Source organism: Agrobacterium sp. 22-3639C2, from assembly GCF_053522105.1.
In genome coordinates this window covers 1,406,268-1,518,574 of record NZ_JBNWDB010000001.1, presented here as the reverse complement: position 1 = coordinate 1,518,574, position 112,307 = coordinate 1,406,268, and the positions used below count along the sequence as shown (strand labels likewise).

Genomic DNA, 112,307 nt, shown 5'->3' with positions numbered 1-112,307 from the left:
GTGACAATTCCATATCACGATTGTAAAGAGCGTAAGTCGTATATGCGGGCAGCACCATGTGTCTCCGAAAAAACTATGGCAAAATCTGTGCGTGAACCAGTTATGAAGCGGATAATTGCAGTATAGTCTTGCGCGTAGCTGTATAATTAAAAGTAATATTTAGAGTAAATATTTTGTATTATTAAATTAGTTGAGATTTATATTGATTGTTTGGTGCGTGGCTGCGTTCAGATCGCGTGCAGGCAGAAGCGGCCCCAAGCGCCAACGCCAACACCACGCCGGCAGACAAAGGGGAAAGACTTGGCAAAAGCTGAGGGCGGCACATTTGTCCGGGCTGTTGGGACAGACATGCGGAAATACCGCTGGCAGCGTGTTCAGCGCTATCCTGAGGCAAGGCCGTATTAGAGGCTTTTTCTAGGGCAGTTCCGGGTACCGCTACGGGTTCTTGCGGGAGACGGGGGCGATGGTCGCCATCTGCAACAAAGTGCGCTCATTCGTGCGTTTGGCTCGCGCCAATGCATCGTCGCGGTCTTCCGGCAGCGTGTAGGTCATGTAGGACAGCGAGGTTTCGAGGTCGTTATTATTGTGTCCGAGGATGGCCGCGAAATAGCTGTTCTTGGTGACATGGGGCGGCGCGAAATTGTGATACGCCACCTCCGCATAAAGGTGCCGCAAGCCATAGGGCTTGGGCAGTTCTTCCTTCGGCCAGAAATCCTCGAACAGATTAAAAACCGTGTCCCGAAGCAGCAGGCGGGTTTCCGATGAAAAATCGTCGATCGACATGCCGTGCCACAGTTTTCCCTGCCCGCTTTCGCGCAGGCGCTGGTAGGCGGACAGGATGGTTGCGGAGCGTGCAAGGACCGGGATCTCGTAGGTAATCCCGAATTTCGTTCCTTCGCCCTGCTTCGTCTTGGCCTGGCCGTTAAACAGGATGCTCCATTTGGAAACGCCCTTGCCATAGGGAGCGGGTGAAAACTCGGCCTGCGTAAAGACCTCGTAGGGGCGTCGCCCCGTCATGCCGATCAGGCCGATGCCGATCATCAGCGGATCGTTGGACTGGAGGCAATCGGTGCAAATCTTCAGAACCTGCCGGTAATTTTCGAACGTGATCAGCGCACCATGCTTATTGGCGATCTTCTCCATCTTGACCCGGCGCGCATCGTCGTACATCGCTGCATCGCCGGTGGCGATCTTCAGCATCGGATGGTCGTCACCGAAGGCTTCGCGGATGGCGTTACGATATTTGGTGATGTAGGAAATGATCGTCGTCTGGGCGCGGCCCTTCATGACGGCGATTTCGGCGTCCCACAAGGCCTGCATCTCTTCTTTCGAGCCCAGGCCGTTCATCGCTGCAATAAAATCCGCGATCCGCAAAAGCACTGTCGGCTTGCGGCCGGCGGTGTTGAACTCCGCCCGTTCGATCTTTTCGACAATGGAGGTCGCCACGCCGGTTTTCGGATAGTCGGCCCGCTCTATATAGGTCTTCAGCCGCTCCCGCAGCTTTTTCATGTTGCAGATGGCAAGCGGGGTGCTCTTTGCTCCAAATTCGGCCTTCAGGGCATAGCGATATTTCATGATGTAAAGTTCGAGCGTCTTTTCCGTGCGGCCATTGTCGAAATGGTAGCGGACCTCTGCGTCCCAAAGATCGCGGATTTTTTTGTTTCGCAACGCCTCGCTGCTTTTCATCGCCTCCCTGACCCGACCGACGAACTGGTCGATGCGTTCCACGAGAACTGGAGTTTTGGTCTTTCGTGCGAGCATGCGGCGGCCCCTGAACCGGTCGGGAAATATAAAATCTATGATTGGCAATCAACAGAAGCATGGTTGCGGAAATGCCATGGATATCCGCCGCCAGCATATTTCTTTTGAATAATAGTTTAATCGATTCCGCAAGTATGGCCGTGATGCGTGGAACCTTCAAGGAAGGTATGCGAGCCGAGATCGGTAAGTCGGGGAGCCGGCATCCTGCCGGCGGCGCTTCGGGTGATTGAATTCTGATGGAAGTATGGGCTTCGGGAATTCTCCCGAAGCCGCAGAGGTTGCGACAGCCTATTTCGGTAGCCGGGTTTTCAGGGAGGTCACGATGCGCTTGGCAAGCCCCTCATAGTCCTCATCGAAATGGTGGCCACCTTCGATGCCGACCGTCTCCACGCCCTTTGCCTTCAGGCCGGGGCAGGGGTCTTCATCCTCTTCCTCCGTGCCATAGACGCATTGCACCAGCTTCGGATCGATCTTGACGATGTCATCGATGGTCTTGCCGCCCTTGCCTTCGCCGGCAACGCCGAGCCAGCCCTGGACGGAAATCTCGAAATCGACTTCGGTCGAAAGTCCAAGCAGCGTCAGCTGCACGACATGCGATTTCGCGCGTTCGGGCAGGAGATTATAGGTGGCGGGAATGATATCGGCGCCAAAGGAATAGCCGATCAGCACGACGTTCCGAACCTTCCATTCCTTGCGGTAGGTGTCGATGATGCGTGCAAGGTCATTGGCCACTTCCTGCGGTTGTTTTTCTTTCCAGAAGTAACGCAGGGCATCGACGCCGATCACAGGTATCCCCTGCTTTTGCAGCGCGCCGCCGACTTCCTCGTCCAGATCGCGCCAGCCGCCGTCACCGGAATAGATCACCGCCATGGTGTCCATCGCCGGGCTCGTTTCGAGAACCGTGATCGGCAGGCCTAGCGGGCTGCTGGTGTCGCCCGCCGCATCGACCTTGTCGGACAGGGTCTGGGACAAAATCTCATCCGCCTTGCCTGTCACATCAGTCACTTCGATATCGGGATGAAGCTTCACCAGGGCGTTAACGTGGTCGCGGCCCTTCTGATCCGCATCGGGCGTGAACAGCACGCTGACAGGAGCTGGCAGCGGGCCATCGGTCAGGCCATAAACCGTTTCACCGTCCACCTTGTCCTTGGTGGCGGGGGTGCAGAGTATCTTCTCAAGCGGCAGGCCAGTCTTGGGGTCAACCGCGATGGCTTCCTGAACGGTGGAGACCGGGCTTTGCGCGATCATGGCGAGCGCCAGCGTTCCGCCCTTGCCGATGCCGGTGAGGATAGGCTGGCGATAGCTGGCGGTCCCGGCGGTGCGCTGGATCTGCTGCGACAGCGACTCGATGTCCGAGATCATATAGATACACTCGTCATCATCGGCCTCGAGTGCCTTCAGATATTCCTTGAAATCGATGCCGACCACCGCGGCACCCTTTTCCACTAGTGCTTTGGCGCGTTCTTCGTCGGTGCTGGTCCATCCGTCCGCATCGGAAATCAGGAAGACGCTGGCGAGAATTTCACCATCCGGCACCATGATGTGCTCGGCGGGAATCATACCGGTGTCATAGGCTGGCTTGTCCTGCGAAAAGGCGGCGCTGGAAGCAAACAACGGGGAGAGGAACAGGGCGGAAGCGGCAAGGGCTGCCTTCAGCATGCTGTATTTTCTCATTTTCCGATCACTCCTCTGACACCGCCACTGATCAGAACCGTCGCGTCCATCAGCGCCAGAGCGGCGTCTGCGCCATTTTGTACGGCGAGGTAACGCGGTTCCCATTTCGGGTGGAACTTCGTCTTGAACGCACGAAGGCCCTTAAAGTTGTAGAATCGTTCGCCATGTTCGAAAAGCGTGCTGCCAATGCGGTCCCAGACCGGTGCCGCATCGCGCTTCGACATGCCGGACATGGGTGCCATGCCGAGATTGAAGCTCTCATATCCCGTCTCACGCAGGTGCTGCATGATGCTGACGAAGAGGAAATCCATCGAGCCGCGCGGTGCATCCGGTGAAAAGCGCATGAGATCGACGGTGGCTTCCTTTTTGGTGTCCGTCACCATCAGATTGGCGAAGGCGGTGATCTTGCCATCCTTGCGCAGCACGGCGACGGGCTGGGAGAGAATGTAGTTGGGCTCGAACGCACCGAGAGAAAATCGCTTTTCCCTTGTATTATGGTGGGTGAGCCAGCCATCCGAGACCTGCTTGAGATCATCCAGAATATCGGCAACATGCGATTGCTCGACAACTTCGAAGGTCAGCCCGTCGCGGGCGCCGCGGCTCAGTGACTGGCGAAGGGTTGCGAGCTTGCCGCCCTTCAATTCGAATGCGGTAAGATCGACCAGCGCCAGTTCGCCAAGCTTGAAGGCACGCAGGCCCGCATCGGCGCAATGGGACAGGAGGAAGGGCGAAATCTGGTAGAAGGCGGCGCGCGCACCCGCCGAACGGGCGGATTCCACGAATTGCCAGACCAGATCGGGAAAATCCTCCTCGTTGCCGACGGGGTCGGCGAAGGCTATCCATGATCGGCCCTGAATGCCGTACATGATGAAGGCGCTGCCGCTTTCGGAGAACATCACATGCTTGTCGCCCATGCGCACCAGATTGGCATCGGCCGAATCCTGCTGCATGACGATGTCGGTTGCACGTTCAACGTCTTCCGGCTGGATGGAATCCGGCTTGAAAGTGACCGGCCGCATCAGGCTGAAAATTGCAATGGTGGAGGAAGCGAGCACCAGGCCGAGAAGGGCGCGCAGACCGCGCGGTGCTTCTTCGGAGAACTCGAATTCCCACCACAATGTGTGGCTGTAATCGGTGTCGCGGTAGACGAACAGAAGGATCGTTGCCGCGCCGGCGATGATGACGGCCATAGCGGCGAGCCAGCTCGGTCCCAGCGCCTGTTTGACCAGCGAGGCATGACGGTTGAAGCTGCGCATATTGAGGGCGAGCGCCGCGATGAAGATGCCGAGGAAGATTGCCTCGAAAACGGCGATCGCCTTCACCAGCGACAGGATGAGCGCCAGCGATGCGGCGACAAGGGCAATCCACCACGCCCCATCCAGCCGCTGCCCGAGGCCGCGGGAGGCGACAACGAGGCCAAGGCCGAGAATACTCGTCAGAAAGTGCGCCGCCTCGATGATCGGCAGTGGCACGAAATTCGACAGGAAATCCAGATTGCTGCCGGGCGTCGGCGTCACGCTCGAAAAGATCAGCATGGTGCCGAGAATGATCGCGAAGGTCGAGAGCAGCGGCGGCGCCAGCCGCACGGCAAGCTGGCTGATATCGGAGACCACCGGCTTGGCCGCGAACTGCTTCATTTCGGAAACGATCATCACCAGAATGGCAACAACCAGCGGCAGGACGTGATAGATGACGCGATAAAGAACGAGGCTTCCGAGCAGCTGATCGACGCTGATCGCGTTGCCGAGCCCGGCTACCATGACCGTTTCGAACACACCGAGACCGGCGGGAACGTGGCTGAGAACGCCAAGGCCAACGGCGGTGGCATAGATCGCGAAGAATGTCGGCCAGCCGAGATGCGTCTCGGGCAGGAGCACGTAAAGCACGGAGGCGGAGGCGGCGATATCAAAGGCGGAGACGAGGAACTGGCGCGAGGAGGTGCGGCTGTCGGGAAGGCGCAGTCGCCATTTGCCGAGCCGGATCGCCTTGCCGTTGCGGCCGATATAGGCGGTGGTAACGAGAACGGCAATGACGGCGAGCGCTCCGCCCCTTAGAACAGTCGGGTCGAGACCGATGATGGCGGCGATGCGTGGTGCGACGATGAAGGTCGAAAGGGCGCTGACCGACAAAAGGCCCAGCCCGAAGGACAGCGTGACGAAGGCGATGACACGGGCGATGTCACCCGGCGAAAGTCCCAGCCTGGAATAGGCGCGAAAGCGTATTGCGCCGCCGCTCAAGGGGCCAAATCCAGCAGTGTTGCCGATGGCGTAAGCGGCAAAAGCGGTGGCCGCCATGGACGGGAAGCGCACCTTTTTGCCGACATATTCGATCGCGTTGGCGTCGTAGAAAATCAGCGACAGGAAGCTCAGCGCCGTAAAGACCATTGCAAGAAGAATGGCCGGAAGCGAAGTGTCCAGAAGAGCTGCGATCACATCATCGTACCGCACTTCGGATGTGAGGCGGTAAATCGCAAACGTCATCATCACGAAGATGAGCGTAATGGCGATGGCCGTCAGATAGGGCCGGTTTCTGGCAAAGAAGCTTTCAACCGGGGATTCGGTAATATCGGTCTGTATAATTTCGCTCTTGTCTGCCATTTGCTTTTTCCAGCGCCAGTCCCTTGGTTGGCGAACCACAGGATTGTGTCGCTAATTCGTTTCGGTTGAGGAAATTTGCTTAGCAGAAATGCGTGACGTGTCGATGTGAAGTTTGGCGACAAACCAACGAGATTTTCGCCGTTAAAATGAAAAATGCAACCAAAAAGAGCGATGTTCAAATTTTAGATCAAAAACTCCGTGAATTAATCGTTCCGATTGCTTGGAGGCGATGTTTGATGTGATTAAACGCTTCTTTCAATTGAAGGAAATGCAAAATGAACCTGCCTACAAGAATAGTAATTTCGCTGATCGCAGCCCTTTTGGTGGGCGGCGGCTACATGGCTTATGACAAGATGCGGGGCGCCGAATGGGTTGTTTCGCCGCAGCAGATCGCTGATGCGAAGGCCGGCGGGCAGGCCGGATATGAATCGCGTCCGGGAACAGTGACCGTTCTGCCGATCCGTAGCGAGACGGCGGATGTACTGCCGATCAAATGGGCCATTGCTGGTCTGGTCGCAGGCCTGCTGGCGTTTCGGTCCACGGGCAAAAAGAAAGCGGCAAAGGCCTGAGGCCTGCCGCTTCATGTCTCCGGCACGGAAGTCCGGGGAGAATGCCAAAGTCGGGGCGCGTTACGCGCCCCACGTTTTCTCCAGCACGCGAACCCAGTTGCCATGGCAGATCTTGGCGAGTGCGGCGTCGTCATAACCGCCGTTGCGCAGGGCTGTGACCAGCAATTGCAGATCGGCCGCATCCTTCATGGCTGCTGGAATGGTGGTGCCGTCGAAATCCGAACCGAGTGCGACGTGATCGATTCCGATGCGGTTGACGATATAGTCGACATGGCGGACCAGTTCGCCAAGATCGGTAGCCGGGTTCTTCACGCCGTCCTGGCGCAGGAACAGAACGCCGAAATTGATGCCGGCAAGACCGCCTGTGTCGCGGATCGCGTCCAGCTGGCGGTCCGTCAGGTTGCGGCTGTGGTTGCACAGCGCATAGGTGTTGGAATGGGACGCCACCAGCGGTGCGTCCGAAATCTTCGCGATGTCCCAGAAACCCTGTTCGTTCATGTGCGACAGGTCGACCATGATCTTCAGTTCGTTGCAGGTCTTTACCAGCCGTTTTCCGGCATCGGTGAGGCCGGGGCCGATATCCGGTGTCGACGGGAAGCGGAAGGGAACGCCGTAGGCGAAGATGTTCGGGCGGCTCCAGACCGGGCCGAGCGTGCGAAGGCCAGCCTCGTGGAGAACATGCAGCACATCCAGATCGGCGCCGATCGCTTCTGCGCCCTCGATATGGAAGACGGAGGCAAAGGCGCCCTCTGCCATCGCGCTGCGGATCTCGGCGGCCGTGCGGCAGACTTTCAGCGCACCGCCTGATTGTTTCTCGGCGCGGAACAGCAGGGCTGCCATGCCAAGCGTCGCCTTCAGCGCGTCCGCTTCAGCCGGTGTCGTGAAGTCGCCGTTCGCGTCCTTCTCCATGCTGGGCGAGGGGACGTAGATGGCGCAGAGGCCACCGGCCAACCCGCCCTTCCTGGCGCGCGGCAGGTCGATGTGGCCGACCGTATCACCCTCGATGAGAAGCGTTTCGGGAGAGGCATTGCCCGATCGCCATAACCGCAGAAGCACGTCGTTGTGGCCGTCGAAGACGGGTACGGTTTTTTCATCGGTCATGGTCATTCACCTTTGGATACGGGCGGGGCGCGGGCGCGCGGTCGTCAGACTTTTGAGAATTGGTAGAGGAAAGGTCAAGGTCGGAGCAAATGCAATCCGTGCATAGGCTCTGCCAAATTTGGAATTGGTCGCGCCTCGTTTGCTCGTGGTAATCGCGGGAAAACATAAAAAAAATGACTGGATTGGGGCGAACCCATACCGTTTCCGAAAAATAAGGTCCGAAAGGGGATTTTCGATGATTTCAAGACGCAACCTGCTGATTGCCGGCGCTGCCGTACCGTTCCTGTCCTATGCGCACATTCCGGCATTTGCTGCGACGCCCAAGGATATTCTGGTGGTCGCGCAGCAGCTGGACAACATGACGAGCCTTGATCCGCATGAGGGTTTCGAAGCCGTCGGCGGTGAAATCATGTCCAACATGTACCAGAAGCTGGTGCGGGCGAACCGTGAAGATTCCACCAAGGTCGATCCGGTCATCGCGAAGTCCTGGGAAGCCGATGCGGAAAGCAAGGTTTTCACCTTTGTGATTGGTGACGATGCGACCTTCTCGAGCGGTGCGAAAGTGACCGCGGAAGACGTGGCCTTTTCTCTGCAGCGCGCCATCAAGATGAACAAGAGCCCGGCCTTCATCATCGGCCAGTTCGGCTTCACGCCTGACAATGCCGAAACCACCATCGTTGCCGCCGACGAAAAGACAGTGAAGCTGACGACGGCAAAGCCGACCGCAATCTCGTTCCTGCTCTATTGCCTCTCCGCCAATATCGGCGCGATCGTTGAAAAGAAGGCCGTGCTGGCAAATGCCTCGGGCGAAGACCTCGGCAATGGCTGGCTGCAGAAAAACAGCGCCGGTTCCGGCGATTTCATGTTGCAGGCCTGGAAGCCGAGCGAGAGCGTAGCGCTCACCGTCAACCCGAATGGCCCCTACAAGGGTAACATCAAGCGCGTCATCCTGCGCCATGTCACCGATCCGTCTTCCCAGCTTCTGATGTTGCAGAAGGGCGATATCGACATTGCCCGCGACCTGACCTCGGAACAGCTGCGTACCGTCCAGAACGACGCCAACATCGAGTTGCAGCGCAAGAGCATCGCCTCGCTGGTGCTGATCTCGCTTAATCAGGGCAATGAGAACCTTGCCAAGCCACAGGTCTGGCAGGCCATCAAATGGGCGCTGGACTACAAGGGCATGCAGGAAAACATCGTGCCGCTGACGCACAAGGTTCACCAGAGCTTTGAGCCGGAAGGTTTCCCCGGCGCCGTCAACGACACGCCGTACCAGCGCGATGTCGAAAAGGCCAAGGCGCTGATGGCGGAAGCCGGTCTTGCCGACGGTTTCGAAATCACCATGGATCACTATTCCGCCCAGCCTTACCCGGATCTGGCGCAGGCCATCCAGGCAAATCTTGCCGATATCGGCATCAAGGTGCGTCTGCAATCTGCCGAGAACCGTCAGGTTCTGACCAAGATGCGCGGCCGCGAACACCAGATGGCGCTTTCCGCCTGGGGCACGGATTATTTCGATCCGCATTCCAATGCCGATGTCTTCAACATCAACAAGGACAATGGCGACGACGCCAAGTCCAAGCCCTTCCTGTGGCGTTCGCGCTTCAAGAACGACGACTTTGCCGCGAAGGCAGAAGCCGCCCGCGACGAGAAGGACCCGGCAAAGCGCATCGAGCTTTATGAAGCGCTGCAGCGCGAGCACATGGAAAACAGCCCCTTCGTCTTCATGTTCCAGACGACGAAGACGGCCGCGTTCCGCAAGGGCGTTTCCGGCTTTGAACTCGGCGTTCTCTCCGAGGGCAATTCCTACCACGATGCTAAGAAAGCGTAACATTGAACAAGCGCGTCAAAAGCATATCGTCGACACTGAGCAGCGTCATTCTGACGCTGTTCGGGTTGATGGTCATCACCTTCCTGATCGGGCGCGTCATGCCTGTCGATCCTGTCATCGCGGCAGTCGGCGACAACGCGCCTGAAGACGTCATTGTGCGGGTTCGGGCCGAAATGGGCCTGGACCAGCCACTGGTCGTTCAGTTTTTCCACTATGTGTCGCAGGTGCTGCACGGTGATTTCGGCAATTCCATCCTGACCCGCAACCCGGTCTGGATCGATATCAAGCGCGTTTTCCCCGCCACCTTCGAGCTTGCTACGGCAGCACTCATTCTCGCTGCGCTGATCGGCATTCCGCTCGGCGTATGGGCCGCCGTGAAGCAGGGTAAGTTGACGGACCAGATCATCCGCGTCGTCTGCCTTGCCGGCCATTCCGTGCCCGTCTTCATGCTGGCGCTGATTTCGCTGCTGGTATTTTACGCCACGCTTGGCGTCGCACCCGGACCGGGCAGGCAGGACATTATCTATGACGGCATGATCTCGCCGGTCACGGGCTTGATGACGGTCGATACGCTGCTTGCCGGCGACTGGGACGCGTTTTACGACGCCATCGCCCATATGGTGCAGCCCGTCTGCATCCTTGCCTATTTCAGCATGGCCTATATCACCCGCATGACACGCGCCTTCATGATCGATGCGCTGAAGGGCGAATATGTCATTACCGCCCGTGCCAAGGGGCTTTCGGCAATGACCGTCATCTGGGGGCACGCCTTCCCGACGGTTGCCGTACAGCTCGTCACGGTTCTCGCACTCACCTATGCCGGCCTTCTGGAAGGTGCCGTGGTGACGGAAACCGTCTTCAGCTGGCCGGGCCTTGGCCAATATCTCACCGTCTCGCTCATGAACGCGGACATGAACCCTGTCGTCGGAGCGACCCTGTTGATCGGCCTGATCTATGTCGGCCTCAACCTGCTCGCAGACGTACTTTACCGAGTAATGGATCCCCGCGTTCGATGATGTTAGCAACTTTCAGAAACTGGGCTCTGGATGAGACGCCGCATTCCCGCAGGCAGGCTGCCTGGGGAAACCGGTACCGCATCTGGCTGAACCTCAAGTCCAATCCGCTGGCGGTGGTCGGTCTCACGATCATCATCGTCTTCATTGCGCTGTCGCTGCTGGCGCCGTTCATTGCGCCTTACGATCCGGCCGCGCAGAACCTCGGCAACCGCCTTGCCTTCCCGAGTGCCGAGCACTGGTTCGGCACGGATGAGCTGGGTCGCGACATTCTTTCGCGCATTCTTTATGGTGGTCGCGTCACGCTTGGCATGGTCATTGCCGTCGTCGTTCTCGTTGCGCCGATCGGTCTCGCCATCGGCTGCATCGCCGGTTATTTCGGCGGTATCGTCGATACGGTGTTGATGCGGGTGACCGATGTGTTCCTGGCCTTCCCGCGCCTCATCCTGGCGCTTGCCTTCGTCGCGGCGCTGAAGCCTGGCGTCGAAAGCGCCATTCTCGCCATCGCGCTCACCGCCTGGCCGCCCTATGCGCGTCTCGCTCGCGCCGAAACCATGACGGTTCGCGGCAGCGATTTCGTTGCGGCCTACCGGCTGACAGGCGCTTCCGCCTGGCGCATCATCGCCCGTCACATCGCACCGCTCTGCGTGCCGAGCCTCATCGTGCGCATCACGCTCGACATGAGCTCGATCATCATCACCGCCGCAAGCCTCGGCTTCCTCGGCATGGGCGCGCAGCCGCCTTCGCCGGAATGGGGTGCGATGATTGCGACGGCCAAGCGCTTCATCTTCGAACAATGGTGGGTCGCCACCATTCCGGGCATCGCCATTTTCCTCGTCTCGCTCGCCTTCAACTTCCTTGGCGATGGTCTGCGCGACGTGCTCGACCCGAAGGGACATTGAGCCATGCTGGTCGAAATCGAAAATCTGAAGATCGCGTTCCAGACCCGCACCAGCCGCTTCGAGGCGGTGCGCGGTGTTTCCATGAAGCTCGGAACAGAAAAGCTCGGCATCGTCGGTGAATCCGGTTCGGGCAAGAGCCTCACGGCGCGCGCGCTGATGAAGCTTCTGCCCTCCAATGCTGATATCAGGGCCGACAAGCTCTCCTTTGACGGTATCGACGTGCTTTCCGCCAGTGAAAAGCAGATGCGCCAGATCCGAGGAAAACGGGCAGGTTTCATCCTTCAGGATCCAAAATATTCGCTGAACCCGGTCAAGACCATGGGTGCACAGATCGCGGAAGCCTGGCGCGCCCACAAGGGCGGCAGCAAGCGTGCGGCCATGGAGGCGGCAATCGCTCTGCTCGATCAGGTGAAGATCCGCAATCCGCGCCAGGTCGCTTCGTCCTACGCTCACGAGGTTTCCGGCGGCATGGGCCAGCGTGTCATGATCGCCATGATGCTGGCGCCCGATCCCGAGCTTCTGATCGCCGACGAACCGACGAGTGCTCTCGATGCCACGGTGCAGGCGGAAATCCTGCGGCTGATCGAGGAGCTGGTATCGGAACGCGGCATGGGTCTCATCCTCATCAGCCACGACCTACCGCTTGTCTCGCATTTCTGCGACCGCGTGGCTGTCATGTATTCCGGCCGGGTGATGGAGGAACTGAAGGCTTCCGAACTCCTGAAAGCCCAGCATCCTTACACGCAGGGTCTCTTGAACTGCATTCCCTCGCTGACGCATCCGCGCGAGCGTCTTCCCGTTCTCAACCGTGATGCAGCGTGGTCCAGCCTATGATCGACGTCGAAAATCTCCGTATCAAGTTCGGCGACCGTGAAGTGGTGAAGGGCGTGTCCTTTTCGGTCGAAAAGGGCGGCAGCTTCGGCATCGTTGGCGAAAGCGGCTCGGGCAAGTCCACCATCCTGCGCGCCATGGCCGGCCTTAATGAAAGCTGGGAAGGCCGCATCGCCTTTGCCGGCAAGGATGCGCCGCTGAAGCGCACGCCGGAATTCTTCCGGCAGGTGCAGATGGTGTTTCAGGACCCCTATGGTTCGCTGCATCCGCGCCAGACCATCGACCGCATTCTCAGCGAATTGCCGTTGGTGCACGGCATGGACAATATCGAAAAACGCATCCAGCAGGCGCTATCGGATGTGGCCCTGCCGCAGGCAGTGCGCTTCCGTTACCCGCACCAGCTCTCCGGCGGTCAGCGTCAGCGCGTGGCGATTGCGCGTGCGTTGATTGCCGATCCGCAGGTTCTGCTGCTCGATGAGCCGACTTCGGCGCTCGATGTTTCAGTGCAGGCGGAAATCCTGAACCTGTTGCAGGATCTGCGGGCGGCGCGCAACCTCACCTATATCCTCGTCAGCCACAATCTGGCTGTTATCGCGCATCTGTGCCCACAGGTGGGCGTGATGCTGAATGGTGAAATGGTCGAGCAGCTGAATGCAGGCGATCTACGCGAAGGCCGCACAAAACACCCGCATACAGAAGAGTTGCGCAGCCTGAGTATCCGGCTGGAAGAGCCGGCTTGAGCCCCCGTCGCACATAGATCGAGCGGTTGCTGCTCGCTTCTTCTTCCCACCGGGGAGAAGGTCGCGGCAGCGGTATGAGGCTTCCCACAAGACCCACGAAGACACGAGACCGAACAATGTCACAGCAATTCGACTGGAACGCCGCTTCGACGCTTGCCGAGAGTTTCGTCTCGCAATGGGCCGGCAACGAGCCAGGCGGAGCGGTGATCGGTTTTGATCTAGATGGCATCCGTTTTGCCCATTCCGGCGGTGTCGAAAGCCTTTCGACCTTTGCGCCGTTCACGCCAAAAAGCGTGGTGCGTTACGCTTCCGTCACCAAACATGCCTTCTGTGTCATGGTGCTTGCCCATTCCGATCTGATCGGGCTTGACGATCCGCTCGGAAAGCATCTGCCGGAGTTGCAATCGCCACTCCGCGACGTCACTGTCGGGCAGGCGCTGGATATGAGCGGCGGGTTGCCGGACACGCGCGAATGCCTCTCGCTGCTTGGTCTTTCCGTCTACACCGAAACGAAGGCCGGCCCGCTTCTAGACTATCTGTCGCGGCTGACCCGGCTGAACTTTCCGGCCGGCAGCGAGGTTTCCTATTCGAATACCGGTTATCGTCTGGTCGAGGCGGCGCTGGAGCGCCATGGCTTCCGTTTTGACGATTTCGTGCAGACGCAAATTGCCGGACCGTTCGGTGTTTTCCTGAAGGCGCCGGACGTCTGGAACGATCCGGTCGACGGATTGGTGCCGGGTTACTGGAAGGCTGAGAGCAACTGGCAACTTTCGGCGGCGGGGCTGCATATTTCTGCTTCGGGCAGTCTTGCCGGCAGTGCCGAAGCGCTGACCCGCTGGCTGCAGGGGCTGATGCGGGGAGAGGGCAGCTTTGCCGGCGTTCTGGACGGGCTTTCAACCGAGCGGCGGCTCGCCGATGGACGGATGAGCGAATATGGTCTCGGCCTGCGCTGGTCACATCTCGGCCACAGACGTTTCGTCGGTCATGGCGGTTCGCATCCCGGCTACAAGACGTACTTCCTTCTCGATCCGGAAAACGGCACGGGTTTCGTCGTGGTATCGAACCGCGAGGATACCAACGGCTTCAAGATTGCGCTGGAAAGCATGGCGGCCCTGACCGGTCTGCCTTTACCCAAACCCGCCGCCAGCCTGCCGGAAGGCCTCTATGTCACCGAAAGCGGACCGTGGTGGCTGGAGATCAAGGGCAGTACCTCGACCTTCATCGATGGCGACGACACGCTTTATGAAGATGCCGATGGCTGGGTGTCATCGCGCTCCGCATCCTCTCCGATGCTTCTGAGGCTCGAGGGCGACGCGATCGTCGGCGAGGCAGGCCACGCCGCTCGTCGGTTCCTGCCGGTTGGCGACCATGCGGTGCCCGATGAGCTTTCCGGATCTTGGCGCTCTACCGAAGGGGCGGAATTTACGATTTCCGGTTCGTCGCTAACCATGGGTATCGGTCCCACGCGCCGCTCCATGCCTTTAACGGCGCTCGGCAATGGTCGCTTCCTCTTCACGCTCTCGGACGGGCCGTGGACGAAGCGCATCTGTCTCAATCAATTGAGCGACAGCCGGATAGAGCTTGTGGCGAGCCGGGCGCGAATGATCGAATATTCAAGAAGCCTTTAAGAGGGTTTCAATCAGCTGCTATTGCTCCTAATAAAGACCCTTGTTCCAGCTAAAGGCCGGTTCAACATCTTTGTGGGAGAACAGGCCCTTGGAAGTCAAATGGCTCGAGGATTTCCTGGCGCTGGCCGGAACGCTCAATTTTTCGAAGGCGGCGGAAGAGCGGCATGTGACGCAATCCGCTTTCAGCCGAAGGATCAAGCAGCTGGAAGCCTGGGTGGGCGCGACGCTGGTCGATCGCGCTTCCTATCCCTCACGACTGACCGAGGCCGGGGTGAAGTTCGTTCCGGTGGCGCAGGAAACCCTGAAGCAGCTTTACCACGCCCGTCGCACCCTGTTGCAGGAAGACGGCGAGGATGCCAGAACAGTGCGGCTGACGGCGCTGCACACGCTGTCTTTCACCTTCTTCCCCGACTGGCTGAAACGGGTGAACGAGAAGGCGGGACCGCTGTTTTCGGTTCTGCGGCCTGATTCCGGCAGCATGGAGGAGAACCTCAATTCGCTGGTGGACGGGCAGAGCGATTTCCTTCTGACCTACGCCCACCCCGAAGTGCCGATGCTGCTCGATGCGCAGACCTTCGAATTCCGCGTGCTTGGCGCGGAAAACATCATTCCCGTTTCCGCGCCCGCGGAGGACGGCGCACCGCTGCACAGCCTTACGGAAAGCGCGAAAAAACCCTTTGCCTATCTGGATTACGAAAAAGCATCGTTCTTCGGGCCGCTGTTGCGCGATCTCCTGAGTGCGCGCCTGCCGAAATTCGAGCGGGTGCATGAGGGCAGCATGTCGGTGGGGCTGAAAGCCATGGCGATGGCGGGATGGGGTGTTGCCTGGGTGCCGGAAAGCCTGATGCGGCACGAGCTGGATAGCGGCGCGCTGGTGCGTGCCGCCGATCAAAGTTTCGATATTGCCGTGGATATCCGGCTTTATCGTTCCAAGGAGAACCGCCGTCCCGTTGTCGAGCGCATATGGGCGGTTCTCGAAGATTGATCCTGGTCAGATCGCGGTGCGGTGGGCGTTTTCGAGATAGAGCGCGCGCAGGCGTTTCACCATCGCGCCTGGTTTGCCATCACCCACCGGCTTGCCATCGATCTTCGTCACCGAAACCACGAAGTTGGAGGCGCTGGTCAGGCAGGCTTCGTCTGCGTTCATCGCCTCTTCCAACGTGAAAGGCCGTTCTTCCAGCGTGAAACCGGCCTCCTTGGCCAGTTGCAGGGCGGCAAGGCGGGTGCAGCCGGGCAGGGTCTTGTTGCTGTTGCCGCGGGTGATGATCTTCCTGTCGCCGGTGATGATATAGGCGGTGGATGATGCGCCTTCGGTGACGAAACCATCCTCGATCATCCACGCCTCATCGCAGCCTTCAGCCTTGGCGATGCGTTTTGCCATCACTTGCGGCAGCAGGCAGACGGTCTTGATATCACGGCGCGCCCAGCGCTGGTCGGGAACGGATTTGACCGCAATGCCGGCCTCTTCCACGGCGGTGCCGACGAGTTTTTTGGCCTGCGTGAACATCACCAGCGTCGGCTTCAAATCGGCGGAAAACAGGAAGTTGCGGTCTTCCGCGCCGCGCGTCAGTTGCAGGTAGATCATGCCTTCGACAAGGTTGTTGTCGGCAATCAGGCGACGTTCGGCCTCGACGATTTCCTTTGTTGTGACCGGCAGCGGCACGTCGATTTCGCGGGCGCTGCGTTCCAGCCGCGCCATGTGCAGGTCGCTGTCGATCAGCTTGCCTTCGAGAACGGAGGTGACTTCATAAATGCCGTCGCCGAACAGGAAGCCGCGGTCGAAGATGGAAAGGCGGGCTTCCGCCTCGGGCAGGAATTCGCCGTTGAGATAAACGATGCGACCGGATTGGCTAGTCATGAAAACTCCGTCTGGAAAAGTCAGGCTGAAAGAAGGGTTTTAAGGGTATCGATGCAAATGGCCTCAACCGTTGCGGCCTTGCCGGTTCCAGCGTTGAAGCCTGATGTTGTTGTTGCCGCGCAGAGCGAATTGAGGATCGCCTCCTCGGTTGCCTCTATTGCGGCTTCGAAGAGCGGCGAGATCGCATCGTTGGAGAGCTCAGGATAGTCTGTAACTGCCTTACGGCGTGCGGGCGTGCGGCGAAGGCGCTCGTTGGTCGAAAATGCCAGCGCGTAATCGCCGGAACCATTGCTCAGTGCGGCACCGGTGCGCGAGAGGCCGCCGAAGCTCCTAGCGGCCAAGCGCTTCAAATTGCGCGACGACAGCGGCGCATCGGTTGCGATGATGATGACAATCGAGCCGTCCTTGTCCTTGTGCTCCGGGCTCACATAGGGTTTGCCACAGACGAGAAGATGGCCGCCATAATTGGACTGCACGAGAACGCCGAGCGTATACGCCTCCCCCGCGACGGTGACGATGCGGGATGCGGTTCCGATGCCGCCCTTCATGCCGAAAGCCACCGTGCCGGTCCCGGCTCCAACGCCGCCCTCGGCCACCGGGCCTGTGGCAGCGTTTTTCAGCGCGGTGGAGATTTCCTCGATGGTCGGGCGACCGGCGCGGATGTCGTTGAGGCGGGAATCGTTGGTCTCTCCGACGACCGCATTGATCGACACCACTTTTTCGTTACCCGGCTGCGCCAGTGTGTGGCGGTTGATCGTCTCGATTGCCCGGCCGGTTGCAAGCGTATTGGTGAGGATGACAGGCGTTTCGAGTTCGCCCAGTTCCTCGATCTGGGTCGAGCCGGCAAATTTGCCAAAGCCGTTATAGACCGCAAAACCCGCAGGCACCTTGTCCTGAAAAAGATTGCCGCCATGCGGCAGGATCGCTGTTGCGCCGGTGCGGATCGTGTCGCCTTCGATGACGGTCGAATGGCCGATCGTCACGCCTTCGACATCGGTGATGGCATTGAGCGGGCCGGTCTCGAAATGGCCGGGCGGCAAGCCGATATCGCGCAGTCTCGGGCGGGTCGTCTGATGCATCGGGCGATCACTTTTGCGGAATACAGGCTCAAGGTGGAACAAGCGCGGCTTGCGAAAAGCTTTGCTCTGACTTGACGTTAGCCTAGTTCGCCGGGAAACGGCATCGCAAAAATGGAATAGTTTTATGCGGGCAATGGATGCGCTCAGAAGGCGCGTAGCGCCGGTCCCCGTTCACGCTCCAGCCATTGCCGCATCGCGTCTTCGGTCTCTTCGCGTGTGGGTGCGCCGATCCGGCCGCCGAAGACCGTGCATTTGAGCGCAGCGGCAACGGAGGAGAGCCGGATGGCGGCGCGGCTTTCCATGCCTTCGGCTATGGCAAGCGCAAAGGTGCCGTGGAAAATGTCGCCTGCCGCCAGCGTATCCACCGCCTTGACCTGCATCGTTTCCTGAAAATAGACAGTTGGATCGCCAGCTTCCGTCCACCAGCAGCCTGCCGGTCCGGCGGTGACGGCGATGAAGGTTTGCGGGTAGCGGGCGTGCAGCACCGGCAGCATGTCCTCTACCGTCTCAAGCCCCGTCAGCCGGGCGGCGGCGGGTTCGGAAAAAACGATGTGGGTTGCGGCGGGTGCGAGCTTTTCGAGGGTTTCGACCGGCGCGACGTCGCCGTCGAGAATGGCGTGTTTGCCGAGTGCGCGTGCCACATCAAGAACATCGAGCGCCAGTTCCGGCCAGCGCACATCCACCAGCACGGCGTCGTAAGCGGCGAGGTCCGCTGGTGTGCAGGAGCGCTTCTTCTCATGCAGCCTGTGATCATAAAAAGGCACGATCAGCCTTTCACCGCGATCATCGATAATGATCGTGGAGAGTGCGGAGCGTGCGCCGGCGGCGACTGTCATGCCTGTGGTGTCGATGCCGCTTTCGGCGAGATCGCGCAGGATGCGGGTTCCGGTCTCGTCGTCGCCCACCGCACCCCAAAGGCTGGCGCGCCCGCCCATGCGGTGCACCGCATAGGCTGCGCTGGATGCCATGCCCTCGGCGATCTGCAACATTTCGTAGGGCAGGACCTTGCCTTCGCCCTTTGGCATGTCATGGACGCGAAACAGGGTGTCGAGCACGGCTGCACCCACGCACAGCACATGTTTGCGGCTCTCGTGTTGGCTGTCCATGCCCGTCACCCTATGTCTTTGTCTTACGCAATTTTACTCGGCATGCGCCTTAGATGCGCTTGCCGGTTGCCTTGTCGAAAAGGTGAACCATTTCCGGGTCGATGGCGATATGGATCGTATCGCCGAACCGCACGTCCAGCCGCTCACGGAACAGGCAGGCGATCTCGTCGCCCTTGCAGTTCAGCTTGGCATAGATTTCCGAGCCGGTGCCTTCGACCAGTTCGACCCGGCCTTCGATACCGCCGCTTGCTGCACGGATATGTTCCGGGCGCACGCCGTAGACGAGGTCGCGGCCGCCCAGTGCGGCGATGTCGCTGTTGGCGGGCAGGGGAAGGCTTAAGCCCTTCACAGTGCGGAACACGCCTTCTTCGACGCGTCCACGAATGAAATTCATCGCAGGCGAACCAATGAAACCGGCAACGAAGAGGTTGGCCGGACGGTCGTAAAGCTCGAGCGGTGCGCCGATCTGCTCGATCACGCCGTCATGCAGCACCACGATCTTGTCGGCCATGGTCATGGCTTCCACCTGGTCGTGCGTGACGTAGATGGTGGTGGTGCCGATGCGCTGGTGCATGGCCTTTATCTCGCCGCGCATCTGCACGCGCAGCTTGGCATCGAGGTTGGAAAGCGGCTCATCGAACAGGAAGACCTGCGGATCGCGCACCAGCGCGCGTCCCATGGCTACACGCTGGCGCTGGCCGCCGGAAAGCTGGCGCGGATAACGGTCGAGCAGCTTGTCCAGTCCCAGAATGGCGGCAGCCTTGTCGACCTTGGCCTTGGTTTCGTCGGCGCTCACCTTCTTCAGCTTCAGCGCGAAGCCCATATTATCCTTCACCGTCATGTGCGGATAAAGGGCGTAGTTCTGGAAGACCATGGCGATATCGCGGTCGCGGGCAGGCAGGTTGCTCACCTCACGCGCGCCGATGTGGATTTCGCCGTCGCTGACTTCCTCAAGCCCCGCAATCATGCGCAGCAGGGTGGATTTGCCGCAGCCGGAAGGGCCGACCAGCACGACGAATTCGCCATCCTTGATATCGATATCGATGCCGTGGATGATGTTGACTGCGCCGAAGCGCTTCTGGACGTTTAGAATATTGACCGGTGCCATGTTTTTGGTTCCCGTATTTTTAATTGGTTGATTCAGCCGCCCTTGACGGCGCCGGCGGTCAGGCCCGCCACGATCTGTTTCTGCGCGAACATGGTCAGCAGCAGCACCGGCAGCGTCACGATCAGCGCGGCTGCGGCAAGCGGTCCCCAGCTCACCTGTTCGAAGGACAGCATGTTGTAGACCGCCACCGGCAGGGTGCGCGTTTCACGGCTGGCCAGCACGATGCCGAAGACGAAGTTGTTCCACGAGAAGATGACCGCGAGGATAAAGGAGACGACGATGCCGGGCTTGGCAATCGGCAACGCCACCAGCCGGAACACCTGCCAGGAGGATGCGCCATCGATGCTTGCCGCTTCTTCCAGTTCCTTCGGCGTGGTTTCGAAATAACCGATCATGATCCAGACCACGATCGGAACCGTCACCACGAGATGGATGATGATCTGCGGCCAGAGTGTGCCGAGCAGGTTCAGCCATTGGAACAGCAGGAATAGCGGAATGAGGAAGGAGAGGCCGGGCGTCATGCGAGCGATCATGATGACGACAGCCGACTTTTCCGCCTTCAGCCGGGCGATGCCGTAACCGGCAGGCACGCCGATCACCAGCGCCAGAATGGTGGCCGCACCGGTGACGAGCACCGAATTCCAGAAATAGAGGAAGAAATTATTCTCCTCGAACACCTTCACATAGTTTGACCATGCGAAACGCTCGGGGATGAGGATCGGCGGATAGGCGCCGTTGTCGATTTCATATTTCAGCGATAGCGAAATCATCCAGATGAAGAACAGGATGACAGGCGAAATCATCACCAGCGCCACGAAAAACAGGCCGATGCGGTCGAGGTTTTTACGTTTGAGCAATTGGCGAGCCATCAGCGATCCTCCATCTCGTTCCATTGCGCACGCTGGCGCACCATCAAAAGCACAAAGGACAGCGCCACGATGATGATGAAGAAGACGACGGCCATGGCCGAGCCGTAACCGATGTCGTAGTAGGAAAACGCCGTGTTATAGAGGTAGATGTTGATGGTTTCCGAGGCCGTGCCAGGGCCGCCCTGCGTCATCGCGTAGATGATGTCGAAGCTTTTGACGGCATCGATGGAACGGATGATGACGGCGATCATCAGGAACGGCGCGATCATCGGCATGGTCAGGTAACGAAACTTCTGCCAGGCGTTGGCACCGTCGATTTCGGCGCTCTCATAGGGTTCGCGGGGTACTGCAGCCAGTCCGCCGAGCACGATCAGCATGACGAGCGGCGTCCACTGCCAGGTTTCCACCAGCACCAGCGAGGGGATGACGGTGGACTGGTTGTAGATCCATTCCAGCGGTCCGATATGGATGAAGGACAAGAGATAGTTCAGAACGCCGAGCTGCGGGTGGAACATCATGGTCCAGACGAGCGCGATGGCGACCGGGGTCGCCATCATCGGCATCACGAACACGCCGCGCAGAAAACCGCGCAGCGGAAACTGCGCATCGAAAACCAGCGCCGCCAATGCTCCCAGAAACAGCGGAGCGACGACCGACAGCACGGTATAGATGAGGGTGTGCCAGAGCGATTCCCAGAACCTCACGTCGCTTGCGAGCCTTATATAGTTATCGAAACCGATAAAGCTCTGCTCCTGTCCGAGCGTCCAGCGATGCACGCTCATCCACAGGGTGAAGACCCACGGAAAAACGATCACCGCCGAGATGACGACAAGTGCCGGTATGACGAAAGGCCAGTAGTTGGGAGCAAGCCTTGCGGGCCTGCTCCCTTCTTTCCGGCTGACGCCTGTTTTGGTGTTTTCGATGCTCACGGAGGCCATTATCCCTCGCTACGCGCCAGAACGGGTGCGAACTGTTCCGTCGCTTTTTTCAGCTCAGCTGCCGGGTCGGCGCCGCCGATCATGTTGGTGAGGCCGACGCCGTAGATGTCGCGGAATTCCGTGACCGGAATGATGACCGGCAGGGCAAGCTGCGAGACCTTGCCGGAACCGACGACCGCATCCAGCCAGGCGGCCGGCATCTTCACGCCCTCACGCACCTTCTGGTCTTCGAGGATGGACTGGCGGAACGGAACGCCTGCACCCGCCTGCAGCAGGCGCGCGCCCATGTCGTGCGAAATCGCCCATTGGCAGAAGAGGTAGGCCGCTTCCTTCTTGCTGCTGGCTTCGACGACACCGAGGCCATCGCCGAAGGTGCCGGCCGCCTGTACTGCCGGGCCCTTCGGCATGACACCGTAACCGACCTTGCCGACAACGCGGGATTTTTCCGGGTTTTCGATCGGCGGTGCAAAACCGACGCCATCGAACCACATGCCGATCTTGCCCTGAAGGAAGGCAGACTGCGCTTCGGCCCAGTTGAAGCCGGAAACGCCGGGAGGGGCGGCTTTGGTCATCAAGCGTTGATAGAGTTTCGCGGCCTCGACCGCTTCCTTGGATTCGGTGTCGACCTTTCCGTCCGCGCCGATCGGCTTTGCGCCGTAGCCCAGCATCAACGAAGTCCAGACCGGGGTGTTGGCATTTTTCAGGCCGCGGGCGACGAAACCGTAGGTGTTGGTTGCGGGATCGGTGATCTTTTCCGCTGCCGTCACCAGTTCCTCGAAGGTCTCAGGGTATTTCAGGCCCTTGGCTTCGAAGAGTTCCTTGTTCCAGTAGACGATCCAGTAATCCACCGAGAATGGCAGCGAGCGCAGCACGCCGTCGCTATCCTTGGCAAACAGCATGCCGGCTTCGGCAAAATCCTTTTCGACGAGGGACGGATCGGTCAGCGACGGGTCCTTCAGGAAGCCGCTGATATCGGCCAGCCACTTGCCCTTTTCGAACTGTCTCTTCTGCACGTGGTAGCTCAGATGCACAACGTCGAAGCTTGGCTTGCCGGAGGAAAGCTCGATTACCACCTTCTGGCGCTGCTGCTGTTCAGGCGTTGCTTCGGCATTGACCTTGATGCCGGTCAGTTCCTCGAATTCGCCCAGATATTTGATCAGCGTTTCGCTGCGCGGACTTTTGACCAGGTTGACTTCAAGCGTGGTGCCGGCGTGTTTTTTCCAGTTCACCGCCGCCGATGCGGGGCGGATGCCGAGCACCGCGCTGCCACCGATCGCTGCCGTGCCTGCCAGAAAGGCGCGACGCGTGGGGTTGAGCAATGAATGCGTCATATCAGTTCTCCTCCAGTTAGCCGGAAATTCTCCTCACCTCCGGCTTGTTGCTTATTTTCATGCAATTCCGGCCAGGACCTTTCTTCTGCCCTACCGGAATTGCCCTATACTGCCAGCGCCCTGTCCCTTGCGTTGCGGATATGGGCGGTCAGCCGCTCCACGGCGTCTTCGACAGATCGCTTCTCAATGGCTTCGAGAATGGCGAGGTGTTCTTTCATCACCGATTTGACATGGCCTGCGATGCGAAAGCGCTCCTGATTGATGAGGCGCATCTTGATGGAATTGACCCTGTAGGCGTTCGAGATGATCGAATTGCCGAGACTATCGATGAAGGCGTCGTGCATGCCCCAGTCCACCTGCTGCGCGTGCTGGTCCAGCTCCGGCGATTCCCCACCGTTTTCCGTCGCCTCGACGATATCGCGGTGCTGTTTCAACAGCTTGGCGATGGTCTCGTCCGAGGCCGAACGCGTAAAGAGCGCCACGGCCTCCTTCTCGAGAAAGATCCGGAACTGGAACGCCTCGCGGATGAGGTTGATGTCGATATGGGCGACCTGCAATCCCCGCTGCGGCACGGTCTTGATCAGACCTTCCGCCTCCAGCCGTGGAATTGCTTCCCGGATCGCGCCCAGCGGCAGACCCGTCAATTCCACGAGGCGGCGTTGGGAGATGAATTGCCCAGGGCGAACGTCGCGCGAGAGAAGGTGATGCGTAAAGCTTTCATACGCCCGTTCCCGCAATGTCTGTTCGCCGGTATCGTCCATGCTCAACCTTTCAAGGTCTGTTCAGGCGGCCTGTTTGCGAAACAGCGCGTCGAATGCGCCTTCGATCTGCCGCCGGCCCTCCGGTGAAATGGCAACGAGCGGCGCGCGCACGTCAGACCAGATATTTTCCCCTGTCGTGTGTGATACCAGCACCTTGACGGCGGGCGTAACCGGAAATTTCAGAAGTTCCACAACAAGATCGACGATGCGCGCATCGTCCTTGCCGTCAACGGCCATGGCGCGAACTTCCTGCGTCAGGAAATTGGCAACGCCGGAGATGGCTCCCTGACCGCCCAGGCGAACGCCCTTGGCCAGATCACGCTCATCGCCGATCAGAATGGCGAGATCGCCGTGTTCTTTCAGCAGGCGCTCTGTGTGGCTCCAGTTGCCTGAGGAGTCCTTCACGCCGGTGACGATGCCCGGAAACGCTTGTCTCAGCCGCCCCACCAGTTCGACCGACAGTGTTACCATGGTCACGGAAGGGATGTTATAGACGAGAATGTCGCGCGCGCCCTTGCCGATCTTTTCGAAAACCGCCGAGAACCAGGCAAACAGGCCGTCATCGCTGACATTCTTGAAATAGGAGGGAGGGGCGAGAAGAATATTGCGGGCACCTGCGTTCAGGGCCTCGGCGGACTGGTCGGCCGCATCCTCGATGGAATCCACGAGAACGCCGGTGACCAGACGGGAAGGCGCAATGCCTGCCTCAATGAAGCGGGAGAGAATGACCTGCCGTTCGCGGCTGCCGACGGAGCATCCCTCGCCGGTGGTGCCGAAGAGTGTCACGCTGTCGCAACCATTTGCAAGGCAACGGCGGGCATGCGCGATCATGGCGTCTGTATCGACGGTTCCGTCAGTTTTGAAAGGGGTCGTCAGTGCTGCCGAAAGGCCGAATTTCTGGGTCAATTAAGATGCTCCTCCAAGGTGGCTGCAGATTGATGGCATACTGACATGTTAGTTGTAAAGCGGTAATTACAGAATGATTGTTCGGGAGGCTGGAACGGGGGGAATTGGCTTCTAAAGCTGCCTCAGGATCTGTGTTGCGCCCGGTGGGGGCATGGAATGTTTACACCGGTTTACGCGAATGCCATTTTTTAGCGATGCACAGGAAAAATGCTAAAATAAATTTGACTGTTTAAGTAAAGATTTTTATCAGGCAATCTGACTATGGGATAAAGGGAAGCGTCATGACCATTGTGGAGCCATCAGCGCCTGTGGAAGAGATCGAGCAGAGCCGCGTGAAGCGCCTGAGGGCTGCCACGCGTGGCGCGCATGGTGGTCTCGATACCTTCATCATGGCAGCGAAGCCGTTCGAGAGCCGGGAGAACTTCGGCAAATTCGTGGAAACGCAATATCTTTTCCATCGCGACCTCGATGCGTTTTTCTCCAATGAAACGCTTGATGGCCTGCTGCCTGATCTTAAGGGTCGTCGCCGTCTCTCCATGATAGAGCAGGACCTTGCCGATCTGGGACACGCCATTCCTGAAACAAACGAGCCGCGCTTTACCAGCGAAACGCCGTTCGATCTACCTGAGGCCATGGGCTGGCTTTATGTGGTCGAAGGCTCGAATCTCGGCGCGGCTTTCCTTCTTAAAGATGCAGCCAAGCTTGGCCTCACCGAAGAATTCGGCGCGCGCCATCTGGCCGGCGCTCCGGAAGGGCGCGGCCTGCATTGGCGTACCTTTACGGCCGCGCTCGATGAAATTTCGCTGACCATCGACGAAGAGGAGCGGGTCGTCGCCGGCGCCGAAGCCGCCTTCCGGGCCGTGCATGCCTACGCGCAGCAACGCCTCGGTTGAGGTTTTGGCATAGCTTGTCGCTGGTTGTCTTCACAGCGCTTGAAATGCCTCGTTGCACATTCGTGCTGACCTCGTCTTAGCATCCTCAGGCCGTCACCCCGGGCTTGGTCCGGGGTCTAGTGCGATCAAGTGCTTGATCGCGTGGAGCTCTATTCGCGGCGCGGACGGGCCGCGGCTGGATACAGGATCAAGTCCGGCATGACGGAGGAGTGGTTTTCGGCTGTCGTGCAACGCTTCAGAACCATTGTGAGAGCCGCTCATGTCCCGCACATTGCGTTCGATATTTGCCGAATAAACAGGCATATTAATTTACCAAATGATAAAATTTTTATCTTTTGGTAAAAAGAAATTCGCCTCCAAAAAATTATCCAATTGATAAAATTATTTTTTTTCGTCTGGCACGGAACCTGCTACTCTTTCTTCAAATCAGGAAAACGCCTGATGCCAAAAAAAGGGAACAGCAAGATGGAAGTTGGTGTTTTTATACCGATCGGGAATAATGGGTGGCTCCTTTCCGAGAACGCGCCGCAATACAAGCCAAGCTTCGACCTGAACAAGGAAATCACGCTGAAGGCGGAAAAGTACGGCTTCGATTTCGCGCTGTCGATGATCAAGCTGCGCGGCTTTGGCGGCAAGACCGAGTTCTGGGATTATAATCTGGAATCCTTCACCCTGATGGCGGGCCTCGCCGCCGTGACCTCCAAGATCAAGCTGTTCGGCACCGCCGCCACGCTTGTCATGCCGCCGGCCATCGTTGCGCGCATGGCGACGACGATCGATTCCATTTCCGGCGGGCGTTTCGGCATCAACCTGATTACCGGCTGGCAGCGTCCTGAATACAGCCAGATGGGCCTTTGGCCGGGCGACGATTATTTCGGTGATCGCTATGAATATCTCGGCGAATATACCTCCGTGCTGAAAGAGTTGCTGACGGAAGGACAGTCGGACTTCAAGGGCAAGTTCTTCCAGATGGATGATTGCCGCATGAAGCCGGTGCCGCAGGGGGATGTGAAGCTCATCTGCGCCGGTTCCTCCAATTCCGGCATGGCGTTTTCTGCCAAGTTCGCCGATTACAGCTTCTGCTTCGGCGTCGGCGTCAATACGCCAAAGGCTTTTGCACCCACCAATGAGCGACTTCTGGCGGCAACGGAAAAGTCGGGTCGCGAGGTTAAATCCGTCGTGCTGACCATGATCCTTGCGGAAGAAAAATCCGAGGATGCCTGGGCGAAGTGGGAGCATTACAAGGCGGGCGCGGATGAGGACGCGATCAAGTGGCTCGGCCTGCAGAGTTCTGTCGACACCAAGTCCGGCTCTGATACCAATGTCCGGCACATGTCCAATCCCGTCTCGGCCGTCAACATCAACATGGGAACGCTGATTGGCTCCTATGAGGAAGTGGCGGCGATGCTGGATGAAATGAGCGACGTGCCGGGAACGGGTGGCGTGATGCTGACCTTTGACGATTTTCTCGAAGGCGTTGAAAAATTCGGCAAATATGTACAGCCGCTGATGAAGAGCCGCCAGCATGTGCTGGCCGAACTGGAGGCAGCGGAATGAGTGAAGCCGTCGTGGCGGGTTACAAGGGGCCGGAAAGCCGTTCGGAAAGTGTCACACTTCCCGCAAGGCCGGAGCCGATTACCCTCAAGCCCAGCGAGACCGCCGTTGTCGTGGTCGACATGCAGAACGCCTATTCGACCGAGGGCGGTTATGTCGATCTTGCCGGGTTCGATATTTCCGGCGCCAAGGGCACCATCGCCAACATCAAGAAGACGCTGGATGCAGCGCGGGTGGCAGGTGTTCAGGTCATCTATTTCCAGAATGGCTGGGACAAGGATTATGTCGAGGCCGGTGGGCCGGGTTCGCCCAACTGGCACAAGTCCAACGCGCTGAAAACAATGCGCAAAAGGCCTGAATTGCAGGGCCAGCTGTTGGCCAAGGGCACATGGGACTATGCCATCGTTGATGAGTTGCAGCCCCAGCCCGGCGATATCTTGGTGCCGAAGACGCGTTACAGCGGTTTCTTTAACACCAATATGGACAGCGTCCTGCGTGCCCGCGGCATCCGCAATCTGGTGTTCGTCGGCATCGCCACGAATGTCTGCGTCGAAAGCTCGCTGCGCGACGCTTTCCATCTCGAATATTTCGGGGTGATGCTGGAGGATGCTACGCACCATCTGGGCCCGGACTATATCCAGCAGGCGACTGTCTACAATGTCGAGAAATTTTTCGGCTGGGTGGCGACCGTCAATGATTTCTGCGGCGTCATCTCGCAGGCCGCACCCGTCAGGGATTGATCCCCAAACACAAAGAGGAGAATGAAATGCCGAAGAAGATCGTCGTGCCTGCCGGTACAAGCAAACCCATCGCCCCTTTTTCGCCGGGAACCCTTGCCGATGGCGTGGTTTACGTTTCCGGTACGCTGCCATTCGACAAGGACAATAATGTCGTGCATGTGGGCGATGCCAGCGCCCAGACACGCCATGTTCTGGAAACCATCAAATCTGTTATTGAGACCGCCGGCGGCACCATGGAGGACGTGACGATGAACCACATCTTCATCACCGACTGGGCGAATTACCAAGCCGTGAACACGGTCTATGCCGAATATTTCCCCGGCGACAAGCCCGCGCGTTATTGCATCCAGTGCGGCCTCGTAAAGCCTGATGCACTGGTGGAAATCGCCACCGTCGCACATATCGGCAAGTAAGGCGAAACGGCAAAATGATGCATTTCGAGGTTCATGGCCGGGCCGAGCCTGAGGCGCCCACTATCCTGCTGTCATCGGGACTGGGTGGATCGGGCGCCTATTGGGCGCCGCAGATCGAGGCCCTTTCCAGCCATTTCCGGATCGTTACCTATGACCATCGCGGAACTGGCCGGACCGGCGGCGAGGTGCCGGCAGATGGCGGCATATCGGCGATGGCCGATGATGTGCTGGAGATCGTCTCGGCGCTGAACCTCGAAAAATTTCACTTCATGGGCCATGCGCTTGGCGGTCTGATCGGACTCGATATCGCGCTTCGCAAGCCCGGCCTCATCGAAGGGCTTGTTCTTATCAATGCCTGGAGTAAGGCCGATCCGCATTCCGGGCGCTGCTTCGATGTGCGGATCGAGCTTCTGGAAAAATCCGGTGTCGAGGCTTTCGTGAAAGCCCAGCCGCTGTTTCTTTATCCGGCGGCCTGGATGTCAGAGCATCAGGAGCGGCTGGCACGTGACGATGCGCATGGCGTCGCGCATTTTCAGGGCAGGGCGAATGTGCTTCGGCGCATCGCGGCGCTCCGGGCCTTTGATATCGACGCGCGCCTCGGCGAGATCGGCAATCCGGTTCTGGTAGTGGCAACCAAGGACGATCTTCTGGTGCCCTATACCCGGTCGCTGCGTCTTGCGGAAGGTTTGCCGCAAAGCGAGCTTTGCCTTCTCGATTTCGGAGCGCATGCGGTCAATATCACCGATTCTGACCTTTTCAACGCGCGGCTTTTGCAGTTTCTGCTACCGGCAACACAAACATTCTGACGGGATTTGAGAGTAAAATGACGAGAGCATTGGACGACGCTGCATTGGCAACACTTTTCACCGAGGCACGCACCCACAATGGCTGGACGGACAAGCCGATCGGGGATGAGACGCTGACAGCGCTTTATGACCTGACGAAGATGGGGCCGACCTCGGCCAATTGCTCGCCGGCGCGTTTCGTTTTCGTGCGCAGCCCGGAAGCCAAGGAAAAATTGAGGCCGGCGCTTTCTTCGGGCAATCTGGAAAAGACCATGGCAGCACCCGTCACGGTCATCGCTGCCATCGACAGCGAATTTTACGAGAAGCTACCGGTGCTGTTTCCCCATGCCGATGCGCGTTCCTGGTTCACCTCCAGTGCGGCGATGGCCGAGGAAACGGCATTCCGCAATGCCACGCTGCAAGCCGGTTATCTCATCCTTGCCGCCCGCGCGCTCGGGCTTGATACCGGAGCCATGTCCGGTTTCGACAAGGGAAAGGTGGATGCGGAATTTTTTGCGGGTACGACGTGGAAATCCAATTTCCTCATCAATCTTGGTTACGGCGATCCGTCGAAGCTGTTCGGCCGCCTGCCGCGACTTGCGTTCGAAGACGCCTGTGTTCTGGCTTGAGGGCCTGTTAAGGAAGGATGGTTTAGATGCGGATGATGTCTCTTGAAAAGGAAGCGGAAATGGAGACGAAGACTGCACAGGAACGCAGCCTCGATTATAGAAATGCCATGGCGCGGCTCGGTGCGGCAGTCAACATCGTCACCACGGACGGTGCGGCAGGCCGTGCGGGATTTGCAGCGACGGCCGTTTGCAGCGTTTCCGACAATCCGCCCACGCTTCTCGTCTGCCTCAACCGCGGCTCTTCCGCTTATAATGTGGTGAAGGGCAATGGCGTCATCTGCGTCAACACGCTTGCTTCCAAGCACGAGGTACTAAGCACCCTGTTCGGCGGCAAGACACCGGCGGAAGAACGTTTCGCTGCCGGAAGCTGGGGCGTGCTCGAAACCGGCGCTCCAGTTCTGGAAGACGCACTGGTCTCCTTCGATTGCCGCATTCGCGAGGCATATGATGGCGGCACGCACGATATCCTGATCTGCGATGTCGTCGATATGAAGATCAATGAGGGCGACGAAGCACTGATGTATTTCAACCGGCGTTACCGGGTGCTTTGAGAGCGGTCTCTGGGGCCGGTTTACCCTTAACTCACGATCAGCTATTTGCGCGCCGTCATCCTCGGGCTTGTCCCGAGAATCTGCAACCGGGACAAGCCCGAGGATGACGGCGGAGCTTTCTTTTCACGTCAGTAAGAAGGGCGTTTCCGGTCTCCCGGAAACGCCCTTTTTCATCACTTGATCAGCGGCAAAAGATCGTTGATCGACTTCTTCGCATCGCCGTAGAACATGCGGGTGTTGTCCTTGTAGAACAGCGGGTTCTCGATGCCGGAGTAACCCGTGCCCTGGCCACGCTTGGAAACGATGACCAGTTTGGATTTCCATACTTCCAGAACCGGCATGCCGGCGATGGGCGAGTTGGGATCGTCCTGTGCCGCCGGGTTGACGATGTCGTTGGAGCCGATGACGATGACGACGTCGGTATTGGGGAAATCGTCGTTGATCTCGTCCATTTCCAGCACGATGTCGTAGGGCACCTTTGCTTCGGCGAGCAGCACGTTCATGTGGCCGGGAAGACGACCCGCAACCGGGTGGATGGCGAAACGCACGGTCTTGCCGTCGGCGCGCAGCTTGCGGGTCAGTTCGGAAACGGCCTGTTGTGCCTGTGCCACCGCCATGCCGTAACCGGGCACGATGATGACGCTGTCAGCGTCGTTCAGCGCTGATGCCACGCCTTCGGCATCGATTGCCACCTGCTCGCCCTCGATTTCCATCGCCGGACCCGTCGTGCCGCCGAAGCCGCCGAGGATGACCGAGATGAAGGAGCGGTTCATGGCCTTGCACATGATGTAGGACAGGATCGCACCCGAGGAGCCGACAAGCGCACCGGTAACGATCAGGAGATCGTTGCCGAGCGTGAAGCCGATGGCGGCCGCCGCCCAGCCGGAATAGCTGTTCAGCATCGAGACGACGACAGGCATGTCTGCACCGCCGATACCCATGATCAGGTGATAGCCGATGAAGAAGGCGGCAAGCGTCATCAGCACCAGCGTCCATGCGCCAGCACCGTTGCAATACATGATGAGCAGGACGAGCGACAGGATCGCGGCACCGGCATTGAGGACGTGTCCGCCCGGAAGCTTCTTCGCCTTGCCGTCCACCTTGCCGGCAAGCTTGCCGAAGGCGACGACGGAACCGGTGAAGGTGACGGCGCCGATGAAGACGCCGAGGAAGACCTCGACCTTCATGATTGCCAGTTCTACCGGTGTCTTGTGGGCGAGGAGGGCGGAAAAGCCTGTCAACAGGGAACGCGCCGTCTCATCGAGCGAGGCGACATGCGCTTCCTCGATATGGGCGTTGAAGCCGATGAAGACGGCGGCCAGACCGACAAAGGAGTGAAGTGCTGCAACAAGCTGCGGCATCTCGGTCATCTGCACGCGGTTTGCGACGAAGTAGCCGAGAACGGCGCCACCCGCCAGCATCAGAAGTACGATGAACCAGTTGCCGACATCAGGTCCGAAGACCGTGGCGACAATGGCAAGACCCATGCCTGTTATGCCGTACCAGACGGCGCGCTTGGCGCTTTCCTGCCCGGAAAGACCACCGAGGGAGAGGATGAATAGAACGGCTGCGGCAACATAGGCCGCGGAAACGATACCAATGGTCATTATGTGTCCCCTACACGGCTCAGGACTTCTGGAACATGGCGAGCATGCGCCGTGTCACAAGGAAACCGCCGACGATGTTGATCGTCGCGATCAGGACGGAAAGTGAGGCAAGGATCACCACCAGCCAGTTGCCGGAACCGATCTGCAGCAGCGCGCCGATAATGACGATGCCGGAAATCGCGTTCGTCACCGCCATCAGCGGCGTGTGCAACGAGTGGCTGACATTCCAGATCACGGAGAAGCCGATAAAGCAGGCGAGCACGAAGACGATGAAATGGCTCATGAAGCTTGCCGGCGCGTAAAGGCCGACAAGAAGCAGGGCCGCCGTACCGATGACGAGCAGACCGACCTGGCTTTTCGTCTGCGCCTTGAACTCGGCCCGTTCCTTGGCGTGCTTTTCCTCAGGCGTAAGCTCTTTTGCTCGTTCCTTGGGTTTCTGCGCGGCGATGGCCTGGATTTTCGGTGGAGGTGGCGGAAAGGTGATGTCGCCCTGATAGGTGACGGTCGCGCCGCGGATGACGTCGTCTTCCATGTTGTGAACGACCTTGCCGTCCTTTGCGGGCGTCAGATCGGTCATCATGTGACGGATGTTGGTGGAATAGAGCGTTGAGGCCTGCGTGGCCATGCGGCTCGGGAAATCCGTATAGCCGATGACGATGACGCCATTGTCCGAGACGACGCGCTGGTCGGGCACCGTGAGATCGCAATTGCCGCCGCGCTCGGCGGCGAGATCGATGATGACCGAACCCGGCTTCATTGCCGCCACCATGTCCGCCAGCCACAGCTTCGGGGCGTCACGGCCGGGGATCAGCGCCGTGGTGATGACGATATCGATCTGCGGTGCCAGCTCGCGGAATTTCTCAAGCTGCTTTTCGCGGAATTCCGGCGAGGATGGGGCGGCGTAACCGCCGGTCGCTGCGCCATCCTGGCTCTGGTCGGCGAAATCGAGATAGACGAATTCGGCGCCCATGGATTCGATCTGTTCGGCCACTTCCGGCCGCACGTCGAAGGCATAGGTAATGGCGCCGAGCGAGGTTGCCGTGCCGATGGCGGCAAGACCGGCAACCCCGGCACCGATGACCAGCACCTTGGCGGGCGGCACCTTGCCGGCGGCGGTTACCTGACCGGTGAAGAAGCGGCCGAAATTATTGCCAGCCTCGATGACGGCGCGATAGCCGGCGATGTTGGCCATGGAGGACAGCGCGTCCATTTTCTGGGCGCGGGAAATGCGCGGCACCATGTCCATGGCGATGACATTTGCGCCCTTTTCCTTCGCCTGCTCCAGAAGGTCCTTGTTCTGTGCGGGATAGAAGAACGAGATCAGCGTCTTGTCCGAAGACAGGCGATCAATCTCCGACGTTTCCGGCGGACGAACCTTGGCGATGATGTCGGCACCTGTATAAAGCGCATCGGCGCTATCGACGATGGTGACACCGGCTGCGCGATAGGCGTCGTCGGAAAATCCCGCCGCCTTGCCCGCGCCTGTTTCGAGGATGCAATCATATCCGAGTTTCTGCAGGCCTTGCGCGCTGTCCGGTGTCATGCCGACGCGCGCCTCGCCATCATATAATTCCTTAGGCGTCCCGATTTTCAAAATGGCTCTCCCTTTTCCGCACGATAGGGCGTCATAGCCTATTTCGAGCGTTTTTGTCTTGTTTTTGGTGGTTTCTACCTGCGGCGGATTGACAGCATGCGAAAGGCCAGTTCGGGCACTGGCGGTACTGCGGCAATAAAAAACCCGGCGCGTCAGCGCCGGGTCTCTGTCGTCGGGAGCGAAACCGCTCACTCCATGGTGTGGATGTCGCGATCCTTGGTTTCCGGCAGGAACAGCAGGCCGATGACCAGCGTGATGCCTGCGAAAACGATCGGGTACCAGAGGCCGTAATAGATATCGCCCTTCGCCGCGCTCATCGCAAAAGCGGTGGCGGGCAGCAGGCCGCCGAACCAGCCGTTGCCGATATGGTAGGGCAGCGACATGCCGGAGTAGCGGATGCGGGTCGGGAACAGTTCGACCAGCAGGGCCGCAATCGGGCCGTAGACCATCGTCACGTAGATCACGAGGACGGTCAGGACCGCGATGATGACGACCCAGTTCACGGCAGCCGGATCGGCGACCATGGCGAAGGTACCACCACCGGCAATGCTGTAGACGGCCATTTCCGCCGCTCCGGCGGTCTCGGCCGGCGTCAGCAACTTGTCGGCCACCAGCTTGTCGGTCGCCACCATCTTCTTGTCGGCTGCGCGAACGGCTTCCGCATTGAGGTTGAGTTCCGGGTTGGCGGCAATAAAGGCATCCAGTTTTGCGTCCGGCACCTGTGCTACGCCGCGCACCAGCGGGTAGCCGCCGTCATGCAGCGCGATGTTGACCTGTTTCTGGAAGGCCCTGTCTTTTGCGGCAGCATCCGCACCGGCTGCGATGGCGTCGTAGCTCGCAATGGTGGCGTCGCCGATTTTGACGCTTGCCGGCGTTCCAGCCGCTCCAGCAACGACGTCATAGGGAACGGAGTTGCGTGTCAGGAACGAGGTGGCGATATCGCAGGATGTGGTGAATTTCGCCGTACCTGTCGGGTTGAACTGGAATTTGCAGTCGCCCGGCGCAGCGGTCACGGTGGCGCGAACGCTGGCCTGCGCTTGCGCCAGTGCCGGGTTGCCCGCCCATGTGAGCGCCTTGAACAGCGGGAAGTAGGTCAGCATCGCGAGAACGAGACCCGCCATGATGATCGGCTTGCGGCCGATCTTGTCGGAAAGCCAGCCGAAGAGCACGAAGAAGCCCGTGCCGAGGATGAGGGCCGCCGCGACCATGATGTTGGCCGACTGGCCGTCCACCTTCAGAATGCTCTGCAGGAAGAACAGTGCATAGAACTGGCCCGTATACCAGACGACGGCCTGACCGATGACGGCGCCGACGAGGGCAAGCAGGGCGATTTTTGCGTTTTTCCACTGGCCGAAGGCTTCGCTGAGCGGTGCCTTGGAGGTCTTGCCTTCTTCCTTCATCTTCTTGAAGGCAGGAGATTCGTTCATTTTCAGACGAATCCAGACTGATACGCCAAGCAGCAGAACCGAAACGAGGAAGGGAATACGCCAGCCCCAGGCGGCGAAGGCTTCCTTGCCGAGTGCGAACTGCACGCCGAGAATGACCATCAGCGACAGGAAGAGCCCGAGCGTCGCCGTCGTCTGGATCCATGAGGTGTAATAGCCTCTGCGACCGTTGGGCGCGTGTTCGGCCACATAAGTTGCAGCACCGCCATATTCGCCGCCAAGCGCCAGACCCTGAAGCATGCGCAGGATGATCAGGATGATCGGGGCTGCGATGCCGATCTGCGATGCACCGGGCAGGACGCCGACGAGGAATGTCGAAACGCCCATGATGAGAATGGTGATCAGGAAGGTGTATTTACGGCCGACAATGTCGCCGAGACGGCCGAACACCAGGGCGCCGAAGGGGCGCACGAGGAAGCCGGCGGCAAATGCCAGAAGCGCGAAGATGTTACGTGTCGTTTCCGGATATTGGCTGAAGAAGTTCGCGCCGATATAGATCGCGAGCGAGCCGTACAGATAAAAATCGTACCATTCGAAGACTGTTCCGAGAGAAGAGGCGAAAATCACCTTCTTCTCCTCACCCGTCATGGGACGGGCGGCGCCGCTCACGGCTGCTACGTTTGCCATTGTCTGTCCTCCACAGATGTCAAATGAGCGCATTGCAGAGCCCTGTCTCTCCTCCGGACTCCCCCGTAAGGGTGCAATGCGCGTAATGTTAGAGTGACAGAAAATTAACCCCAATGAGAGCGATGCTTTCGGATTATGACTTTAGTCTAATGCATAACGTGCAAAAATGTCGCGAGGTGGCGTTTGCGCTTGTGCGCCGGGTCGCTCGCAACGTGCCTTTTTTCTTGACACGAACACCAAACCTTCTAATAGCTTCTCGCGAAGAAGGAGCATCACCTTGCGCAGGCATGTTGCAGACATGATTGTCATGGAAGGACCGGCACAATCCGCCGGCGATGATCCGCGTCTTTCTTATTCTATCCGAATTACGGCCAAAACGACGATTAAAACCGTCTGACGTCTCTGGCCACCGCTCTCTCCCCGGTTTGGCTGGGGATCGAGGAAGCCGCAATGCGATGCGGGTTCCCCACCTCACCCAAAAGAGGAGAGACAGAAAGAGAGCTTGATCATGGGTTTCAAAGTTGCAATTGTAGGCGCCACCGGCAATGTCGGTCGCGAAATGCTCAACATCCTGGCCGAACGTGGTTTTCCGGCAGATGAAGTCGTGCCGCTCGCTTCCTCCCGCTCGCAGGGCACGGAAGTTTCCTATGGCGACCGCACGCTGAAGGTTTCCAACCTCGAAAACTACGATTTTTCCGACACGGATATTTGCCTGATGTCGGCCGGCGGCGAGATTTCCAAGAAGTGGTCGCCGAAGATCGGCCAGCAGGGTTGCGTCGTCATCGATAACTCGTCTGCATGGCGCTACGACCAGGACGTTCCGCTGATCGTTCCGGAAGTCAATGCCGACGCGATCTCGGGCTTCACCCGCAAGAACATCATCGCCAATCCGAATTGCTCCACGGCCCAGCTCGTTGTCGCGCTGAAGCCGCTGCATGACTTTGCCAAGATCAAGCGCGTCGTTGTCTCCACCTACCAGTCCGTTTCGGGCGCTGGCAAGGAAGGCATGGACGAACTGTTCCAGCAGACACGCGCCGTCTTCGTGGCCGATCCGGTTGAAACGAAGAAGTTCACCAAGCGCATCGCCTTCAACGTCATCCCGCATATCGACGTCTTCATGGAAGACGGCTATACCAAGGAAGAATGGAAGGTTCTGGCCGAAACCAAGAAGATGCTCGATCCGAAGATCAAGGTAACCTGCACGGCCGTGCGCGTTCCTGTTTTCATCGGTCATTCGGAATCGGTCAACATCGAGTTCGAAAACGAGATCACCGCCGATCAGGCGCGTGATATCCTGCGCGAAGCGCCGGGTTGCCTCGTGATCGACAAGCATGAAGATGGCGGCTACATAACCCCGGTTGAATCCGCCGGCGAGGATGCGACCTATATTTCGCGTATCCGTGAGGATGCGACGGTTGAAAACGGCCTCAATATCTGGGTTGTTTCGGACAATCTGCGCAAGGGCGCTGCCCTCAATGCCATCCAGATCGCCGAACTCCTGGTCAATCGTGGTCTCATCAAGCCCCGCAAGGCAGCGGCTTGATACGATTTTTTAAGGTTCGTTAAGTATAACCCGTCTGTTCTGTGTGGGGCAGGCGGGTTTTCCAATTGGCTATCATCACGGCCAGTTTATTTGCAGGCCTTGCTGCCAAAAGGCAATTTAGGCGGCCAAAAAGCAATTTGGCACCCGAGCCCATACAGCAGCGACGTTTTGGTTCTCGGGATAAATTCCCCAAAGGATATCGAAGGCAGATTTTGATGCGGGCAATGAAGGCAATTCTGGCTGGTGTGGCCATGGTCTCGGTTTTGGCGGCGACGCCGGTTGTGGCTGCGCAATGCGGCAACACTTCGGCAGGGTTCGACGCCTGGGTCGGTGCCTTCAAGCAGGAAGCGGCGAGCCGCGGTGTCAGCGCCTCGGTGCTTGATCGTGCCTTCTCCGGCGTCTCCTACAATCAGCCGACCATCCGCGCCGATCGCGGCCAGCACAGCTTCAAGCTGTCCTTCGACCAGTTCATGCAGAAGCGTGGCGGCCAGACGATCATCTCGCGCGGCAAGACCATGAAGAAGAACAATGCGGCTCTCTTCGCCTCGATTGAAAAGGCCTATGGTGTGCCGGCCGGCCCGCTGCTCGCCATCTGGGGCATGGAAACCGGATTTGGCGGCTTCATGGGCAACCAGCACACGCTGTCCGCCGTGGCGACGCTTTCTTTCGACTGCCGCCGTTCGGATTATTTTACCGAGCAGCTTTATGCGGCCCTGAAGCTCGTCGGCAGCGGATCGCTGAACGTTAACGCCAAGGGTGCTGCCCATGGCGAAATCGGCCAGACGCAGTTCCTGCCGTTGAACGTTGTGCGCTACGGCGTGGATTTCGACCGCGACGGACGCATCGATCTCGTCGGTTCGCGCGCCGATGCGCTCGCCTCCACGGCCAACTTCCTTGTCGGCCACGGCTGGCAGCGCGGTGCGGGTTATCAGCAGGGGCAGACGAATTACGCGGCCATTCAGGGCTGGAACGCTGCAAGCGTTTATCAGCAGGCGATTGCGTTTATCGGCAAGGCGATTGACGGCCAATAAGGCCGCTTTCTCCCAATTGGAACGTCCACTTCCGTGATGCCGGACTAGTTCCGGCATCCAGTCACGGCGCGTCTGCGCCGTGAAAACAATCCTAAGCAATCAAAGACTTGATCGCGCTTGGCCCCGGATCACGTCCGGGGTGACGAAGCTTTGAGAAGGTTTCGACAATCACAGGTCCGGGCGGCGAAAGTCGCCCGTTTTGCCGTCCATCACCCACAATTCGCCGGTGGAGATATCGAACCAGGCGCCATGCAGCTTCACCTTGCCGGCGGTTTCCTGCGCCTTGACGAAGGGGAAGCCGCGCAGGTTGGCGATGGAGTTGCGAATGGAAACGCGCTCCAGCGCCGTCTGGCGCTCGGAAGCGGTCATGACGTCGTTGCTCTGGATCTGCTCGGCGGCGGATTTCACCATGTTCATCCATTTGCCGATGAAGTCGCCGGGTGACAGAGGTTCAAGATTGGGGTCGAGTGCGGCCTGAATGCCGCCGCAGCGGCCATGGCCCATGACGACGATGTCCTTCACCTTCAGAACCTGCACGGCATATTCGATGGCGGCTGATGTGGCGTGGTACTGACCGTCAGGCTCAAAGGGCGGCACCATGTTGGCGACGTTCCGCACGACGAAAAGTTCTCCCGGTCCGCAGTCGAAAATCGTTTCCGGCGCCGAACGGGAGTCACAACAGGCAATGAACAGGGTCTGCGGTTTCTGTCCGGTATCAGCCAGAACGCGGTATCTTTCGCGCTCGTCGGCATAGCGGCCGCTCATGAAGTTCTTGTAGCCGTTGAGAAGGTTTTCCGGAAAATCTTTCATCTATCGCAGTACCGTTGTGCTTGGACCAAGATCAAGAGAAGAACTCGGTGCGTTGAAGACCAATCCTTTAGCCGCTATTTGCGCTTGCTGCGCGAAGGATGCAAGAGATGGCGCATCTGCACCATCGCCATGGGTGTGGAGAGACTTGAAGAATCCGTCTCCAGCGTCAATTCGTTCATGTCGCGTTTTTTGGTTCGCGCCAGAATTTCGAACACGCTGGCGGTGGCCAGTTGCAGCGCCTTCTCGTCGTCCATGCCTTCCAGCAGCCGGGCAAGGAACAGCGCCGCCATCAGGTCTCCGAGACCGTTCGGTGCGTCTTCTATGGCGCGGTGTTCCGCCATCAGCGCGTGCCGGCCGCTCAAATAGAGATTTCCCGTGCCGCCCGCCATCATCGACACGGCTGAGGTGACCAGCATTTTCGGCGGGCCGAGTGCGAGCGCGGCATCCATGATGGCATTGTTGGTCTCAAGCTCGGCGCCGCTCATCCAGGCCAGTTCATAACGGTTTGGCGTGGCGACGGTGGCAAGCGGAATGAGGTGATCGCGGATGGCTTCGGCAGTCTCAAGGGGAATGTATAGTCCGCCCAGATCGCCCATGACCGGGTCACAGGCATAAATCAGCGACGGGTTCTTTTCCTTGAGATTGCGGATCAGCCTTGCGACGGAGCGCACCTGCGCCGCGCTGCCGAAATAACCGGTCAGGACAGCCTTGACCTCGCCGATCCATTTGGCGTTTTCGAGGTCGGTCATGGCCTTGTCGAAATCATCGTCCTGAAAGCGCATCCGGGTGGACGGGCCATGGCCGGGGTGCCAGGGCAAAACGATTGTGGGCACCGCCCATACCGGATAGCCAAGGGTCTCCAGCGCGAAGACTGCGGCACGGTTGCCGACCGATCCACGCATGACGTGGCTGGAAATGACGATGACGGCGCCCTGGGTATTTTCCTGCATCACGGCCTTCTTGCTTTCAAACGCCACAGAAGCCCGCAAGTGCCCCTGCTCACAGATCAAGATGCGCTCTCATGACATATCGCATCGTCACTTTCCACCGTTAATCCCGCAAGGGTCTATCCCGTAAAACGATGGGCGTCCGGTCTTCTTGGCCTTTCCGGTGCCGGTCCGGTATTGCGGTATCGGCGAACTGCCCTACCTTTTTGTTTACGCATCGGGTTTTCCCAAAACCGCGGTACACTTTTCGACACGATGCCCTATAGTTGCATCATGCTCGATCTCGTCATCGCCTATTGGCCTCATATCCTTGCCGCTCTTTCCATTTTGATGGGAACCGTGGCGGCCGTACATGCCACGATGACGAAGGAAGAGGTCCGCTCCGCGCTTGGCTGGGTGGGCGTCATCGTTCTGTCGCCGATCGTCGGTGCAGTCATTTATGCGATTGCCGGCATCAACCGGATTCGCCGGTCCAGTATCAGGCAGCAGCGGTCTTTCATGCAGGACGAGATCATGGATCGCGTGGCGCGCCTGGATGCGAGCGGCGAGGTGATTGCCGCGCGGTTCGGACGCCGTTTCGAGGCGATGAAGACGCTCGGCGACCGGGTGACGCGCCACGCACTGACGACCGGTAACCGCATCGAGCCGCTTGTCACCGGCGACGCGGCCTATGCCGCCATGCTTGAAGCGATAGGCGAGGCGAAGCGGTCGATCATCCTCGAAACATATATTTTCGACAATGACAGGATCGGCGCCCGTTTTGTCGCCGCGCTGGAAAGGGCGAAGTTCCGGGGCGTGGAGGTGCGGGTGCTGGTGGATGCCGTGGGCGCGCGCTATTCCGTGCCGAGCATCCTGCCAACGCTCAGGGAAAAAGGGATCGTTGCCGATGTGTTCAACGGCAATGTCATCATGGGGCTGCGGCTGCCCTATGCCAATCTGCGCACCCACCGCAAGATCCTGGTGGTGGACGGGCGCCTCGCCTTTAGCGGCGGCATGAATATCCGCGAAGGGTTCACCCTTGAATTCGGCGGCGAAAAACAGGCGCACGACACACATTTCAAGATCAGCGGACCGGTTGTCTCTGATTTTTTCTCCATTGCGGCGGAGGACTGGAGGTTCACGACGGGGGAGCTTCTGCACACGCCGGTCTGGGATATCGCCATTCCCGATGGTGTGCCGGGTTCACAGATCGTCGCCCGCGTTTCCTCCTCGGGGCCGGATAAGAGCATAGAGACCAATCACAAGATGCTGATGGGGGCGTTTTCCGTCGCCCGCTCCTCCATTCTCGTCATGTCGCCCTATTTTCTCCCCGATCGGGAGCTTATTTCAGCGCTCATTACCGCAGCGAGGCGGGGAGTCGTGGTGGATATCATCGTGCCGCAAAGCAACAATCTGGTGCTTGTGGACAGGGCGATGACGGCGCAATTCGACCAGATGTTGAAGAATTACTGCCGCATCTGGCGGGCGACAGGGCCCTTCAATCATTCCAAGCTTCTGGTGATCGACGAGCGCTGGAGCTACATCGGTTCTTCCAACCTGGACCCTCGTTCATTGCGGCTGAACTTCGAAGTCGATCTGGAAGTTATGGATGAGGAATTCGCCGCGACCATCGGAAACCGCATCCGGGAAGCACGGGCAACCGCTTTACCCGTGCGACTGAGCGAACTGAATTCGCGGCCATTCGTTGTCCGTTTTGTGGAGCGCGTCCTGTGGCTCGCTTCGCCGTATCTTTAGAGCGCTATGCGTCGGAAACGCTCTAAAACTTTTAATTTGCGCATCGGAGGCGTCGCAGCGTGAAGAAAAACAGTTTGCTGGAGCGTGGAAAAACGGCACTGGCGAAAAACAGCAGCCTGCCCGCCTTCGTCATGCAGTCGCTGCGCGACCGCCACCAACGGAAGAATGCCGGGCAGGTGGAGAGAGATCACTCCTTCCCGGTCATCGCGTCCTACAACGTCCACAAATGCGTCGGCCGCGACCGCAGGTTCGATCCTGATCGCACCAGCCGCGTCATTCAGGAAATCGGCGCGGATATCATCGCGCTACAGGAGGCGGACAGCCGTTTCGGCGAGCGCACGGGCCTGCTCGATCTTGCCCGGCTGGAGCGGGAAAGCGGGCTTGTCCCCGTGCCTGTTCTGGCGGGTGTGAAGGCGCATGGATGGCACGGTAATGTCCTGTTGTTCAAGGAAGGTGCGGTGCGGGATGTTCATACGCTGAAATTGCCGGGGCTGGAGCCGCGCGGCGCGCTGGTGGTGGAACTGGATTTGAAAAGCGGTGGCGCACTGCGAATAATCGCCGCGCATTTCGGTCTTTTGAGGCATTCCCGTGCCCAGCAGGCAAAGGCGCTTATCGGTCTTCTGGAAGCGCGAAACGAATGCGCGACCATCCTCATGGGAGACCTGAACGAATGGCGTCTCGGCAATGGCTCGTCGCTCAATACTCTGAGGGATGCATTCGGCGCCCTGCCGCCCGCAGTGCCCAGTTTTCCATCCAACCTGCCGGTGCTTGCGCTCGACAGGATCATCGCCAACCGCGAAGGGCTGATCGAGCAGGTGGAGGCGCATGACAGTGCGCTGGCGCGCATTGCCTCGGACCACCTGCCGCTGAAAGCCGCGATAAGGACCGATCTGCTTCCAACCTGATCCTGTGGCAGCATCGGATACGGCGACAGACTTCAGAGCCGCTGCGCTACCGTCAGATGGCTGCGCGAACGGGCCTCCAGCAGAGATTTGCGGATGGCTTCCATCAGCCGTTCACGGTTGTTTCTGGTCTTGCCTCTGTCCAGATTCTGCGCGGCAAGCGCTAGATCCAGACCTTCATGCATTACTATCGAATAGGCAATGGTTGTCGCCCAGTTCTCGTATTCCTGCTCCATCATGTCACCCCTGAACTAAATCATTTAGCCCGAATCACCCTGTTCTTGAAATTACCACAAAATGGAAAGCATAAAATAGCATTGTTCCTTTACGTATCTGCTGCCTTATGCGAATATATTGTATTCGTTATTTCTTTATTGCGGCGCAGCATGTATGTGCTTGCTGCTTAAGTCATTGAAACAGATTCTGTTTCAGGCGATGCACATGGACGTTCCCACCAACAAAAACGCCGCGCATCGTGAGATGCGCGGCGGGCTTTCGTCGAAGTTTGCGGTGGATTGGATCAGGTCTCAGCCGGCCTTTTCGAGCTTGTAGTCCGAATTGGCAGGTTCTTCCTGTTTGTGCTGGATGAGAGGACGGTTACCCGACAGCTTGCGCACCAGCACGTAGAATACCGGTGTCATGAAGATGCCGAAGAACGTCACCCCGATCATGCCGGAGAACACTGCGACACCCATGGCCGCGCGCATTTCCGCACCCGCACCGGTGGAGATGACCAGAGGCACCACGCCCATGATGAAGGCGAGTGAGGTCATCAGGATCGGGCGGAGGCGCAGGCGACTTGCCTCGACTGCGGCCTGAAGCGGCGTTCGTCCTTCGAATTCCAGCTCGCGGGCGAATTCCACGATCAGGATCGCGTTCTTCGCCGATAGCCCGACAAGGACGACAAGGCCGATCTGCGTAAAGATGTTGTTGTCCCCTCCCGTCAGCCAGACGCCTGTCAATGCGGCGAGAACGCCGAGCGGAACGATCAGAATGATCGCGATCGGCAGGGTTAGGCTTTCATATTGCGCAGCCAATACGAGATAGACGAGCAGCAGCGCCAGCGGGAAGACCACGAGGCTGGAATTACCGGCAAGGATCTGCTGGTAAGTCAGGTCCGTCCATTCGTATTCGATCCCGGCCGGCAGGTTTTCGGCAAGGATTTTCTCGATCGCCGCCTGCGCCTGTCCAGAGGAGAAGCCCGGTGCCGGACCGCCGTTGATATCGGCTGCAAGGAAGCCGTTATAACGGTTTGTGCGCTCCGGTCCTGTCGTTGCATCTACCTTCAACAGCGTGGAAAGCGGGATCATCTGACCGGTGGACGAGCGGACCTTCAGGCGGCCGATATCTTCGGCATGGGCGCGGAATTGCGCATCTGCCTGCACACGCACGCTGTATGTCCGCCCGAAGGCGTTGAAGTCGTTGACATAAAGCGAGCCCAGATAGATCTGCAGCGTCTGGAAGACGTCGCTGACCGAAACACCCAGCTGCTCGGCCTTGGCGCGGTCGAGATCGGCGAAGAGCTGCGGCACGTTGATCTGGAAGCTGGAGAAGATGCCTGCCAGTTCCGGTGTCTGGTATGCCTTGGCGATGACCGCCTTGGCCGCTTCGTCAAGCGTCTGGTAGCCGTAACCGGCACGGTCCTCGATCTGCAGCTTGAAGCCGCCCGTCTGGCCGAGACCGTTAACCGGCGGCGGCGGGAACATGGCGATGAAGGCATCCTGAATGCCGGCAAACTTCTGGTTCAGCTGCATTGCGATGGCACCGCCTGACAGTTCCGGCGTCTTGCGGTTTTCGAAGTCGTCGAGAACTGCAAAGACGATGCCGGAATTGGAGCCGATGGTGAAGCCGTTGATCGACAGGCCGGGGAAGGCAATGGCGTGGCTGACGCCCGGCTGTTGCATGGCGATATCGCTCATCCGCTTGATGACACTTTCCGTGCGGTCAAGCGTTGCGCCGTCCGGAAGCTGGGCGAAGCCGATGAGATATTGCTTGTCCTGCGCCGGTACGAACCCGCTTGGGACCGCGCTGAACATGCCGTAGGTGGCAGCCACCAGCGCCATATAGACGATCATGACGAGGCTTTTGCGCGTTACCAGCCCGCCTACGGTTTTGCCGTAACCGTTGGAGGCGGCTCCGAAGGCGCGGTTGAAGCCACGGAAGAACCAGCCGAAAATCCGGTCCATGAAGCGGGTCAGCCAGTCTTTCGGTGCGTCGTGCTCTTTCAGCAGCAGGGCTGCAAGAGCGGGTGACAGCGTCAGGGAATTGATCGCCGAAATGACGGTGGAAATCGCGATCGTCAGCGCGAACTGCCGGTAGAACTGGCCAGAAAGGCCGGAGATAAAAGCCAGTGGGACGAAAACGGCGACCAGCACAAGCGCGATTGCTATGATCGGCCCGGAGACTTCGCGCATCGCCTTGTAGGTGGCATCACGCGGAGAAAGCCCGTTTTCGATGTTTCGCTCGACGTTTTCCACCACCACGATGGCGTCATCCACCACGATGCCGATGGCCAGCACGAGGCCGAACAGGGTCAGCGCGTTAATGGAGAAGCCGAAGGCATACATGACGGCGAAGGTGCCGATGATCGACACCGGAACGGCGATCAGCGGAATGATCGAGGCGCGCCAGGTCTGGAGGAACAGGATGACCACCAGTACCACGAGGCCAACGGCCTCGAGGAGCGTATCAACGACCTTTTCGATGGACGAGCGAACGAACTTCGTCGTGTCGTAGACGATTTCATATTTCACGCCATCAGGCATCGCCAGTTGCAGATTGTCCATTGTCGCGCGGACATTATCGGCGATTTCGATGGAGTTGGAGCCGGGAGCCTGCAATACGGCAATCGCCACGGCGGGTTCGCCGTCGAGCAGCGAGCGCAGCGTATAGTCGGCAGCGCCGAGTTCGATGCGGGCGACATCGCGAAGACGGGTGATCTGGCCGTTCGCGCCGCTCTTTACGATGATGTTGCCGAATTCCTCCGGCGTCGTCAGACGGCCCTGGGCATTGACGTTGAGCTGCAGGTCGACGCCGTTGGGGCTTGGCGATGCGCCGATAACGCCGGCTGCGGCCTGGACGTTCTGCTGACGGATGGCGTCGGATACGTCGCTGGCGGCGAGATCGTGTTCGGCCACCTTTTGCGGATCCAGCCAGACGCGCATGGAATAGTCACCCGCGCCGAAGACCTGCACCTGACCCACGCCTTCGATACGGGCGAGGCGATCCTTGACGTTCAGCGTCGCATAGTTGCGCAGATAGGTGATGTCATAGGCATCGGTCTTCGACACGAGATTGACGACCATGATGAAGTCGGGCGAGCTTTTGACGGTGGTGATGCCGAGTGCGCGCACTTCCGCGGGCAGGCGCGGTTCGGCCTGCGACACGCGGTTCTGCACCAGCTGCTGCGCCTTGTCCGGGTCGGTGCCCAACTTGAACGTGACGGTCAGCGTCAGCACGCCGTCCGATGTCGCCTGGCTGCCCATATAGAGCATGTCCTCGACGCCGTTGATCTGTTCTTCAAGCGGCGTGGCGACGGTTTCGGCGATAACGGCCGGGTTCGCACCGGGATAGGTGGCGCGGACGACGACGGATGGCGGCACGACTTCCGGATATTCGGAAATCGGCAGGGCGCGCATGCCGAGAAGGCCTGCGACCACGATCAGGATCGACAGCACGCCGGCGAAGACCGGCCTGTCGACAAAAAATCTGGAAATATTCATATCCAGTCCCCTCTCCGGGTAGATTTGGAAATGCAAGGACCGTTCCGGCGGCATCATGGCCGCCGGTGAGGGCCGGTTCTTTGTGAAATGCGTCTCGCCGGAGGCGGGACGGCGTTATTGCGAGGCGGCGACCTTGTCTTCCGCCTGCGGTGCGATGGTTGCACCGGGGCGAATGCGCTGCAGGCCGTTGACGACGATCGTATCGCCGGCTGCAAGGCCGCTGTCGATGATGCGCTGGCCGTCAGCCGGTGCGCCGGGCTTGATCTGGCGGTAGCTCACCTTGTTTTCGGCATCGACGACAAAGACGAACCGCTTGTCCTGATCCGTGCCGATGGCGCGGTCGCTGATGACTATCCGGTTTTCCGGCTTCGGTTCACCCATGCGCACCCGCACGAACTGGCCGGGAATGAGCCTGCCATCAGGATTTTCGAAGACCGCACGCACACCAATGGTGCCGCTGGCGGAATCGACCTGGTTGTCGATGAGGTGCAGGGTGCCCTTGATCGGCGTGCCTTCATCCGAAAGCGTGCCGATTTCCACCGGGATCTGTTCGAGCGCGGGCAGGGCGTCGGTCGTCTTCGGCAGCTCGGAAAGCGCTTTCGCTACCGTTCCTTCGCTGGCGTTGAAGCTGGCATAGATCGGGTTGACCGAAACCAGCGTCGTCAGGGCAGGCGATGTCGAGCCGGCGGCAACGAGGTTGCCGGCGGTGATTTCGATGCGGCCGACCCTGCCGGAAACCGGTGCAACGATTTCGGTGTAACCAAGATCGAGCTGAGCCGTCGTCAGCGTCGCGCGGGCGGCGCGAAGCTGGGCTTCGGCATCCGCAAACGAGCTTTGCCGCTGGTCGAGATCGCTCTGGGAGATCGTGCGATTGTCGGAAAGCCTGCGGCCACGGTCGAGTTCCGTCTTGGCAAGGCTGACCTTGGCTTCGGCGGAGGCGACCTGGGCTTCAGCACCTGCAACGGCTGCCTGATAGGGGGCCGGATCGATGGTGAAGAGGGGGTCGCCTTCCTTCACCAGCGCGCCTTCGCGGAAATGCACGGCCTTGATCTGGCCAGCGACGCGGGAGCGGATCTGCACGCGGTCGACGGCTTCGAGACGGCCGGAAAATTCTTCCCAGCGCATCACATCGCGGCTTTCCACCTTGGCGACGGTGACTGGGATAGCCGGCGTTTCAGCCGGGGTGGAAGCTGCCGTCGCATCACGGCTGGTGGGCAGGTCGAAAATGAGTGCTGCGGCTGCAACGGACATAGCAAGCCCGATACCGGCGCCCGTCAGGGCCCGGCGCTTTGTGGTCAGCGTCATGGGTCTCTCCTTGGCTCGGATCAGGAGCCGGTCAGTTTCTCTATCTGTGTGTTTTGTCGCATGGTCCGGGCGTAAAACCGCTACGCACTTTTACTGGACATGCTCAAAATGCGATTTCAGTGTTTTATCTGGTCAACGAAGGTCTTGAACTCCGAACAGACGGATGGGACCCATCCGCCGCCCTTTCCTTGATAAAGCCCCGTCCAGCCAATACCGGCGGGGAAAACATGCTGCCGGACGCTGACACCGGAGGCGATGAGCCTGTCGGCATAACCGACCGTTTCGTCGCGCAGAGGGTCGTCCTCGGCGGTAAAGATCAGCGCCGGCGCCACCCGGTTCAGCCGCGTACACTGGCAGGGCGCGGCATAGGGGTGAAAAAACCCGCAGGCCTTGGCAAGGTAATGGCTCCAGCCATCCGCCCAGCGCTGGCGCATGCCGATCCTGTCCGCATCGCGGAAGGATTCCGTCGTCATCATCGGGTCGATCATGGGCGACAGAAGTATTTGACCGGCAAGCTTGCCCGGCATGCGGTCCCGCGCCTTCAGCGCAAGCCCAGCCGCCACATTGCCACCAGCCTCTTCGCCGGCCACAAACAGCAGCGATTTTGCGCCGCCATAATGCTTGCGGTCCCGGCTCAGATGATCCAGCGCTTCGAAGGCACAATCGATCACCATCGGAAACTCGTTGCCGGACGACTTGCTATAGTCGGCCTCGACGACGATCGCGCCGCTTTCAGCGAGCGCGCGTGCCACCGGAAGCTCCGGGCAATTGCCGCCCTTTTCAAGAAACGAGCCGCCGCGCAAATAAAGGACCACGGGCGGGTTGGTGCACAGGCCGGCACTTTCATATCGGCGCACGGAAAGCTGGGACGCCGAGCCCCCACAGCCTTCGATATTTTCCCAGTGCGCTTTCATCTGATCCGATCCCGTGCGCCGCCATCAGCAGCTCACCATATTTGCAAAATCTGAAATTCATATTATTGTTCGGGAGAAAACGATCAAGTACGTCAAAATGAAAACACTATTCCAAAAAAACGGATAATAGCGACATGGATCAGCTTTCCGCCATGCGGGTATTCACTCGCGTCGTCGAAACCGGCAATTTCAGCCGCGCCGCGACCGCGCTGAACATGCCCAAAACCACCGTCACCAACATGGTCCAGGCGCTGGAGGCGCATTTACATACCACGCTTCTCAACCGCACAACGCGGCGGGTGATGCTGACGACGGACGGCGCTCTCTATTATGAGCGGGCCTCGCAGATTCTGTCGGAAATCGAAGAGCTTGATGGCAGCATGTCCAGCGCGCAGGTGCAGCCGTCTGGCCGGTTGCGGGTGGAAATGGCCGGTGTCTTCGCGGACCTCGTGGTTATTCCACATCTTTGCGAATTTTACCAGCGCTATCCGCAAATCCGGCTCGATCTCGGCGTCGGCGACCGTCTGGTCGATTATATCGCGGAGAATGTCGATTGCGCGCTGCGGGTCGGCACGTTGCGGGATCAATCACTTATTGCGCGCAAGGTCGGCGAGCTGAAATTCGAAACCTTCGCCTCTCCCCTGTACATCGAGAGTTTCGGCATGCCGCAACAGCCGGAAGATCTCGAAAACGGACATCATTCCGTGGGATATTTCAATGCCACCACTGGCCAGATCATGCCGATCTCATTCGACAACGGGCTTCGCAGCGTCGAGATTACGCCCAACTACGTCGTTTCGGTGAATGACAGCCGCACTTATCTCAACGCCGCGCTGGCGGGCATGGGCATGGTGCAGCTGCCCGTTTTCATGGTCAAGGATGCGCTTGCGCGTGGCGAGCTTGTGCCGGTTCTGCCGGAATGGCGGCGCGAACCCATGCCGATCTATGTCGTTTATCCGCAGACACGGCACGTCACCAACAAGGTCCGTGTTTTCGTGGACTGGCTGGCGAAGATGGTTCACAGCCTCGTCTGAGGCAGCTAGTCACCGCCCGACCTTTGCCGCGACAAAATCGATAAAAGCGCGTACGCGGGCGGCCAAGTGATCATGTCCGGCATAAACGGCGTGGATCACCTCCATGTCGCCCGGATTGTAATCCTCGAGCACCGGCACGAGCAGACCGGCCTCGATATCCGGCTCGACATGAAACTCTCCGACCCTTCCCAGCCCAAGGCCCGTCAGGCACAGCCTACGCATTGCCATGCCGCTGTTGACCGAGGCGTTGCCGGTCACGGGAAGGCGGTAGACCTCTGTCGTGCCGGGATCACGAAAAGGCCATTCGTTGAGGCTGCGACTGAAATTGAAGCTGATGCAATTGTGTTGGGCCAGATCCTGCGGCTTTTCCGGCATGCCATGTTTTTCTATATAGGCAGGGGAGGCGACGATGATCCGGCGGACCTCTTTCAGCTTTCTTGCCTTGAGGGACGAATCCGCCATCCCGCCGGATCGTATCGCAATATCGGTGCGCTCCTCGATCAGGCTGATGACGCCGTCGGTTAGCGAGATATCCAGTTCGATTTCCGGATAAAGAGATAAAAACTCCGGTGCGAGCGGCAGAAGATACCTTTCGCCGAAGCCCAGCGTGGCGTTGACACGCAGTAGCCCCCGCGGCACCACCTTGCCGCCGCCTGCTACGATCTGCTCCGTATCGGCGATGTCGGCCAGAATGCGCCTTGCCCGGGAAAGATAGATTTCCCCCTCCGGCGTCAGCGTCACCACGCGGGTGGAGCGAGCGAGAAGGCGGGTGCCGAGGCGGTCTTCAATGCGGGTGACAAGTTTGCTCACCGCCGAGGGTGAAAGCTTGAGCCTGCGCCCGGCTGCGGAAAAACTCCCCAGCTCGGCTGCCGCCACGAAGACTTCCATTTCTCCGGCCCTGTTGTCCATCGCTGCACCACTTGTGAAATTAATTCAAAGGCTTTTATCCAATCTTGCTGATTATCATGCAAGTCCCCTTCGCCCATATTGCAATCACACAGTTGATCCAACCGGACAGCACCCGCTGTCCATAACGCCCGCGATCCCGCTCCGGGCGAAGAGGTACTCGTCATGCCATTGGCCATATTTGCCTTGACGATCGCGGCTTACGCGATCGGAACCACGGAGTTTGTCATCGTCGGTCTTTTGCCGACGGTCGCCGCAGATCTCCACATTACCCTGCCGCTTGCCGGCCTTATCGTCAGCGTTTACGCGCTGGGTGTCACTTTCGGTGCGCCGATCCTGACTGCGCTGACCGGCAAGATCGAAAGAAAGCCGCTGCTGCTGGGTCTGATGGCGCTGTTCGTCGTCGGTAATGTCGCAGCCGCCGTGTCGCCAAGCTATGAGACGCTTCTGGTCGCGCGGGTGCTTTCCGCCTTCGCCCATGGCGTGTTCTTCTCCGTTGGCGCCACCATCGCCGCCGATCTCGTGCCGGAAAACCGCCGTGGCTCGGCGATTGCCATGATGTTCATGGGTTTGACCGTCGCCATCGTCACCGGCGTGCCGATCGGTACCTATATCGGGCAGATTTTCGGCTGGCGCGCCACCTTCTGGGCGGTTGCAGGTCTTGGTGTCATCGCCTTTGCCGGTATCGCGGCCCTGTTGCCGGGCACGCTGAAGAAAGCGCCGCCCGCCAGCCTTCTCGATCAGGTGCGTGTGCTGGGTTCCGGCCGACTGCTCATCGTTTTCGCCATGACCGCACTTGGTTACGGCGGCACCTTCGTCGCCTTCACCTTTCTGGCGCCGATCCTTCAGGATGTCACGGGCTTCTCCGAAAAGAGCGTCGGCCTGATCCTTGTGCTCTACGGCATCGCCATTGCCGCCGGTAACATCGGTGGCGGCAAAATCGCCAACCACAATCCAGTCAAGGCGTTGATCGGCCTCTTTCTGGCACAAGCCATCGTACTGCTGGTCTTTTCCTTCACCGCCGTCTCGCCGATTCTGACCCTGATCACGCTGGTGGCGCTCGGCTTCCTGTCCTTCGCCAACGTTCCCGGCCTGCAGCTTTATGTGGTGCAGCTGGCCAAGGAACACCGCCCCGGCGCTGTCGATGTCGCCTCGGCGCTCAATATCGCCGCCTTCAATCTCGGCATCGCGATTGGTGCGTGGCTTGGCGGTCTCGTGGTGGAATCGCCGATGGGCCTTGCCGCAACCCCATGGGTCGGCGCCATCCTTGTCGCCATTGCCCTCATTCTCACCCTCTGGAGCAGTGCACTCGACCGTCGCGCCTCGCTCTCGCTGAAGACCGCCTGAGTTTTTCATATAAATCCCGGCCACTGCCTAAGGGCTGGCCGGGTGTACCCTAAAAGGAGAAAATATATGTTTGATGTCACCGCCAAAGGCGCATCGATCCCGGTGCTTGGCTTCGGTACCTTCCGTATTCCCGGCCCCGATGTTCTTCGGATCGTTCCGCATGCCCTGAAGGCCGGCTTTCGCCATATCGATACCGCACAGATTTACGGTAATGAGGCCGAAGTCGGCGAAGCCATTGCCGGTTCCGGCGTGGCACGCAGCGATATCTTCCTGACCACCAAGGTCTGGGTGGAGAACTACAGGCACGATGCCTTTCTTGCCTCCGTCGATGAGAGCCTGAAAAAACTGAAGACCGATTATGTCGATCTCCTGCTTCTGCACTGGCCGAACGAGGCGGTAACGCTGGCCGAGCAGATAGGCGCGCTGAACGCGGTTCGCGACGCCGGCAAGGTTCGCCATATCGGCGTGTCCAATTTCAATACGGCGCTGATGGCTGAGGCGGTCAGTTTGTCAAAGGCACCGATCGTCACCAATCAGATCGAATACCATCCCTATATCGATCAGGATGTGGTGATCGCGGCGGCCAAGGCTGCCGGCATGTCGGTGACGGGTTATTACGGTATGGCCGACGGCAAGGTTTTTGCCGATCCGGTTCTAAAGGACATCGCCGCAAGCCGGGGCAAGTCGGTGGCGCAGGTGGTGCTGCGCTGGCTCGTGCAGCAGCAGGGTGTGATTGCGCTTTCGAAGACGGTGAGCGAAGCCCGTGTTGATGAAAACCTTGCGATCTTCGATTTCACGCTGTCGGTCGCTGAGACGGATGCGATCCGCGCTCTTGCTCGACCGGATGGCCGTATCGTCTCGCCGGACGGGCTTGCACCGGTATGGGACGCGGCTGCCTGACAGTTGCCAATGGGTGTGGGTGGAATTCCTCCTGGTGCCGTCACGCGGGTCTAGCCGGCATGACGGAGGAGCGGTTTTCACTGATATAGATAACCTTAAGACACCCGGATAAGCTATCCGGGTGTCTTCTGAGAGAGTGGATCAGAATTCGCCCCAAGTCTGATCTTTCGAGGCCGTGGATACGCCGAGCGCTGCGGCCACCTGGCCGATCATGCGACGCGCCGGGGATGGTCTCGGCTGTGCGTTGTCGGCAACGCGCACCGGCGCTGAAGGCTTATATGCGGATCGAGCCGTGCTGGTGCTGGCCATTGCGCCATCCAGCTTGAACTGGCCGACGATCTGGCGGAGTTTTTCGGCATCACCGGCAAGCGATGCGCTGGAGGCCGTCGCCCTTTCGACCATCGCGGCATTGTGCTGCGTGACCTGGTCCATCTGGTTTACCGCGCTGTTGACCTCGGCCAACCCGACCGATTGTTCCCTTGCGGATGTCGCGATGGCGTCGAGTTGTGCATTGATGGCGATGACGTGACTTTCAATGATCTTCAGGGCGTCGCCGGTTGCGGTCACGAGTTTCACGCCGTTCTGCACTTCGTCGGCGGAGTTGCGGATAAGCTCCTTGATTTCCTTGGCCGCTTGCGCCGAGCGCTGGGCCAGTTCACGCACTTCCTGTGCCACAACCGCAAAGCCCTTGCCTGCCTCGCCCGCACGGGCCGCCTCGACGCCGGCGTTGAGTGCCAGAAGATTGGTCTGGAAGGCAATCTCGTCGATGACGCCTATGATGTTGGAAATCTGGCTTGAAGAGCTTTCTATGCGCTTCATGGCATCGACCGCAGTTGCCACGACCTGACCGGATGTCTGCGCGGATCTGTTGGCCTCGACCGCCACGATCCGGGCCTCCTCAGTCCGTTTGGTCGAATTGCTGACGTTGCTGGTTATCTGGTCGAGCGCTGCGGCTGTTTCTTCCAGCGATGCGGCTTGGGTTTCCGTGCGTTGCGACAGGTCGCTCGCACTCGAACTCAACTCGCGAGAGCCGTTGTCGATCGTGGCCGTGACATCGGCAACGGACAGTAGTGTTTTGCTAAGCTGGTTTACGGCGATATTGAAGTCCGCACGCAGGCTTTCGAATTCTGCGGAGAAAGGCGTTTTCAGCTGGTAGGACAGGTCGCCATTGGCCATATGCTTCAGACCTTCGGCAAGGCCGCTGGTCGCTTCCGCCATTTCGGCGGCGCGCCTGCGATCAATTTCGGCGGTTCTTTGACGCTCTGCCTCGGACTGGTTACGCACCTGCGCCGCATCCGCTTCCAGCCGGCGGGCCTTCAATTCGTTATCCTTGAAGACCTCAACGGCCTTTGCCATCGTGCCGACCTCGTCGCGCCGGTCCGTTCCCTCGACCTTGACGGACAGGTTACCCTCCGCAAGCGTTTGCATCGTGCCGACAAGACCCCGGATCGGCGTGACAAGCCAGCTGCTGATCGCGAAATATCCGATGACGACGACGGTGATGAAGCCGAGGACGACCGCCGCGACGGTAATCAGTGCAGTCCGTTGGCTTATGTCGCTCAGATCATCGCTCTGCTTGGCGCTACGGTTCGAAATATCAGTGGCTATCTGTGTAAGTTTCGCGCCGATCTTGGCAAAGACTGGCTGGCACTCGGTGCCAAACGCTTTTTGCGACGCAAGTGCCTCATCCACGGTTGATGCGGTTCGGCCCAGGTGCCAGGCGTTCTTGCACGTCACGTTATAGAGCGTCGTCACGTCGTCCTTGAGTACGCGCAGGCGGTTGTCTTCGGGGATATTGGCGATGGCTCCATCCATCGATACCATGAACTTGTCGCGTGTGGCCTTCACCTCAGCTTCGGCAGCGGCATTACCCTGTTCCGTAAAGGCGATCATCATATCGGCCAGAGCCGCACGCCCGTTCAGCAGTTCTTGGTTCGCGAGTGCCAAATTCAAGGCCGCTGCGCTGTCACGCGCAATAAGGTCACTATAACTTCCATCGATCGATTTGATCTGTATGGCGGAGTAGGCCGCAATCAGGATTACACATACGCCGAATAGCGCAAATACCGTCAAAAACTTTCCGACAACGGGAATATTTCTCATCGTTATGGCTCCCACAAGAAAATCGAGCCCTTCATGGGTCATATTTCGGCATCATGCGCTTTTCCGGTGATGATTATACTTACAAATTTAAGAAACAATTATGTATTATTAGTAATTACGTATCTTATAATAATATACTGTACTCTTATATTAAATAAGAATAATACTTAATACTAAATAATTCTAATGAGAATCCAAATCGGCTATCATGTCTTGCACGTCCGCAAACGCCTTCCTGAAGCGAATAAGTTCGGTGTCTAGGGCACGGGACTATGGTTGGGCGTCAGATCGGCCCAGAACATGCGGGTAGGCTTCGGTTGAAGAGGAGCTATCTGGGACCGGCGGCAAAATCAGGGCGGTGCCTGTAAGCGCTTTGACATTCCCGACGTTTTCCAGGGAAAACTGGAGCGGGCGAAGGGATTTGAACCCTCGACCCCAACCTTGGCAAGGTTGTGCTCTACCCCTGAGCTACACCCGCTCAAAAACCGCTGGTCCGGGGTAGTTCGCTGGACCGCGGGCCGCCAAAGCGCGGCGACGGGTGCTATATCGCTCAATCGTTTTTGGAATGCAACAGTTTCTTTTGCGGTTTCGGTGGAAATCCGTCTGGCCTGTGGGTTTATTCAAAACGACCGGCCCGATGCGTCGTAAAAAAGTGTGTTGGCGGGCGAAGGTATTGTTTCGGCTGGCCTTTATTTGGGTTGTAAAAGCACACAACCGGCCGGATGGCCAAAAAATAACCTGTTTACATTTGGTTAAAATCTGATTCGACAAGTGATTCGTTCGGGTGTACAAATTTCATGTCCACAAAAAAAGAAACGATACTTGGCATGTCATCATCGGGAGGATGAGCCTTGTCGTATGCAGCTTTTGAAAGAGTCGGCGCACAATTGTCGCCCCAGCAGATCACCGATCTGCAGAATATTTTCGACGGCGTATGTTTCGAGTGCCTTCAAGATCGCTGTAGCCACGTCGCCAACGAGTGCGCGGCGGTTTTGATCCGTAGCGCCCAGCGCGGCATTCTCGATCATGAGATGTTGCGCGACATCGGTCTTGCGGTTTTACGTCGGCACTGATTGCGCCATTTCATTAAAAAAGCGCCCGGGCATCTCGGGCGCTTTCGTGTGTGTGGTGGCAGTAGCAGCGTTGCGGCTCAGCTCTTTTCCTGAACGTGCGCCTCGAGGAACCACAGCGCCTTGTCGAGATCGCGCGAGGCGGCGGTGAAGATATCCGCTGTCGTCGGGTCGCCGGCCTCGTCGGAATCATCGATAGCCTTGCGGATCATGTTGGCCACGTCGCCATAACGGGCGATCAGTTCGTCCAAATGATCGTGGATCTTGTAGATATCGGTCGGATAGGCCTTGAGCTTGGTCGTCGAAGAGACGGATTGCAGGCTACCGAGCGCTGTGCCGCCAAGCTGCACCACACGTTCGGCAATTGTATCGCCGTGATTGTCGAGCTGGGCGCGGAAGGTGTCGAGAAGTTCGTGCACGGCGATGAATTGCGGACCTTTCAGGTTCCAGTGCGCCTGCTTGGTCACCAGTGCAAGGTCGATCACAGAAGCGAGCGATTCGTTCAGAATACCCATCACCGTTGATTTGGCGTTGGAAGGCAGGTCGTTCTTCGTCTTGTGCGTCTTCATCGATGTCTCCTGACGTTGCGGACGGAATGCCGTTTGGCAAAATCTCCCCCGATTAACGCCCTGGCCGGTTGCCCTGTTCCGTCGCTCGGACGGCAATGGCAAAAAACCTCTGCAATCGTCGTATCTCACTCATAAAACAGACAGATGCGTCGACCGTCTATGTCGTTGACACTGATGGTCATGTCGTAGATTTCCCGCAGAACCTCCGGACGGATAATCTGTTCCGCCGGTCCCTGGCGGCAGATTCGGCCATCACGCATGGCGATGATGGTGTCGGAGTACCAGGAGGCGAAGTTGATGTCGTGCAGTACCAGAACCACGGTCTTCTTCAGCTCGTCGGCGGCGCGACGCATGATCTTCATCATGCTTGAGGCGTGTTTCATGTCGAGATTGTTGAGCGGCTCGTCCAGGAGCACATAGTCCGTGTCCTGACACAGGACCATGGCCACGAAGGCGCGCTGACGCTGGCCGCCGGAAAGCTCGTCGAGAAAGCGGCCGGAAAGGTTTTCGAGATGGAGATATTCCAGCGCCCGGTCGATATGGACCTTGTCCTCGATGGTGGGACGGCCCTTGGAATAGGGATAACGTCCAAAACCGACGAGATCGCGCACCGTCAGGCGTGACGAGATGTGGTTGTCTTGCCTGAGGATCGAGAGCCGTTTTGCCAGCGTGTCGGAAGGGGTCTTGGTCACATCCAGCCCGTCCACAGTCACGGTTCCCGCATCCATGGACATCAGCCGTGCCACGATGGAGAGCAGCGTGGATTTTCCCGCCCCGTTCGGCCCGATGATGGAGGTGACGCCGCCTGCCGGAATGGCGACGGAGACGCCATCGACAACAACCGTGTCGCCATAGGATTTGCTGATCTGACTGGCGATGATCATCGCGCACCCCGCTTGAGAATAAGACCGATAAAGACGATGCCGCCCAGAAATTCGATGATGATGGAAAGCGCCGTGTTGAAGGCGAAGATCCGCTCCAGCACCACCTGACCGCCGACAAGGCAGATGATGGCGATGAGGATTGCAGCCGGCAGCACATAGGCATGTTTGCCGTTGCCTGTGAGATAATGGGCCAGCGCCGCAACCAGCAGCCCGAAGAACATGACAGGGCCGACGAGTGCGGTGGAAACGGCGACGAGAACGGAGACCAGCACGAGGATGATCGTCACCGTTCGCTTGTAGTCCACGCCAAGGCTGATGGCCGTTGCGCGGCCGAGCGAAAGAACGTCGAGCGTGTGCAGGAGCCGCAACCCTATAATCGTCACCACGCCGACGATGATGACTGATACCGCAAGAAGGGTGGGATCGATGGAATTGAAGCTGGCGAACAGCACATCCTGCAGCACCGCATATTCATTGGGGTCCAGTACGCGCTGCATGAAGCCCGAGAGGCTGCGGAAGAACACGCCGAAGACGATGCCGACCAGCACCAGAAGATGCAGGCTGCGTTCCGCGCCGACGAAAAGCCAGCGGTAGAGCAGGGCGGAGAACGTGACGAGCAGCGCGGTTTCGGCAAGAAACTTCAGTTGCGGATCGATCATCACCACGGTTGCCGAGCCAAACACGAAGATCAGCGCCGTCTGCACCAGCACATAGAGCGAATCGAAACCCATCACCGAAGGGGTGAGAATGCGGTTGTTGGTGACCGTCTGGAACAATACCGTCGAAACGGCGATGGCATAGGCCACCAACAAAAGCGACAGAAGCTTGATGCCGCGAAACGGCAGGATGAAGCTCCAACTGCCCTTTGCACCCAGCGTCATGAAGGCAGCCATGGAGATGAGCGCCAGTGCGAGAAGCATCAGCAGCACGAGTTTCGCGCGCCGGTCGGGATGTCTCTCATGCATGGTGGCGTTTCCGGAGCAGGAGATAGAGGAACAGCGCGCTGCCGATGACGCCGACCACGGTTCCGATCGGTATCTCATAGGGCGCGCGCACCGTTCTGCCGATGATGTCGCAGGCAAGAACGAAGACCGCGCCAAGCGTCGCCACCCAGGGCACGGAACGGCGCATATTGTCGCCGATAATCAGGCTGACCACATTCGGCACAATCAGGCCGAGAAAAGGGATCATGCCGACGGTCACGACGACGACGGCACTGACCAGCGAGACGATGGTGAGGCCGAGCGCCATCACCCGGCGATAGTTCAGTCCGAGATTGGTGGTGAAGTCGCGCCCCATGCCTGCCACCGTGAAACGGTCGGCGGCGAGATAGGCAGCGATGGCGAAAACGAAGCCGATCCACAGCAATTCATAGCGGCCACGCAGCACGCCGGAAAAATCCCCGGTCATCCACGCGCCGAGCGATTGCAGCAGATCGAAACGATAGGCGAAGAAAGTGGTGACGGCAGAAATGACGCCGCCCAGCATGATGCCGATCAGCGGCACCAGCAGCACATCGCGCAGCGGCACCTGCCGCAGAATACGCAGGAAAAGTGCGGTTCCCGCCAGCGCGAAAGCGGCCGCCACCAGCATCTTGCCGAAGATCGGCGTTTCCGGGGCAAGCAGGGTGACGGTGAGCAGGCCAAGGCCGGCGGATTCGGTGGTGCCAGCCGTCGAAGGCTCCACGAAGCGGTTGCGCACCAGCATCTGCATGATGAGACCGGCAATCGCCATCGAGCTTCCGGCCAGTATGAGCGCCAGCGTGCGCGGAATGCGGCTGACGAGGAGCACGCGCAGTGCATCCGCGCTCGTATCCGGTGCAAAAAGCGTCGCCAGCGAGACGTTGCTCACGCCGACGAACAGGCTGACGATGGCGAGTGTCAGCGCCAGAAGGAGGGCGAGGATGAGGGACAGGGATTTCACGTCAGTGGTTTTTCGAAAATGGTGATGGCTCGCTTCGACCTCGCAGATTGCCCGGAGGACTGAACCTCTCCTTCGTCATCCTCGGGAGAAGCCCGGGGATGACGTCGCGAAGGCAGTTTTTACGACTTCTTCTCGGACACGGCCTCGTAGACCTGATCAAGCAAGGTGGTGAGCGCCGTATAACCGCTGCTGACGATATAGGCCGCCTGCGGGTCGAGATAGACGATCTGCTTTTTCTTCCAGGCGTTGGTCTGGTGGATCAGTTCGTTGTCCAGCACCTGGGCGGCGGCCTTGCCTGGGTCCGTTGCGCGGCCGATGCCGGCATCGCGGTCAATCACGAACAGCCATTCGGGATTGACCTCTGCCAGATATTCGAAGGACACGACATCGCCCCGGTCGAAGCGGTCGTCGATATCAGGAGCGACCGGCTTGAAGCCGATTTCCGTGTGCAGCCAGCCGGTGCGCGAGCTTGGGCCGTAAACACCGACCTTGCCGGCATTGGTGACGAGGATCATCGCCGTGCCGGAATTCGGCGCGATGGCCTTCAGCTTTGCGACCTTCTCGTCAATGGAGGCGTCGAGCTTCTTTGCTTCTTCTTGCTTGCCGAAGATATCGCCGAGCTTGGTGATATTGGCTTTGACGCTCGCGATGAATTCCTTGGAATCGATCGACATGTCGATGGCGGGGGTGATCTTCGCAACATCGGGATATTTCGCACGCGAACGGCCGCCGACGATGACGAGATCGGCTTCTGCCGCATTGATCGCCTCGTAATCGGGTTCGAACAGCGTGCCGACCTTCAGATATTTGCCATCGGCATATTTTTGGAGATAGGTCGGCAGGTTGGAACCAAGGACACCAGCTGGCTCGACGCCCATCGCATCGAGATTGTCGAGCGAGGGGATATCCAGAACCAGAACCTTTTTCGGCGCGGCTTTCAGAACGGTCTCGCCCTGCGCGTGCTTGATCGTCATTTCCTCAGCGCCTGCGGTCATCGCGCCAAGGCTGAAGGCCGCTGCTGCCAGCAGCCGAACGGGGAAGGTGAAGTTGATGGCCACGGATATGTCCCTTGCAATATGGTTCTTGACCCTGCGGAAGCGGATCCCGCAGGCGTAACTTGATGTTCGCTGTCAGCTTTATTGGCAAGGTATGCGGAAATCAAAAATATGTTTTAGAATAGTTCTGAATTGCCGTGAGCGGGAAATGTGTGTGGCACCGGAAGCAAACCCCGGAGCCACATCAGGGGCCGTATCTTCTTTCAATTCGGCGGCCAGTCGCCGACGATCTCGCGTCTTTCCAGTTTCAGCGACCGGTCAGGCTGGATGCGGTAGGTTTCAATCGCCAGCCGGCCATCGCCCATGACGAATTCGTGGCTGAGCGTGCTGCCGATGGGTGACTTGGTCAATTTGGTATGGGGTTGTCCGCCATAGGTGATGCTGCCCGGAATGGGTTGCACGTCGGGTGCCGCGGTGGCGCAGCCGGCAAGGCCCAGAACCAGCATGATCGCGATCTTGCGCATGTTTTTCTCCTGCGTTGGACAGGAATACTATCACGGCCGTGCCTGCGCCACACATCCCGTTGCCGTGAATAAAAAGGGCCCCGCATCCGGAAGGAGACGGGGCCAGTTGCCTTGGGAGGCTTTTGTTATCAGTCCTCGTTGGCGGCAAGCTGCGTCAGCACCTCGCCGCGGCCGCGGATGCGCATGATGAGCGGGACGATGAAGGCGGCGGCTGCGACAAGGAACAGGCCGACGGCAATCGGTGAGGTGAGCAGCACGGTCGGGTCGCCCTGGCCGATGGCGAGTGCACGGCGAAGCTGCTGTTCGGCAAGCGGCCCGAGGATGAGGCCGACCACGGCAGGCGCGATCGGATAACCGAAGATGCGCATGATGTAACCAAGGATACCGAAGGCGAGCAGCATGCCGAGTTCGAACACGGACGGGTTGGCGCCGATGGTGCCGAGCGTCGCAAACAGCAGGATGCCGGCATAGAGCCAGGGTTTCGGGATGGTCAGCAGCTTCACCCACAGGCCGATGAGCGGCAGATTGAGCACCAGCAGCATCAGGTTGGCGATGAACAGGCTGGCGATAAGGCCCCAGACCAGCTGCGGATTGGTGGCAAACAGCAGCGGGCCAGGCTGAAGACCGAACTGCTGGAAACCGGCGAGCATGATGGCAGCGGTTGCCGTCGTCGGCAGGCCGAGCGTCAGGAGGGGAACGAGCGTACCGGCAGCGGAGGCATTGTTGGCGGCTTCCGGACCGGCAACCCCTTCGATGGCGCCATGGCCGAATTCTTCCGGATGTTTGCTGAGCCGCTTTTCGGTTGCATAGGAAAGGAAGGTGCCGATTTCAGCACCACCGGCAGGCATGGCGCCAATCGGGAAGCCGATCAATGTGCCGCGCAACCAGGGTTTCCAGGAACGCGCCCAGTCCTGCGCACTCATCCAGACCGAACCCTTGACCGCTTCGACCTTCTCGTCGCCACTCTGGCCCTGCGCAACGATGAACAGCGTCTCGCCGATGGCGAACATGGCCACCGCAAGCGTCGTCACTTCCACGCCGTCGAGAAGGTCGGGAATGCCGAAGCTCATGCGGGTCTGGCCGGTCAACTGGTCGATACCGACGATGGCGAGCGCGAAGCCGATGAACAGCGAGGTAAGGCCGCGCAGTGCCGAGTCTCCGAAAGCCGAGGAGACGGTGACAAAAGCGAGCACCATCAGCGCGAAATATTCGCGCGGGCCGAAAACCAGCGCCAGCTTGACGATATAGGGTGCAACAAAGGCGAGAGCGACTGTGGCGATGAGACCAGCGACGAAGGAGCCGATGGCGGCGGTGGCAAGTGCCGGGCCGCCGCGGCCCGCACGGGCCATCTTGTTGCCTTCGAGCGCAGTCACGATCGATGCGCTTTCGCCCGGCGTGTTGAGCAGGATCGAGGTGGTCGATCCGCCATACATGCCGCCATAATAGATGCCGGCGAACATGATGAGCGAACCGGCGGGATCAAGCCGGTATGTAACGGGCAGAAGCAGAGCGACCGTCAGCGCCGGCCCGATGCCGGGCAGAACGCCGACGGCAGTGCCGAGTGTCACGCCGATCAGCGCATAGAGCAGGTTCATGGGTTGGGCAGCAACCTCAAGACCGTGCAGCAGGAATTCAAACGTACTCATGGACAGATGTCCCCCAAGTCGAGCAGATGGGCGGGCGGAACGGCTGGCGTTTGCGTCATCGCGCGCCGGCGGTTTCCTGTGATCTCGAATTTTGGTCGGAATGGCTGTTAGAACAACAGCCGCTCCAGAGGCCCGGCAGGCAGAGAAAGTTGCAGCAGCCGCGCAAAGATGATCCAGATGACGAAGCTCAGAGCGATGCCGATGGGGATCGAATACCAGAGCTTGCGTTTGCCGAAGGCGCGCGCCGTAAACGCAAACAGGAGACCGGTGGCGATGGAGAAACCGGCGACGTTCAGCAACAGCATCTGCGCGGCAAGGCCGGCGACGACCCATATGACCGGGGCGACTTCCTGTTTGTCCCGTTCAGGAAAATCACCGCGCCAGGCTTCGATGGCCGTCCAGAGCGCAAGGCCGACAAGACAGAAGGCGATGGCGTAGGGGACCGTTGCCGGACCGACCGGCGAGTAGCCGGTGACGCTGGCGAGACGCGCACTGTCCCAGAAGATCACGCAGGCGATAAGGACGAGGGCTACGGCGATCGCCAGCGCCGCCCAGTCAGGGCGGCGCTCTTGATGTTGTGAAGGGTTGGAACCCTGGCTCATTTTACCAGTCCGATTTCTTTGAGGATGGCGGCGGTGGCGTCGGTGTCCTTGGCAAGCTGCGCCTTGAACTCGTCACCGGAAAGATAGGTATCCATCCAGCTCTTCGTCTTCAGCGTTTCCTGCCACTTTGCGGATTTCGCCAGCTTCTCGATATCGGCGCTGACGGCCTTTTCCTGTTCCGGCGTCAGGCCGGGAGGAGCAGCGACCATGCGCCAGTTCTGCACGACGACGTCGAGGCCGCTTTCCTTGAGCGTCGGCGCGTCAACGCCTTCCAGCTTCTCTTCGCTGGAAACGGCCAGCAGGCGCAGCGTGCCCGCCTTGACCTGGCTTTCGAATTCGCCGTAGCTCGAAATGCCGGCTGTTACCTGCGAGCCGAGGATCGAGGCAAGCGCTTCGCCGCCGCCGGAATAGGCGATGTAGTTGATCTTGGTCGGATCGACGCCGGCCGCCTTGGCGATCAGGCCAACAGCGATATGATCGGTGCCGCCGGCCGAGCCGCCGCCCCAGGACACGCTGCCCGGATCTTTTTTGAGCTGGTCGACGAGGTCGCCGATGGTTTTCAGCGGCGAAGATGCCGGAACGACGATTGCTTCATATTCACCGGTCAGGCGGGCGATTGGCGTCACTTCCTTGAGGGTGACGGGCGCCTTGTTGGTGAGGATCGCGCCGACCATCACGTAACCGCCGACGATGAGGGCGTTCGGGTTGCCCTTCTGCTGGCTGGCGAACTGTGCAAGACCGATGGTGCCGCCGGCACCTGGCACGTTCTGCACCTGAACGCTCTTGGAAATGCCTTCTTCCTGCAGCACGGTCTGCAGGGAACGCGCGGTCTGGTCCCAGCCGCCGCCGGGATTGGCCGGCGCGATGATGGTGTAGTCCGCTGCGACCGCCGGAAGCGCGATCACGCCTGCCAGAAATGTGCCGATAAGAAAATGTTTCACTTAGAAAACCCTCCTCAGGATGCCCTTTTTGGGCGTCGTTTTTCGTTTATGCGGAAGGGAGTTTCAGGCCGTGCTTATCCTGACGCTGCCAGGGCAGCGCGGAGCTCTACGGTCCTCAAGATTTCCTCCCGCATCTTCTTCCGCCTCCACGGAATGAAGAAGGATTGCAGAGCATCATAAAAAGCTGTCATCTAACTGACGCACCGCAAGTCCTTGCGCATTTACTCTCTATTAATTTGTGCTTGCCGTCTACTATTGCGAGCGTAGCGCCTCGTTCCACCGCTCGATCAGGCGGCTGCGCTTGACCTGATCCAGATAGACCATCAGGCCCGGGCTGACGGGCACGGGGCGCAATTGTGCGCCGTGGATCGCCTGCATGGTGTTGGCGGTATTTTCGCCCGCCACGTCAGGGCTGACGGCGGGGATCTGCAATTGCCGGGCCATGATCGTCTGGCCCTCCTTGGACATGAAGAATTCGAGATAGCGGCGGCCGAGCGCCGGGTTGGCGGCGGCTTCCGGCACCAGCCCGATGCGCGACATGACCACGGTATAGTCCTTGGGCAGAACGATGCCGACATCGGGATGGCGCGAGGCCCAGTCGGCCGCGTAGGAACCGAGAATATTGTAGCCCAGCACGAAGCGCCCGTCGGAGACACGCTCCAGAATGGCGGATGACGTGGAATAGACCTTCACGCCGGCCGCGCCCATAGCCTTGATGACGCTCCATATATCGCCGAACTGCTCCTGATCGCGCGACATGAACAGGAAGCCGACGCCGGAGCGCTCAATGTCGTAGGTAGCGATGCGGCCATGCACTTCCTTGGCGTGGCGCTCAAGATAATCGACGAATTCGGCACGGGTGGCGGGCGGCTTTTCGGTGGTGAAGCTCGGCTTGTGATACACGAACACCGCCGGCTCGAAGGTCAGCGCATAGGCGGTGTTGCGCCAGTTGGCCCAGGTGGGCCAGCGCGCGCTCATGGCAAGGTCGGAGCGCTGGGCGTAACCGTCATTGCTCAACTTCACCTGCAAATCCATGGCGGATGAAAAGGCGAAATCGGCGGTCTTTTTGCCCGCATCGGTTTCTTTCACGATGCGATCATAGATTTCGCCGGTCAGCATGTCCTCGTAATGGACGGCGATATCGGGGTTTGCCTTCTGGAAACCCTCGATCATCGGCGTGGCCAGCGGTTCGTCCAGCGAGGAATAAACCACCAGCGTTTCCGCATCCGCCTTGCCTGATGGTGCAGGGAAAACGGCGACTTGTGCAAGCGCCGGTGAGGCCATGCAAAGACAGAGACAGAGAAAAACGGCGATACGCATGGAAAAGATCATGCCGCACGCGCTTGCCATTCACAAGCGCCAAGGGCTTGGATAAGCTCGGCAATGTTGCGGGAGGAAGAATTGCGTATTTTGCTGGTCGAGGACAATCAGGTGCTGTCGGAAGGGCTGTGTGCGCTTCTGCGCGGCAGCGGTTATGCGGTGGATGTCGTTTCAGACGGCGCTTCCGCCGACGCGGCGATTGCGGCGGAAAATTTCGATCTCGTCATTCTCGATCTCAACCTGCCGGAAATGGACGGCATCGAGGTGCTGCGCTCCATGCGCTCGCGCCAGGACAAGGCGGCGGTGCTGATCCTGACGGCGCGTGGCACGCCGGAGGAGAAGGTCAAGGGGCTCGATCTCGGCGCCGACGACTACATGATCAAGCCCTTCGACATCACCGAATTTGAGGCGAGGGTGCGGGTGCTGCTGCGCCGCAATGCCGGACTGCGCTCTTCTACGCTCGGCTTCGGCAAAGTCCTGTTCGACCTCACATCCCGCACCTTTTCAGCCGATGGGCGCCCGCTCGATATTCCGGCGCGTGAAGTGGCGCTGCTCGAGGTGCTGTTCATGCGGGCGGGCAAGGTGGTTGCCAAGGAGGCGATCGTGCAATCGCTGACCGGTTTCGACGACGAGATATCAGGCAACGCCATCGAGCAATATGTCAGCCGGCTGCGCAAGCGGCTTGCCCCCCACGGGCTGACGGTGAAGACGGCGCGTGGCATCGGCTATTATCTGGAAAAGCTGCCGGAGATGGCTGAATGAGACAGGCCGCCTATTCGCTCAGGCGGCGTCTTTTAGGCTGGCTTCTCATCTCCACCGCCATCATCGGCTGCGTTGCGCTCACTGATACCTGGCGCGAGGCGGTCAATACGGCCAATGTCGTCTCCGACCGGGTGCTGTCAGGTTCCGCGCTTGCGATTGCCGAGCGGGTGGTGGTGGCCGAAGACGGCTCGCTGGAGGTCGATATTCCCTATGTTGCGCTGGAAATGCTGACATCGGCGGCACAGGACCGGGTGTTTTATCGTGTCGACGGGCCAAACGGGCAATTTCTCACCGGTTACCAGAACCTGCCGACGGTGGAGAATCCGGCCGGAGAAACGCCTGCCTATCGCGACGCAGTGTTTCGTGACGAGCCGATCCGCATCGCCGCGATCCGCCGTTTTGCCTCCACCGGCATCAATTCCGTGCCCTTTTCCGTGACGGTGGCTGAAACGACGATCGCCCGCAGCCAGCTTGCGCAAGCCATCATCCTGCGCTCGGCCTTGCGCCTGCTGTTCATGATCGTGGGCGCGGCGATCATTGTCTGGATCGCGGTGACGATTTCGCTCCGGCCGCTTTACCGGCTCAGCGAAGCGATTGCCGAGCGCAGCCCCAACGACCTGCATCCGATCCGGCAATCCGTGCCGGTGGAGGTGGAAAATCTGGTGGAAACGGTCAATTCCTTCATGGTGCGGCTGCAATCGGCGCTCGATGCGCTCAGGCATTTCACCGGTAATGCCAGCCATCAATTGCGCACGCCCCTTGCCATCATCAGCACCCAGCTTGCGCTTTCCGCCCGCGCCGCAAGTCTCGAAGACGCCCAGGCGGCGGCCCGCAAGGGCGGCGCTTCGGTGGCCCATGCCGAACACATCCTCGCCCAACTGCTACGCATGGCCAATATCGATGCCGCCGGTTCGAGCGAAAAACACGATTTTTCCGAGATCGACCTCGTGGCGGTGGCGCAAAACGTGACGGCAGATTTCGTGCCACGCGCGGCCGACGCCGGCATCGATCTCGGTTTCGAAGGCGAGGGCGAAGCGACAATTCTCGCCGAGCCGCTCCTTATCGGTGAACTGATCGGCAATCTCGTTTCAAATGCCATCAACTACGCGGGGCGTGGTGCGGAAGTTACCGTGCGCGTCGGCAGGCAAGCGGGTGCCGTCTGGCTGGAAGTGGAAGATAACGGCCCCGGCATACCCACGGAAAAACGCGCCATGGTGCGCCAGCGCTTCGCCCGCGGCGAAGCCAACGCCGCCCCCGGCGCCGGCCTCGGCCTTGCGATCATCGAGGAGATCGCCGGGCTGTTCGGCGGGCGATTGACGCTGGAGGACGGCGCGGGCGGGCGGGGCTTAAGGGCCCGGGTGGAGTTCTCCTGAGGCGGCACTGTTGCGCCGCCCGGCTGAAATAAGACCTGGAGTCTATTCGTTCATCTTGTCGATAATCTGCATCATGATGTCAGCGCAGGCCTTCATCGGCTCGTCATCGGCACATTTGACGTCGATTTTGCGCTCGCCGTCTTCAATCCTGAAATGCGCTGCCTTGGAGGGCGGGGGTGGCATTCTCTTGCCATGCGGGCCGTCCCGCCAGCCTGCTTCCCTCGGACCGCCAGGGCCGGGCGGAGGAGGTGGCGGCGGCGCATCCGCCCTTGAACCAGCGTCCGCTGGTCCCGGCGGTGGTGGCGGCTGCTGGGCGAAGCTGGACCCCGCCGCGATGAGAAACGCGGCGCCGGCAATGACGAGTTTTTTCATGTGAGAGACCTCGCTGTTGGGCTACAGTGAAGAAACGGTCACATGGGATGCTCGGTTGCCGGTCGGTAAAAATAATTCCGCGTTGTTTTCGTGGCGTATTAGCCCATCCGTTCCGAAGCGTAGCTGCCCGGGCTTGGCGGGAAGACTACGGTTCGGTTGCCGTTGATGAAAGTGCGGTGGTGGATGTGGGCATGGATGGCGCGTGCCAGTACCTGGCTTTCCACATCACGGCCAAGAGAGACATAGTCTTCGGCAGATTGGGCATGGGTGACGCGCACCGTGTCCTGCTCGATGATCGGGCCTTCGTCCAGATCGGCGGTAACGTAATGGGCTGTCGCGCCGATCAGCTTTACGCCGCGGTCATAGGCCTGCTTGTAGGGGTTGGCGCCCTTGAAGGATGGCAGGAAGGAGTGGTGGATGTTGATGATCCGGCCCGACATCTTGCGGCACATGTTATCGGACAACACCTGCATGTAACGCGCCAGCACCACCAGTTCGGTGCCGCTGGTCTCGATCAGGTCCATCAGCTGCGCTTCGGCCTGCGGCTTGTTTTCCTTCGTTACCTTGATGTGGTGGAAGGGAATATCGTGGTTGACCACCACTTTCTGATATTCGAAATGGTTGGAGACGACGCCGACGATATCGATCGGCAGCGCGCCGATCTTCCAGCGGTAGAGCAGATCGTTGAGGCAATGGCCGAAGCGGGACACCATCAGAAGTGTTTTCATGCGCTGGCCGTCGCTATAGATGCGGGCTTCCATGCCGAATTTTTCCGCCACCGGCTGAAAGCCCTCGGTGATGGCCTGCATCGTCGCGCCCTCTTCGGAAATGAAGGAAACGCGCATGAAGAACTTGCCGGTCTCGAGGTCGTCAAACTGCGAACTGTCGACGATGTTGCAGCCCTTTTCCGCCAGATAACCGGAAATCGCGGCGACGATGCCGCGGGTCGATTTGCAGGCTACTGTCAGAACATAGGTTGTCATTCGTTTTCCCTCAAAGACTTTGCACCGGCGAGAACCGGCGCAGTTGGCGCGTTCCATAGCGCAGCTCTGTGGCGGAGCAAAGCGCCAAGACGAGTGCAGCAAAGTCATAAAACGGGAAAAGGGGCCGCGCCGTGCCGGAAGCGACATGGAATGTTCCACGGCCAGCACGGCGGCGGCAGGCGTTGCCGCCTGCCGTTACCACTCTCAGGCGCGGCGCAGGCGCATGGCCGGGCGGCCGCGGCCGTCGATCAATTCCAGCGTGCCGCGGCGCGGCTCGAGCCGGAAGGAGCGGGCACCTTCCAGCGCTTCGATGAACTGCCTTTCCTGGCGCATGATGTCAGGAGCGCAGGCCATCTGGGTGGAAATCATCCGGCCGAAATCGACGCGGTTGCGGCTTATCTTCACCTCGCCGCCGATGCCGTTGCAGCCGGCATTGCCGGAAACGCGGCCCTCGCGGGAAATTTCCAGCGTTGCCTCGCGGCGGCCGCGAACCCTTTCGCCACGGATTTCCTGCACCAGCCAGCGCCCCTCAATGCCAGCCTGCGGCTCCGGCCTGCCTGGAGCCGCCGCCACCCGTTCCAGAACGAGATCGGTGTCGTCACGCCCACCGGCCAGAACCGAGTAACGGCGCGTGGTGGTGAAGAGCAGCCGGTCGCCCTCGCGGATTTCGGCGCTGAGCGCATAGGAGCGGCGGCCACGGATGTCGCGGTCGTCATAACGCAAAACGAAGGGTACCGGCACCTGCCCACGCGGGCGTATGGTGGTTTCGGCGATCGTCTGCGAAGGCGCGTCCGCCAGCGAGACATCGATGAGGCGCACAGTAACAGTCGCGCCCGGCGGCAGGGCGATCCGCTCGCGATAGGAAACGCTGCCGCGCAGGCTTGCGGGTGCGGCAGCCGCACCGCCCGCTGCAAAAAGCGGTGCAAGCGCGAGGAGCCCTGCGAAATTCCGGCGCGAAAGAAGTGGCTGGCGGTCGTTCATGGTGCTTGCTCCGTGCTGCTGATCGAATTTCAGCGGATGATAAAAAACGGCACTGAACGGGCGATGAACCGGTGAATGTTTCCTGACGAGTGGGGCTGAGCCATCGCGGATTGATGAGGAAGGAGGGAGGCCACCACCAGCAGCCTCCCATTCACTTAGCCACGGAAACTGTCCCGCAGCGCTTCGAACTTCGCCAGCTGATCGCCACGCAGTTCCTTGTTTTCGTCGCGACGGACGAAAATCTTGAACATGGCGCCGCCGGCGGCATTCATGAACCAGACGGAACAGGAGCGTCGGCCATGAAAGCCGCGATCGACGAAGGTGATGCCGGTGCAATTGTCCTTCTTGATGTGGCCGCCGATGGGGCTGTCACCGTGGATGTTGAACCAGCCGTGGCTTTCGCTGCCCTCTGGCAGGTCGCCCGGCACTTCCAGCACGATATCGCCGGTCTGGACGATCATCAGGACTTCGCCCCAGCCGCGCATCTCGTTCCAGATCGCGTCGAACTGATCGGAACCAGCCGAAACGGCCGCACCTTGCGGCAGGATCGCCAGAATTTCGGCTGATGTCACCTCTGCCTTGGCGGCAATGGCTTCCACGATGCCGTCAGGCTTTTCGGCAAGTGCTGCGGCAGCGCGGGCCTGCCGGTCATCGGTCTTTTGTGCTGCAATGCTCATAGGCGAGCCTCAGGCGGCAATCGAACGGCGTTCGCCATTCTTGTCTTCGTGGATGATGACGTCAAAACCTTCGAAATGCGGGCCGGAAAGATATTCGACCTTGCCACGGTTCTCACCGGCCTTGGCATGGGCGGCACGGAACTGTTCGGACTTGGTCCAGCTCAGGAAATCGTCCTTGGTGGCCCAGACGGTGTGCGAGGCATAGAGCGTGTGGTCATCCGCCTTCGGGCCTTTGAGCATGTGAAATTCGATATAGCCCGGCAGCTCGCTCAGGTGCGATTTGCGCTCGCGCCAGATGGATTCGAAGGTATCCTCATAGCCCGGTACGACGCGAAAACGGTTCATTGCGATAAACATGGAAATCTCCCTTTAAGTTTACAGTTGCAGTCAGGATATCCAGCCGAAGCGTGGATGGAAAGAGGTTGACGATAAAGCGAACAATTTTACTCCACTTATCGATTGCGCCTTCTATAAACATGTGCAAATAACTCAAGTTAAATAAGATGGGCAATCCCGTATCCGCCCGTGCCAGCTTGTGTTTCAGGATAGCGTCATGTTGAATTTAAGCCTTCGCTCGTTCGTTTTCGCCGCCCTCGTGCCCGCCGTCATCGCCGTTGCCGCGCCCGGAGCTAGAGCTTCGGACAAGGGCAATCCGGAGGCGAAACGCATCGTTGCAGTCGGCGGCACGGTAACGGAAATCCTTTATGCGCTTGGCGCGAGCGACCGCATCGTTGCGCGTGACAGCACCAGCAGCTATCCGGCGGACGTGCTGTCCAAGCCCGATATCGGCTATATGCGGGCGCTCTCGTCGGAGGGCATTCTGTCGCAGAAGCCCGATCTCATCCTGTCTGAAGACGGGTCCGGCCCGGCGGATGTCGTTGCCATCCTCAAGGCCAGTGCGGTGCCTTTCGTCACCGTCGATACCCCGCCGAGCGGCGACGCCATCCCCAGGAAGATCGAGGATGTCGGTGCGGCAGTTGGTCTTGCCGACAAGGCAAAGGCATTGGCCGCGGAAACCAAAGCCGGGCTTGATGTGCTCGCCAAGGACGTCTCAGCCGTGCCGGAAAAGAACAGGAAGCGTGTGCTCTTCGTGCTCTCCAGCGCGGGCGGTCGCATCATGGCGGCGGGCAAGGGCACCGAAGCGGCGGCGATCATCGAAATGGCCGGCGGCATCAATGCCGCGCAGGAAATCAGCGGGTACAAGCCTTTGACGGATGAGGCGGTCATCGCCTCCGCGCCCGATGTGGTGCTGACCATGGCGCGCGGCGACCATGCCGGCAAGGCGGATGAGATTTTCGCGCTGCCCGCGTTCCAGTCCACGCCGGCTGCTGCGGAGAAGGCGCTGATCAGCATGGACGGGCTTTACCTCATCGGTTTTGGCCCGCGCACGCCCGCCGCCGGTCGTGAACTGGCGCACAAGCTCTACCCTGATGTGGTGAAGCCGTGAGCCTTGCTGCCTTGAGTTCTACGGAGGGCAGGGTTGCCGGTGACAGATCCCGTCAGGGGGTCGTTACCCTTGCCGTGCTCGTTTGCATCCTGCTGTTTGCCTGCGGCGTGTCGCTCGTCAGCGGGCCCACGGGTGTCGGCATTTCCGAACTCTGGGCCTATCTGACTGGCAGCGCGGATCAACTCGATGCGCGTGATAAAGTCATTCTCGAGGCGGTGCGACTGCCGCGCACGGCGCTCGGCATGTTGATCGGTGCTGGGCTTGGCGTCTCGGGCGCGATGATGCAGGGTCTTTTCCGCAATCCGCTGGCCGATCCCGGCATTGTCGGTGTCACCTCGGGTGCAGCACTTTTTGCGGTTGCGGCCATTTCTCTTGGGGAAGGTGCGCTTGCAACGGTCGCCGTATTTTTCGGCCCCCATTTTCTGCCGCTGATGGCGTTTTTCGGCGGGCTTTTGAACACCTGGCTGCTTTACGTCATTGCCACAAGGGATGGCGCCACCTCCACGACGACGCTTATTCTGGCCGGCATTGCGGTTGCGGCGATCAGCGGTGCGCTGACCGGCCTGATGATTTTTGTGGCCGATGACCGGGCGCTCCGCGACATCACCTTCTGGTCTCTCGGTTCGCTTGGTGGGGCCACCCCTGCCAAGGTTCTCGCCACCTTGCCCTTCATCGTCGTCGTGCTTGCCATCATTCCCTTTGTCGCAAGGGGGCTGGATGCGCTGATCCTTGGCGATGCGGCGGCCTTTCACATGGGCATTCCCGTGCAGCGGCTGAAGCGAGTCGTCATTCTGGCCGTTGCCGCTGCCTGCGGGGCAAGCGTGGCGGCTGCCGGCTCCATCGGTTTTGTCGGTATCGTCGTGCCGCATCTGCTGCGGCTTGCCATTGGCCCATCGCACCGCTTCCTGCTGCCGGCCTCTGCACTTGGCGGGGCCGCACTTCTGCTTCTCGCCGACAGTTTTGCCCGCACGGTTGCGGCACCGGCGGAACTGCCCATCGGCGTGGTCACCGCGCTGATCGGCGCGCCGGTCTTCCTGTTCCTGCTGCTTGGCCGCGGCGGTTTTTCCATGCGGAACATGTCATGATCCAGGCCGAAAACCTCACCCTCATCCGCTCCGGCCGCCGTCTGCTCGACGAGGTCTGCGTCGATCTGAAGCCCGGCAAGGTCAACGTCATTATCGGTCCGAACGGTGCCGGCAAATCGACGCTGATGAAGGTTCTGTCCGGCGAGATGCGTGCCGAGGCCGGTTCAGTGACCTATAATGATGTTGCCCTGCCGTTGTTTACGCCGGTTCAGCTTGCGCGCATCCGCGCCGTGTTGCCGCAGAATACCCAGCTTGCCTTTCCTTTCACCGCGCTCGAAATCGTGCGCATGGGCGCTGTCGCGCAAGGGTCGCGCGCGCCGGAAGAGCAGGCCCGCCGGGCGCTCGCCAGGGCCGGGCTTCGCGGGTTCGAGCAGCGCTCCTACAACATGCTGTCTGGCGGCGAGCAGCAGCGCGTGCAATTTGCCCGCGCTCTCGCCCAGGTGCCCTATCCCGTGGAAAACGGCGAGGTGCGGGCTCTCTTTCTCGATGAGCCGACGGCCAGTCTCGATATCGGCCACCAGATCGCGGTGCTGGAAACGGCGCGGGATTTCGCTATTGGCGGCGGTCTCGTGCTTGCCATCCTGCACGATCTCAACCTTGCGGCAGAATTTGCCGATCAACTTATCGTCATGCATGGCGGCCGGGTAACGGCGAGCGGTCCATCGCTGGACACGATCAGCGACGAGACGATTGCAAGGGTCTATGGCATTGGCGGCGTCGTCGGACGGCTGCCGGCGCGGCATATTCCTTATGTGCTGCCGCAGTCGAGGCATCGCTAGAGTATTTCCAGGAAAAGTGGAACCCGGTTTTCCGTCAGGAAATGCGATGCGGCTCTAAAGGTGATGTCGCCTCAGCTTTCCGGCCGGGTGACGATGAAGAGTGCAGAGCCGAGCATGACGGCGGCAACGATTGCCGCGCGCAGAGCCGGCGGGTCGCTCAGGAACCAGAAGGCGGCGTAACTCGCAGACATGGCCGACAGGGCCGCAATCTTCGCCTTGCGGGCAATTGCGCCGCGTTCGCGCCATTGCCGAAGCGACGGGCCGAATCGGGGGTGGGTCAGAAGCCACGCCTCGAGTTTCGGTGAGGAGCGGGAAAAGCACCAGAGCGCCAGCAGCAGAAAAGGCGTGGTGGGCAAAACGGGAAGAAACGCGCCGACGATGCCGGTCGCGACCATAAGCCAGCCAAGACAGAGGTACAGAAGGCGCATGGATATGCCGGTATCATGAGTTCTCTACTCAGGATAGAGCGGCGGGGCGAAATGTGAGGGCCATTTTGACCGGAAAGCCCGCGTGCCCAGGTCATGCGCCAACTGTTTCGCCATCACATTTGCCGTGATCGGGCGGTTTCCCCTGCTCCTTAATCCGTCTTTAGGGTTGAAAGCGCGGCCCTCTGTCTTTATCCCCTTGGTCCGCAATGTCCGGAGCACAACCGGACGACGACGAGATAAGAAGCAGAAGGAAAACACCATGGCCAAGCTGATCCACTCGATGGTCCGGGTGCTGGAAGAAAAGCGTTCGGTGGAGTTTTACAAGCAGGCTTTCGGGCTTGAGATTGCGGAACGTGCCGAGTTCGAAAATTTCACGCTGATCTATCTCAGCAATGCCGAAGGCGATTTCGAGCTGGAGCTGACTGTGAACCGGGGTCGCGAAGTGCCCTATGCGCTGGGTGACGGCTACGGCCATCTCGCGGTCAGCGTTGCCGATGTGGATGCCGAACATCAGCGTTTCATCGAGCTTGGCCTGTCTCCGGGCAAGATCATCGAAGCCGACCATAAAGGTCAGCCTTTCGCGAAATATTTCTTCATTTGCGATCCGGATGGCTACAAGATCGAAGTGCTGCAGCGCGGCAACCGGTTCAAGTAACAAAGAGGCACAACATGGCAGAGGCAGGCGTCAAACTCGAAGACAGCTGGAAACGTGTTCTTTCCACCGAATTCGCCAGCCCCTACATGCAGAAGCTCAAAGATTTCCTGCTTGCCGAGAAAACTGCTGGCAAGCACATCTTTCCCAAGGGTGCCGAATATTTCCGGGCGCTGGATCTGACCCCGCTCGACAGGGTCAAGGTCGTCATTCTGGGGCAGGACCCCTATCATGGGGTTGGCCAGGCACATGGGCTTTGCTTTTCGGTGCAGCCCGGTGTGCGCATTCCGCCCTCGCTCGTCAATATCTACAAGGAATTGCAGAGCGATCTGGGCATCCGCCCCGTCAGTCACGGTTTTCTGGAAAGCTGGGCGAAACAGGGCGTGCTTTTGCTCAACAGCGTGCTGACGGTGGAAGAATCGCGCGCTGCCTCGCATCAGGGGCAGGGCTGGGAAAAGTTCACCGATGCCGTCATCCGCGCCGTCAATGACGAATGCGAGCATGTGGTGTTCCTGCTCTGGGGTTCCTATGCCCAGAAGAAGGCGGCTTTCGTGGACCAGAAAAAACATCTCGTGCTGCGCTCGCCGCACCCTTCGCCGCTTTCGGCCCATAACGGCTTTTTCGGCAATGGCCATTTTTCCAAGGCAAACGCCTTCCTGGTATCCCATGGCCGCGAGCCTATCGACTGGCAATTGCCGGAAACTGCTTAAGCAACCTTCCAGCCTCCTCCGTCATGCCGGCTCAAGACGGGCATGACGGGGAGTGCAGCAAACATCTTTACAGCGCAGTCGGGTCCGGTTTAAGAATACTCGACTACAAAGTGAAGGATTTGTGCCCGTGTCTCTCCTGTCTGCAGAAACCTCTGTCTCGCTGCCCGATCCCGCATCGATCGTCGATGCTTTCGAGGATCATTTTTCGGAGCATATGGAGATGGAGCGGGAAGGGACGACGGTGCGTTTCAAGGCGGAATATGGCCATGGCAGCTTCAGCGCCGAAGGTGGCCGGTTCGCCGCCCGGGTAAGCTGCGTTTCGGAACATATATTGACGTCGGTCAAGGCCATGGTGGCTGAGCATATCGTTGAGTTTTCCGGCAAGACGGGACTCGATTTCCGTTGGAGCGGACACGGCGCCTATCAGCGCGAGCTACCCAATCTCTTCGTCGGCAAGGTTGCCCGCGCCTATAATCTGACGCCGCATATGCGCCGTCTCGTGGTGTCCGTCGAAAGCGGTATTGAAAGGCTTGTCACCGGCGGCATGCATGTTCGTCTGCTGCTCGTTCCCGATCAGGCGCGCGCTGCGGTCTGGCCTTACCTCGCGCCCACCGGCGCGATCGTCTGGCCGGCGGGCGACGATCTTCTGACGCGGCGCGTCTATACCATCCGCTCCGGCGATGTCGGCCGCGGTGAGGTGGATATCGATTTCGTCATGCATGAGGGCGATGACATGCCGGGCGCAAATTTCGGTGCGACGGCAAAGCCGGGCGACGTTCTCGGCATCATCGGTCCGAGCGGCACTTGCCCGGAAGCGGAGCGTTACGTCTTTGCCGGCGACGAGACCGCGCTGCCGGTGATGCTGCGCATGGCGGCGGAAATGCCTGTTGGCAAGACGCTCAGCGTCTATGCCGAGATCGACAACGAGGCGGAACGGCAGGAGATCGTCTGCGCAGCCAATGTCGAATGGACATGGCTTTATCGGCGCGGCAAGCCCGCCGGCACATCGGGCCTTATCGAACAGGCGTTGCGCGGCCATGCCTGGACGGGCGAGCATGACGGCCTGCATGTTTTCGTTGCCTGCGAGAAGTCCGAAGCGAGGGCGGCGAAATCCTTCCTCACTGATGAGATCGCCTTCCCCAAGGCATCGCTGCGCGCCGTCGGTTACTGGAGCATGGGCCTCGCCGACGATCATTGAGGCATGCCTCTATCGACTGGGTTGAACAGTCGGTTTTATCGTTCACCAATCGGGAACAATCCGTTCCTGTTGCCGGTCTATGCCCGCAGCACTTCTTACCCCATCTTCACGCCATGAACACGGCTGGCCCGATTGACGGGCCGCCAGGGCGAAAAGGGGTTTTTCATGTTGAACCAGATCAAGGGCCTGCACCACGTCACCTCCATGGCCGGTAGTGCGCGCCAGAACAACGGCTTTTTCACCGATACGCTCGGCCTGCGCCGGGTGAAGAAGACGGTCAATTTCGATGCGCCGGATGTCTACCATCTCTATTATGGCGATGAGGTCGGCACGCCCGGCTCCGTCATGACCTATTTTCCGTTCCCGCACATTGCCCGTGGTCGTCCCGGCACCGGCGAAGTGGGCACAACGCTGTTTTCCGTCCCGGAAGGCTCGCTCGGCTACTGGCAGGATCGTCTTTCCAAGGCGGGCGTGGACGGTCTGAAGGCTGACGAGGCATTCGGCAACAAGCGCCTGCATTTTGCAGGTCCCGATGGTGATGGTTTCGCACTGGTCGAGATCAAGGATGATGCCCGCTCGCAGTGGACCGGCAATGGGGTCAGTGCGGATCAGGCGATCCACGGTTTTCAGGGCGCCTCCTTGCGCCTTCGTGACGAAGGGGCAACCGCCGAGCTTTTGAAGTTCATGGGGTATGAGGAAGTGGACCGCCAGGATGGCGTGCTGCGTCTCGGCATGCCCGGCGGCAACGGTGCTGATGTCATCGACATCGAAACCATGCCGAACATCTCCGGCGCGCGCCTCGGCGCGGGTTCGGTGCACCACATCGCCTTTGCGGTCGAAAACCGCGAAAAGCAGCTCGAAGTCCGCAAGGCGCTGATGGATACGGGCTATCAGGTGACCCCGGTGATCGACCGCGATTATTTCTGGGCGATCTATTTCCGCACGCCCGGCGGCGTGCTGTTCGAAGTGGCCACCAACGAGCCCGGTTTCGACCGCGACGAGGACACGGCGCATCTCGGCGAGGCGCTGAAGCTGCCGACCCAGCACGCGCATCTGCGCGCCCAGCTGGAAAAGCAGCTGGAGCCGCTGGGTGACGAGAAGGCGGTTTAACCCTATCGGACCTGGCCATCCTTTGGCGAAACGTTAGCCACTCTTTTCTTCTCCCCGTCCGGGGAGAAGACGACACGCTGAAACCTTTCGCTCGACATGTGATGCCCAATGCCTTGCGGCAGAGTGAGTTCGGTATCGCTGAATTTCTCCTTTCAGAAAGGATTATCCAATGACCAAAGACACATATTTCCACAAATCCCGTGCCGGCGTTGCGGGTGCACCGCTTTTCGTCGTGCTGCACGGCACCGGCGGTGATGAAAACCAGTTCTTCGATTTCGGCTCGGGCCTGTTGCCGAATGCCACGATTGTCTCGCCGCTCGGCGATGTCGCCGAACATGGCGCTGCGCGGTTTTTCCGGCGCACGGGTGAGGGCGTTTACGACATGGCCGATCTAGAGCGGGCAACAGCCAAGCTGGCGGATTTCGTCAAAGCCAACCGGGAGCACTATCAGGCTGGTCCGGTTATCGGTCTCGGTTTTTCCAACGGCGCGAATATTCTCGCAAATGTGCTGATCGAACAGCCGGAGCTTTTTGATGCCGCCGTGCTGATGCATCCGCTCATCCCGTTCGAGCCGCAGGCGGCTGCGGCCAAATCCTCGCGCCGGGTGCTGATCACGGCCGGAGAACGCGATCCCATCTGCCCGGTGCCGCTGACGAAGGCGCTGGAAAAGAGCCTTGAAGCGCAGGGCGGCACGGTGAAAACGGTGTGGCATCCAGGCGGGCATGAAATCCGTTCGAACGAGATCGAGGCGGTGCGGGAGTTTCTGGCGCCTTATGGAGGGTAGCTTTCTGCCCGGCCTCCTTCCTCACCGGCATGCCGGATCTAGTCCGGGGTGACGGTGAGGGTAGGTGATCCGCCTTTCCGCATCGCAGCCAGGCAGAACGATCCTGCTACCCCCGCCTTAGCGATATCCACATTGCTGCAACTGCGCCTCGTAACGCAGCGCCATGTTGGCGGAGCGGCGGGCGGCTTTCTGGACGGCGGAATTGTTGCGCCAGCTTCCTTTGGCGTAACCGGCATGGCCGGAATAATAAGCGAGGTAGAGGTTATAGGGATCGTTCAGCGCAATGCCGTTTTCGCGGCGGCTCTTGGCGTGATACCAGCCGACGAAATGGATCGCGTCTGTGAAATCCGTGCGGCTGGCCGACCAGCGGCCGGTTTCGCGCTTGTAGACTTCCCATGTACCGTCCAGCGCCTGGGCATAACCGTAAGCGGTGGACTGGCGCGTCCAGGGAATGAAGCCGAAGAGTTTGGTGCGCGGCGGGCGGGCATAGGGGCGGAAGGCAGATTCGGTGTAGATCGTTGCCATCATCACCGGCACCGGCACGCCGAACTCCCGTTCGGCTGCCCTCGCGTCACGTCGCCAATTGTTGAAGAGGCCGTTCCGCTGCTCGAAAATCGCACAGGCATTGGTGACCTGCGACGGTGCGGTTGCGCAACCGGCCAGAACAGTCATCAGTAAAACAACGGCAAACACGCCACGCATCGCGGAACCCTTTCGTTCCGCTATTCTTAAATTGCTAACCATTAACGTCGGGTTTTAAGACAAGGTTAATTCAAATGCCGCCGATCAAGCGCTTGTTAACCCGCTGAAAATTCCTGTGTCCGGGATGCGGCAAAACCATGGGGTAAGTGGCGTTTTTTTCCGGAAATGGCATTGCCGGCATCCCCGCACATCCCCGGTCTCACAAAGCCGCTTATGTTTATCCCATCCCGGTCATCCAGCGTGCGCGCGGCGCAAGGTGGGCGGGGCAGGCGGCCAAAACCGGGGAGTTTCCCGATGTCACGGTTGAGGCGGCCGGCATGTGCTCATCCTCCAAACAGGAACCGGTTTGGCGGGCGGGTCACATGTTGAAGCCGGGGCCGCATCGTCTGCAAAACCCTACTACACCATTTGATACTCCCGCAGCGATGCGGCCCCTTTATCGCTTCTAAGCGTTGCCTCGGTTTCGGGGCGACGGGCGCGGGCTATGTTTCCGGAGAGCCTGCCCCCTGTACAAAAATGAAAACCGATAAAATTGTAGCAATCGGCTTAAAGCGGCTGAAAACAGTGCTGTGCCATTGTGGGATCACAGACAAGGAGCGGACAACCTGCAAGGACGGGGCCGCTGCGGAAAACAGAAATCGAGACCGGCACAAGCCGGCGGATCGTCAAACGGGGTATGAAAATGCTGAAGAAGATTATTGCTGCCGCCATCTGCGGAATTGCCATTGCTTCCATGTCCACTCATGCCGATGCGGCTGGTGCCGCCGGTTTTGCCCGCAGCTTTGCCGCAGCTGAAAAGAGCGCCGTAACACAGATCGGTATTTCGGCGCCCGGCGGTTTTGATGGCTGCGTTCTGTCCGCCGGCCAATGCGTTTCGACGATTGCCGCGCCGCTGACCGGCGAACGCCGCGATGAACTGCTGCGCGTCAACCGCGATGTGAACGCCACCATGGGCGCACTCGATTATTATTTCTCCGGCTTTTCAGCCGATGTTCCGGCAACGCCTTCGGTAAGCGCCAATGATTGTGGCGATTGTGCCGCGATCAAGCGCACGGCACTGGCCGGTGCCGGCTGGTCTTCCGCAGCACTGCGCCTTGCCTTTTTGCTTGATGATGACGGATCGCTCGAAAAGGTGCTTGTTGTCACCACAGACAAGGGCGATATCGTGCTCGGCAACGCCGCTTTCTCTCCGGTTGAGCGCGAAACCGCGCTCTAACCCGAACTTTTCATGCCTGCCAGACTGCGCCGGTTTTCCAGACCCTTACGGGATCAGGAAGCCGGCGATTTTTTTCGTTCCGCCACGGCAATGCCGGCCAGCGCCATCACCAGCGCCGCGATCTGGTAGGGATGCAGGGTTTCGCTGAGGACGATGACGGAGAGAAGCGTGCCGAAGACGGGGACGAGGTTGATGAAAAGGCCGGCGCGGTTGGCGCCGATCTGCTCCACGCCCTTGATGTACAGGATCTGGGCGATGAGCGACGCGAAGATGGCGGCATAGACCACCAGCACCCAACCCTTCTGATCGGGCCAGACGACGTTGTCGCGTGAGATTTCCCAAAAGACCAGCGGGACTGAGGTGAGGAGGGCGAAAAAGGCTGGGATCGCCATCAGCGTGCGCCAGTCCACGATTGGTTTCCAGCGCAGGATGACGGTGTAGATGGCATAGACCAGCACCGCCAGCAGCATGATGGCGTCGCCGGCATTCATCTCCAGTTGCAGCAGCGAGACCGGATCGCCATGCGAGGCGAGAAGCGCCACGCCGGCAATGGTGAGACAGAAACCGGCGATCTGGCCGAACAGCACGCGAGTGCGGAACAGGATGAAGTTCAGCACGAATATGACCATGGGAATGCCCGCCTGGATGACGGCGGCATTGATGGCGGAGGTGTGCTGAAGCGCGGTATAAAGAAAGACGTTGAAGGCGGTGTAACCGACACTGCCGAGCACGAAGAAGTAAGGCAGGCGTTTTTTCACCACCGGCCAGTCCTTGATGAGCTGCGGCACGGAAATGGCGAAGATGATGGCGACGGCCAAAACCCAGCGCAGGAAGGTAAACGCCATGGGGCTGATGTGGCCGACGGCGAGCTTTCCGGCAACGGTATTGCCACCCCAGCAGAGCGTGGCGATGATGAGGGCGAGATAGGCTTTCGAAGGCACGCTGATGTTTCGCTTCTTCAAGGGGCGGGAAAAAGGCTAAGGGGTGAATAGCGGCCTTGTGTCCGCGCTTGTCCCCCCACGGGGCGAGATAATGCGGAATTCGACGTTTTGTCACGGAAAAAGCAAAATTCACCATAAGAAACAGGGTCGCTTTCCGTAAAACAACGCAGTATACATTCGCGGGTTTGGGTTTCCCATCGGGTTATCGGGCGCGCAAGCGCCATGAGCAGGAAAGCAAGAAATGACGAATGTTGTGGTGGTCGGCTCGCAGTGGGGCGACGAAGGCAAAGGCAAGATTGTCGACTGGCTGTCCGAGCGGGCAGATGTCGTCGTGCGGTATCAGGGCGGCCACAATGCCGGCCATACTCTTGTCATCGATGGCATCAGCTACAAGCTTTCGCTTCTGCCTTCCGGCGTCGTGCGTCCTGGCAAGCTCGCCGTCATCGGCAACGGCGTCGTGGTCGATCCGCATGCGCTGATCGCTGAAATCGGCCGTCTGGAAGTGCAGGGCGTAAAGGTTACGCCGGAAAACCTGCGCATTGCAGACAATGCCACGCTCATTCTTTCCCTGCACCGCGAACTTGATGGCATGCGCGAAGACGCCGCCTCCAACAGCGGCACCAAGATCGGCACCACGCGCCGCGGTATCGGCCCGGCCTACGAAGACAAGGTCGGCCGCCGCGCCATCCGCGTCATGGATCTGGCCGACATGGAGGCGCTGTCCGCCAAGGTCGATCGCATCCTGACGCATCACAATGCGCTGCGGCGCGGCTTCGGCGCTGCTGAAGTTTCGCACGAAACCATCATGGAAGAGTTGAGCTCGGTTGCAGAACGCATCCTGCCGTTCAGCGAAACCGTATGGCTGCTGCTCGACAAGAAGCGCCGCGCCGGTGCGCGCATCCTGTTCGAAGGCGCGCAGGGCTCGCTGCTCGATATCGACCACGGCACATACCCCTATGTCACCTCTTCCAACACGGTTGCCGGTCAGGCCGCTGCCGGTTCGGGCATGGGTCCGGGTTCGCTGGGTTATATTCTCGGCATCACCAAGGCCTATACGACCCGCGTTGGCGAAGGTCCTTTCCCGACCGAGCTGCATGACGAAATCGGCCAGTTCCTGGGCGAAAAGGGTCATGAGTTCGGCACTGTCACCGGCCGCAAGCGTCGTTGTGGCTGGTTTGACGCAGCGCTGGTGCGCCAGTCGGTCGCCACCAACGGCATCACCGGCATCGCGCTCACCAAGCTTGACGTTCTCGACGGTCTGGACGAGCTGAAAATCTGCGTCGGTTACAAGCTCGACGGGCAGGAAATCGATCATCTTCCCGCAAGCCAGGGTGCGCAGGCTCGTGTCGAGCCGATCTATGTCACGCTGGAAGGCTGGAAAGAATCTACCGTCGGCGCCCGAAAATGGGCGGATTTGCCTGCTCAGGCAATTAAATATGTCCGTCAGGTGGAAGAACTGATCGGGGCGCCTGTCGCGCTTCTGTCGACAAGTCCGGAGCGTGACGACACCATACTTGTGACTGATCCGTTTGAGGACTAATGTCCTCGGCGATCTAGATTCATAAACCATATCGGGCCGGTACGTCGCCGGTCACGACGAGAAAGTGCTTATGGCGGATTTTGTAGCAGTCATTCGCAAGGCCGTGGATGGCTTGGCGAACAATACTCCCGAAAACCGGGCGAAGGTTTACGACAAGGCGCGCAGTGCGGTTGTGCGCCAGCTCGAGAATATGAAGCCACGTCCGCCGGAAGAATTGTTGCGCCGGCAGATCGCCAAGCTGGACGCCGCCATAGCCGAGGTGGACAGTGAATATGCCGAGGCCTTGCCGGCACTGGAGGAGGATGATGCTTTCTCCCCCGTGGCGGAAGAGGCGGATGCTGCCTATCATCCGCAGGATGTTGCCGCAGAGCCTGCCGTTCATGCCGCCGAGCGGTACGAGCCGGTGGAGGAAGAGCCTGCTCCGGTTGTGCCCGCACATTCGGAGCCGGTTTATCCTGTCCAGCCAGAGCCGGTTTATGAAGAACCGGCCCGCGAAGAGGAGCCTCTCCCCGAGGAACCCGTCGCCGCTTTAATCCCGCATGAGGAGCAGCATTACGGCGCGCGTGAGCCGGAGGAGCTTTACGACGCACCCGAACCGGCCCGTGTCGCGCCGGTTCATGAAGCCGGTCCTCACGAGGAAGCCGGTACTTATTTCACCCGCGCGCATGAAGAGCCGGCCTATCAGCCGGAGGACGAGCGCGTTGATGATGTCGCGCCTGAAGCGGCGGCCCCCCATGCCGATGATTCTGTGCCGCCCCATTGGGCGCAGCCGGTTGACGAGGATGACTGGCGCAAGCTCGAAGAAGCGCAGGACGAGGATGTTCGCCCGGCTGCCGAGGCCGAAGTGCACCACGAGAGGGACGACCATTCCGCCGTCGCCGGTTATTCCGCGCAGCACTATCAGGCCCCGGATGTCAGCTTCGAGCCGGAGCGGCGCGACGGGAACGAGCATGCCGGTTACCGCGCTGCTGCCGATCACGATCCGATTTTTGGCGGGCACGACGATTTTTCCGAACCACGGCAGACCGAAGACACGGCCCCGAAAAAGGCTGCCGTCGTCGAGGACTTCTCGTCCTATTTCGAGGATACGGATCTCGCGATCCCGCCGAAGGCCACGCCTGCGTTGCCGCGCGCCGATAACGATCCCTTCGATGACCGTGCCTCCAAGGACAATAAGGAGCGCACGCCCTGGGACGATCTGGATGAGCTGATCGGTTATGACGGCGCGTCATCTTCCAGCCGGGCAACGACGAACGAAATGCCCGCTCTCGGTGCTGGTGCCGCGACGCCCGCTTACATGGTCAAGAAGAAGCCGCGCCGGAATTATGCCTCGCTGGTACTTGCGCTTTTGGGCGCCGGGCTTCTTGCCGGTGGTGGTTATGCGCTCTGGTTGAACCGTGATGCGCTGAACGACATGGTCGGCGGCCTGGTGCAATCGGCACAGAAGGATGGCGGCACCCAGACGCCTCCAGCCAATACGGCGCAGACGCCGACATCCACACCGCCAGCTGCTCAGCAGCCGCCTGCCAGCGGGCAGCAGCCGACGACAAGCCCCACCAATCATCAGGCGCAGCCGCATGCCGATGACGGGTCCGTCACCGGCACGAAGTTCACCCAGCGGCTTCTGGCCGACGGAACCGAGCGCGACGAGGGGCCGGCGCCGGGCGCCAATGGCCAGCCCGTCACGGCGGAAGGCCAGTCGGTCTATGAGCAGAATGTTGCGCCGCCGCCTGCAGGTGAGGCTCCGGCCAATACCGCTGCGGGTACTCCGGCTGGTACGCCGCCGGCACAGCCGCCTGCTGCGGCCGCTGCCGCCACGGGCGACCGCATGTTCCTCTACGAGGAAGTGCTGGGCCAGACGGTTCCGACCGCCATTCAGGGCAGCGTTTCCTGGTCCTTGCAGCAGGAAAACGACAATGAGGGTCGTCCGTCCGCAACGGTGCAGGGCCAGATCACGGTTCCCGGCCGTGGCCTCAGCGCGCTCATCACCTTCAAGCGCAACACCGATCCTTCGCTTCCGGCAAGCCATCTGATCGAGATCGTCTTCTCGGTTTCGCCCGGCTTCGAAGGCGGCGCGATCGACAGCGTCCAGCGTATCGCGATGAAGAGCACGGAGCAGGATCGTGGTAACGCCCTGATCGCGGTTCCGGCCAAAATCACCGACGATTTCCACATGATCGCGCTTAACGACTTCCCGGATGCGATGAAGACCAATCTGGAGCTGTTGAAGAGCCGCAACTGGATCGACATCCCGGTTTCCTACCGCAACGGCCGCCGTGCGCTTCTGACCTTGCAAAAGGGCAATGACGGCATCGCCGCCTTCGACACGGCGCTGCGCGAATGGGCGGCTGCAAAGCCCGCGACCGGTCAGTGATGATCTTGGGGATCGGCTAAAGCCGGTCCCCTCATTTCTTCCTTATGTCTTGCAAATAAAAAGCCCGCAGATCTCGCGATCTGCGGGCTTAGAAATTTACTGGCAACGAATCTCACTCTTTCGTCACGCCGGACACGAAGGGGAGTGAGATGGCATGGCAGTCGAGCCAATTACTCCGAAGTCATCCTCGGGACAGGCCCGAGGATGACGTAGCCGATAAGTTCAGCCCCGCTCTCTTAAAAAGACCGAGCCTTACGCATCCACCACGCGCAGCGCGCGGGCGGCTTCGAGGGCTTCCTTCTGGACGGCTTCCTGAACCTTCTCGAAGGCGCGAACCTCGATCTGGCGCACGCGTTCGCGGCTGATATCGAACTCGGATGAGAGTTCTTCCAGCGTCACCGGATCTTCGGCAAGGCGGCGGGCCTCGAAGATGCGGCGTTCACGATCGTTCAGCACGCCCATGGCCTTGGCCAGCATGCGGCGGCGGGTTTCCAGCTCGTCCTGCTCGATCAGCACGGCTTCCTGGCTTTCATGGTCGTCCACCAGCCAGTCCTGCCATTGGCCGGATTCGCCTTCGGATGCCTTGATGGGCGCATTCAGCGATGCGTCGCCATGCAGGCGGCGGTTCATCGAGATCACTTCTTCCTCGGAAACCTGCAGCTTGGTGGCGATTTCCTTGACGTGTTCCGGCTTCAGATCGCCATCGTCGATCGCCTGGATGCGGCCTTTCAGCCGGCGCAGGTTGAAGAACAGGCGTTTCTGGTTGGCAGTCGTACCCATCTTCACCAGCGACCACGAACGCAGGATATATTCCTGGATCGAAGCCTTGATCCACCACATGGCGTAGGTGGCCAGACGGAAACCGCGTTCCGGATCAAACTTCTTCACCGCCTGCATCAGGCCGACATTGCCTTCGGACACGACTTCGCCAATCGGCAGGCCGTAACCGCGGTAACCCATGGCAATCTTGGCAACAAGGCGCAGGTGGCTGGTGACGAGCTTGTGAGCGGCGTCGCGGTCGCCATGCTCGGCGTAACGCTTGCCAAGCATGTACTCTTCCTGCGGCTCCAGCATCGGGAATTTACGGATTTCGTCGAGATATCTGTTGAGACCGGCTTCGCCGGCCGTAATTGTAGGCAAACTATTGCGGGCCATAAAGCACCCCCTTATCTATGGTCTGGAACGGCACCCTCATCGACTGGCGATTACTCGCCCAAGGCACACCGCTAGTGGCGGGTCGTTACCGACCCCGCACGAACCCACGTAACAAATATGTATGCACCCGCCGAGTTTCAAGCGAACACAGCGTTCACACATGCGTTATGTCCCGGCGACACCTTCTTTGACCTGTTTAACTTTCGAACGGTAAATTCGTTCCGAAAAACCACCGAGACCAGAGCGCACCATCAACTCATACATGACCCGCCGGCGGGTGGGGTTGTGCAGGCGAACGACCCGGGAGCCAAGAAACTCCGTTTCGACATGATCGAGTGTCTGCAAGTCGGGGCCAGAGGCAATCGCGTCCGCGTAGACAGCGTGAAATTCACGGCGGCAGACATAGGTCTTGTATTTCGTCATTGCGAAGCAGGCGAGGCTGTGGCCGTGGGTGCGCAGAAAATCGGCGACGCCAACGGTCACTTCCGGCCATGCGGGGTTGAAGGTATCGTCGAAGACGATGACGCCGTGCGGGGCGATCACCTCCAGCGCCAGTTTCGCGTCCGCTAGCACATGGTGCAGGTGGTGCCCGCCGTCAATGCTGAAGAACCTGACGGGACCAGTCCGCGACGTAATATCGGTGGGTGCGAGCCGGGTGCTGTCGCCCTTGATGATCAAGTCCTCATCCATCGCAAAACCCAACCGCCTGCCGTTTTCCATCAGGCGGTCATATTGGTCGAGGCTTCCGTCCGAGGGTGGGTCGAGTTCGAACAGGTCGACGCCCAGAACCTTTTCCTGCGGCTGCGCGAATTTGCGCAGCAGAAAATAGGAGCGGCCATAATAGACGCCGATCTCCGCCATGCCGCCCTTCAGGCCGTCCCTTGTCTGCGCCTGCAGCAGCGCCTTGAAGACAAGCGCGTCGGGTGGGTCGATATAGCCTTCGACGCTTCGTAATTCCTGAAAGATAAACTGGCGTTCATCGGTGTTCATGCGCGATAGATCCCGTCGTCATGCCGGTTCCGTTCAGCTCTGCGGATAAAACGGCGTTCCTTGCAACGTCTGTCTTTCGGCAAGCCAGAGGTCCGGCCACGGCATTCGCGGTGACGATTTCAAGCTTTCCGGGGTTCGAAGAGGTGCGACGATTGAAGCGGAATTGGGGCGGTCTACAAGAAAGACCATGTGGGGAATATCGCTATCCGCTAATCTCTTTTTATTTTCCGTGGCTTCCGGCAAGATGCACGGCGTGGTTTTTTTGACCTCGCCGTGCGGCATTTTCAGCTCCGCAGGGCGATGAGCAGTTCTTCCATATCATCAGGCATGTCTGTTTCGAATTCCATCACCTCGCCGGTGCGGGGGTGTTCGAAGGCCAGGAGATAGGCATGCAGCGCCTGTCGCGGAAAGCGGTTGACGGTGCTTCTTGCCGGTTCCTCAAGCAGGTTCGCCTTGGTGCGGAAGGCCGCGCCATATTCGGGGTCGCCGATCAGCGGATGGCCGATATGGGCCATGTGCACGCGGATCTGGTGGGTGCGGCCGGTTTCCAAACGGCACTCCACCATCGAGGCGAGGCAGGACGCGTCCGCCTTTTCATGGAAACGTTCCATAACCTCGTAATGGGTTATCGCCTCGCGGGCATCGTCCGTGTCCTCGCGCTTGACGGCGCGTTTGGTGCGGTCGGCGCCGCGGCCGAGTGCGGCGTCAATGGTGCCGCGCAGGGTGCGCGGTCGGCCCCAGACGACGGCCTTGTAGGCGCGTTCCAGCGGGCCGGTGCGGCCGTGATCGGCGAATTGCGCGGCGAGATGGCGGTGTGCATTGTCGTTTTTCGCCACGACCATGACGCCGGAGGTTTCCTTGTCCAGCCGATGCACGATGCCGGGGCGCTTCACGCCGCCAATGCCGGAGAGGCTGTCGCCGCAATGATAGATGAGGGCGTTGACCAGCGTTCCGGTCCAGTTGCCGGCGCCGGGATGCACGACGAGACCGGCGGGTTTGACGAGCACGATCAGGTCGTCGTCCTCATATTCCACATCGAGCGGGATATCTTCGCCCTTGGGTTCGGGGTCTTCCGGCTCCGGCATGACGATCTCGACGCGGTCGTGCGGGTGCACCTTCTTTTTCGGCTCGGTCACCGGCGTGCCGTTCAATAAAACGGCACCCTGCTCGATCAGGGCTTTCAGGCGGCTGCGCGACAGATCGCCGCCAACTTCGCCCGCCAGCCACACATCGATGCGGCCTTCGGCGTCTTCGCCGGCAATCAGGACTTTCCTTGCGTCTCCGCCTTGTTTAAAGGGGTCGTTCATTCTTATTTTTCCGATCAATCAGCATTCTAGGGAACCCGATGACGCACATCGAGCAAGACGAACAGGAAGACAAGCCGCTTGATCCGGCCATGGATAAAGTTCGCCGCAAGATGATCCGTTTGCAGATCGTGTCGGGCTCCGTGATGTTCATCAGCCTTATGGCTGTGTTCGGCGCGGTTGTCTACAAGGCGGTAGGACCATCGAAAACCGTTGTAACGCAGAGCGTACCGCAAAATCTGGCGGTTCCCACCGGCAACGGACCGCTTGCCGTGACCGCCAGCCTGCCGCAGGGCTTTACAATCGACAATGTCAGCTATTCCGGCGGTGACATGCTGTTTTACGGCAAGCTTGCCAACGGCACCCGCAAGGCGCTGGTCTTCAACGTCGCGGCCGGCCGGTTTCTCGCCGATGTGACGGTCGATGCCCAGTGAGGATATTGATCCGGCGGGAGCGCATGCGCTCCTGGACGGTCGGGCTCTGATCCCGGTCGAAGACCCGGCCGATCCGCGCATTGCCGCCTTTCGCGATATTCGCGAGCGTGATCTCACCGGTCGCCAGGGTCGTTTCATCGCGGAAGGCACGGTTGTGTTGCGCATGCTGGCCGCCGCCCACAAGGCGGGTGGTGCCTTTGCGGCGGAAAGCATTCTCATCCTCAAGAACCGGCTTTCCGGCGTCGCGGATATCCTAGCCGATTTTCCGCCCGATGTGCCGGTCTATGTGGCGGAAGCGCCGGTGCTGGATGGCATTGTCGGTTTTCACTTGCATCGCGGCATTCTGGCGCTCGGCCGCCGGGTGCGTGACATTACGCTGGACGGGTTGACGGAAGCGCTTCCCGCCTCGTCGCTGGTGCTGGTGGGCTGCGGCATTTCCAACCACGACAATCTGGGTGCGATGTTCCGCAACGCCGCGGCCTTTTATGCCGATGCGGTGTTTCTGGACGAGACTTCATGCGATCCGCTCTATCGCAAGGCGCTCCGGGTGTCCGTCGGTTCTGTTCTCTCGGTTCCCTATCATCGCGGCGGTGGTGCGGTGCAGATGCTGGAGCGGCTTTCGCAGGCCGGTTTTGCGATCTGGAGCCTTTCGCCGAATGGCGAGACCGAGATTCGCGATATTCCACGTTCGGATCGCATGGCGCTGGTCATCGGCACGGAAGGCGAGGGGTTGCCGCAATCGGTACTGTCTCGGTTCCATACCGCCCGGATTGCGCAGTCGCCGCAATTGGACAGTTTGAATGCGGGGACGGCTTCGGGGCTGGCGCTTTATCAGATGGCGGGGGCGATAGGGCGGGTTTAGGTTTACCCTTTGCGCGTGGGGCTTACCCCCTCTGCCCTGCCGGGCATAAGGGGGTGAGCCGCATACGCAAAGGCGTAGAGGTATCAACCCTTCCGCTTCTCCATCAACACACTCGCCCGCTTCGCAAGGCTCTCACGGCCGGTCGAGGCGGCGGCTTTCGCAAGCAGCCCCGGGATCGGCGATTTCTCGCCCTCCTGCGCTGCGGTGAGCGCGATCATCTGGGCGGCGATGCGGGCGATTTCGCGACGGATCGGTTCGTCGTTGCCGGTGCCGCGCACATTCAGCAGGCGTTCGGTGAGTGCCGTTCCCTGATTGCGGATATCCTCGATCTCCTGCTCCAGACCTTCCGGCGGCGTCGCTGCCGGTTCCATGGCGGTTGAGACCGGTGGAATGTCTGCCGCGACCACGGGCGCGATTTCGGGCAGGACGGGTGCCTTTTGCGGCTGGCTTGCGGTTTCCCCGTTCAGTACGGCGGGGTTGGGCAGACGAATGATCATGTCGTCGGCGCGGCCGCCGGTTGCGGCAAGCTGTTCCTTCAGGCGGGCAACCTCCTGATTGCGCAGAGTCAGCATGGTGTCGAGATCGGCATTTTTTGCCATGACACTGGCGATCTGTTCTTCCAGCCGGGTGACCTTGCGGCTTTCGCGCGCAACCGCCGTCATGGCCTCCTTGTTGCGGGCAGCGACATCCTGCAATTCGCGGGTCGCCGTTTCGCCCTCCTTGCGGAAACGCGAGGCGGTCTGTTTTGCCTGCTCGGCCTCCAGATCGCGGGTGGCGGCGAGGATTTTCGAATCATCCAGCTCGCGGGTCAGATTGGTGAGGCGAGCGGTGATCTCAGACATCTGGCCGGCACGCGCATTTGCGGCCTGTTCCTGCTCCAGAAGGTTTGCCTGTATTGCGCTCGCGCGTTCCTCGCTGGCGTCGAGTGCGCCTCGCAATTCGCCGATTTCCAGCGTCAATTCCTCGATTTTCAGCAAAAGGCCGCGGTTCTGCTCGCCGAGGCGATAGGCATCGCTGGATGCTGCCTCGTTGGCGAGGCGGAGCGAGGTGTTCTTTTCCCGTTCGGTGTCCAGTTCCTGACGAACCTTGGCGTTTTCGGCGGCATAGAGCGCGCGTGCCATATCCTTCTGGGCGCGAACTTCCTGGGGGCTGATGGGCATTGTCGCGCGCAGCCGGTTTTCCGTATAGGCAACGATGCGGCGATGGATCGCGGGCGCGATCAGCAAGGCCAGCAGGGTTGCGGTGAGAAAACCCAATCCGAAAAGAATGGCATATTCAATCACGCGAGACAGTCTCCGAAACTCAGATACGCGCGCATTCGGAAAGAGGAGCGCGAGAGCACGTTACGCCATTATTGCAACCGTTGGGAGGGGTATCGCCAAGGCAATTGCGCGGGGAGCCGCAAGAGTGCCTCCCCATCTCAGCGTCAGAAGGGGTTCCAGGTCGGTTCCTGGGTAAGCTTCAGGTAGCCGACATTGATGCCGAGGCGCGCGCCGATGCCGGTGCGAATGGGTGCCAGCGTGACATCGCTGCTTTTCAGATAGGTCATGCCGACGCCGGCGACGATGAAGGCCGAGCCGCTGACGCCGCCGTAACGGCGATAAAGCGAATCGACCGAAGGCAGATTGTAGACCAGCATCATGGCGCGGGTGCCTTGGCCGCCGTAATCGAGGCCGAGCGACGGGCCTTGCCAGAAGACGGGATGCTGGCCGGCATTCTTGGTATAAAGCGTGCCTTCGCCATAGGTAAGGCCCGCGACGAAAGCGCCGGAACCTTCCTGCCCCAGAATATAACCGTTCGGAAGACCGTATTGCTGGAAGGCGCGTTCCACCACCTTGGCGAGGCCGCCGGTGGTTTCACCGAAGAATCCGTGGCCTGCATCCACGACTTCCTGAAAAGAATATTGATCGCTGTTCTGGGCCGAGGCCGGTGCGGCCCACATCAAAAGGCTGGCAAGGAGCGCAAAAATCTTTCCCAGTCCGAGGCGTGCAATGGTGCGGGTTTTCGTAAGGCGCATCGTCATGTCCGTCCGTCTGTTCGTTGGTGCATCAGCCCGAAAATCCGAATCGATTTTCGGCAGGGCCCATGCGAAGATTCAAAGTTCCAGAGCATCCTTTATACGTCCGAACGGACGCAGGGCGCTCCAGGGTGGCCTGTTAAGGCATTTGGCATTTTGAAACCATCCTATTAACAATCGGTTTACCAAATATGGTGTCATTATGGCTTAACAATTTCCACACCGTCCGCGCCTCCCTTGCGCAGGAGAGAATTTTATGACGAGCAAACTCAATATCACGCTGTCCGGCCCCGATCTGGCAGCTCTTCTGTGCAGTCGTGTGTGCCATGACGTGATCTCTCCTGTCGGCGCCATCAATAACGGCCTCGAATTGCTGGACGAGGGCGGCACCGATGACGATGCGCTGGATCTCATCCGCACATCCGCTCTTAACGCATCCGTGCGGCTGAAGTTCGCCCGCCTTGCTTTCGGCGCGTCCGGCTCCGCTGGCGCTTCGATCGATACCGGCGAGGCTGAAAAAGCCGCCAAGGATTTCGCTGCCGCCGAAAAGAAGGCCGAAGTGACCTGGAACGGCCCACGCGCCATCGTCGCGAAAAATCGTGTCAAACTTTTGCTCAACCTCTTTCTCGTGTCCTACAGCGCGATCCCGCGCGGTGGTAATGTGGATGTGGTGCTGGAAGACCCTGAGGGTGACGCGAAATTCGAAATCACCGTCAAGGGCAAGATGATGCGCATTCCGGCCAAATTCGCCGAGATCTACGAAGGCAGGCTGGAAGAGGCGGTCGACGCCCATTCCGTACAGCCCTATTACACGCTGCTTCTGGCGGAGGAGGCCGATATGGCCGTGGAATACAAGGTGCATGAGGATCGCATCGTGTTTACCGTAAAAACGGTTGCCGCGTGATCGTTCAGTTGCAGAGGTAGTTTTGTGAAAGGGCCGGGTAGCGTTTTCCGACGCGCCGGCCTTTTTTGCTTTTGGGGAAGAGGTTCATGACACGTCTGACAACCGCGCGCCTCGTCCTGCGGCCGCACGCCATCACGGATGAAGCGCTTTATTGTGCGTTCTGGAGCGCGGATGTCCGGCCCATCGAAGGGGTCACATCGATTACGCCGCTGGACCCCGAAATCGCCTTTGCCCGTCTTTTGCGCTTCATCGGCCATTGGTCGGTCTTCGGCTTCGGTCCCTTTGTCGTGGAGGAGGCAAGCTCCGGGCGTATCGTCGGCGAGGTGGGCTTTGCCCATATGCGCCGTGGAAACGGCACCGATTTCGATGGCGTGCCAGAAGCGATGTGGAAAATCGATGCTGATCTGAACGGCAAGGGCGTCGCGACCGAGGCGGTGGCGGCGGCAACAGGGTGGTTTGATCGCAGCGGAATTTCGCAGCGGACCGTCTGCATGATTGATCCACTCAACACCCCCTCGCTCGTCATCGCCGCCCGTTTCGGCTTCCGCCTGTTTCGCGATTCGACATTCCGGGGCAATCCCATCCGGCTTTTCGAGCGGGTGGTGGGGGTTTAGTACTGCGCATTCCCACCGTGCCGTCTCAATCGCGTTTCAGGGCGTCCTGAAACCTGTTCGAGGTCTCGGACGGTGGCGGTTTGAACCAAGGGTTGATCCAAGATCAATTTTTGGAGCTTCACATGCGCTATTTTCTTGTGGTCGCCATCGCCATCCTCTCCACCGCTGCGCCCGTGATGGCGGAGAACGCGATTGGTTTCAGACAGCTGGAATTGTCCGATGATTCGGGCACGCGAACGCTGAACCTGTCATTGTGGTATCCGTCCGCACCATCGGGAAAAACTGAGACGGTGGGCGAAAACGCTGCCTTTTATGGTCTCGAGGTTCAACCTGATGCGTCGTTTCTGGCCGGTTCCCGTCCTTTGGTGTTGCTGTCACACGGATTTGGCGGAAGCTGGCGCAATCTGAACTGGATCGCCGGTGAGCTTGTTCAGCAGGGTTATATCGTGGCCGCGCCGGATCACGCGGGCGAATCATTCACTGAAGAGAATGCGATGGAGATCGTGCCGTTATGGGAACGCCCGCGCGACATCAGCCGAACGTTGACGGCGTTGCTCGATAACGATCAACTGGCTGGCAAAATAGACAGGGCACGCATCGCGGTCATCGGCCATTCTCTCGGAGGCTGGACCGCCATGGAGCTGACTGGCGCCCGCTACAGCGCGGATCTCGCGCTAAAAGACTGCAATGCGGAGAAGGCTCTGCCGCAATGCAAGGCGCCACGGTTGCTGGCCAAGGTCGGAATCGTTAACGGCGGCAAGGCCGATCCACGCCTTTCGATGGATTTGCGCGATGCTCGCATCCGCGCGGTGATTGCGCTCGACGCTGGCCCGGCTGCCGGTTTCCTGCCGGAAACGCTGAAACGTGTCGATGTACCGGTTCTGGTTCTGGCCGCCGGTGTGGAAACGCCCGAGATTGCCGCCATCAAGGCTGATTCGGAATATATCGCCCGCAATCTGCCAAAGGCGACCACAGTTTATCGCGAAATACCGGATGCCAGCCATTTCAGCTTCATGCAGATATGCAAGCCAAACGGCGAAAAAATCGTCGAGGAGCTTTCACCGGAGGAAGGTTTCGTCTGCCGTGACGGCGGGGGCAGGGGCCGCCTGACCATCCACCGGCAGATCGCGGAGGCGATTGTCGGCTTCCTGAACGTAGAAATGCATTAAGACAGGTGTTCGGGACGTCTCGATGAACCGTTGCGCGACGTCCCGATCCTTCAGGTCACTTTTTGCGGATGATACCGATAGGCAAGGTCTTCGGGATCAGACCGTGGTGCCAATGGGTCGATAACACCGCCGAGGCGCTGTGCAACTGCTGCTGATTTGCTGTTGCGCGGCGAGATATAGCTGACGAGCGTCTGCAATTTCAGGGTCTCGAATGCCCAGTCGCGCAGTGCAGAGGCCGCTTCCGCAGCATAACCGTGGCCTTCCTGGCCGCCATAAAGCAGCCAGCCCAGTTCCTTTTCGGGAAATAGCGGGCCGTGATTGATGCCGACCTGGCCGATACATTGCCCGGTTTCGCCAAGTTCGATCATCAGCGCCCCGTGGCCGAAAAAATGCCAGTTGGCGAGATCGTGACAAAAAACGCCCCAGGTTGACGGCAGGTCATATGGTCCACCGACGCCGATGGAGCGGGTTGACGCCATAAAGTCGCGATAGGCGGGGAAATCCGCCATGATCTGCGGGCGCAAAATCAGGCGTTCCGTTCTGAGGGTGGGGATAGAATGGTCCATGGCACTATCCAATCATGAAATCGCAACAAAAAACCCGCTGTCGCCAGCGGGTCTTTTAAAAACTGCCATATCCTGAAGGGGATCAGGCGGTTTCGAGAAATTCCGTGGCTCCATCAGGCTCGCGCAGGACATAACCGCGGCCCCAGACGGTTTCGATGTAGTTTGCGCCGCCTGCGGCATTTGCGAGCTTCTTGCGCAGCTTGCAGATGAAGACGTCGATGATCTTCAGTTCCGGTTCGTCCATGCCGCCATAAAGGTGGTTCAGGAACATTTCCTTGGTCAGCGTCGTGCCCTTGCGCAGCGAAAGCAGCTCAAGCATCTGATATTCCTTGCCGGTCAGGTGAACGCGCTGGCCGCCCACTTCAACCGTCTTGGCATCGAGATTGACGATCAGCTCGCCGGTGGAGATGACCGATTGCGCATGGCCCTTGGAACGGCGGACGATTGCGTGAATACGGGCAACAAGCTCGTCCTTGTGGAACGGCTTCGTCATGTAGTCGTCTGCGCCGAAGCCGAGACCACGAACCTTGTCCTCGATACCGGCCATGCCGGAGAGGATGAGGATGGGTGTCTTGACCTTGGAAAGGCGCAAGGTTCTCAAGACCTCGTAACCCGACATGTCGGGCAGGTTGAGATCGAGAAGAATAATGTCGTAATCGTAGAGTTTACCGAGGTCCACGCCTTCCTCGCCGAGGTCGGTCGTGTAGACGTTAAAACTTTCCGACTTTAGCATCAGTTCGATGCTCTGCGCTGTTGCGCTGTCGTCTTCAATAAGTAGAACCCGCATAATTATCCCCTTTGCCGCCCGCAGATTGGTAAATCATTGCCTCGCGCGATGCGGATCCAGACGTTGCCTGATTTGCAGGCTGCCACCAAATGGTTAACAAATTCTAATTGCCTTTGGCAAGGTGTATCGAATTTATTAAGCAAAGTTGGCATTTCGCTGTTTTTGCACGTGAATCCACCATCGCCAAAATTGAAGCTTAACGTGAGGATATCTCGCTAAGTGATTCAATCGACTCTTACATCGTCGGGCCCGTTTTTTTGGACCTGGCATTTACCGACCCTTAAATGATCGTGTTTATCATTAACGATGCCCGTAAACGAAAGGTTAACGGCGGCGTTTTTTTATTAACGCCGGGTAACTTTTGGGAATCATTCCGGCACAACGGGTTAACCGGGCCGGTTGAGCGGGCGGGTTAAACGGGCCGATCGAGGGGGCATAGTGCCTTTTTGATCCGGGTCTCGCTATCCATGGAGTATTGCGTATGAAGTCGCGTGACAGCCTGGTTCGCCTGAAAGAATTTCAGGTTAATGAAAAACGCCGGCAACTTAGCCAGTTGCAGCAGATGATGTCCGAGTTTGAGCGGATGGCAAAGGAACTGGTGCATCAGATATCGCTGGAAGAGAGCAAGTCCGGCATTACCGATCCGACCCACTTCGCATATCCGACCTTCGCCAAGGCCGCGCGTCAGCGTGCGGACAATCTTCAGGTCTCGATCCGGGAGCTGAAGACCCAGCAGGAAGCCGCAGAGGCTTCTCTGGAAGAGGTGCAGGCCGAATATGAAAAGGCGGCGGCACTGGAAAACCGCGACGGAGCGATCCGCGCCCGCGCCTAGGTATTGGCGCAAGATCTTATAGGGATCGTCCTCATTGACGGCTGCCGGTGGATCAGGAGGCGGCTTTCAATGACGGGATGCCCATGCTTTTTTCTGGAAGGCCGCCCCTCGTTGGCGGCCTTTTGCTTTGGCGCACCGCAGCGCCTTGCCCGGTCGGTTTCTTGCGCGGCAGGGATGCAGGGAATCCCTGCGTTTTCGATTGTCCGGGGCCGGGGAAAGGCGTAATTTGGTGAAGTTCCGACCAAGAGCCGGAGGCTTGTCCCACGCGCGCCCTGCGCGGACGCGGGTGGGCCAGAAGCGGGGAGGAAACAAATGGCCCGCCAATATATCGATTGCCGCGAATTCCCGAGCGACAGCAAATGCTCGATCGCCATCTCAGCCGATACGCCGGAGGAGCTCATGGAAGCGGCGGTTCAACATGCCGTGGCAGTGCATGGCGCCGAGGATACGCCGGAATTTCGGGCCGAAGTTCGAAGGAGCATACATGCAGGAACACCGCCGCTGAAGGTGGCGTGATTGCTGGCAGCCTGAAACCTATCCGTCGACATGCCGGGCCTGATCCGGCATCCAACCGACGCGCGTCTGCGCGGCGGAAGATTCCCTTAAGCTCAAGAATTTGAGCTGGCTGGACCCCGGCTCTTGGCCGGGGTGACGGAGCGTGTGGGCTCCGCTTTCGCTAAAAAACAAACTTGAGGTTTGTCCCAAGCCTCAGCCCGTCTGGCTAGTTACCCCTTGATAACATCTGCCCAGTCAGGGTGGCGTAGCGTCTGAGCCTTGAAGAAGGGGCAGAGCGGAATGATTTTCCAGCCGCCCTTGCGCGCTTCATCGATGGCATGGGCGGCGAGCGCCTGGCCGACACCCTTGCCCCGCAGTGCATCGGGCACGCCGGTATGGTCGATGATGATGAGGGAAGGGGAGGTGCGCGAATAGGTCATCTCGGCCTTGTGGCCGTCGATGGTTGCCGAATATTCGCCGCGCGATCCGGTTTCGGTTGTCTTGATATCCATGATCTCTGCCTTCGCATTGCTTTTCGTTTTTTCCACTGTAACGGCCTGCGCCTGAATTGAAACAGCGGGATAGCGAACGCAGTGGACACAAACCGGTGACAGTCACCGGCTGTGTCTGGCAATTTTCAGGGGAAATCCAAAATCAAACCGAAAGCCCCGTCGATGCGACGGGGCGTTTTGGAAGTTCGGTTTGGGCGCGTTGCCGCGCCGGCGCACTGGTTTAGTGGCGATATTGCTGAATGCGCGTCGTGCGCAGGCCTGCAAGGCCATGATCGGCAATCGACGACTGCCAGGACAGGAATTCTTCGACGGTGAGCGTATAACGCTCGCAGGCTTCCTCAAGGCTCAGAAGTCCTCCGCGCACGGCGGCGACGACCTCTGCCTTTCTGCGAATAACCCATCGACGGGTATTTGACGGCGGAAGATCCGCAATCGTCAGAGGGCTGCCATCGGGGCCGATGACATATTTAACTCGTGGGCGTATCATTTCGGTCATTGGACACTCTATACAAACTCAAGACCATATGACGGGAACTTTAGCCCCGTACCTTTAAAAATTGCCTAAGCAGTTCGTGACAATTTATTAAGAATTTGAACGGTTTCGCCCGATTTGTTCGAGTCGCCTTATTTTGTCGGGAAAAAATTTTTCCAAAAATCGTGTTTTTTATCGTCCATCGGTTGTTTTCCTCACAACGCCGCAAGCGAAAGGCACGTTTTCCCGCTGCCGTGGACAAATTCCGCGGTTCCCTCATGCACCAGCCGCAGGCGATCGCCGGCATTGAGGGGCAGGATAAGGGTCGTCGACTGCGAGGTGCCGGCATTGGAGGCGTTGCCCGCTACAGTGAGGCCGCCAGCCGCGCCGTTGACGGCAAGCGAAACCCGGTGCCCGGATGAGGACACCACAGCAAGCGACAGGGTGGCCAGATAGAGACCTTTCACGGGAACGACGAGTTCCCTTCCGCCGCCTGTGCCGACCGCGTCGCCGAGAACGAAACCACCCTCATCGATGAAGAGCATCGAAAACCCCGAAGCCGAGCCGTTGGCCGGCCTCGTCGTGCCCGAAGGCAGGCTGGCCAGAACCACGGGCCGGTTCGGCATCGTGACCCTGCCGTCGCCGCTGCACAAAAGGGCCGTGTGCCAGGAAATGCCGTCGGCGCTGGTCTTGATCGAAAAACCGTCATTGCCTGCAAGGCCCATTTCCGCCCGGCCGCTCCAGCCGGACTGGAACAGCAGCGAGGCAGTATCGGCCTTTGCCGCCTTGTTGATCGCCATGCGGTGGTTGCCGTTCTCTTCTGTGTGGGTGAAGAGGCTGGCGGGGGCGGCAAGCGCCAGACGGTTGGTGGCATCGGCCTGTGTGCCAATGCCAAGCCTTTCGAGGGTCGCTGCGGCAGGCAGCGGCACGTCCCGCCATGCGCTGTCCCGCAGGACGCGATGTTTACCCTCGCTGGCAAACCATGCCGTCCAGCCGGGTTGCGGCGCTATCAGCAGCCATGCACCGTCCTGCCGGAAGGCAAGCTTCCCGCCCTTGCCCGCCCAGTCGCCAGCGGCGTCAAGCGAGAGCAGGAAGCAGTCTCCCTCCGGCGCATTGTCGGGCGGGGCGGCGACCACGTCCTTGACGACCAGCTGGACGATCGCGTCCAGCCGCTGCAGCGCCTCGTTGTGGGTGACGTGTTTCTGTGCCTGCGAGGGCAGGATATAAGGAAGCCTAAGTCTCGCCGTCTGTTCAGTCATGATGTCTCTTCCGCGCTCCGTGGCTGTTCGCCGGCGATTGTGATGCGGCGCGGCGGGGCGGGGATGAGCGGGGATGAAATTATTTTTGCGGCTTCGGTAGGGAGTGCATTCCGTGGTTGCTGAGATGGCATGAGTTGGCAAGGGGCCTCAGGTGCCTGCGGCTTCACCCCCCTCTGCCCTGCCGGGCATCTCCCCCACAAGGAGGGAGATCAGCAAGATCGCTACCCCCGCTTCGTTCTCAAACGTCGAGATTGGCGGGACCCCGCCACGAGTCGATCTCCACCCTTGTGGGAGAGATGCCCGGCAGGGCAAAGGGGGGTAAGCCGCAGACACCGCAGCGAACGCCTAAAAACGCCTGATCACCGAAGGAGGTCTAGCGGTCTCCTCGCAGGCTTATGTCGCAATTTCCACCGTCGCTGCCATTGCGCCCTCGGCAATGAAATCCGGGTTGGCGAGTGCATCTTCACCATCGCCTCTCACCTCATAGGCAAGCAGCCGCCCCTCGCAATCCAGCGTTCTGCCACCGGCGGCGCGCAGTACGGCGTCGCCTGCCGCCGTATCCCACATCATGGTGCGGCTGAAGCGGGGATAGATATCGGCAGCACCTTCCGCCAGCATGCAGAATTTCAGTGAGGAACCGACGGAAATGCAGTCTTTCAGGCCGTGTTCGGCCACGAAGGCTTCCGTTTTCGCGGTACAGTGCGAGCGGCTGATCAGCGCCACGGGGGAGGCGCCGCGCTGGCGTGCCCGGATGGGGTGGCGCGCGAGGATCGCGCCTTCGCCTGATATTGCGAGCTTTTCGGCGCTGTTGTCCTTGCCGGTCCAGGCCTGGCCGCGGCAGGGGGCGTAAACCACGCCTGCAACCGGCACGCCGTTTCTGATCAGGGCGATATTGACGGTGAAATCATCCTTGCCGGAAATGAATTCCTTGGTCCCATCCAGCGGATCGACCAGAAAAAATTCCGTGCCTGTCTCCGGCAGAATGCCGTTCGAGACCGCTTCTTCGGCAATGACCGGGATTTGGGGAAAATGCGCAGCCAGTGCCTGCAGAATGATCACCTCCGCCCGCTGGTCTGCCTCGGTCACGGGTGAGCAATCGTCCTTGTACGATACGTGTGGCCCGGCGCGATGGACCACCATGATTGCCTGCCCGGCGTCCAGCGCCGCTTTCGTCAATATGTCGATCATCTTGTTGCCGTTGCCATTTCGTGCCGGGGATCCTTTGCCCCTCTATTTCGCTACTCTTTTGCCCGCCACCCGTCAAACAATGCGTCAGGCAACACTGAAATAAGCATTCGAACGCCATTTTTTTAGCACTTACTGCCGAAATCCTGGCTATTCTGATCGGGAAAACGGCAACGAATGTGGAAATTCCAAATTTTGTGCAGGATCGCCCGTTTTTGACTTCACATTTTTAGCGAACACGATATGCATTTTGCAGGTGGGGGCTAATCGAAAAGGTTCTCCCTATAATTAACATAAACGAGGCGTGGCTCATTAGAGGTCATGCCCAGGGGAAAGACATGGAGTATTTTATCCAGCAGCTCATCAACGGGCTGACTCTTGGATCGATCTACGGCCTCATCGCAATTGGCTATACGATGGTCTACGGCATCATCGGCATGATCAACTTCGCTCACGGCGATATTTTCATGCTTGGCGGTTTCGCCGCGCTGATCGTTTTTCTGATCGCAACATCGTTTTTTGCCGGTATTCCGGTGGCGCTTCTTCTGATTTTGATGATGGTCGTCGCCATGCTGATGACCGGCCTGTGGAACTGGGTGATCGAGCGCGTGGCCTACCGTCCGCTCAGAGGCTCGTTCCGCCTTGCGCCGCTGATCACCGCCATCGGCATGTCGATCGCGCTGTCCAACTTCATCCAGGTGACACAGGGTCCGCGTAACAAGCCGATCCCGTCAATGGTGACGGACAGCTACCATTTCGGCTCCATCACCGTCTCGCTGAAGCAGTTCATCATCATGGCGGTGACGTCGGTGCTGCTGTTCGCCTTCTGGTACATCGTCAACAAGACTCCGCTCGGCCGGGCGCAGCGCGCCACGGAACAGGACCGCAAGATGGCGGCCCTTCTGGGTGTGGATGTCGACAAGACGATCTCGATCACCTTCATCATGGGTGCCGCACTCGCGGCGGTCGCCGGTACGATGTATCTGATGTATTACGGTGTCGCATCGTTCAACGATGGCTTCATTCCGGGCGTCAAGGCGTTTACCGCAGCGGTTCTCGGCGGTATCGGTTCGCTTCCGGGCGCCGTTCTCGGTGGTCTCCTGATCGGCCTCATCGAATCTCTCTGGTCCGCCTATTTCTCCATTGCCTACAAGGATGTCGCGGCATTCGGCATCCTGGCTTTCGTGCTGATCTTCAAGCCGACCGGTATTCTCGGTCGTCCGGAAGTCGAGAAGGTGTGATCCCATGACCAATATCGCTTCCGAAAACGACACTTCCAGCCCGAGCCTGATGGCAACGGCGGTGAAGGAAGGCATCTTTGCGGGCATCGTCTCGCTCGGCATGTTCATTCTTTACGTCGGTATCGTCACCTATCAGGATATCAACAACCAGCTTATCTGGGGCACCCGCTGGGGTCTTCTGTCGATCTTCGTCGGCGTCGCCGCCATCGGCCGTTTCCTGATGGTCGGCTTCATCCGGCCGTCGATGGATCGCCGCAAGCTTGCCAAGGCCAAAAGCGGCATTCTGGAAATCTCCGAGGAAAAAGGCTTTTTCCACAAGCACTTCCTGAAGCTCGCGCTTGTCCTGCTGCTGCTTTATCCCGTCGTCGCCGTGCAGCTGTTCGGTTTTCAGGGTTCGCTGAAATTCGTCGACAATTTCGGCATCCAGATCCTGATCTATGTGATGCTGGCGTGGGGCCTCAACATCGTCGTTGGCCTCGCGGGCCTGCTCGATCTCGGTTATGTGGCCTTCTATGCGGTGGGCGCCTATTCCTACGCGCTGCTGTCAAGCCATCTCGGCCTGTCCTTCTGGGTGCTTCTGCCGGTGGCCGGCATTCTCGCGGGCTTCTGGGGCATCATTCTCGGCTTCCCGGTGCTCAGACTTCGTGGCGACTATCTTGCCATCGTCACGCTCGCCTTCGGTGAAATCATCCGTCTCGTGCTGTTGAACTGGACGGATGTGACCAAGGGCACCTTCGGCATTTCCGGCATCGCCAAGGCGTCTATCTTCGGCATCTGGTCCTTCGATGTCGGCGCGCCGAACAATTTCGCCAAGGCCTTCGGCCTGACGATGTCGTCGGCCTATTACAAGATCTTCCTGTTCTACGTGATCCTGCTTCTGTGCATGCTGACGGCTTACGTCACCATCAAGCTGCGCCGCATGCCGATCGGCCGGGCGTGGGAAGCTCTGCGTGAAGACGAAATCGCCTGCCGCTCGCTCGGCATCGATACTGTCATCACCAAGCTTACCGCTTTTGCGACAGGCGCGATGTTTGGCGGTTTCGCCGGTTCGTTCTTCGCCGCCCGTCAGGGTTTCGTATCGCCGGAAAGCTTCGTCTTCCTGGAATCGGCCGTCATCCTTGCCATTGTCGTTCTCGGCGGCATGGGTTCGCTCACGGGCATCGCCATTGCCGCGCTCGTCATGGTCGGCGGCACGGAGCTGCTGCGCGAAATGGAATTCCTGAAGCATGTCTTCGGGCCTGATTTCACGCCGGAACTCTACCGCATGCTGCTGTTCGGTCTCGCCATGGTCATCGTCATGCTGTTCAAGCCGCGCGGCTTTGTCGGCTCACGAGAACCGACGGCCTTCCTCAGGGAACGCAAGGCCGTCTCGGGCAGCTTTACCAAGGAAGGTCACGGTTGATGGCTTCCGGAACGACAAACATGACACCCAATCTAACTGGCGACACGATCCTCAAGGTCGAACATCTCTCGATGCGGTTTGGCGGCCTGATGGCCATCAATGACTTCTCCTTTGAGGCGAAGCGTGGCGAGATCACGGCGCTGATCGGCCCGAACGGTGCTGGAAAGACCACGGTTTTCAACTGCATCACCGGCTTCTACAAGCCGACGATGGGCATGATCACCATGCGTCAGCAAAACGGCGAGGCGCATCTTCTGGAGCGCCTGCCGGATTTCGAGATCACCAAGAAGGCGAAGGTGGCGCGTACCTTCCAGAACATCCGCCTGTTTTCGGGTCTGACGGTTCTGGAAAACCTGCTGGTGGCGCAGCACAATGCGCTTATGAAGGCATCGGGCTACACCATTCTCGGTCTTCTCGGCCTGCCCGCCTACAAGAGGGCGGTCAACAGTTCGATCGATAAGGCCAAATACTGGCTGGACAAGGCCGATCTGACCGACCGCGCCGACGACCCGGCCGGCGATCTGCCCTATGGCGCGCAGCGCCGCCTGGAAATCGCCCGTGCCATGTGCACGGGGCCGGAACTTCTATGCCTCGATGAACCGGCGGCCGGTCTCAACCCGAAGGAATCGCTGGCGCTCAACGCGCTACTGCGCGGTATCCGCGACGAAGGCACGTCGCTGCTTCTGATCGAGCACGACATGTCGGTGGTGATGCAGATTTCCGATCACGTCGTGGTTCTCGAATACGGCCAGAAGATTTCCGACGGTTCGCCGGACCATGTGAAGAACGACCCGAAGGTCATCGCCGCCTATCTGGGTGTCGAGGATGATGAAGTGGAAGACGTGATTGCGGAAGAACTCGACGGAGGAGTGGCCTGATGTCCGGTGAACCGCTTCTCAAAGTACAGGGTGTCGAAACCTACTACGGTAACATCCGGGCCTTGGCCGGTGTCGATGTCGAGGTCAACAAGGGCGAGATCGTCAGCCTTATCGGCGCCAACGGCGCCGGCAAATCGACACTGATGATGACCATCTGCGGCAGCCCGCAGGCGCGCACTGGCCAGGTGACGTTCGACGGCGAAGACATTACCCGCCTGCCGACGCACCTCATCGCCCGCAAGCGTATTGCCCAGTCACCCGAGGGCCGCCGGATTTTCCCGCGCATGACGGTGCTGGAAAACCTGCAGATGGGGGCCAATCTCGACAACCTCAAATATTTCAAAGAGGACGTCGAGAAGATTTTCGTCATGTTCCCGCGGCTGAAAGAACGTCAGAGCCAGCGTGGCGGTACGCTTTCCGGCGGCGAGCAGCAGATGCTCTCCATCGGCCGCGCGCTGATGGCACGGCCGAAACTGCTGCTTCTCGACGAACCGTCGCTGGGCCTTGCCCCGCTGATCGTCAAGGGCATCTTCGAGGCCATCAAGAAGCTCAACCAGGAAGAGGGCCTGACCGTCTTCCTCGTTGAACAGAACGCCTTTGCGGCACTGAAGCTTTCCGACCGCGCCTATGTGATGGTCAACGGCAAGGTGACGATGAGCGGTTCGGGCAGGGAATTGCTGGCTGATCCGCAGGTACGCGCGGCCTATCTCGAAGGCGGCCGGCACTGAAAGATTTTACTTGCGCCGGAAATTTTGCGGCGCAAGATAACGAACCGCCGCCGGCCGTTTTCGAAGGGGAAATGACCGGTGGCAAACAATAAAATGCCTGCCGGAAAAACGGCGGGACGACAAACAAGGCAGGGCCGGACATTTGCATCCCGGCGCTGATGGGGAAAGAAGATGCAGGGCCTTTTATTCGAGACCGATAGCGGCGTGCGTTATATTCTGCGCGCACTGGTTGTTCTTCTTGGTTTCTGGACGGCGTGGCGCACGGGCAGATCCGTCGCCGATGGCTGGGGCGATTTCCCGCGTGTGGTGATCTATACGCTGGCTTTGGGGCTCGTGATGCGGTTTCTGCATTTCGCGCTTTTCAACGGGCCGTTCATCAACGGCTTCTACTACGTGTTTGACGTCGTTCTTCTTCTGGCTTTTTCCAGCATCGGTTTCCGCATGCGCAGGACGAGCCAGATGGTCAATAACTACTATTGGCTCTACGATCGGACGTCGGCATTTTCATATAAAAAGAAAGATTGACAGCCGGATTCCTCCGGCTGCACGATACTCGCGTGAGTGGAACGTTTCCTGTTCGGTTAAGGTGGGTACTGAACAGGTCCTGGTAGTCAACCCATCCAAAGGAACTGGGAGTATAGTAATGAAGAAGTCTCTTCTTTCCGCCGTTGCGCTGACCGCCATGGTCGCCTTCAGCGGTTCGGCCTGGGCCGATATCGTGATCGCTGTCGGCGGCCCGCTGACAGGCCCGAACGCCGCATTTGGCGCTCAGCTTCAGAAGGGTGCTGAACAGGCTGCGAAGGATATCAATGCTGCAGGCGGCATCAACGGCGAGCAGATCAAGATCGTTCTCGGCGATGACGTTTCCGACCCGAAGCAGGGTATCTCGGTCGCCAACAAATTCGTTGCTGATGGCGTGAAGTTCGTCGTCGGTCACTTCAACTCCGGCGTTTCCATTCCGGCTTCCGAAGTTTATGCCGAAAACGGCATTCTCGAAGTAACGCCTGCTGCGACCAACCCTGTTTTCACCGAGCGTGGCCTGTGGAACACCTTCCGTACCTGCGGTCGTGACGACCAGCAGGGTGGCATTGCCGGCAAATATCTGGCCGACCACTACAAGGACGCCAAGATCGCCATCATTCACGACAAGACCCCCTATGGTCAGGGCCTTGCCGACGAAACCAAGAAGGCAGCCAATGCGGCCGGCCTGACGGAAGCCATGTATGAAGGCGTCAATGTCGGCGACAAGGACTTCTCCGCACTGATCTCCAAGATGAAGGAAGCCGGCGTTTCCGTTATCTACTGGGGTGGCCTGCACACCGAAGCCGGTCTGATCATCCGCCAGTCGGCTGACCAGGGTCTGAAGGCGAAGCTCATTTCGGGCGACGGTATCGTTTCGAACGAACTTGCCTCCATCGCCGGCGACGCCGTCGAAGGTACGCTTAACACCTTCGGTCCCGATCCGACGCTGCGTCCTGAAAACAAGGAACTGGTAGAGAAGTTCAAGGCCGCCGGCTTCAACCCGGAAGCCTACACGCTCTACTCCTACGCCGCCCTGCAGGCGATTGCCGGTGCTGCCAAGGCTGCCGGTTCCGTTGAGCCGGAAAAGGTTGCCGAAGCTCTGAAGAAGGGCACCTTCCCGACCGCACTCGGCGATATCTCCTTCGACGAGAAGGGCGACCCGAAGCTTCCCGGTTACGTCATGTACGAGTGGAAGAAGGGCCCGGACGGCAAGTTCACCTACATCCAGCAGGGGACGTAAGTCTTACTGGACTGCAATATGGAGGCCCGGTCGCAAGACCGGGCTTTCTGCTTTCTGGTGAGGGGCATTTCCGGCGCCAGCACCCAGCCAGCCCAAGTCCTTGGGCTAAAACACTTTCCGAGCCGCACGTCAGACGGATTCCGTGTCAAAGACGGGATGACGGTGATGGGAAAGGCTCGAAACACTTGGCTCCGATCGCGCCTTCAGCCAGCTTCAGCCGCCAGCCTCTCCAGCACAATATCGGCACGTTCCGTGACGGGGGCTTTCGGCAGTACAATCGTCTCATAATCCAGACGGGCATAGTCGTGCAGCAGGCGTTGATATTCCTCCACTGCCACCTCGAAACCATGCTTGCGCTCGCTGTCGCCCCGGTAGATCTCCGGCCAGGGCGGGGTGAGGAAGACCAGCGGGTTGTAGCGGTGCGTGCGCCGCAGCGTTTCGATGAATCCATCGCCGCTAATATGATGAAGTGCTGAGGCGGCGTCGATCAGGCCGCGGTCGAAGAAGACGAGGCCTTCCGCTGGCGCCTTTTGCCGGTCCTCCAGCGCCATGGCGATCGCCCGGCGGGCAAAGGCTTCCAGGTCGATCCAGGGGAGGGCGGTGCCGTTATTTCTCGTTTCCTCAATCACGATGCGCCGCCCCGGTTCCTCGACGGTCGCGAAACCGCGGTGAGCAAGCTCGGCAAGCAGGGTTGATTTGCCGCCGCCGGAGCAGCCGGAAAGAATAATGAAATGGTCCATGGGAACCTCCCTGCGCGGGGTTTGGGTTGGATGGAAGGTGATGTTTTTTGGGGGGACTTGGATTGCGGCGTTGCCGCTTGTTTCTTTTCCTCGAGGGGAGAAGAAATACGCTGCACTCGCTCGGCGAATAAGTCGATGCTCTATGCTTAAGCGGAAAATATATGTTTTTCCAACCGTGTCACATCAGATGCAGCTGTCACCCCTGATGCAAAATATGCGCGGCCTTGACGGCGGCGGAGGCGCGGTTTTCGACACCGAGTTTGACGTAAATCTGTTCCAGATGTTTGTTTACGGTTCTGGCGGAAAGGCCGAGAATATCGCCGATATCGCGGTTGGATTTGCCTTTGGCAATCCACAGCAGAACTTCCGATTCGCGCGTTGTCAGGGCAAAGTGGTCCTTCAGCAGGTGGTCGTCGGATTTCTCGTTGGCGGCTGTCAGACGGAAGAGATATTCGTCCGGTCCCATTGCGCCGAGGAAGGAGAGCTGCAAAGCGGGCCGCCCGGCCTCGGTGATCGTCAGCGGTGCATCGCGGGCGGAATCCACCGTTGTCCTGTCGGCCAGCCAGCCGGAAATATGGGCAACGACGATCTCCAGCCCATCATCACGGCCGGTGGCGGCGTTGACCAGCCGGGTTGCCTGTGGTGTGGACCAGTGGATCGCGCCGTTGGCGCGCACGGCAAGCAGGTGGCGTCCGGCGGCATCAAGCGCCACGCGGGCGCTCTGCGCCGAGCGGGCATTGGAGAGATGCACACGGATACGGGCGCGCAGCTCATCGATGTTGATCGGCTTGGTCAGATAGTCGACACCGCCGGATTCGAGCGCCCGCACCACATGTTCGGTTTCCGTCAGCCCGGTCATGAAGATGACAGGCACCTGGGCCACGGCGGCGTTGGCCTTCAGGCGGCGGCAGGTTTCGAAACCGTCCATGGCCGGCATGACCGCATCGAGCAGGATGATATCGGGCGTGATGCGTTCGGCAATGTTGAGCGCGGCCTGACCGGATGTGGCGATCAGCGCCGAAAAGCCTGACTGTTCCAGCGCATCGGTGAGGAACCCCAGCGCTTCCGGGCTGTCATCCACCAGCAATACAATGTCTCTCGGCAGTGCTGCGCCTTGCCCGCTCATGCCTTGCCGTCTCCCCTGTCGCTCTCTTCAAACCGCTTTAGAAAATGGGCGTAACCGGCCAGATCGAAGGCCTGCACATAGGTGCCAAGCTCTTGCGTGAAGGGCAGGTTGTTGGTGTTGCGGGCGAGATCTGCGAGTTTTGCCTCTATGCCGCGTATGTAGCCTATTTCGCCGAGCCTCTGCAAATCCTTGATATGAATCGCGCCGGGATGAACGATCTGCGCCGGCGGCTGGGGGATGGGTGCCGGGGGAAGGTCGGTATCGTAAATCCATTTCAGGCCGAGATGCACCGCAAGCCTGTCGCACAGGTGGCGGATGTCGACCGGCTTGGCGATGGCGTCGTTGTGATTGTCTTCTCCGGCACCCGCTACGGTGCCGTCACCGATATTGGCCGAGAGCATGATGAGCGGAGCTGTCTGCCCTGCTTCACGCAACTTTGTCACAAGCTGCCAGCCGGACATTCCGGGCATGGAGATATCGATGAGGAAGAGGTCGGGCTGCACGCCTTCGATGAGTGTCAGGCATTCCGGTCCGCTCTGGGCGGTCAGCACCACGAAATCGAGCGGCGAAAGCACCTGCCGCATCAGCTCGCGGTGATCCTCGTTATCATCAACCACCACGATGGTGCGGCGTGGGCCCGAATAGGAGCGAATGGTCTTTTCCGGCGCAGGTGCGGTACTTGGCCGGTGCACAGCCGACAGCATGAGACGGACGCGGAAGGTGGAGCCGTTGTCCTTTTCGCTGGAGACGGAAATCTCGCCGCCCAGTGTGTTGGTCAGAAGCCTCGTGATGGTGAGGCCGAGGCCAAGGCCCGGCATGGGGCGCACGCTTTCGGCCTCGCCGCGCTGGAAAGGCTCGTAGATGCGGGCAAGATCTTTTTCGGCAATGCCGCGCCCGGTATCCGACACCGTGAAGCTCGCCACCTGGCTGCGATAGGCGACATCGAAGGTGACGCTGCCCTCGTCGGTGAACTTGATGGCGTTGGAGAGCAGGTTGACGAGGATCTGGCGCAGACGCTTTTCATCCGTGCGGACATATTGCGGCAGGGAATGGGCGCGTTCATGCCGGAATTCCAGACCCTTGGCCTGCGCCTGCGGGCGGAACATATCGACGATCTGGTCGAGGAAATCCTGAATATTGATCTCGTTGGAATAGACCTGCAGGCGGCCAGCCTCGATCTTGGAAATATCCAGAAGCCCGTCGATCAGGCCGGAGAGATGGTCGGCGGAACGGCGGATGACCTTGATGGCCGATTGCCGCGGCGCGGGAATGGTCTCATCGCGTTCGAGGATCTGGGCGTAGCCCAAAACAGCGTTGAGCGGCGTGCGCAATTCGTGGCTGAGGCCGACCACGTAGCGGCTCTTGGCGCGGTTGGCGGCCTCAGCCGTTTCCTTGGCGTCCTGAAGGGCGGCGTCGGTCTTCTTGTGTGCGGCGATTTCCTTCAACAGCAGCGTGTTCTGGCGTGAGGATTCCTCTTCCGCAACCACCCGGCTGTCATGGGCAAGAACCAGAAACCAGCAGACGATGCCGGCAATGACGGCAAAGACGAAAAATACGATGAGGATGGTGCGGTTGACCACGTCAGCCGTTGCCGGCGAGGCGGTGCCGACCTGATGGGCGATGAGCGCCAATATGCCGCCAATGGCGGTGACGGCGATGGCCGCCGCCATGCCATAACGTCCGAGCCTTGTGGCGAGTTTTGCAACCAATTGGTGGGGCAGGAAAGATTTTGCGACCGTCGCTACCTGATAGTTGAGCTTGGCCTTCGGCTTGCACATGTCATGGCAGCGGCTGTCCAGCGAGCAGCAGAGCGAACAGATCGGTGCCGCATAGGCTGGACACCATGCCATGTCTTCCGGCTCGAACGGGTGTTCGCAGATGGAGCAGGTGATGGCGCTCAGCTCGCGCCATTTCTGGCGCGGCTTGCGAGCGAGATAGAATTTGCCCTTCGTGCCCCAGGCGATCAGCGGCGAGGCGATGAAGGCGACGATGAGGGTGAGATAGGGCGCAAGCGAGGCAGCGAGTGCGCCGAAGGTGCCGAAATGCGCCATCAGCGCAATGGTGGCCGAAAGCGCCATGGAGCCGACGCCGACGGGATTGATATCGTAGAGATGGGCGCGCTTGAACTCGATGCCCGGTGGGGCAAGGCCGAGCGGCTTGTTGATGAACAGATCGGCCGAGATGGTGCAGAGCCAGGCCATGGCGACGATGGAAAAAATGCCGAGCGTTTCTTCCAGCAGGCGATAGATGCCGAGTTCCATCAACAGCAGCGCGATCACTACGTTGAAGACCAGCCAGACCACGCGGCCGGGGTGGCTGTGGGTGAGGCGGGAAAAGAAGTTGGACCAGGCGAGCGAGCCCGCATAGGCGTTCATGACGTTGATCTTCAGCTGCGAGACCACCACGAAGGCGACCATCAGCAGCATAGCCGCCGTATGGTTGGGGATCATGTAGCCGAAGGCGGTCAGGTACATCTGGGCCGGATCGGCGGCGCGGTCCACCGAGACGCCGGAACTGAAGGTCAAGACCACGAGGAAGGAACCGGCCAGCAGCTTCGGCACGCCCACGACGACCCAGCCAGCACCGGCCAGAAAGACCGCGATGCGATGGCGCAGACGGCTCTGGCCCTCGGCGGGCAGGAAGCGCAGGAAATCCACCTGTTCGCCGATCTGCGACATCAGCGCGAGGATGACGGCAGACGCCGCGCCGAATTCCACCAGATTGAAATGGGCCACGGTGCCCGGCGGACCGGAGGCGTGATGAATACCGGAAAAGGCCCGCCACAGGTCGTATTTTTCCCAGTCCATCAAAGCGATGAAGATGAAGGGCAATACGTTCAGCACGATCCAGAAGGGCTGGGTGATGATCTGGAAACGGCTGATGAGGCGCACGCCGTGGGTGACGAGCGGAATGACCATGACGGCGGAGATGATGTAGCCGATCCACAGCGGAATGCCGAGCGCCAGCTCCAGCGCGCCGGACATGATCGACGCCTCGATGGCGAAGAGCATGAAGGTGAAGGCGGCGTAGATCAGCGAGGTGATGGTGGAGCCGATGTAACCGAAGCTCGCGCCGCGTGTCAGGAGATCGATATCGACGCCGTGACGGATGGCGTAACGGCTGATCGGCAGGCCGACGGCAAGCATGGCAATGGCCGCGACGATGATGGCGTAAAAGGCGTTGGTGGTGCCGTATGACAGCGTGATCGCGCCGCCGATCGCTTCCAGCGCCAGAAAGGAAATAGCGCCGATGGCGGTGTGGGAGATGCGGTTGGACGAAAATTGCCGGGCGCTTTTGGCGGTGAAGCGCAGCGCATAATCTTCCAGCGTCTGGTTGGCGACCCAGCGGTTATATTCGCGCCTGACGGGGATGATGCGTTGCCGTGCGGCCATGCCTAGGATCCAGCCCCTTTCCGCAAAAGGTGTTTTGCCATTCTCACAGCCGCACCGACATGCCGCCATCCACCGTCAGCACATGGCCGTTGACGAAGGAGGAGGCGTCGCTGGCCAGAAACAGGGCGGCACCGGCGATTTCATCCGGCCTGCCCCAGCGTTCCAGCGGCACGCGCAGTTTGGCAAAGGCGACCATGTCAGGGTTTTCGGCAAGGGCCGCATTGGTTTCCGTGGCGAACATGCCGGGTGCAATG

General features: G+C 59.6%; 108 protein-coding genes and 1 tRNA gene (2 of these 109 cut by a window edge). 49 read left to right on the top strand and 60 right to left on the bottom strand.

The features are described 5' to 3' along the window. The 4 genes from ACQZ6D_RS07600 to mprF all read right to left on the bottom strand — a co-directional run. Positions 1–58: the beginning of a DUF1217 domain-containing protein gene (locus ACQZ6D_RS07600; RefSeq protein WP_448729749.1), read on the bottom strand. 2,270 nt of this gene lie to the left of the window's left edge; only the first 58 of its 2,328 coding nucleotides appear in the window; the start codon lies at positions 56–58; its stop codon lies off the left edge, out of view. Between the two features lie 377 nt (positions 59–435). Further along, positions 436–1,761 (bottom strand): telomere resolvase TelA, encoded by a 1,326-nt coding sequence (gene telA / locus ACQZ6D_RS07595; protein WP_065702585.1) that lies wholly within the window; start codon positions 1,759–1,761, stop codon positions 436–438. Between the two features lie 288 nt (positions 1,762–2,049). Next, positions 2,050–3,420, bottom strand: a complete 1,371-nt coding sequence (locus ACQZ6D_RS07590) for a virulence factor (protein ID WP_112154334.1) — start codon at positions 3,418–3,420, stop codon at positions 2,050–2,052. Between the two features lie 11 nt (positions 3,421–3,431). Further along, positions 3,432–6,032: a bifunctional lysylphosphatidylglycerol flippase/synthetase MprF gene (mprF, locus tag ACQZ6D_RS07585; RefSeq protein WP_112154333.1), complete on the bottom strand. Its 2,601-nt coding sequence runs from the start codon at positions 6,030–6,032 to the stop codon at positions 3,432–3,434. A gap of 275 nt (positions 6,033–6,307) precedes the next feature. Here mprF and ACQZ6D_RS07580 point away from each other — a divergent pair, with 275 nt between their 5' ends. After that, positions 6,308–6,601 carry a hypothetical protein gene (locus ACQZ6D_RS07580; protein WP_065702586.1) on the top strand — a complete coding sequence of 98 codons (294 nt, stop codon included), beginning with the start codon at positions 6,308–6,310 and terminating at the stop codon, positions 6,599–6,601. Positions 6,602–6,661: 60 nt separating this feature from the next. On the opposite strand, the gene ACQZ6D_RS07575 is transcribed toward ACQZ6D_RS07580, so the two are convergent. Beyond that, complete coding sequence (locus ACQZ6D_RS07575; protein ID WP_065702633.1) at positions 6,662–7,702, bottom strand: dipeptidase; 1,041 nt, start codon at positions 7,700–7,702, stop codon at positions 6,662–6,664. A gap of 235 nt (positions 7,703–7,937) precedes the next feature. On the opposite strand from ACQZ6D_RS07575, the gene ACQZ6D_RS07570 reads away from it, so the two are divergent. The 7 genes from ACQZ6D_RS07570 to ACQZ6D_RS07540 all read left to right on the top strand — a co-directional run bounded on the left by ACQZ6D_RS07570 (position 7,938) and on the right by ACQZ6D_RS07540 (position 15,632). Then, a complete protein-coding gene (locus ACQZ6D_RS07570) occupies positions 7,938–9,533 on the top strand; it encodes an ABC transporter substrate-binding protein (RefSeq protein WP_003514121.1) in 1,596 nt (531 codons plus the stop codon). A gap of 2 nt (positions 9,534–9,535) precedes the next feature. Beyond that, on the top strand, positions 9,536–10,549 hold the full coding sequence (locus tag ACQZ6D_RS07565) for an ABC transporter permease (RefSeq protein WP_003514118.1): 1,014 nt from the start codon (positions 9,536–9,538) through the stop codon (positions 10,547–10,549). After that, the gene (gene nikC, locus ACQZ6D_RS07560; RefSeq protein WP_003514116.1) at positions 10,546–11,448 is read left to right on the top strand and encodes a nickel transporter permease; all 903 of its coding nucleotides are present in this window, start codon (positions 10,546–10,548) and stop codon (positions 11,446–11,448) included. Before ACQZ6D_RS07565 ends, nikC begins: the two co-directional genes overlap by 4 nt. A gap of 3 nt (positions 11,449–11,451) precedes the next feature. Beyond that, entirely contained in the window at positions 11,452–12,282 is an 831-nt protein-coding gene (locus ACQZ6D_RS07555; protein WP_003503986.1) for an ABC transporter ATP-binding protein, read from the top strand. Further along, positions 12,279–13,019: an ABC transporter ATP-binding protein gene (locus ACQZ6D_RS07550; protein ID WP_003514115.1), complete on the top strand. Its 741-nt coding sequence runs from the start codon at positions 12,279–12,281 to the stop codon at positions 13,017–13,019. Before ACQZ6D_RS07555 ends, ACQZ6D_RS07550 begins: the two co-directional genes overlap by 4 nt. 116 nt (positions 13,020–13,135) lie before the next feature. Beyond that, positions 13,136–14,647 carry a serine hydrolase domain-containing protein gene (locus ACQZ6D_RS07545; protein WP_448729748.1) on the top strand — a complete coding sequence of 504 codons (1,512 nt, stop codon included), beginning with the start codon at positions 13,136–13,138 and terminating at the stop codon, positions 14,645–14,647. A gap of 88 nt (positions 14,648–14,735) precedes the next feature. After that, positions 14,736–15,632: a LysR substrate-binding domain-containing protein gene (locus ACQZ6D_RS07540; RefSeq protein WP_065702588.1), complete on the top strand. Its 897-nt coding sequence runs from the start codon at positions 14,736–14,738 to the stop codon at positions 15,630–15,632. A gap of 6 nt (positions 15,633–15,638) precedes the next feature. Here ACQZ6D_RS07540 and ACQZ6D_RS07535 read toward each other — a convergent pair whose 3' ends face one another. From ACQZ6D_RS07535 to ACQZ6D_RS07495, 9 genes are all read right to left on the bottom strand, one after another. Then, positions 15,639–16,505 (bottom strand): D-amino-acid transaminase, encoded by an 867-nt coding sequence (locus tag ACQZ6D_RS07535; protein ID WP_003514109.1) that lies wholly within the window; start codon positions 16,503–16,505, stop codon positions 15,639–15,641. Positions 16,506–16,525: 20 nt separating this feature from the next. Beyond that, positions 16,526–17,584: a P1 family peptidase gene (locus ACQZ6D_RS07530; protein WP_065702589.1), complete on the bottom strand. Its 1,059-nt coding sequence runs from the start codon at positions 17,582–17,584 to the stop codon at positions 16,526–16,528. A 143-nt stretch (positions 17,585–17,727) separates the two neighbouring features. Beyond that, the gene (locus tag ACQZ6D_RS07525) at positions 17,728–18,690 is read right to left on the bottom strand and encodes a sugar kinase (RefSeq protein WP_065702590.1); all 963 of its coding nucleotides are present in this window, start codon (positions 18,688–18,690) and stop codon (positions 17,728–17,730) included. A 49-nt stretch (positions 18,691–18,739) separates the two neighbouring features. Next, the gene (locus tag ACQZ6D_RS07520; protein ID WP_013636780.1) at positions 18,740–19,798 is read right to left on the bottom strand and encodes an ABC transporter ATP-binding protein; all 1,059 of its coding nucleotides are present in this window, start codon (positions 19,796–19,798) and stop codon (positions 18,740–18,742) included. A gap of 32 nt (positions 19,799–19,830) precedes the next feature. Beyond that, positions 19,831–20,667, bottom strand: coding sequence for a carbohydrate ABC transporter permease (locus ACQZ6D_RS07515; RefSeq protein WP_003504003.1), 837 nt, complete (start codon positions 20,665–20,667; stop codon positions 19,831–19,833). Further along, complete coding sequence (locus ACQZ6D_RS07510) at positions 20,667–21,605, bottom strand: carbohydrate ABC transporter permease (RefSeq protein ID WP_112154328.1); 939 nt, start codon at positions 21,603–21,605, stop codon at positions 20,667–20,669. Before ACQZ6D_RS07510 ends, ACQZ6D_RS07515 begins: the two co-directional genes overlap by 1 nt. Then, positions 21,605–22,936 (bottom strand): ABC transporter substrate-binding protein, encoded by a 1,332-nt coding sequence (locus tag ACQZ6D_RS07505; RefSeq protein ID WP_003514099.1) that lies wholly within the window; start codon positions 22,934–22,936, stop codon positions 21,605–21,607. Before ACQZ6D_RS07505 ends, ACQZ6D_RS07510 begins: the two co-directional genes overlap by 1 nt. A gap of 104 nt (positions 22,937–23,040) precedes the next feature. After that, positions 23,041–23,697, bottom strand: a complete 657-nt coding sequence (locus ACQZ6D_RS07500; protein ID WP_003504009.1) for a GntR family transcriptional regulator — start codon at positions 23,695–23,697, stop codon at positions 23,041–23,043. A gap of 21 nt (positions 23,698–23,718) precedes the next feature. Continuing rightward, positions 23,719–24,603, bottom strand: a complete 885-nt coding sequence (locus ACQZ6D_RS07495; protein ID WP_003504010.1) for a dihydrodipicolinate synthase family protein — start codon at positions 24,601–24,603, stop codon at positions 23,719–23,721. A gap of 281 nt (positions 24,604–24,884) precedes the next feature. On the opposite strand from ACQZ6D_RS07495, the gene ACQZ6D_RS07490 reads away from it, so the two are divergent. From ACQZ6D_RS07490 to rutF, 7 genes are all read left to right on the top strand, one after another. Continuing rightward, positions 24,885–25,496 (top strand): biliverdin-producing heme oxygenase, encoded by a 612-nt coding sequence (locus ACQZ6D_RS07490; protein WP_065702592.1) that lies wholly within the window; start codon positions 24,885–24,887, stop codon positions 25,494–25,496. A gap of 465 nt (positions 25,497–25,961) precedes the next feature. Next, the gene (gene rutA / locus ACQZ6D_RS07485) at positions 25,962–27,053 is read left to right on the top strand and encodes a pyrimidine utilization protein A (RefSeq protein ID WP_025594402.1); all 1,092 of its coding nucleotides are present in this window, start codon (positions 25,962–25,964) and stop codon (positions 27,051–27,053) included. Continuing rightward, positions 27,050–27,790: a pyrimidine utilization protein B gene (rutB, locus tag ACQZ6D_RS07480; RefSeq protein WP_065702593.1), complete on the top strand. Its 741-nt coding sequence runs from the start codon at positions 27,050–27,052 to the stop codon at positions 27,788–27,790. Before rutA ends, rutB begins: the two co-directional genes overlap by 4 nt. A 26-nt stretch (positions 27,791–27,816) precedes the next feature. Next, the gene (gene rutC / locus ACQZ6D_RS07475) at positions 27,817–28,203 is read left to right on the top strand and encodes a pyrimidine utilization protein C (protein ID WP_003492069.1); all 387 of its coding nucleotides are present in this window, start codon (positions 27,817–27,819) and stop codon (positions 28,201–28,203) included. Between the two features lie 14 nt (positions 28,204–28,217). Beyond that, positions 28,218–29,009 carry a pyrimidine utilization protein D gene (gene rutD / locus ACQZ6D_RS07470; RefSeq protein ID WP_025594399.1) on the top strand — a complete coding sequence of 264 codons (792 nt, stop codon included), beginning with the start codon at positions 28,218–28,220 and terminating at the stop codon, positions 29,007–29,009. A gap of 17 nt (positions 29,010–29,026) precedes the next feature. Next, entirely contained in the window at positions 29,027–29,617 is a 591-nt protein-coding gene (locus ACQZ6D_RS07465) for a malonic semialdehyde reductase (protein ID WP_025594398.1), read from the top strand. A 26-nt stretch (positions 29,618–29,643) separates the two neighbouring features. Continuing rightward, entirely contained in the window at positions 29,644–30,168 is a 525-nt protein-coding gene (gene rutF, locus ACQZ6D_RS07460; RefSeq protein ID WP_448729747.1) for an NADH-dependent FMN reductase RutF, read from the top strand. A gap of 173 nt (positions 30,169–30,341) precedes the next feature. Here rutF and ACQZ6D_RS07455 read toward each other — a convergent pair whose 3' ends face one another. The 3 genes from ACQZ6D_RS07455 to ACQZ6D_RS07445 form a co-directional block, all read right to left on the bottom strand. Further along, positions 30,342–31,775 (bottom strand): NAD(P)(+) transhydrogenase (Re/Si-specific) subunit beta, encoded by a 1,434-nt coding sequence (locus ACQZ6D_RS07455; protein ID WP_003514086.1) that lies wholly within the window; start codon positions 31,773–31,775, stop codon positions 30,342–30,344. A gap of 19 nt (positions 31,776–31,794) precedes the next feature. Then, complete coding sequence (locus tag ACQZ6D_RS07450; RefSeq protein WP_003514084.1) at positions 31,795–33,369, bottom strand: Re/Si-specific NAD(P)(+) transhydrogenase subunit alpha; 1,575 nt, start codon at positions 33,367–33,369, stop codon at positions 31,795–31,797. 188 nt (positions 33,370–33,557) lie between these two features. After that, positions 33,558–35,441 carry an MFS transporter gene (locus ACQZ6D_RS07445; protein ID WP_003514082.1) on the bottom strand — a complete coding sequence of 628 codons (1,884 nt, stop codon included), beginning with the start codon at positions 35,439–35,441 and terminating at the stop codon, positions 33,558–33,560. Between the two features lie 508 nt (positions 35,442–35,949). On the opposite strand from ACQZ6D_RS07445, the gene ACQZ6D_RS07440 reads away from it, so the two are divergent. Both ACQZ6D_RS07440 and ACQZ6D_RS07435 read left to right on the top strand, forming a co-directional pair. After that, complete coding sequence (locus ACQZ6D_RS07440; RefSeq protein WP_003514078.1) at positions 35,950–36,984, top strand: aspartate-semialdehyde dehydrogenase; 1,035 nt, start codon at positions 35,950–35,952, stop codon at positions 36,982–36,984. Between the two features lie 215 nt (positions 36,985–37,199). Further along, the gene (locus tag ACQZ6D_RS07435; protein WP_003514072.1) at positions 37,200–38,015 is read left to right on the top strand and encodes a lytic murein transglycosylase; all 816 of its coding nucleotides are present in this window, start codon (positions 37,200–37,202) and stop codon (positions 38,013–38,015) included. Positions 38,016–38,183: 168 nt separating this feature from the next. On the opposite strand, the gene ACQZ6D_RS07430 is transcribed toward ACQZ6D_RS07435, so the two are convergent. Both ACQZ6D_RS07430 and pdxY read right to left on the bottom strand, forming a co-directional pair. Then, a complete protein-coding gene (locus ACQZ6D_RS07430) occupies positions 38,184–38,825 on the bottom strand; it encodes a carbonic anhydrase (protein WP_003514071.1) in 642 nt (213 codons plus the stop codon). 74 nt (positions 38,826–38,899) lie between these two features. Then, on the bottom strand, positions 38,900–39,775 hold the full coding sequence (gene pdxY, locus ACQZ6D_RS07425) for a pyridoxal kinase PdxY (RefSeq protein WP_026330745.1): 876 nt from the start codon (positions 39,773–39,775) through the stop codon (positions 38,900–38,902). Positions 39,776–40,045: 270 nt separating this feature from the next. Here pdxY and ACQZ6D_RS07420 point away from each other — a divergent pair, with 270 nt between their 5' ends. Both ACQZ6D_RS07420 and ACQZ6D_RS07415 read left to right on the top strand, forming a co-directional pair. Next, the gene (locus ACQZ6D_RS07420; protein WP_065702634.1) at positions 40,046–41,506 is read left to right on the top strand and encodes a phospholipase D-like domain-containing protein; all 1,461 of its coding nucleotides are present in this window, start codon (positions 40,046–40,048) and stop codon (positions 41,504–41,506) included. Positions 41,507–41,565: 59 nt separating this feature from the next. Further along, the gene (locus ACQZ6D_RS07415; RefSeq protein WP_013636769.1) at positions 41,566–42,411 is read left to right on the top strand and encodes an endonuclease/exonuclease/phosphatase family protein; all 846 of its coding nucleotides are present in this window, start codon (positions 41,566–41,568) and stop codon (positions 42,409–42,411) included. Positions 42,412–42,443: 32 nt separating this feature from the next. Here the strand turns inward: ACQZ6D_RS07415 and ACQZ6D_RS07410 are convergent, their stop codons facing one another. From ACQZ6D_RS07410 to ACQZ6D_RS07395, 4 genes are all read right to left on the bottom strand, one after another. Then, positions 42,444–42,647, bottom strand: a complete 204-nt coding sequence (locus ACQZ6D_RS07410; protein ID WP_019565071.1) for a hypothetical protein — start codon at positions 42,645–42,647, stop codon at positions 42,444–42,446. Positions 42,648–42,935: 288 nt separating this feature from the next. Next, complete coding sequence (locus ACQZ6D_RS07405; protein ID WP_019565072.1) at positions 42,936–46,130, bottom strand: efflux RND transporter permease subunit; 3,195 nt, start codon at positions 46,128–46,130, stop codon at positions 42,936–42,938. Positions 46,131–46,244: 114 nt separating this feature from the next. Continuing rightward, positions 46,245–47,435 carry an efflux RND transporter periplasmic adaptor subunit gene (locus tag ACQZ6D_RS07400; protein ID WP_003514060.1) on the bottom strand — a complete coding sequence of 397 codons (1,191 nt, stop codon included), beginning with the start codon at positions 47,433–47,435 and terminating at the stop codon, positions 46,245–46,247. 116 nt (positions 47,436–47,551) lie between these two features. Beyond that, entirely contained in the window at positions 47,552–48,349 is a 798-nt protein-coding gene (locus ACQZ6D_RS07395) for an alpha/beta hydrolase fold domain-containing protein (protein ID WP_013636765.1), read from the bottom strand. Positions 48,350–48,483: 134 nt separating this feature from the next. On the opposite strand from ACQZ6D_RS07395, the gene ACQZ6D_RS07390 reads away from it, so the two are divergent. Beyond that, on the top strand, positions 48,484–49,383 hold the full coding sequence (locus ACQZ6D_RS07390; RefSeq protein ID WP_003514057.1) for a LysR family transcriptional regulator: 900 nt from the start codon (positions 48,484–48,486) through the stop codon (positions 49,381–49,383). Between the two features lie 9 nt (positions 49,384–49,392). Here ACQZ6D_RS07390 and ACQZ6D_RS07385 read toward each other — a convergent pair whose 3' ends face one another. Beyond that, a complete protein-coding gene (locus ACQZ6D_RS07385; RefSeq protein WP_013636764.1) occupies positions 49,393–50,292 on the bottom strand; it encodes a LysR family transcriptional regulator in 900 nt (299 codons plus the stop codon). Positions 50,293–50,454: 162 nt separating this feature from the next. On the opposite strand from ACQZ6D_RS07385, the gene ACQZ6D_RS07380 reads away from it, so the two are divergent. Then, the gene (locus ACQZ6D_RS07380) at positions 50,455–51,636 is read left to right on the top strand and encodes an MFS transporter (RefSeq protein ID WP_174049935.1); all 1,182 of its coding nucleotides are present in this window, start codon (positions 50,455–50,457) and stop codon (positions 51,634–51,636) included. A gap of 66 nt (positions 51,637–51,702) precedes the next feature. Beyond that, positions 51,703–52,536 carry an aldo/keto reductase gene (locus tag ACQZ6D_RS07375; RefSeq protein WP_065702596.1) on the top strand — a complete coding sequence of 278 codons (834 nt, stop codon included), beginning with the start codon at positions 51,703–51,705 and terminating at the stop codon, positions 52,534–52,536. 141 nt (positions 52,537–52,677) lie between these two features. Here ACQZ6D_RS07375 and ACQZ6D_RS07370 read toward each other — a convergent pair whose 3' ends face one another. Together ACQZ6D_RS07370 and ACQZ6D_RS07365 are read right to left on the bottom strand one after the other, a co-directional pair. Beyond that, a complete protein-coding gene (locus ACQZ6D_RS07370; protein WP_448729746.1) occupies positions 52,678–54,639 on the bottom strand; it encodes a methyl-accepting chemotaxis protein in 1,962 nt (653 codons plus the stop codon). A 403-nt stretch (positions 54,640–55,042) separates the two neighbouring features. Next, positions 55,043–55,117, bottom strand: a tRNA-Gly gene (locus ACQZ6D_RS07365). Between the two features lie 373 nt (positions 55,118–55,490). Here ACQZ6D_RS07365 and ACQZ6D_RS07360 point away from each other — a divergent pair. Beyond that, the gene (locus ACQZ6D_RS07360) at positions 55,491–55,712 is read left to right on the top strand and encodes a hypothetical protein (protein WP_013636760.1); all 222 of its coding nucleotides are present in this window, start codon (positions 55,491–55,493) and stop codon (positions 55,710–55,712) included. A gap of 77 nt (positions 55,713–55,789) precedes the next feature. Here the strand turns inward: ACQZ6D_RS07360 and dps are convergent, their stop codons facing one another. From dps to ACQZ6D_RS07310, 10 genes are all read right to left on the bottom strand, one after another. After that, entirely contained in the window at positions 55,790–56,278 is a 489-nt protein-coding gene (gene dps, locus ACQZ6D_RS07355) for a DNA starvation/stationary phase protection protein Dps (protein WP_003514046.1), read from the bottom strand. A 125-nt stretch (positions 56,279–56,403) separates the two neighbouring features. Continuing rightward, positions 56,404–57,162 (bottom strand): iron ABC transporter ATP-binding protein, encoded by a 759-nt coding sequence (locus tag ACQZ6D_RS07350; protein ID WP_003514045.1) that lies wholly within the window; start codon positions 57,160–57,162, stop codon positions 56,404–56,406. Continuing rightward, complete coding sequence (locus ACQZ6D_RS07345) at positions 57,159–58,127, bottom strand: iron chelate uptake ABC transporter family permease subunit (RefSeq protein ID WP_112497240.1); 969 nt, start codon at positions 58,125–58,127, stop codon at positions 57,159–57,161. The genes ACQZ6D_RS07350 and ACQZ6D_RS07345 overlap by 4 nt, the downstream gene beginning before the upstream one ends. Continuing rightward, positions 58,120–59,085, bottom strand: a complete 966-nt coding sequence (locus ACQZ6D_RS07340) for an ABC transporter permease (RefSeq protein ID WP_038492099.1) — start codon at positions 59,083–59,085, stop codon at positions 58,120–58,122. The genes ACQZ6D_RS07345 and ACQZ6D_RS07340 overlap by 8 nt, the downstream gene beginning before the upstream one ends. Before the next feature lie 119 nt (positions 59,086–59,204). Further along, positions 59,205–60,143: a siderophore ABC transporter substrate-binding protein gene (locus ACQZ6D_RS07335; RefSeq protein WP_013636756.1), complete on the bottom strand. Its 939-nt coding sequence runs from the start codon at positions 60,141–60,143 to the stop codon at positions 59,205–59,207. A 200-nt stretch (positions 60,144–60,343) separates the two neighbouring features. Continuing rightward, on the bottom strand, positions 60,344–60,604 hold the full coding sequence (locus ACQZ6D_RS07330; protein WP_003514037.1) for a hypothetical protein: 261 nt from the start codon (positions 60,602–60,604) through the stop codon (positions 60,344–60,346). Positions 60,605–60,732: 128 nt separating this feature from the next. Next, positions 60,733–62,250: a tripartite tricarboxylate transporter permease gene (locus ACQZ6D_RS07325; RefSeq protein WP_003514036.1), complete on the bottom strand. Its 1,518-nt coding sequence runs from the start codon at positions 62,248–62,250 to the stop codon at positions 60,733–60,735. Between the two features lie 107 nt (positions 62,251–62,357). Then, positions 62,358–62,852, bottom strand: a complete 495-nt coding sequence (locus ACQZ6D_RS07320; protein WP_013636754.1) for a tripartite tricarboxylate transporter TctB family protein — start codon at positions 62,850–62,852, stop codon at positions 62,358–62,360. Then, positions 62,849–63,793 carry a Bug family tripartite tricarboxylate transporter substrate binding protein gene (locus ACQZ6D_RS07315; protein ID WP_003514032.1) on the bottom strand — a complete coding sequence of 315 codons (945 nt, stop codon included), beginning with the start codon at positions 63,791–63,793 and terminating at the stop codon, positions 62,849–62,851. Before ACQZ6D_RS07315 ends, ACQZ6D_RS07320 begins: the two co-directional genes overlap by 4 nt. A 252-nt stretch (positions 63,794–64,045) precedes the next feature. Further along, positions 64,046–65,125 (bottom strand): ABC transporter substrate-binding protein, encoded by a 1,080-nt coding sequence (locus ACQZ6D_RS07310; RefSeq protein ID WP_019565081.1) that lies wholly within the window; start codon positions 65,123–65,125, stop codon positions 64,046–64,048. Positions 65,126–65,194: 69 nt separating this feature from the next. On the opposite strand from ACQZ6D_RS07310, the gene ACQZ6D_RS07305 reads away from it, so the two are divergent. Both ACQZ6D_RS07305 and ACQZ6D_RS07300 read left to right on the top strand, forming a co-directional pair. Further along, complete coding sequence (locus ACQZ6D_RS07305; protein WP_025594373.1) at positions 65,195–65,875, top strand: response regulator; 681 nt, start codon at positions 65,195–65,197, stop codon at positions 65,873–65,875. Continuing rightward, complete coding sequence (locus ACQZ6D_RS07300; protein ID WP_065687504.1) at positions 65,872–67,248, top strand: sensor histidine kinase; 1,377 nt, start codon at positions 65,872–65,874, stop codon at positions 67,246–67,248. Before ACQZ6D_RS07305 ends, ACQZ6D_RS07300 begins: the two co-directional genes overlap by 4 nt. A 42-nt stretch (positions 67,249–67,290) precedes the next feature. Here the strand turns inward: ACQZ6D_RS07300 and ACQZ6D_RS07295 are convergent, their stop codons facing one another. From ACQZ6D_RS07295 to ACQZ6D_RS07275, 5 genes are all read right to left on the bottom strand, one after another. Continuing rightward, a complete protein-coding gene (locus tag ACQZ6D_RS07295) occupies positions 67,291–67,620 on the bottom strand; it encodes a hypothetical protein (protein WP_003514020.1) in 330 nt (109 codons plus the stop codon). 98 nt (positions 67,621–67,718) lie between these two features. Further along, a complete protein-coding gene (gene purU / locus ACQZ6D_RS07290) occupies positions 67,719–68,603 on the bottom strand; it encodes a formyltetrahydrofolate deformylase (protein ID WP_003514019.1) in 885 nt (294 codons plus the stop codon). Positions 68,604–68,807: 204 nt separating this feature from the next. Continuing rightward, positions 68,808–69,584, bottom strand: a complete 777-nt coding sequence (locus ACQZ6D_RS07285; protein ID WP_019565084.1) for a YbaY family lipoprotein — start codon at positions 69,582–69,584, stop codon at positions 68,808–68,810. 155 nt (positions 69,585–69,739) lie between these two features. Next, the gene (hutX, locus tag ACQZ6D_RS07280) at positions 69,740–70,261 is read right to left on the bottom strand and encodes a heme utilization cystosolic carrier protein HutX (RefSeq protein WP_013636749.1); all 522 of its coding nucleotides are present in this window, start codon (positions 70,259–70,261) and stop codon (positions 69,740–69,742) included. 9 nt (positions 70,262–70,270) lie between these two features. Continuing rightward, complete coding sequence (locus ACQZ6D_RS07275; protein WP_003514016.1) at positions 70,271–70,618, bottom strand: antibiotic biosynthesis monooxygenase family protein; 348 nt, start codon at positions 70,616–70,618, stop codon at positions 70,271–70,273. Positions 70,619–70,814: 196 nt separating this feature from the next. On the opposite strand from ACQZ6D_RS07275, the gene ACQZ6D_RS07270 reads away from it, so the two are divergent. Genes ACQZ6D_RS07270 through ACQZ6D_RS07260 form a run of 3 tightly spaced genes read left to right on the top strand, consistent with a single transcriptional unit; the run spans position 70,815 to position 73,572 of the window. Then, positions 70,815–71,708 (top strand): heme/hemin ABC transporter substrate-binding protein, encoded by an 894-nt coding sequence (locus tag ACQZ6D_RS07270; RefSeq protein WP_003514008.1) that lies wholly within the window; start codon positions 70,815–70,817, stop codon positions 71,706–71,708. Continuing rightward, entirely contained in the window at positions 71,705–72,793 is a 1,089-nt protein-coding gene (locus ACQZ6D_RS07265) for a FecCD family ABC transporter permease (protein WP_065702603.1), read from the top strand. Before ACQZ6D_RS07270 ends, ACQZ6D_RS07265 begins: the two co-directional genes overlap by 4 nt. Further along, positions 72,790–73,572 carry a heme ABC transporter ATP-binding protein gene (locus ACQZ6D_RS07260; RefSeq protein WP_065702604.1) on the top strand — a complete coding sequence of 261 codons (783 nt, stop codon included), beginning with the start codon at positions 72,790–72,792 and terminating at the stop codon, positions 73,570–73,572. Before ACQZ6D_RS07265 ends, ACQZ6D_RS07260 begins: the two co-directional genes overlap by 4 nt. Before the next feature lie 71 nt (positions 73,573–73,643). On the opposite strand, the gene ACQZ6D_RS07255 is transcribed toward ACQZ6D_RS07260, so the two are convergent. Further along, positions 73,644–74,000 (bottom strand): YbaN family protein, encoded by a 357-nt coding sequence (locus ACQZ6D_RS07255; RefSeq protein WP_065702605.1) that lies wholly within the window; start codon positions 73,998–74,000, stop codon positions 73,644–73,646. A 259-nt stretch (positions 74,001–74,259) separates the two neighbouring features. Here ACQZ6D_RS07255 and ACQZ6D_RS07250 point away from each other — a divergent pair, with 259 nt between their 5' ends. The 5 genes from ACQZ6D_RS07250 (at position 74,260) to ACQZ6D_RS07230 (ending at position 78,454) form a co-directional block, all read left to right on the top strand. Then, positions 74,260–74,655: a VOC family protein gene (locus ACQZ6D_RS07250; RefSeq protein ID WP_003514001.1), complete on the top strand. Its 396-nt coding sequence runs from the start codon at positions 74,260–74,262 to the stop codon at positions 74,653–74,655. A gap of 14 nt (positions 74,656–74,669) precedes the next feature. Then, the gene (gene ung / locus ACQZ6D_RS07245) at positions 74,670–75,362 is read left to right on the top strand and encodes a uracil-DNA glycosylase (RefSeq protein WP_025594362.1); all 693 of its coding nucleotides are present in this window, start codon (positions 74,670–74,672) and stop codon (positions 75,360–75,362) included. A gap of 121 nt (positions 75,363–75,483) precedes the next feature. Then, positions 75,484–76,560 carry a siderophore-interacting protein gene (locus tag ACQZ6D_RS07240; protein WP_065662147.1) on the top strand — a complete coding sequence of 359 codons (1,077 nt, stop codon included), beginning with the start codon at positions 75,484–75,486 and terminating at the stop codon, positions 76,558–76,560. Positions 76,561–76,725: 165 nt separating this feature from the next. Further along, on the top strand, positions 76,726–77,670 hold the full coding sequence (locus tag ACQZ6D_RS07235) for a VOC family protein (RefSeq protein ID WP_003513996.1): 945 nt from the start codon (positions 76,726–76,728) through the stop codon (positions 77,668–77,670). A 169-nt stretch (positions 77,671–77,839) separates the two neighbouring features. Next, positions 77,840–78,454 (top strand): alpha/beta hydrolase, encoded by a 615-nt coding sequence (locus tag ACQZ6D_RS07230; RefSeq protein ID WP_065658661.1) that lies wholly within the window; start codon positions 77,840–77,842, stop codon positions 78,452–78,454. 117 nt (positions 78,455–78,571) lie between these two features. Here the strand turns inward: ACQZ6D_RS07230 and ACQZ6D_RS07225 are convergent, their stop codons facing one another. Further along, entirely contained in the window at positions 78,572–79,156 is a 585-nt protein-coding gene (locus ACQZ6D_RS07225) for a transglycosylase SLT domain-containing protein (RefSeq protein WP_013636743.1), read from the bottom strand. A 682-nt stretch (positions 79,157–79,838) separates the two neighbouring features. Here ACQZ6D_RS07225 and ACQZ6D_RS07220 point away from each other — a divergent pair. After that, a complete protein-coding gene (locus ACQZ6D_RS07220; RefSeq protein WP_065702636.1) occupies positions 79,839–80,372 on the top strand; it encodes a transglutaminase-like cysteine peptidase in 534 nt (177 codons plus the stop codon). A 53-nt stretch (positions 80,373–80,425) separates the two neighbouring features. Here ACQZ6D_RS07220 and ACQZ6D_RS07215 read toward each other — a convergent pair whose 3' ends face one another. Next, positions 80,426–81,313, bottom strand: coding sequence for a DMT family transporter (locus ACQZ6D_RS07215; protein ID WP_026330752.1), 888 nt, complete (start codon positions 81,311–81,313; stop codon positions 80,426–80,428). Positions 81,314–81,554: 241 nt separating this feature from the next. Between ACQZ6D_RS07215 and ACQZ6D_RS07210 the strand changes: the two genes are divergently transcribed. Together ACQZ6D_RS07210 and ACQZ6D_RS07205 are read left to right on the top strand one after the other, a co-directional pair. After that, positions 81,555–82,853: an adenylosuccinate synthase gene (locus ACQZ6D_RS07210; protein ID WP_003513983.1), complete on the top strand. Its 1,299-nt coding sequence runs from the start codon at positions 81,555–81,557 to the stop codon at positions 82,851–82,853. A 70-nt stretch (positions 82,854–82,923) separates the two neighbouring features. Beyond that, a complete protein-coding gene (locus ACQZ6D_RS07205) occupies positions 82,924–85,227 on the top strand; it encodes a hypothetical protein (RefSeq protein WP_065702606.1) in 2,304 nt (767 codons plus the stop codon). A gap of 252 nt (positions 85,228–85,479) precedes the next feature. On the opposite strand, the gene rpoH is transcribed toward ACQZ6D_RS07205, so the two are convergent. The 4 genes from rpoH to ACQZ6D_RS07185 form a co-directional block, all read right to left on the bottom strand. Further along, positions 85,480–86,382, bottom strand: coding sequence for an RNA polymerase sigma factor RpoH (rpoH, locus tag ACQZ6D_RS07200; protein ID WP_003491840.1), 903 nt, complete (start codon positions 86,380–86,382; stop codon positions 85,480–85,482). A 165-nt stretch (positions 86,383–86,547) separates the two neighbouring features. Further along, positions 86,548–87,372, bottom strand: coding sequence for a class I SAM-dependent methyltransferase (locus ACQZ6D_RS07195; protein ID WP_013636738.1), 825 nt, complete (start codon positions 87,370–87,372; stop codon positions 86,548–86,550). A gap of 33 nt (positions 87,373–87,405) precedes the next feature. Continuing rightward, positions 87,406–87,654, bottom strand: coding sequence for a hypothetical protein (locus ACQZ6D_RS07190; protein ID WP_003513980.1), 249 nt, complete (start codon positions 87,652–87,654; stop codon positions 87,406–87,408). Positions 87,655–87,656: 2 nt separating this feature from the next. Then, a complete protein-coding gene (locus ACQZ6D_RS07185) occupies positions 87,657–88,679 on the bottom strand; it encodes an RluA family pseudouridine synthase (protein ID WP_003513979.1) in 1,023 nt (340 codons plus the stop codon). A 38-nt stretch (positions 88,680–88,717) separates the two neighbouring features. On the opposite strand from ACQZ6D_RS07185, the gene ACQZ6D_RS07180 reads away from it, so the two are divergent. After that, the gene (locus ACQZ6D_RS07180; RefSeq protein WP_003513978.1) at positions 88,718–89,110 is read left to right on the top strand and encodes a hypothetical protein; all 393 of its coding nucleotides are present in this window, start codon (positions 88,718–88,720) and stop codon (positions 89,108–89,110) included. Then, positions 89,100–89,972, top strand: coding sequence for a TrmH family RNA methyltransferase (locus tag ACQZ6D_RS07175; protein WP_448729745.1), 873 nt, complete (start codon positions 89,100–89,102; stop codon positions 89,970–89,972). The genes ACQZ6D_RS07180 and ACQZ6D_RS07175 overlap by 11 nt, the downstream gene beginning before the upstream one ends. 83 nt (positions 89,973–90,055) lie before the next feature. Here the strand turns inward: ACQZ6D_RS07175 and ACQZ6D_RS07170 are convergent, their stop codons facing one another. Next, positions 90,056–91,255: a coiled-coil domain-containing protein gene (locus ACQZ6D_RS07170; protein ID WP_111784153.1), complete on the bottom strand. Its 1,200-nt coding sequence runs from the start codon at positions 91,253–91,255 to the stop codon at positions 90,056–90,058. Between the two features lie 143 nt (positions 91,256–91,398). Beyond that, on the bottom strand, positions 91,399–91,995 hold the full coding sequence (locus tag ACQZ6D_RS07165; RefSeq protein ID WP_003513975.1) for a DUF1134 domain-containing protein: 597 nt from the start codon (positions 91,993–91,995) through the stop codon (positions 91,399–91,401). Between the two features lie 250 nt (positions 91,996–92,245). Here ACQZ6D_RS07165 and chpT point away from each other — a divergent pair, with 250 nt between their 5' ends. From chpT to ACQZ6D_RS07150, 3 genes are all read left to right on the top strand, one after another. Next, on the top strand, positions 92,246–92,893 hold the full coding sequence (gene chpT, locus ACQZ6D_RS07160; protein WP_065702610.1) for a histidine phosphotransferase ChpT: 648 nt from the start codon (positions 92,246–92,248) through the stop codon (positions 92,891–92,893). A gap of 86 nt (positions 92,894–92,979) precedes the next feature. Further along, complete coding sequence (locus ACQZ6D_RS07155; protein WP_013636733.1) at positions 92,980–93,507, top strand: GNAT family N-acetyltransferase; 528 nt, start codon at positions 92,980–92,982, stop codon at positions 93,505–93,507. Between the two features lie 122 nt (positions 93,508–93,629). After that, a complete protein-coding gene (locus ACQZ6D_RS07150) occupies positions 93,630–94,676 on the top strand; it encodes an alpha/beta hydrolase family protein (RefSeq protein ID WP_065702611.1) in 1,047 nt (348 codons plus the stop codon). 50 nt (positions 94,677–94,726) lie between these two features. Here ACQZ6D_RS07150 and ACQZ6D_RS07145 read toward each other — a convergent pair whose 3' ends face one another. Together ACQZ6D_RS07145 and ctrA are read right to left on the bottom strand one after the other, a co-directional pair. Further along, on the bottom strand, positions 94,727–95,242 hold the full coding sequence (locus tag ACQZ6D_RS07145) for a GNAT family N-acetyltransferase (RefSeq protein ID WP_065702612.1): 516 nt from the start codon (positions 95,240–95,242) through the stop codon (positions 94,727–94,729). An 82-nt stretch (positions 95,243–95,324) separates the two neighbouring features. Further along, positions 95,325–96,029 carry a response regulator transcription factor CtrA gene (ctrA, locus tag ACQZ6D_RS07140; protein ID WP_003491823.1) on the bottom strand — a complete coding sequence of 235 codons (705 nt, stop codon included), beginning with the start codon at positions 96,027–96,029 and terminating at the stop codon, positions 95,325–95,327. Between the two features lie 481 nt (positions 96,030–96,510). On the opposite strand from ctrA, the gene ACQZ6D_RS07135 reads away from it, so the two are divergent. Beyond that, positions 96,511–96,861 carry a flagellar export protein FliJ gene (locus ACQZ6D_RS07135; RefSeq protein ID WP_013636730.1) on the top strand — a complete coding sequence of 117 codons (351 nt, stop codon included), beginning with the start codon at positions 96,511–96,513 and terminating at the stop codon, positions 96,859–96,861. Between the two features lie 312 nt (positions 96,862–97,173). Further along, entirely contained in the window at positions 97,174–97,377 is a 204-nt protein-coding gene (locus tag ACQZ6D_RS07130; RefSeq protein WP_003513967.1) for a DUF1059 domain-containing protein, read from the top strand. Between the two features lie 209 nt (positions 97,378–97,586). Here ACQZ6D_RS07130 and ACQZ6D_RS07125 read toward each other — a convergent pair whose 3' ends face one another. The 4 genes from ACQZ6D_RS07125 to cysQ all read right to left on the bottom strand — a co-directional run bounded on the left by ACQZ6D_RS07125 (position 97,587) and on the right by cysQ (position 100,787). After that, positions 97,587–97,868, bottom strand: coding sequence for a GNAT family N-acetyltransferase (locus tag ACQZ6D_RS07125; RefSeq protein ID WP_003513965.1), 282 nt, complete (start codon positions 97,866–97,868; stop codon positions 97,587–97,589). Positions 97,869–98,088: 220 nt separating this feature from the next. After that, positions 98,089–98,364 carry a CtrA inhibitor SciP gene (gene sciP, locus ACQZ6D_RS07120; protein ID WP_003513963.1) on the bottom strand — a complete coding sequence of 92 codons (276 nt, stop codon included), beginning with the start codon at positions 98,362–98,364 and terminating at the stop codon, positions 98,089–98,091. A gap of 191 nt (positions 98,365–98,555) precedes the next feature. Continuing rightward, positions 98,556–99,599 carry a DUF2793 domain-containing protein gene (locus ACQZ6D_RS07115; RefSeq protein ID WP_065702613.1) on the bottom strand — a complete coding sequence of 348 codons (1,044 nt, stop codon included), beginning with the start codon at positions 99,597–99,599 and terminating at the stop codon, positions 98,556–98,558. Between the two features lie 393 nt (positions 99,600–99,992). Continuing rightward, positions 99,993–100,787, bottom strand: coding sequence for a 3'(2'),5'-bisphosphate nucleotidase CysQ (gene cysQ / locus ACQZ6D_RS07110; RefSeq protein WP_065702614.1), 795 nt, complete (start codon positions 100,785–100,787; stop codon positions 99,993–99,995). 335 nt (positions 100,788–101,122) lie between these two features. Here cysQ and ACQZ6D_RS07105 point away from each other — a divergent pair, with 335 nt between their 5' ends. The 6 genes from ACQZ6D_RS07105 (at position 101,123) to ACQZ6D_RS07080 (ending at position 106,795) form a co-directional block, all read left to right on the top strand. Continuing rightward, positions 101,123–102,025: a branched-chain amino acid ABC transporter permease gene (locus ACQZ6D_RS07105; RefSeq protein ID WP_003513958.1), complete on the top strand. Its 903-nt coding sequence runs from the start codon at positions 101,123–101,125 to the stop codon at positions 102,023–102,025. Positions 102,026–102,074: 49 nt separating this feature from the next. After that, entirely contained in the window at positions 102,075–103,427 is a 1,353-nt protein-coding gene (livM, locus tag ACQZ6D_RS07100; RefSeq protein ID WP_370647612.1) for a high-affinity branched-chain amino acid ABC transporter permease LivM, read from the top strand. Then, positions 103,427–104,305 (top strand): ABC transporter ATP-binding protein, encoded by an 879-nt coding sequence (locus ACQZ6D_RS07095; protein ID WP_019565106.1) that lies wholly within the window; start codon positions 103,427–103,429, stop codon positions 104,303–104,305. The genes livM and ACQZ6D_RS07095 overlap by 1 nt, the downstream gene beginning before the upstream one ends. After that, positions 104,305–105,033, top strand: a complete 729-nt coding sequence (locus ACQZ6D_RS07090; RefSeq protein ID WP_003513939.1) for an ABC transporter ATP-binding protein — start codon at positions 104,305–104,307, stop codon at positions 105,031–105,033. Before ACQZ6D_RS07095 ends, ACQZ6D_RS07090 begins: the two co-directional genes overlap by 1 nt. A gap of 171 nt (positions 105,034–105,204) precedes the next feature. Next, positions 105,205–105,558, top strand: a complete 354-nt coding sequence (locus ACQZ6D_RS07085; protein ID WP_003513938.1) for a DUF6867 family protein — start codon at positions 105,205–105,207, stop codon at positions 105,556–105,558. A 118-nt stretch (positions 105,559–105,676) separates the two neighbouring features. After that, the gene (locus ACQZ6D_RS07080) at positions 105,677–106,795 is read left to right on the top strand and encodes a branched-chain amino acid ABC transporter substrate-binding protein (protein WP_003513936.1); all 1,119 of its coding nucleotides are present in this window, start codon (positions 105,677–105,679) and stop codon (positions 106,793–106,795) included. Between the two features lie 203 nt (positions 106,796–106,998). On the opposite strand, the gene ACQZ6D_RS07075 is transcribed toward ACQZ6D_RS07080, so the two are convergent. The 4 genes from ACQZ6D_RS07075 to ACQZ6D_RS07060 all read right to left on the bottom strand — a co-directional run. After that, on the bottom strand, positions 106,999–107,535 hold the full coding sequence (locus ACQZ6D_RS07075; RefSeq protein ID WP_448729744.1) for an AAA family ATPase: 537 nt from the start codon (positions 107,533–107,535) through the stop codon (positions 106,999–107,001). Positions 107,536–107,731: 196 nt separating this feature from the next. Further along, positions 107,732–108,661, bottom strand: coding sequence for a response regulator (locus tag ACQZ6D_RS07070; RefSeq protein WP_013636721.1), 930 nt, complete (start codon positions 108,659–108,661; stop codon positions 107,732–107,734). Further along, positions 108,658–112,053 carry a hybrid sensor histidine kinase/response regulator gene (locus tag ACQZ6D_RS07065; RefSeq protein WP_065658671.1) on the bottom strand — a complete coding sequence of 1,132 codons (3,396 nt, stop codon included), beginning with the start codon at positions 112,051–112,053 and terminating at the stop codon, positions 108,658–108,660. The genes ACQZ6D_RS07070 and ACQZ6D_RS07065 overlap by 4 nt, the downstream gene beginning before the upstream one ends. Before the next feature lie 43 nt (positions 112,054–112,096). Beyond that, positions 112,097–112,307, bottom strand: partial view of an SDR family oxidoreductase gene (locus ACQZ6D_RS07060; protein WP_003510171.1) — the 3' end only. It continues 560 nt past the right edge of the window; only the last 211 of its 771 coding nucleotides appear in the window; the start codon falls outside the window, past its right edge; the stop codon is at positions 112,097–112,099.

What these genes read in the sequence shown, in the direction of transcription:
- telA (WP_065702585.1), bottom strand. Translation starts at nt 1,761, where the DNA reads ATGCTCGCACGAAAGACCAAAACTCCAGTTCTCGTGGAACGCATCGAC.
- ACQZ6D_RS07590 (WP_112154334.1), bottom strand. Translation starts at nt 3,420, where the DNA reads ATGCTGAAGGCAGCCCTTGCCGCTTCCGCCCTGTTCCTCTCCCCGTTG.
- mprF (WP_112154333.1), bottom strand. Translation starts at nt 6,032, where the DNA reads ATGGCAGACAAGAGCGAAATTATACAGACCGATATTACCGAATCCCCG.
- ACQZ6D_RS07580 (WP_065702586.1), top strand. Translation starts at nt 6,308, where the DNA reads ATGAACCTGCCTACAAGAATAGTAATTTCGCTGATCGCAGCCCTTTTG.
- ACQZ6D_RS07575 (WP_065702633.1), bottom strand. Translation starts at nt 7,702, where the DNA reads ATGACCGATGAAAAAACCGTACCCGTCTTCGACGGCCACAACGACGTG.
- ACQZ6D_RS07570 (WP_003514121.1), top strand. Translation starts at nt 7,938, where the DNA reads ATGATTTCAAGACGCAACCTGCTGATTGCCGGCGCTGCCGTACCGTTC.
- nikC (WP_003514116.1), top strand. Translation starts at nt 10,546, where the DNA reads ATGATGTTAGCAACTTTCAGAAACTGGGCTCTGGATGAGACGCCGCAT.
- ACQZ6D_RS07555 (WP_003503986.1), top strand. Translation starts at nt 11,452, where the DNA reads ATGCTGGTCGAAATCGAAAATCTGAAGATCGCGTTCCAGACCCGCACC.
- ACQZ6D_RS07550 (WP_003514115.1), top strand. Translation starts at nt 12,279, where the DNA reads ATGATCGACGTCGAAAATCTCCGTATCAAGTTCGGCGACCGTGAAGTG.
- ACQZ6D_RS07545 (WP_448729748.1), top strand. Translation starts at nt 13,136, where the DNA reads ATGTCACAGCAATTCGACTGGAACGCCGCTTCGACGCTTGCCGAGAGT.
- ACQZ6D_RS07535 (WP_003514109.1), bottom strand. Translation starts at nt 16,505, where the DNA reads ATGACTAGCCAATCCGGTCGCATCGTTTATCTCAACGGCGAATTCCTG.
- ACQZ6D_RS07530 (WP_065702589.1), bottom strand. Translation starts at nt 17,584, where the DNA reads ATGCATCAGACGACCCGCCCGAGACTGCGCGATATCGGCTTGCCGCCC.
- ACQZ6D_RS07525 (WP_065702590.1), bottom strand. Translation starts at nt 18,690, where the DNA reads ATGGACAGCCAACACGAGAGCCGCAAACATGTGCTGTGCGTGGGTGCA.
- ACQZ6D_RS07520 (WP_013636780.1), bottom strand. Translation starts at nt 19,798, where the DNA reads ATGGCACCGGTCAATATTCTAAACGTCCAGAAGCGCTTCGGCGCAGTC.
- ACQZ6D_RS07515 (WP_003504003.1), bottom strand. Translation starts at nt 20,667, where the DNA reads ATGGCTCGCCAATTGCTCAAACGTAAAAACCTCGACCGCATCGGCCTG.
- ACQZ6D_RS07510 (WP_112154328.1), bottom strand. Translation starts at nt 21,605, where the DNA reads ATGGCCTCCGTGAGCATCGAAAACACCAAAACAGGCGTCAGCCGGAAA.
- ACQZ6D_RS07505 (WP_003514099.1), bottom strand. Translation starts at nt 22,936, where the DNA reads ATGACGCATTCATTGCTCAACCCCACGCGTCGCGCCTTTCTGGCAGGC.
- ACQZ6D_RS07500 (WP_003504009.1), bottom strand. Translation starts at nt 23,697, where the DNA reads ATGGACGATACCGGCGAACAGACATTGCGGGAACGGGCGTATGAAAGC.
- ACQZ6D_RS07490 (WP_065702592.1), top strand. Translation starts at nt 24,885, where the DNA reads ATGACCATTGTGGAGCCATCAGCGCCTGTGGAAGAGATCGAGCAGAGC.
- rutA (WP_025594402.1), top strand. Translation starts at nt 25,962, where the DNA reads ATGGAAGTTGGTGTTTTTATACCGATCGGGAATAATGGGTGGCTCCTT.
- rutB (WP_065702593.1), top strand. Translation starts at nt 27,050, where the DNA reads ATGAGTGAAGCCGTCGTGGCGGGTTACAAGGGGCCGGAAAGCCGTTCG.
- rutC (WP_003492069.1), top strand. Translation starts at nt 27,817, where the DNA reads ATGCCGAAGAAGATCGTCGTGCCTGCCGGTACAAGCAAACCCATCGCC.
- rutD (WP_025594399.1), top strand. Translation starts at nt 28,218, where the DNA reads ATGATGCATTTCGAGGTTCATGGCCGGGCCGAGCCTGAGGCGCCCACT.
- ACQZ6D_RS07465 (WP_025594398.1), top strand. Translation starts at nt 29,027, where the DNA reads ATGACGAGAGCATTGGACGACGCTGCATTGGCAACACTTTTCACCGAG.
- rutF (WP_448729747.1), top strand. Translation starts at nt 29,644, where the DNA reads ATGCGGATGATGTCTCTTGAAAAGGAAGCGGAAATGGAGACGAAGACT.
- ACQZ6D_RS07455 (WP_003514086.1), bottom strand. Translation starts at nt 31,775, where the DNA reads ATGACCATTGGTATCGTTTCCGCGGCCTATGTTGCCGCAGCCGTTCTA.
- ACQZ6D_RS07445 (WP_003514082.1), bottom strand. Translation starts at nt 35,441, where the DNA reads ATGGCAAACGTAGCAGCCGTGAGCGGCGCCGCCCGTCCCATGACGGGT.
- ACQZ6D_RS07440 (WP_003514078.1), top strand. Translation starts at nt 35,950, where the DNA reads ATGGGTTTCAAAGTTGCAATTGTAGGCGCCACCGGCAATGTCGGTCGC.
- ACQZ6D_RS07435 (WP_003514072.1), top strand. Translation starts at nt 37,200, where the DNA reads ATGCGGGCAATGAAGGCAATTCTGGCTGGTGTGGCCATGGTCTCGGTT.
- ACQZ6D_RS07430 (WP_003514071.1), bottom strand. Translation starts at nt 38,825, where the DNA reads ATGAAAGATTTTCCGGAAAACCTTCTCAACGGCTACAAGAACTTCATG.
- pdxY (WP_026330745.1), bottom strand. Translation starts at nt 39,775, where the DNA reads ATGCAGGAAAATACCCAGGGCGCCGTCATCGTCATTTCCAGCCACGTC.
- ACQZ6D_RS07420 (WP_065702634.1), top strand. Translation starts at nt 40,046, where the DNA reads ATGCTCGATCTCGTCATCGCCTATTGGCCTCATATCCTTGCCGCTCTT.
- ACQZ6D_RS07410 (WP_019565071.1), bottom strand. Translation starts at nt 42,647, where the DNA reads ATGATGGAGCAGGAATACGAGAACTGGGCGACAACCATTGCCTATTCG.
- ACQZ6D_RS07405 (WP_019565072.1), bottom strand. Translation starts at nt 46,130, where the DNA reads ATGAATATTTCCAGATTTTTTGTCGACAGGCCGGTCTTCGCCGGCGTG.
- ACQZ6D_RS07400 (WP_003514060.1), bottom strand. Translation starts at nt 47,435, where the DNA reads ATGACGCTGACCACAAAGCGCCGGGCCCTGACGGGCGCCGGTATCGGG.
- ACQZ6D_RS07395 (WP_013636765.1), bottom strand. Translation starts at nt 48,349, where the DNA reads ATGAAAGCGCACTGGGAAAATATCGAAGGCTGTGGGGGCTCGGCGTCC.
- ACQZ6D_RS07390 (WP_003514057.1), top strand. Translation starts at nt 48,484, where the DNA reads ATGGATCAGCTTTCCGCCATGCGGGTATTCACTCGCGTCGTCGAAACC.
- ACQZ6D_RS07385 (WP_013636764.1), bottom strand. Translation starts at nt 50,292, where the DNA reads ATGGACAACAGGGCCGGAGAAATGGAAGTCTTCGTGGCGGCAGCCGAG.
- ACQZ6D_RS07380 (WP_174049935.1), top strand. Translation starts at nt 50,455, where the DNA reads ATGCCATTGGCCATATTTGCCTTGACGATCGCGGCTTACGCGATCGGA.
- ACQZ6D_RS07375 (WP_065702596.1), top strand. Translation starts at nt 51,703, where the DNA reads ATGTTTGATGTCACCGCCAAAGGCGCATCGATCCCGGTGCTTGGCTTC.
- ACQZ6D_RS07370 (WP_448729746.1), bottom strand. Translation starts at nt 54,639, where the DNA reads ATGAGAAATATTCCCGTTGTCGGAAAGTTTTTGACGGTATTTGCGCTA.
- dps (WP_003514046.1), bottom strand. Translation starts at nt 56,278, where the DNA reads ATGAAGACGCACAAGACGAAGAACGACCTGCCTTCCAACGCCAAATCA.
- ACQZ6D_RS07350 (WP_003514045.1), bottom strand. Translation starts at nt 57,162, where the DNA reads ATGATCATCGCCAGTCAGATCAGCAAATCCTATGGCGACACGGTTGTT.
- ACQZ6D_RS07345 (WP_112497240.1), bottom strand. Translation starts at nt 58,127, where the DNA reads ATGCATGAGAGACATCCCGACCGGCGCGCGAAACTCGTGCTGCTGATG.
- ACQZ6D_RS07330 (WP_003514037.1), bottom strand. Translation starts at nt 60,604, where the DNA reads ATGCGCAAGATCGCGATCATGCTGGTTCTGGGCCTTGCCGGCTGCGCC.
- ACQZ6D_RS07325 (WP_003514036.1), bottom strand. Translation starts at nt 62,250, where the DNA reads ATGAGTACGTTTGAATTCCTGCTGCACGGTCTTGAGGTTGCTGCCCAA.
- ACQZ6D_RS07320 (WP_013636754.1), bottom strand. Translation starts at nt 62,852, where the DNA reads ATGAGCCAGGGTTCCAACCCTTCACAACATCAAGAGCGCCGCCCTGAC.
- ACQZ6D_RS07310 (WP_019565081.1), bottom strand. Translation starts at nt 65,125, where the DNA reads ATGATCTTTTCCATGCGTATCGCCGTTTTTCTCTGTCTCTGTCTTTGC.
- ACQZ6D_RS07300 (WP_065687504.1), top strand. Translation starts at nt 65,872, where the DNA reads ATGAGACAGGCCGCCTATTCGCTCAGGCGGCGTCTTTTAGGCTGGCTT.
- ACQZ6D_RS07295 (WP_003514020.1), bottom strand. Translation starts at nt 67,620, where the DNA reads ATGAAAAAACTCGTCATTGCCGGCGCCGCGTTTCTCATCGCGGCGGGG.
- purU (WP_003514019.1), bottom strand. Translation starts at nt 68,603, where the DNA reads ATGACAACCTATGTTCTGACAGTAGCCTGCAAATCGACCCGCGGCATC.
- ACQZ6D_RS07285 (WP_019565084.1), bottom strand. Translation starts at nt 69,584, where the DNA reads ATGAACGACCGCCAGCCACTTCTTTCGCGCCGGAATTTCGCAGGGCTC.
- hutX (WP_013636749.1), bottom strand. Translation starts at nt 70,261, where the DNA reads ATGAGCATTGCAGCACAAAAGACCGATGACCGGCAGGCCCGCGCTGCC.
- ACQZ6D_RS07275 (WP_003514016.1), bottom strand. Translation starts at nt 70,618, where the DNA reads ATGTTTATCGCAATGAACCGTTTTCGCGTCGTACCGGGCTATGAGGAT.
- ACQZ6D_RS07270 (WP_003514008.1), top strand. Translation starts at nt 70,815, where the DNA reads ATGTTGAATTTAAGCCTTCGCTCGTTCGTTTTCGCCGCCCTCGTGCCC.
- ACQZ6D_RS07260 (WP_065702604.1), top strand. Translation starts at nt 72,790, where the DNA reads ATGATCCAGGCCGAAAACCTCACCCTCATCCGCTCCGGCCGCCGTCTG.
- ACQZ6D_RS07255 (WP_065702605.1), bottom strand. Translation starts at nt 74,000, where the DNA reads ATGCGCCTTCTGTACCTCTGTCTTGGCTGGCTTATGGTCGCGACCGGC.
- ACQZ6D_RS07250 (WP_003514001.1), top strand. Translation starts at nt 74,260, where the DNA reads ATGGCCAAGCTGATCCACTCGATGGTCCGGGTGCTGGAAGAAAAGCGT.
- ung (WP_025594362.1), top strand. Translation starts at nt 74,670, where the DNA reads ATGGCAGAGGCAGGCGTCAAACTCGAAGACAGCTGGAAACGTGTTCTT.
- ACQZ6D_RS07235 (WP_003513996.1), top strand. Translation starts at nt 76,726, where the DNA reads ATGTTGAACCAGATCAAGGGCCTGCACCACGTCACCTCCATGGCCGGT.
- ACQZ6D_RS07230 (WP_065658661.1), top strand. Translation starts at nt 77,840, where the DNA reads ATGACCAAAGACACATATTTCCACAAATCCCGTGCCGGCGTTGCGGGT.
- ACQZ6D_RS07225 (WP_013636743.1), bottom strand. Translation starts at nt 79,156, where the DNA reads ATGCGTGGCGTGTTTGCCGTTGTTTTACTGATGACTGTTCTGGCCGGT.
- ACQZ6D_RS07220 (WP_065702636.1), top strand. Translation starts at nt 79,839, where the DNA reads ATGCTGAAGAAGATTATTGCTGCCGCCATCTGCGGAATTGCCATTGCT.
- ACQZ6D_RS07210 (WP_003513983.1), top strand. Translation starts at nt 81,555, where the DNA reads ATGACGAATGTTGTGGTGGTCGGCTCGCAGTGGGGCGACGAAGGCAAA.
- ACQZ6D_RS07205 (WP_065702606.1), top strand. Translation starts at nt 82,924, where the DNA reads ATGGCGGATTTTGTAGCAGTCATTCGCAAGGCCGTGGATGGCTTGGCG.
- rpoH (WP_003491840.1), bottom strand. Translation starts at nt 86,382, where the DNA reads ATGGCCCGCAATAGTTTGCCTACAATTACGGCCGGCGAAGCCGGTCTC.
- ACQZ6D_RS07195 (WP_013636738.1), bottom strand. Translation starts at nt 87,372, where the DNA reads ATGAACACCGATGAACGCCAGTTTATCTTTCAGGAATTACGAAGCGTC.
- ACQZ6D_RS07190 (WP_003513980.1), bottom strand. Translation starts at nt 87,654, where the DNA reads ATGCCGCACGGCGAGGTCAAAAAAACCACGCCGTGCATCTTGCCGGAA.
- ACQZ6D_RS07185 (WP_003513979.1), bottom strand. Translation starts at nt 88,679, where the DNA reads ATGAACGACCCCTTTAAACAAGGCGGAGACGCAAGGAAAGTCCTGATT.
- ACQZ6D_RS07180 (WP_003513978.1), top strand. Translation starts at nt 88,718, where the DNA reads ATGACGCACATCGAGCAAGACGAACAGGAAGACAAGCCGCTTGATCCG.
- ACQZ6D_RS07175 (WP_448729745.1), top strand. Translation starts at nt 89,100, where the DNA reads ATGCCCAGTGAGGATATTGATCCGGCGGGAGCGCATGCGCTCCTGGAC.
- ACQZ6D_RS07165 (WP_003513975.1), bottom strand. Translation starts at nt 91,995, where the DNA reads ATGACGATGCGCCTTACGAAAACCCGCACCATTGCACGCCTCGGACTG.
- chpT (WP_065702610.1), top strand. Translation starts at nt 92,246, where the DNA reads ATGACGAGCAAACTCAATATCACGCTGTCCGGCCCCGATCTGGCAGCT.
- ACQZ6D_RS07155 (WP_013636733.1), top strand. Translation starts at nt 92,980, where the DNA reads ATGACACGTCTGACAACCGCGCGCCTCGTCCTGCGGCCGCACGCCATC.
- ACQZ6D_RS07150 (WP_065702611.1), top strand. Translation starts at nt 93,630, where the DNA reads ATGCGCTATTTTCTTGTGGTCGCCATCGCCATCCTCTCCACCGCTGCG.
- ACQZ6D_RS07145 (WP_065702612.1), bottom strand. Translation starts at nt 95,242, where the DNA reads ATGGACCATTCTATCCCCACCCTCAGAACGGAACGCCTGATTTTGCGC.
- ctrA (WP_003491823.1), bottom strand. Translation starts at nt 96,029, where the DNA reads ATGCGGGTTCTACTTATTGAAGACGACAGCGCAACAGCGCAGAGCATC.
- ACQZ6D_RS07135 (WP_013636730.1), top strand. Translation starts at nt 96,511, where the DNA reads ATGAAGTCGCGTGACAGCCTGGTTCGCCTGAAAGAATTTCAGGTTAAT.
- ACQZ6D_RS07130 (WP_003513967.1), top strand. Translation starts at nt 97,174, where the DNA reads ATGGCCCGCCAATATATCGATTGCCGCGAATTCCCGAGCGACAGCAAA.
- ACQZ6D_RS07125 (WP_003513965.1), bottom strand. Translation starts at nt 97,868, where the DNA reads ATGGATATCAAGACAACCGAAACCGGATCGCGCGGCGAATATTCGGCA.
- sciP (WP_003513963.1), bottom strand. Translation starts at nt 98,364, where the DNA reads ATGACCGAAATGATACGCCCACGAGTTAAATATGTCATCGGCCCCGAT.
- ACQZ6D_RS07115 (WP_065702613.1), bottom strand. Translation starts at nt 99,599, where the DNA reads ATGACTGAACAGACGGCGAGACTTAGGCTTCCTTATATCCTGCCCTCG.
- cysQ (WP_065702614.1), bottom strand. Translation starts at nt 100,787, where the DNA reads ATGATCGACATATTGACGAAAGCGGCGCTGGACGCCGGGCAGGCAATC.
- ACQZ6D_RS07105 (WP_003513958.1), top strand. Translation starts at nt 101,123, where the DNA reads ATGGAGTATTTTATCCAGCAGCTCATCAACGGGCTGACTCTTGGATCG.
- livM (WP_370647612.1), top strand. Translation starts at nt 102,075, where the DNA reads ATGGCAACGGCGGTGAAGGAAGGCATCTTTGCGGGCATCGTCTCGCTC.
- ACQZ6D_RS07095 (WP_019565106.1), top strand. Translation starts at nt 103,427, where the DNA reads ATGGCTTCCGGAACGACAAACATGACACCCAATCTAACTGGCGACACG.
- ACQZ6D_RS07090 (WP_003513939.1), top strand. Translation starts at nt 104,305, where the DNA reads ATGTCCGGTGAACCGCTTCTCAAAGTACAGGGTGTCGAAACCTACTAC.
- ACQZ6D_RS07085 (WP_003513938.1), top strand. Translation starts at nt 105,205, where the DNA reads ATGCAGGGCCTTTTATTCGAGACCGATAGCGGCGTGCGTTATATTCTG.
- ACQZ6D_RS07080 (WP_003513936.1), top strand. Translation starts at nt 105,677, where the DNA reads ATGAAGAAGTCTCTTCTTTCCGCCGTTGCGCTGACCGCCATGGTCGCC.
- ACQZ6D_RS07075 (WP_448729744.1), bottom strand. Translation starts at nt 107,535, where the DNA reads ATGGACCATTTCATTATTCTTTCCGGCTGCTCCGGCGGCGGCAAATCA.
- ACQZ6D_RS07070 (WP_013636721.1), bottom strand. Translation starts at nt 108,661, where the DNA reads ATGAGCGGGCAAGGCGCAGCACTGCCGAGAGACATTGTATTGCTGGTG.
- ACQZ6D_RS07065 (WP_065658671.1), bottom strand. Translation starts at nt 112,053, where the DNA reads ATGGCCGCACGGCAACGCATCATCCCCGTCAGGCGCGAATATAACCGC.